The organism is Candidatus Symbiobacter mobilis CR (assembly GCF_000477435.1).
Lineage (GTDB): Bacteria > Pseudomonadota > Gammaproteobacteria > Burkholderiales > Burkholderiaceae_C > Rhodoferax > Rhodoferax mobilis.
Genome location: NC_022576.1, coordinates 1,206,641 through 1,321,983, shown reverse-complemented (window position 1 = coordinate 1,321,983; position 115,343 = coordinate 1,206,641). Strand labels below are relative to the sequence as shown.

Below are 115,343 nucleotides of genomic sequence, written 5' to 3'. Positions count from 1 at the left end.
AGCGCATTCAGCAGCAAATAATCCAAAGAAGGCGGGGTGTCCACAATCACCACGTCGAAGCGCTGGGCAATGTCCTCTTCCGCCAACGCACGCGCAAGCCGAAGCTCGTCGCGCTCACCACTGCCGTGTTCAAACCGCTGATCTGCCGGCGCCAGGGAAAGATTGGGAAAAGCAGTGGGCCGAACGAGCATGGAGAGCTTGGCATGGGGGTCGGTGAATAGGCTGTGAACTACCGTGTCGTCACGATGCACCTTGACGCCCAAACCCACCGCACAGTGCCCTTGGGAATCGAGATCGATCAGGAGTACTCGTCGACCCAGTCGCGCCAATTCTGCGGAAAGATTGACCGATACCGTAGATTTCCCGGTACCACCCTTGCGATTGGAAATTGCTATCACTTGAAGCGCAGTCATACCTGGTCACCACAGAAGGGATGTTTACCAAAAAAGCACAATGCTCTCAAGAGCCACTTCCAGCAAGAACCTGACGAATGGCATTTCGCAAGTCTTCGCGTGTGAAAGGTTTGGTGAGGGTTGCATTGACACCCATCAAGGTAGCCGAATCAAGATTAAATTGTGCATGAATGGAACGGCGGCCACCGGAAATAGCAATCATAGGGATCGTACAGCCCTTGTGAACCAATTCCAGTATCAATTCAATCCCATCCTTGTTGGGCATGAGAATATCTGTAATGATCAAATCTGGGGTAAAATGCGAAAGCAGTTCCAAACCCATCTTCCCATCCGTTGCGGCAGTCACACGATGTCTTTCCTGCGTTAGCATTTGTGTCAGCATCGCGCGGAATTGTTCATCATCGTCAATCACAAGAATATTCGCCATATCATTTCTCTCACGAAGATTAAGGATTATTTATACGCGGTAAATATACCTTGAAGACGGTTCCCCGATTGTCGCCCCGCGTACGACTTTCTACCTGGATTGCTCCTCCCAGGCTTTGCACGATTCCATAGACCACCGATAATCCCAGTCCACTGCCTTTGCCAGGGGCCTTGGTCGTAAAGAATGGATTGAAGACACTTTCCAGCGTTGCATGCGACATTCCCGTTCCATGATCAGCCACCATCAAACACACTTTGCGAACGGGGATGGCATCCAATACATCGTTTTCTGGAACGGCAAAGATTCGAATATCTACGCATCCGTTATCGTTCAGCGCATCTGCAGCATTGATGCACAAATTCATGACGATTTGTTGAATCTGCGAAGGATCGGCGAGGATGGTAGCCTGCTCCATGTCGGACTCCAAAGACGTCTGCACGCCAGGTGGCAAAGTGGCACGCAACAAGTCCAACGTTTCCTTGACTTCGGTCAGTAAGTCCATGGGGGTGGGATGGAGCGGAGATTGTCTGGCAAATGCCAATAGCCTTGCCACCAAATCACGTGCTCGAAAACTCGCTTTGAGGACTTGCTGAATATCTCTCTTTCCCGGCGTGTCTTCCCCCAAGTAATCCCCCGCCATCTCGGCAAAACCAATGATACTTCCTAGCAAATTGTTGAAGTCATGCGCAATGCCTGCAGCCAGTGTCCCTACAGCCTCCAACTTGCGAGATTCTTCCAGGCGGGTATTGAGTATATTTTGATATTGCTTTTCCATTTGCTCACGAAAAGCCATGCCATACGCCATGGTCATTTCTATCAAAGGGTGCGTCAAGCGATGGGCGACCACTGGTGATACGAGCGCTGGATGCGTATCTGCAAAGTTGAGCAAAGCCTCATGATGGATCATCGTGACTGCATCGGGCGGCAATTGTTGATCCATCATGGCGCGGCCAAGCTCGAATGCCTCTGCCAAGAATACCTCGCCTTCTTCTTCACCATCGGACAAAGCAAAACGTGTAAGCAGGTGGGCATACTGCTTGGCATAGGGCCGGGTATCGTGCTGCGTATCCTTCTGCGGGTTGCAGGGAGCCGCAGAGGGCTGGAGATTGGAGCGACCTATGCGTTGCGGCATGGGAGTTTTATTAGTGTAAAAGTCGTGAAGCGGCTTTTCGAAAATCGCTTTGCATTCCTGGTTTCATAGCGTACTACCACTAAAGAGTGGGGTTGCAAACCGGTGTTGGTTTTTCTGTGGACAACGATGCATGACGATACAGCAGCAAAGCGGCGTCATCCTTACGGTTAGCCCATAGACGTAATAGATTCGCAGTATGCAAGTCCGAAATGTCAGGCGATGCTGCAAGGGCTGTTCGCAAGTCGGTAAATTCACTCAGGCCATCTGAAAAAATGGCCAATACATCACCAGGTACGAGAGAGATATGCTCTGTAGACAAACGTGCATACCCCCCACCAACAATGCCACGGGCCGCTCCAAATCGATAATCTTTGGATGCAGCAGACAATACCATGCGAATATTTCCCACCGAAGCCAACGTTGCCAGTCCACTTTCCAGATGAACCACGGCAATAGCCATGGCTACTCCTCGTGTGGATCGCAAGTGGGCATCACATTCAGAAAAAATATGTTCCATGGATGCGTTCGACAATGCCCCCACACACCGCATCGCCAAGTCAGCAGCCTGGGCAGCTTCTAGACCATGCCCCAACCCGTCAGCAACCGCCATAAGCATGTATCCTGGTTGTGAGGTCCACCAACCACAACGATCACCACAATCGGTTTCACCATCTTTGGGTAGAGTTGCGTAAGCGATCATCGCCAAGAAAAATCCCCTAAAGAACCCCTGTTCCGTGCTGTAATTGGCGGTTTTATTTGCACCACTTTCGTACGCAAACCGATGTACCTTCACCGAGTTGGGTCAAAATAAACATTTCGTCCATCAAGCGCAAAGCACCCGGTAAACCACATCCAAGACTGCCGGTAGTGCTATATCCTTCACGCATTGCCAAATTCAAATCTTTAATACCAGGGCCATTATCTGAGCTAATCAACTCGATGCCTGGCTTCGGGATCAGAACATGGGCCTCAAACATTCCCCCACCACCATGGAACAAGGTATTGGCAGCCAACTCCGACGCAGCAGTAGCCACATAGCAGCTTTCAACTTGATTGAAACCGATCGATTCCGCCAACATCCTGCTGCATCGTGCAGCTTGGGCGATATCACTTTCGGATTCAATGAGCAAAAGAATATCGCTCACTTTGACGATTCCAGCAGTCGTTCGCGCTCCAACGTGATGATGATTCGCGTCAGTCCAGGCACTGACTCAATGTAAAAGACGTCCATGAGCCGCCTGGTTCCAGGCAATCCAGCGCCCAGACCATGGCTGGTGCTGAAGCCATCTTTCATTGCCATGCCAATGTCCAGAATACCCGGCCCATTATCTTCCACGGTGGCGCGCAAGCGGATCTGAGTACCATCCGACGCATCTTCAAAGCTACAAACACCTATTCCTGCGTACTGGAGAACATTGCGTGTCAACTCGGATACCGCTGTGGCAAGGCGAATTTGGTCTGCAATACCAAAACCAATCCCCGCCGCCATACGTCGGGCTGTAGTGCGTGCCTGGACGATATCAGGGGGAGACAAAATTCGCACGGACTCAGACGGAATCTGGCTGTGCATAATCGTCTCCTGAAGCCAGATATTTGTCACCTCGGGCTTGAATTTTATTTTTCAGCATTTCCAAGCCCTGACTTAGGTTGAATGCACAATCCGCAGCAATCAGGTCGCGACCCATTTCGACGAGAGTCATCGCTACATAGGGCCTGATTCCACAAATCACAACCTCGGCACCCAGAAGGCGTGACATACTCGCAGTTTCATTGATGACGCGCGCCATAAATGAATCTACAACTTCTAAAGCAGTAATATCAATAGCAATTCCTAAAGTATCAGATTCTGAAATCTTGTTCACGACATCGGTTTGAAACTGCAAAACTTCCGTATCGGATAGGTCAATCTGAATCGATGCCAGCAGCACATTATCGAGTCGAAGAATCGGGATGATCATCATCTTGCTCCAGTATGGGAGACGATTCTCCTGCCGATCAAATGCAATGCTTCGGCAACTCCAGCACGCAATGTTGCTCGGGTAATCATTCCCTCGAAACTGATACCAAGTTTGATCAGCGTCAATGCACTAGCCGGGCTAATACCGGTCATAATGATGCGGCTACCCAGTAGTTGCGCTGCATCGACCGTTTTCATGATGTGGCGAGCGACGCTGGTATCGACAACTGGCACACCTGTAATGTCAATGATCGTTACAGTGGCTTCATAATGCGCGATAGCTTCAAGAAGTCGTTCTGTAAATTGTCTCGCACGCAATGTGTCAATGACGCCAACCAGTGGAAGCATCAAAATCTGATCCCATAATCTAATAATGGGGGTGGATAACTCCAAGAGGGAGGCGCTTTGTTGCGTGATGATTTTTTCTCGGGTATCGACATAAGAATCTAGTATTAACAACGAAAGATGATCGAGAACATCATTGAGCGCCGTCAGACAAGCAGCAAGCTGCGTCGGTGTCTGCCCTGAATCTTGTACCAAATGATTCATCATCACACGTTTCAAGATCAACACAAATTTCGCAGTGTCGGTAGGCTTGAAACCAGTCTTAGTGCGATGCACACTCATTTCCCGAACAGTGGTAGCCACAGCGCTACCTGAGCCAACCCGTGGAGAACCATCCCCGGAGTGTTCACCAAACAGCGTAGTCAACTCACTGAGCAAACGATTTGCATGCATACGCAAATCACTTTCCTCCAGGTCATTTTGGTAATGTTGGCTCCATATCGTTAGCAGCTCGTTTATCCATACATCATGAACAGCAGAACGGTGTTTTGTCAACATCCGATCTATAGGTTCTAATAGTTTCGTTGCCATCATCCCTCCAGATAACAGGTTTTAAAATAATTGAATCTTGGGTAAGCCATCGCCATCGCCATCGCCTGCCCCTGACTCATCAACCGGTGCATGACATCTTTCCTGTGCAAGATATTCTTCGAGAACTTCCTGCATCTTCGACGGTAACTCACCCAGATCGGAAGGGGAATGCACCAGGTTCTGTGACAATTCAACAAGTACTTGATTGCGTTTGTTAATCGCTTCGGTTGCACGCTCGATGCGCTGACGCATAATGTCCTGAAATTGAATTTGCCCAAGCATCTCGGCAATTTCCTTGGACAAATTGTTGTTGTGGTCCGTCACAACCATAAATAGCGTTTTATAATATTGTCGAATATCTTCATAGACTTCCTGCAATCGACGAATCGACGAAACAACTGTACTAGCATCAAGAATTTGTTGCTCTATAGGGCTTTCCCCCAAACCTTCCTGTAGGGAGCGCTTTGCTCCATTCAGACCATTTTCTATCATGGAAGCGGCCTCGGCCGCACGGATAGACAGCTTGCGAACCTCCCCGGCAACTACTGCAAAACCACGCCCTGATTCTCCAGCATGTGCGGCTTCGATGGCAGCATTGAGCGCTAATAGATTGGTTTGCAAACTGATTTCTTTAATAATCTTGATAAAAGATCCCAGGGAACCAATCTCTTTGATGGCTGTTTTTTGGATGCCAATAACATCTTCCCGAATCATTTTTGGAAGTTGGTTGACGAAATCGCTAATTTTATGAATCGATGCAACGCTGGCATCGATTTCATCATCCATGTTCTGAGCTGAAAGATTAGAGCTTCCTAGGTACTTGACCAATTGGGTTGCAGTATGATTGAGTTTTTTTACGTGATGAATCAATGTCATGGCTGCGGAGTCAGTGTCTGCAACGACCACCTTGAGTTGCTCATCGATAGCCTCATCAACACGTATGTGCGTGTCGATAACCTGCTTGGTGTCTTTGGCGACACCATTCATGAATTGCCATAGCACAGCCAGCTCCTTGCTGGCAAATGGCCATGCAATCAGTGCCGTCAATGGGATAAATGTCAGCATGGAGAGCACGACAGTGATCGTGATTTCATGCGCATAAGTCAAATTTGCTGGTTGGAGTATGTTGACGTGTAGCCAGGTAGAACAAAATGTGCTGATCAAGCAGGTAATGCCAACCGCCCCCAGCGCAGCTCCTATCAACTTGTATTTAAACCCAACACGAGGAAAGGGAAGATTCTGAGAGTCCACGAATTACCTATCTTTCATTCATTTAGGATCCAGGGAGTACTTGTTTGATGACTTTCAATAAGTCGGCGCCGCCTACAGGCTTGACCAGCCAACCGGTGGCGCCCAATTTTTTCCCTTCATCGCGCTTGGACGACAAGCTCTCCGTGGTGAGGGTAAGAATCGGTGTAAACCGAAAGCCAGGCAGACTACGGATATTTTTGATCAGTTCTAATCCGTCCATGTTCGGCATATTAATGTCTGTAATGATCAAGTCGGGTTTTAGGCCGGCTTTGAGTTTGGCCAGTGCTTTGACGCCATCCGGTGCCGTTTCCACCTTGAAACCGGCAATTTCCAGATTGACCTTGACGCTCATGGACATGGTTGCAGAGTCATCGACAATCATGATTGTTTTCGCCACGTTGCTTCTCCAAAAATAAATTTATATGCTATAGGTTCGATCAAAAATATTGTCAAGACTTTGCTGGAAGTACGGACTTGATCCACGTTGCCAATACTTGATCTGTGGGCCACGCGCTGATGACAGGTTTTGCGACCATCAACACTTGCAGATTCGCCGGATGAAGATGGGTGCATGCTGACATATCCACACGCGCTGTGGACTTTTTGAGTAGCCATTCCAGCAAGGTTTCAGCATCTTCGACGCTGACAAAGTCTTGGAACAGTGCCTGGTTTTTTTTGTACTCGATGGCCATCAAAAAATCTCCTTGACGTTCAATACCATCAAAACTGACCCATCACCCATCAATGCCGATCCAGAGTATGCTGATAGTCCAGACAACACACCAGTCATAGGCTTGAGGATGATGTCTACCGTTTCGCGGAAATCATCAACGAGAAGCCCCACTGACTCTTTATTGTGCCGGATTACCAGCACAGCCAACTCGTCGTCTGCATTGGTGATTGGTGCTGCCGTCAATCCTAATAAAGTGTTGAGCGACTTCAAAGGTACGATTCTTCCCCTCAATACTGTCGCCAGATTATTTTTGATTGTATATATCGCACTGCGTGGCACGCGAACTGTTTCCACCACGGTATCCATGGGGATACCGAAAACTTGTCTATCGGATTCAATAATCATTACATTGGTCACAGCCATGGAAAGAGGAAGAGACAAGCGAAGGCGAGTGCCTTGGCCTTTTTCACTTTCCAGAATTACTGTGCCGTTCACTTTCTCGATGGCAGACTTTACAACATCCATTCCAACGCCTCGGCCGGACAAGTCTGAAACGACTGTTGCCGTCGAAAAACCCGATGCAAAAACAAGATTGATAGCATCTTGGTCGCTAAGACGATCCAACGCTTCTTCATCAATAATGCCTTTTTCATAAGCTTTGCGCTTGATGATCTGCGGATCGATCCCGTTGCCATCGTCTTGTATTTCAATGACCACATGATCCGAATCCTGACTTGCACGGATAGTCAACGTCCCAGCCGCAGGCTTGCCTGCGGCGCGTCGAACGTCCGGTTGCTCGAAGCCATGGTCGAGACTATTTCGGATAATATGTATAAGTGGATCACTCAGCGACTCAATAATGTTTTTGTCTGCCTCCGTTGTTTCGCCTTCCACAACAAGATTGACTTCTTTATTCAGTTTTCTGGAAATGTCGCGAACGAGGCGCGGAAAACGTTGAAATACAAATGACACGGGCATCATGCGGACTTGCATAATGGCGTCTTGCATCTCTTCGGCTATCCGGTTGATCACAGCATATTGAGCTTTGATTTCACGCGCCAGATCACGAACGCCAAATACAGTTTCGGCTCGACTTGCCAAGTACGGCAAAGCATTCTTTGAAACTACCATTTCACCAATCAAATTCATCAGGCGGTCAATTTTGATTTGATCTACCCGCAAACTTTTTGGATCACTCCATGCGTCTTCGGCGCGGCGACCGAATTTGGATTTGGTTCCCAATGCTGCTGTGGAGGTAGAAGCCGGAGCAGTACTATCCGAGAAAGCCAATGTTTCTATCGAATCCATAGCCGGAATAACCGGATCCGCTTTATTCTCAGTATTTGGCTCTTGGACAAGGCTGGATAGCTTGGAAACCCAATCACTGCTATCCAACCAAGTCAACAAAGGCGCAGAAGAAGCTTCATTGATGGCCGTGGCCACAGCCACTTCCAAGCTGGGCAGTACTTCCAACAAATGCAGCGTTCGCAGAAAACCTGCAATGGTTGTACCTACCGACTTGATTCGACCCAGTTGCCAATTTTCTTCTATGGGAAGAGATAGTATTTTTCGCTGTACCTCAACCAATTCCGCCATCGCAACGGCTTCTTCTGCAGTCAATAGACCTGCGGGCTGGGGACTATCGGCATGGGCATCGGCATGATTTTGTTGTGGAGCAGGGGGAATGTCATTCCACTGCGGAGGGTTCAAGGTATGAATCGATTGGATAATGGTCCGTAAAGCCTGGGTATTCGTCGGCTCGAATTCCATGACGAGCAGCAGCCATCGCAAGGCAGAAGAAAGCCACAAATCTGGCCCAGAAATTTCCAACAGGGTGCGAACTGCGCGTGCCAACCCTTCCATTTTTCCTTCGTCCAGAAGACGAAGCGCATCAAATACAAAATCGTCGTACACCGGCCCACCATTCGGATCACCTTGTGGTATCACCAGCAACAACGGTGTCACAGGCGTCAAGTGGATTTGATCTGCAACATAGCGGTAGTATTCATCCAATTCTTCACGCGAGGCAATGGTCAGCAGATGAAAATTTAGCAAGCATTGGTATGGATCCATCTCGGCCAGTTTGGGCCATTCCTTTTGTGCAGAAATACATCCCCATAGCGTACCAGGCGTATTGCGTGCTTGGTGAAAAGGATCGTCGCCATGAAAAAAACAATCTTCTGCAGGCGAGTAATCAATCCAATGCACATTGGCGCCTGCTTGCGCACTACGATAGGCTTGCATTCGTACCGCTTCGGGTATTTGATCGAGATGCAATAGTTTTTTGTGACTCTTCGCAGAACCGTTCCGTGTTGCAGGATTGTTGGGCGCTGTGGCAACGGGTGATTCTGGAGAAGTGACTTCTGCATTACAGAGCAATTCCCGCAATGATTCCGCCAAGCGAACCGAATCTGCTGCATGACCTGCACCAACACTTCCAGAAGACTCGATCTCATCGCACAGCATCCCGACGAAATCCATGGCATCCAGTAATCGATCAGCCAGATCTTTGGTATACGCCACCTGGCCCCGCCGAACCTGATCCATGAGGTCTTCGCCTGCATGGAGTACCCGCGTCATTTCCGGGTACTCGAATAATCCGCAGTTGCCCTTGAGGGTATGCACCAATCGGAATAATGACACCATCAAGGTGGAGTCTTCCGGCGCATTTTCCAGTTGCATCAGGCGTGCGCCAATGCCCTGCAAGCATTCTCGCGATTCTGAGAGAAATTGTTCAATCAGTGGATTCATGCCACCCCTTCAATCAGCAGCTTGACGTTGACCAGTAATTGATCTGGTTTGACAGGTTTGACCAAAAACGCATTGGCGCCCGAGGCAAAAGCAACTGTACGATCACGGGCTTCCGCTTCCGTTGAAATCATAATCGCTGGCGCCTGATCGATATCTTGTGAACGTAATTCACGCAAAAATCCGTAACCATCCAACTTCGGCATATTGATGTCGACTATGTACAATTGAAATGGATTCTGTAGTGCTTTCTCCAAAGCTTCAATGCCATTCATTGCTTCCTCGACAATGTAGCCTGCTGCCTCTAGAATGTTACGGTGATACATGCGTACCGTTGCCGCATCGTCGATGATCAAGATGCGTTTCATCGTGCCTCCAAAGGTTTTTGATATACGATAGCTTCGGGAAATTTCCGAACTTTGTAAAGAGAAGAAACACGACTCATGGATTCGGAATGTCCCAAACAAACAAAACCACCTGGTTTTATGGCATCATAAAATGTCTCTGCTGCTGCTTTGCGTGAAACATCATCAAAATATATTAACAGATTTCTGCAAAAGATGACGTCAAAATCCCGGTATGCTCTGGTATCGGCGCGATCAGATAAATTGACTCGGGTGAATTCCACAGCTTGGCGCAAACTTTCACAAATTTGATATTCGCTTGATTTTGCTGTGAAATACTTATTCAGAATTTTTGTTGGCAAATGTTGTACAGAACGCTGCGAATACACGCCTTCCCGTGCCATGCGAAGAATCTTGGTATCAATATCGGATGAGATGATCTCGATATCCCATATATCGATCTCGTTCCAATATTCAAGAAGATATATCGCAATCGAATAGGATTCCTCGCCTGAAGAAGATGGAATGACCCAGACACGTATCGGCTTCCTATCTCTTTTACTCTTTGTCAATTCTGGAAGAATCGATTTGACTAAACATTGAAACTGGTATTCCTCGCGAAAGAAATAGGTTTCATTGACTGTCATCAGGTTGGTCAGATGCTGAAGTTCTTCACCGGATGCCTCAAACCGCAGCATTGTGAAATAATTTCGGAAGCTCCCACTATTGGTGGCTTCTATGCGTTCTTCCAATCGTTTATCGACGAAATAACGTTTTGTCTGCTCGAACTGGATTCCAGTTTTGCGATAAAAATATTCGCGAAACTTTTCAAAATCTTGTTCGTTGATGATAGATTCGCTCATCTGGTGTTTTGCTTCGGGGAATGGAAGTTATTCGCCATTGATTCGTTGAAGCGCAAGCTTTGTAGCGAATTGAATATAGGGAACATCGGAAAAACGCTTTTGCAACCGCTGGAGTGGCTCACGCGATGCTGCTGTACCTACTTCGCCTAGCAGGTCCACCGCAGTAGCGCATACATTCAATTGCTGATCATTTTCGATTACTGTGATCAGCCACATTTCGACATCAGGATGACGTAAAGATTCGAGAATATTTACCGCAAAAATACGTACATCGGGATCAGAATCGTTCAGCAAGCCACGCATGATCAACGCAACCTCGTCTGGCAATTGCTTCATGGCTTCGATAGCCTCATTGCGCACCAAAGCACTGTCGCTACGCAAACATTCCACCAATCCCGCGACTGCAACGTCGTCCCCCAAGGTAGTCAGGGTCGTAAGAATCACTTCTCGAACAGAAATATCTTTCTCATGCTCCAAGTGACGTATCAATGCTGCTGAAGCATCTGGGCAATCCATCAGATCTCGCGCCGCCCAGCGCCGGGCACCAGGATTGGGATTTTCCAGTTCTGCTACCAGGTGTTTGCAATCACGTGGTTGTTGCCGTTCTTCGTCCAATACAGGCTGCGTCGATTGGTTTTTTACAAAAGCCATGGAATTTGCTACCTTCCTGCCCAGACATTGATTTGGGCTGCAATTTTGTCGCTGTCCAGCACTACGCTGGCGCCACCCCGCTCTATCAGTTCGGCTGGCATACCAAAAACGACTGCTGATTCTCTGGATTCGGCAATGGTTCGACCGCCGCGTTTTTTGATTTCAGCAAAAGCATCCGCACCGTCGTATCCCATGCCTGTCAGCATTACCCCTACAACCCGTGAGGGATCGCAATGTTCCAACACAGAACGCCCCAGCAATTCCACAGAGGGATGCCATAGATATTCTTTGTTTTCAGGTTTGGGAACTACGGTGAGCTTTCCGCCGCGTTGCACCACCAGCATATCTGCACCGCCTTTGCCAATGTAGATGATTCCGGCTTCTATCGGCATCGGGTGGTCGGCTTCTTGCACCGTCAGTTCGCACATGGCGTTGAGGCGTTCCGCAAACGGGCGTGTGAATGAGCTTGGCATGTGTTGGGCTACTAGCACTGGCCACGGAAAGTTGGCAGGAAATAGAGGCAAGATGTCTTCCAACGTGCGTGGCCCACCAGTGGAAACGCCAATGATCACCAGTCCCTCACCCGCTACCCCGCGCCTAACGGCCATCGGACGTGGAACGGGCTTTTCCCGCTCATCGCGCAGACGCTGCGCCAGCCCCCTGGCGCTGGAAACTTTTTTCTCCTTGATCTTGGCGAGCGCTGCTGCCCGTACTTTGTTGACCAGTTCTTCCTTGATTCCACCAAGGGACAAGGAAATGGTTCCACCAGGTTTGGCGATGTAATCAACCGCACCGAGATTCAATGCCTCAAAGGTTGCCAGCGCTCCTTTTTCTGTCAAGGAAGAAAGCATGACTACTGGTACTGGACGTTCTGCCATGATCAGTGACAGTGCCGTAATGCCGTCCATTTCCGGCATATTGATGTCCAGCGTGACGACGTCAGGCATGAAGCTGCGGTTTTCTTCCACTGCTTCACGTCCATTTCTTGCTTGATGAATTTGAAAGCCCCCTGCTTCTTCAAACAAGCTGACCAACTGACGTCGCATTAGCGCAGAGTCATCGACGATGAGGAGTTTTGTCATAATTTAGATATATATAGATGTACGTGGCTATTGCGTTTTATTTACAAAAATGCCATTGCACAAATATATAAATTATAAACAGTTGAGAGCAAAGCCTATCTGCTATACCGCAATAGATGGACTGTTGTACAACGCTTGATGGAATGCCCAAACCGGAATCCGACTTCGCGCTACAGCCCTGCAGGGCATTTTGGAGGGACGAAGGTATGCACTGGTGCAGTCTTGCAGCCTGGATCCGTTCCTAACATGCTTACGCACGGGCCATGGCGCTTGCTGCAATACTCTGTAGTAATGCACATGCCATGGCCCGCTCGCGCAGCACGAAGCCGGCATTGCGTCACGTTGCTATTTCTGCAAGATCTGCAAGCTCTCGGCTTTCGATCAAATGCGCTGGGGCAATCAATTGCACCATGCGGTTTTGTTTTTCCAAATTTGCCATCCGTGCCAGCAGCTTGCTTTGTGTACTTGAAAGACGTGGCGCTGCTTCAATGGCTGACTTGTGAATTTTCAGAACTTCAGCAACCGAATCGACAATGAAACCGGTGCGCAAGCCTTCGATCAGAAACACCATGACGCGTTGTCGGTCACAACGCTCTACATTCGGCAATCCCAAACGCCTTCGCAGGTCGATGACAGGCAGCACAGCACCGCGCAGATTGATGACTCCTTCGACGAAAGAAGGGGCCTTGGGTATATGCGTGAGCACTTCCGGTACGCGGACAATTTCTTGCACGCTCTCTATGGGAACGCCAAACTCTTCCTTGTCGAGACGGAATACCACGACTTGTTCATCGTCGTCATTCGACTTTTCGTCATCATCAATACTCTGATTGGTTTTGTCCTCGTCTAAGCTATCCACAGTATGCAGTGCCTCCTTGATGGCGGAATGGCGGAACAGATTGCTTGCGGAAATGATCGATACAAGGCGTTTACCGTTATTGAGGCGACAAATGCCAGAAATATCTTTCAAATCGCCGTCTCGCGCCAAGAGTCCAGGCATAGCATCGACATCGCTTTTTGCTACGCGCAGCACTTCATTGACACAGTCCATGACAATGCCCACGGAAGAGGTTCCCAAGGACACCACCACGATGCGGCTGTGTTCGTCGGCATCTTGCGCAGGCAGCGCAAACATACGCCGCAGATTGACCAGGGGCAATAAGCGGTTACGCAGCGTCATCACACCGAGGACGTGAGACTCCGAACGCGGAATATGCACTATGTTCTCGGGTACCTGGACGATTTCTTGCACATCATCGATGGTGATTGCGTATTCTTGGCCAGCCACTTCAAAGCTCACCAATTGCAGCTCGTCACTCAAGGTATCGTCGCTACTTCCTTGGTTATCAGTGTTGGCAGACAATCCACCTGTCATGACACTGGTCTTGCTTATCGCTGCAATTTCGGAAAATTCTTGTGCAATCAGCTTTGCGAAATCCAAGATCATGATCATCGCGTGCCCGCCCACGTCTTTGATGATCCCTGAAAGCAGTTCCGTGTTGACTGTGCCGTGAATGGTTCCAACGCCTTCGATTTTGCTGGACTCTACGCCAACGACGCTCGCCACTTTGTCTACCACAAAGCCCAATGGCTGGCCAATGTCGATGACCAAAGCACGGGTGGCGTCGTCGTGTGTGCGCTCATCAAAACCGAAGATGCGACGCAAACTGATGATTGGCAAGACCTTGCCGCGCAGATTCGATAGGCCGTCCAGCGTGTGAGGAGACATGGGTACACGCACCACGTCGGGAACCCGAATGATTTCCTGTACCGGCGCCATATCGACCGCGAACACCTCATCACCAGCAATGAATGTCACAAATTGCCGTATATCGGCCATTTGATTATTCATGTTGTCTTCGTCATCACCAGCGTCGACCGACGCGACTTGCGACGGGTCGTCTGGCAATTCCCTAGTTTCCATAGTCATGGTTCTGCCCCTGGATTAATTGCTTTGCAGCTCATCGGCCAGGGATGCGATTTCTTCAATAGCAGCAGCCAATTCTTCTGCACCTTGCGCCTGCTGTTTGGCAGCGGACGCGGACTCCGTAGCGGCCTTGTCGGCTTCTTGCGCTGCGGCGGCAATTTGTTCTACCCCCTTTTTGACTTGCGCAGTGGCTGCGGCAATTTCATTAGCTGCAGACAAAATTTCTTGCGTACTGCTTTCGACGTCATTAATGTCGGTATCGATGGTGATAAGATTCGTTGTAGTGAGTTTGGCTTTTTCCACTTCCCCCTGTGCCGTCACGACAATTTCTTCCAAGTCTCGGCCTACTACACTAATTTGATCTTGCACGGCTTTCACCATATCCTTGATTCGGTCGGCGTTTTCTGCTGAATCATGAGCAAGATTTCGAATATCTGTAGCGACAACCACAAATCCCTTGCCGAATTCTCCAGCCCGCGCTGCTTCAATCGATCCATTCACTGCAAGCATATTGGTTTGAATTGATACCGTGGTAATCGCATCGACAATTTTGTCGATGCGCCGGGAAACCAACGCAAGATCTTTAATTTGTTTGATACTCTCTTTGGAAGATTCTGCAGAGGCGAAGATTCCAGCGATGAGTGCATTGACTGCGGCTTTGTTGACAGTAAGAAGTTTTTTGATGGATTCCACTTTCTCGGAATTGACTGAGGCGCGTTTTAGGGCAAGTTCCAGGCCCTTTTCGATTTGCGTGATTGCTGCTGAAGCTTCCGCAGTGCCGGCGGATTGCACTTCGGCGCCTTTGCGAATTTGATCGATGGCTTCCATGATCTGCGCGCCGGACCTGTTGATTTCTGCCACTGCGGAAGATAGTTGTTCCGCTGCAGAAGCGACTTCTTCGGCACTCTTGGCCACATCGGTGGAGGTTTTCAAATCCTCTGCCAATTCGGACAAACTTTGTGCGGCTTGTTCGCACTCGGCCAGAGCCTGCGCTTGTTCCGCAACGGTTTTGGAAGATTGCTCGGAAGCGGCGGATTGTTCTTCTGCCGCAGCAGCAATGTCTTCCGAACCTTTTAGGGCTTGCTGCGCGGCAATTTTTGATTGTTGCGCGCCTACCGCAATCTCGCGCACCCCTTTGACAATTTCCGTGACATCGATGCGCATTTGTTCCAATTGTGTGGTGATGTTTTTTCCGTTTTCCACTTCTCCTTCGACAGACTTGGCGGAAGCACTAATGCCTTCTGCAATGATTTTGACTTCTTGCTGAATTTGCCCGACCAGGTCTTGAATTTGTTTGGCGCTCTTTTCCGAAGTCTCTGCCAGCGTTCTGACTTCATCGGCTACGACTGCAAAGCCTTTACCGTGTTTGCCTGCACGTGCAGCCTCAATGGCTGCATTTAGAGCTAACAAATTGGTTTGGTCTGCAATGCGTGCGACAGCTTTGACGATATCACCGATGTTGGCTGCCTGCTTTTCCAGTTCTGCAACCATGGCCACAGATGCGTTTTGGCGTTGTGCGGCAACTCCAACGTTGCTGACCATGCCGGTGACATCAGCGCTGGTTTTGATAATCAGGGATTGAACGGCTTCTCCCTTCGCTTGGCCTATGTCCCCATTTTGCTGTTGACGGACGATCGAATCCACCACCTGTTTGAATGCTGCCAGAGATTCCTGGGCTGCACCGGATGCTTCTGCTGCCCCGGTAGCAATTTGGTCCGATGCGCGTTTTAGTTCTTCTGCGGCAGATGCTGCTTCATTGATGCCGGAAGACAATTGGCCGGTTGCTGCTGCAATCCGTTCCGCCGCTTGTTGTTGTTTGGCGAGGGTTCGAGCGCGTTTGCGCTGTTCTTCGGCTTCTCTCGCAGCCATGGCGGACGATTTCCCCTCCGTAGGCGTTGCGGTGGTGGACTTGGATGCAGGTTTCTTCAACAGGGCCATTTTTGTCTCCTTGACAAGTAAAAACTATAATTAACTATGAAAAAAACAACGTGAAAATTTTCTGCACGATGAAAATGATTATATTTATATCATTTCATATCGCATATATATTGCATGTGTATCGTATGCAAATCCTGTAGATATTGCACGCTGTCTTACTCAAAAAGATTGGAATGGAGAATGGAATCGAGGCTAGGGAGGTAAGGTGTTCCTTATAGACTGGGGGAAAGAGGATGCCAGCCTTTGCCAGTGCGGCATCAACGGGGATGATTTGTCCACTTACATCGTAGTGCGCGGTCGATCAATTCATGGATGCACTGTACTCCTGCTACGCATCGTACCCTACGACGCATGATAAGACTTCGGCGCGTAGCAATCGGAAATGGAACTTTTACACGATTGCAACTTATTGATTTTCTTGATTTTTGTCTGCAAAATTTGGGTACTGCACCAAAGTTTGGTGCTGGCGCCATGATTTCGCTACGCCTTCAGTGCATATTCCTAGCGTTGTGCCCTCTCAGAGCGCATTCTTGCTGGTTAATGTGAAAGTTGCGTAGCGGCTTCTCGAAGCGCTCTTCGTCCAGCGGGAGAGGGGCTGGGTGGGGAGGGAAACTGCTATGACTTTCCTGATTCTGGGCGTCTGCGCAAAGTCATGGCAGTTATTGCAATGCATACAGTGGGAGGTATATCGGTAATGGCGCCCTTTTCCGATATCGTTGTTGGACAACGGATTGACTATCCATGACTGGGCGCTTCTTCCCATCGCATTCGTTCGACATAGCGGGCGATCAGGTCGATTTCCAGGTTCACCGTGCTACCGGGCTGTAACCGGTCCAGCGCGGTGGCGTGCAGCGTGTGGGGGATCAGGTGAACGTGGAAGGCGCAACCTTCGGGTTGATCGGCTACGCCGTTGATCGTCAGACTGACCCCGTGGATGCATACGGAACCCTTCACTGCGAGGAACTTGCCCAAATGCGGCGGGGCCAAGACGTGTAGCGCTCTGCCTTCGCCCACAGGTTCACAGCGCAGCACGCGCCCGACGGCATCGACATGCCCGCTGACGAGATGCCCGCCCAGCCTGTCTTGCAGACGCAGCGCTTTTTCCAGGTGGACGGGTGTGCCCACGTTGTCGAAGCCCGTTGTTTTGTCCAGGGACTCCGCAGACACATCGACGGTGAAACGGCTGGCTGTGGCGTCGGCTTTGCAGACTGTCATGCATGCGCCATTCAGCGCGATGCTGTCGCCGGGGACTACGTCTTCCAGGTAGCCTGGCGGGCAAGACAAGACCAGTCGCAGCCCTTGCGCTTCGGGATGGTCAGGGGGAGCAGCGTGGACGATATGGCCGATGGCGGTGATGATTCCAGTAAACATGGTGGGATGCTTGGTGAGTAGGCAATGCCTGGCTTGGGGGAGGGAATTCCGGGGGTGCCGGATGGGGCAGGTGCTGGCGTTGATTCCAAAAAATCCCTTGGCTTTTTTGGGGGTGCCATGGTTTCCATGCGAAAGTGCAAGGTACCCATTGCCATGTAGGCGCGACGGAAGCCGTGTTCAGCGCCGAGTACGAGGCCGCCTGAGCCTGGTACAGGTCAGCTTGGCGGGGCATCTTCAGTAGGCAGTCGACTGGCGAGCACCTTGTCCACACGCCGACCGTCAAGGTCCACGACCTCAAATTGCCAGGCCCCACAACGCACGGTTTCGCCGGTGGCGAGCAGGTGCCCGCTGGTGGCCATCAGAAAGCCGGCCAGGGTGTGGTACCGATGGCGTTGCTCCAGCGGGAGTTCGTCGATCCCCAGGCGGGATTTGAGTTCGGCCACGGGCATCACGCCGTCGAGCAGCCAACTGCCGTCCTCGCGTTCCACGGCCCAGGCATCCGCGCAGGAAGCGGGTTGTAGCTCGCCGGTGATCGCTTCGAGCAGGTCATGCGGGGTCAGCAGCCCTTGCACCACGCCGTATTCATCGACCACGAGCACCATGCGCCCCGCTTCCAGGCGCAGTTGTTCCAGCAATTCCATGCCGCTGAGGGTTTCCGGGACGAAGGCCACTTCCGAAGCGTATTTCGCCAGCGTTCCCGGCGCTTCGGCGCCCAGTTCCAGCAGCCGTGCGACGCTGATCTTGCCGAGCACCTCGTCCAGAGAACCACGGCATACGGGGTACCACGAATGGGTGCTGCCCCCTGCATCGTCGCGCAACCGGGCCAGGGCTGCTTCCACGGTGGCATCTGCGTCGAGCCAATCGACTTCGGAGCGTGGCACCATCATCGAAGTCAGTGGACGGTCATCAAGCGCGAGCACGTTGTGCATCATCTGGTGTTCCTGCGCTTCGATCACGCCGGCATCCAAGCCCTCTTCCAGGCTAGCGGAAATTTCCGCCTCAGTCATGCTGTGGGTGGCTTGGGTGTCGATACGCAGCAGCCGCAGCATCGCGGCGGTGGACTGCGCAAGCAGGCTGACGAAAGGCCGTGCGATGCGCGCCAGCCATTGCATGGGCTGCGACATCCAGCGGGAGACGGTCTCTGGATAGAGCTGGCCGATGCGTTTGGGAACGAGTTCCCCGCAAACGATCGTCAAAAACGTAACGATCGTGACGACCAGCCCCGTGGCAACAACATGCGCGATGGCATCCGGCGTGCCCAGGCTGCACATCCACGCTGCGAATTGGGGGCTGAAAGCGGCCTCGCCAATGATGCCGTTGAGCACGCCGATCGAGGTGATGCCGATCTGGATCGTCGATAGGAACTGGTCGGGCTGGTCGAGCAGCTCCAGCGCAGCGCGTGCGCCGCGATCCCCTTCTGCGGCCAGGGCGCTCAGCCGCGCCCTGCGGCAGGCTGCCAGCGCAAGCTCGGTCATCGCAAAGAGACCGTTGAGGACGATGAGCAAAAGGATCAGGAGCACTTCCATGGTACGGCTACGATGCTCGAAAACGGGCTATGGGTTTACGGAAAAGTCGCGAAGCGGCTTCTTGAAGCTCCCCTCGCCCAGCGGGAGAGGGGTTGGGGGTGAGGGAAACGGGACAGCAGCGATGGCAAGGTATTTGGTGGGCGACATCCAGGGCTGCGATGCGGCGCTGACGGCATTGTTGGAGCGGTTGGATTTCGACCCAAGCCGGGACACGCTGTACCCGCTGGGCGATCTGGTGAACCGGGGGCCGGATTCCGCAGGGGTGTTGCGCAAGCTGATGGGCTATGGCCATGCCGTGCAGTGCGTACTGGGCAACCACGATCTGCATCTGCTCGTCGTGGCATGTGGGGCACGCAAGCCTGCCCGCAGCGATACGCTGGATTCCATACTTGCTGCGCCGGATCGGGATGCTTTGCTGGCGTGGCTGCGCGCACAGCCCCTGGCGCGCACGGTGGCGTGGGGAACGGGAACCGCCTTGCTGGTTCATGCCGGGGTGTTGCCGCAATGGACGGTGGAACAAACCCTGGAGTTGGCCGACGAAGTCCACGCCGTGTTGCGCGGGCCGGGTGGAGGCATGGGGGATAGGGGCGAAGGTGATGCGTTGCACGGCTTTTTGCACGGCTTGTACGGCAATCAGCCTGACCATTGGGACGATGCGTTGCAAGGCATGGATCGTCTGCGAACGATCGTCAATGGCTTGACGCGACTGCGCTTTTGTACTCCGCAGGGGCGGATGGATTTTTCGTCTGCGGAGTCTGCAAACCGTGCCCCGCCAGGGTGTTTGCCGTGGTTCGATGCACCTGGGCGCAAGACGCAGGGCACGCGCATTGCCTTTGGCCACTGGTCTACTTTGGGGTGGCTGGGGCGCGACGACACCATCGCGCTCGACACAGGATGTGTATGGGGTGGGAGTTTGACCGCGCTATGCATCGAAGGCGGGGCGCTGGTGCGGGAAGGAGAACGGGTGCAGGTGGAATGCGCGGCTGCAGCCCGCTAACGGCCCGGTTCGGCAAAAGGTTGATGGCGCCTGCTGCGCAGAACCCTTGGTTGCAGGGTATTGCTGTGGGAGCAACGGAGGACTACACGTTGTCGAGCGAGGTGGGGTGGAGCAAGGCGGCGACCTTGCGTCGGGGCTTGATGTTGCCGGATAGCCCACGCCCTGTGCGCAATGGCGCGGCGCGTTCCCAGGCAGGTGCGGGGGCGTCTGTGGCAGGGGGTTCGTAGGGCGCGGCGAAGATGGGGTCGGCAGGCGGGCGTGGCGCACGATGCGGGCTGCTGCGTGGACGGGCCGGGGCATCGGCAGGGTCTTCGCGGTACAGGCGCTTGCCGTCGTTGAAGTGGCCTTGCTTGCGGATGTCGGGTAGGTCTTCCTCGAACTCGAAAGGTTCGATGTCGATCCGCGTTTTGATGAGCTGGGCAATCTCGTCAACCTGGCGAGTCGAGTCCTTGGTCACGAGGGTAACGGCCAGCCCTGCCAGCCCTGCACGCCCTGTGCGGCCAATGCGGTGGACGTAGTCTTCGGCATTGAAGGGGACATCGAAATTGAAGACTGCGGGCACATCCTTGATGTCCAGCCCGCGTGCGGCCACGTCAGTGCAGACGAGCAGGTCGAAGCGCCCGGCCTTGAAGGCGTCCAATGCCTCCAAGCGGTCTTCCTGGCTTTTGTCCCCGTGCAGAGCAGTGGCTTGCAGCCCTTCCCGAACGAGGGAGCGGGCCAGTTGCGCGCAGCCCAGCTTGCTGTTGACGAAGACGAAAGCCTGCTTCAACCCGCGCTGGCGCAACACTTGCCGCAGTGCGCGGCGCTTGTCGTCGTCCGACACGCGGTAGAAGTGCTGTTCGACGGTCGATGCAGCAGCGTTGGAGCGCGAGACCTCTACCGTGATGGGGTTCTGCAGGTAGCTGGCCGCGAGCCGCTTGATCTCCGGCGAAAAGGTAGCCGAAAAGAGCAGGGTCGTCCGCTGCGCGGGCAGGTACGACAGGATGCGCTGCAAGTCGGGCAGAAAACCGATGTCGAGCATGCGGTCGGCTTCGTCGAGCACGACGTACTCCACCTGATGGAGCGCGCAGTGTTTTGCTTCGATGTGGTCGAGCAGACGCCCCGGCGTGGCCACGAGTACTTCGACTCCGCGCTTGAGCTCAACAGCCTGGGGTTTGATATCGACACCGCCAAAAACGACGGTGCTGCGCAACTGGGTGTATTGGCCGAATAGCCGCACCTGTTGCGCCACCTGATCGGCCAGCTCCCGCGTGGGGAGCAGTACCAGGGCGCGGACAGGGTGTCGCGCTGGCGACATTGAGGCATTTTGGTGCGCCAACAGCCGCTGGAGCAGGGGGAGGGCGAACGCCGCAGTCTTGCCTGTGCCTGTTTGCGCCGCGCCCATCACATCCCGTCCGCGCAGCACATGGGGAATGGCCTGCGCCTGGATCGGCGTCATCGCGGTGTAGCCCATCTCTGCAATGGCGCGGGAGAGGGGTTCTGCCAGCCCCAATCCAGAAAAATCCTGGGGCAATTCGGAATCGGAGGGGAGGGTGACAGGGGCAGGGAGAGGATCGTTCATGCAGTCGTTGCCATCGTGGAGGAGATTCAAGTCTTGGGCAGAGTCACGCCGCACTGGCCCTGGTATTTGCCTTTGCGGTCCCGGTACGAGGTTTCGCACACCTCGTCGCTTTCAAAGAACAGCACTTGCGCGCACCCTTCCCCCGAGTAAATTTTGGCGGGCAGGGGGGTAGTGTTGCTGAACTCCAGGGTGACGTAGCCCTCCCATTCGGGTTCGAAAGGGGTGACGTTGACGATGATCCCGCAGCGGGCGTAGGTACTTTTGCCCAGGCAGATCGTGAGGATGTTGCGGGGGATGCGGAAGTATTCGACGGTACGCGCCAGCGCAAAGCTATTGGGCGGGATGATGCACTCGCTGCCGTGGAAGTCGACGAAGCTGTTTTCATCGAAATTCTTGGGGTCTACGACAGTGCTGTGCAGGTTGGTGAAGACTTTGAACTCCGTGGCGCAGCGGATGTCGTAACCGTAGCTGCTTGTGCCATAACTGACGATGTGCTCGCCCGATGCGTCGGTGCGAACCTGCGCAGGCTCGAAAGGCTCGATCATCCCGTGTTCTTGCGCCATGCGGCGAATCCATCGGTCACATTTGATGCTCATAGTTGATGCTCATAGTGGGGTGTTCACGAGGGATTCATCGTCGTCATGTCCTGCTATAGGGATGTGCATTGGATGGTAGCCCAGCCCATCCGCAGTGTAGACCCACCCCTCGAACCGCGCTGCAATTACTGCGCGGGGGCTGCCTTGCTGTGCTCGGCAATCAACCTGCGCGCCCCTTCCAACAAGCGGCGCCCGTCGTAGCCTTTGGCGCCGACTTCGCGCACCCAGGCATCGCACACCGGCTGCGCGGCTTGTTTCCAGCGCTGCAATTCCGCTGCGCCAATCACGTTGTGGGCGTTGTGGGCGGTCAGCCGGTACCCGGCAGCGTCTGCGGTGAAAAAGGTTTTGCCAAAGGCCCCGGAAGTCGCCTGGCCACTGTGCGCGTCGATCACCTTTTGCAAATCTGGGGGCAGGCGTGCGTAGGTCGCGGGGTTCATCGCCAGGATAAAGGTCGCGGTGTAGAGCGCGGGTTCTGCGGGGTCGGTATCGGCATGGAAGCGCGCCAAGTCTTGTAGCTTGATTGAGGGAACTACGTCATAGGGCGCCAGCGCCCCGTCGAGGACGGATTTGGATAACGCCTCGCTGACAGCAGTCACCGGCATGGCAACGGGGGTAGCCCCTAGCGCGGCCAGCAGACGGTTGGTCTGCCGGGTAGGGGCGCGAACCTTTTTGCCGCGAAGGTCGGCCATCGTGTGGATCGGCGCCTGGGTCGTGTGGATCGATCCCCTGCCATGCACATGCAAGGCCAGCGCACGCACCCCTTGAAATTCGGCGGGCGCGTACTGCTGCACATAGTCCCACAGCGCCTTGCTTGTCGCTACCGGGTCGCGCATCATGAACGGCAATTCAAAGGCTTCAACCAGCGGAAAACGCCCCGCTGTGTAGCCAGGCAGCGTCCATGCCACGTCGACGATACCGTCTTGGACTTGGTCGAACAACTGCGCGGGCGTTCCCCCCAATTGCATCGAAGGGTAGATCTGGCAGCGCAACCGGCCGCCGGAGTCTTTCTCGATGGCATCGCACCACGGTTGCAGGATCAACGTCTGTGTGGCCGATGTGGCGGGCAGGAAGTGATGCACCCTCAGCACGATGGCGGGGGCGATAACAGGCACGCGAGAGGGCGCGGCTGGAGCTGCATTGGGAGCAGCGAGCGTGGTGGCAGCGTAGGCGAAGGCGAGGAGAGCCGCGCAGCGCAGGGCGATGTGGGAAAAAGGGAGCATGGGGAGGGGAGCGGACAGGCAGGGATAGACAGGGTAAGGTAGGCAAAGCTACCAGAGCGTGGGAGGGCAAATTCACAAATTGTCACAAATCACTCTCCCTCTGGCCATCAAGCTCTCCCCAATCGAACCGATAGCAGTAAGATCGTCGTAATCTTGGCCGCCTTTTGGGCTGGCTGTCTTTTTTTTTCCCCTCACCTGGAGAGTTTCCATGGGTGCTTTTGACGGTTTGACTGCTACACAAATAGCGGCTCTTGATAGTAATTTTGTGACTACCGCGCAACTGGCGGACTTCCAGACACTGACTGCTGAGCAGGTGGTTGGATTTAATACAGATGGCACCCATTTTCACTTTGCGTCAGATGTCAACAGCACCAGTGCCGGGCTAACAACCAACCAGTTTTCATGGATTCCCGCCAGCATCATTAGTGCGCTGACGTCCTCTCAGCTCGGCGCGCTGACCACGTCAAAAGTCGAAGCACTAACCACCGCCCAGGTGATGGCGCTGGAGGCAGCCCAGATCCCGCACCTCGCTAACGACATCAACGCGATGGAGACCCGGGACTTTGCTCTGTTGAGCGACGAGCAATTCGCGGCGATCACCACGACCCAGATGCAGAGCCTGACCGCTGGGCAGATTACTGCGTTGACCACTGCGCAGATTGAATATTTAAGCGCTGCCAAAATTGGCGTGATGACGACAGCGCAGGTGGCGGCCATTGAGACGCAGGACTTGCGTCGGTTAAGTAACGATCAACTGGCTGCGCTGACTACCACGCATTTCAGCCAAGCTATCAGCGCAAACCAGATTGCCGCGCTGACCATGGATCAAGTCGCCGCGCTGACCACCACGCAGATCAACGGGGGCTTGACTACCACCCAATTGCAGGCGCTCAGCACGCTACAAGTGCAGGGGTTGAGTGCAAGCCAGTTGCAAGCGATCACGACGACCACCTTGCGCACGATGGAAACGCGTGACTTGGCTGTCTTGTCTGCGGAACAGATTGGCTCCCTCACCACTACGCAGTTCAGCGCGGGGCTGACGGAAGGGCAGATTACGTCGTTGACAGTCTCCCAATTCCAGGATGGAGTGTCCGCCGCCCAGGTGGGGGCAATGACGACGGCGCAAATGGCGGCGTTGGAAACGCGGGATCTAGCAGTCTTTAGCCAGGCCCAAATCGCTGTGCTGACGACCACGCAAATCAGTGAAGGGTTTAGCACCAGCCATATCGCTACCCTCAAGGAAGAACAATTTGCCGCGCTGACCACCTCGCAAATCGCGTATGGGTTTACGACCACGCAATTGCAAGCGTTGACGACGGCGCAGATTCCGTACCTGACTGCAGACCATGTGGAAGGCTTGACGACCACCCAGTTGGCGTCGATGGAGACACGCGACATCGCGGTGATGACCCAGGCGCAAATCGCAGCCCTGACGACCACGCAAATCAAAGAAGGGTTAACGCCTTCGCAGTTCCAGGGACTGACCACCGAGCAAGTACCCTGGCTTCTCTCTGCTACGCAGATTCAAGCGTTGACGACATCGCAACTGGCCGTGATGGATACGGCCGATATTGCCGCCTTGACGGGAACCCAGCTTGCGGCCCTGACGACGACCCAGCTTCAACAAGGCCTCAAGAGCCTATCGATCGCCGCGCTGACGGTCGACCAGTTGCCGTCCTTGACGACCTCGCAAATCAACGAAGGGCTGACGACGGATCACATCATCGCGCTGACGACAGTGCAAACCCCTGCGTTGATAGCCAACCAGATTGGGGCGTTGACGACTTCGCAAGTGGCGGTGATCGAGACGCAAGACATTGCGGTGCTCACGGGTTCCCAAATTGCCGCGTTCTCGACAACGCAAATCGAGCAGGGGATCAATTCGCTGCAGATCGTTGCGTTGAGCACCGAGCAAATCCAGGCGCTGACATCAGTTCAGATTCCCGTGCTGTCGACCAAAAACATCTCGCTGATCGAAACCCGAGACTTCGCTGCGCTCAGCCCTGCGCAGGTGGCAGTGTTGACCACGACGCAGTTGTCGGCTGGGGTCACCACTGCCCAAATTGCCGCGATGAATGCGGACCAGGTGGCTGCGCTGACCACGTCGCAGATTCATGACGGGTTCAAGGTCGCGGCGATTGAGGCGCTCAACAGCGTGCAGATTTCTGTACTGAACTCTGCGCAATTGCAGGCACTGACTTCGACCCAATTGGCAGCCATCGAAACGCGAGACATTCCCTACCTCAGCGTAGAGCAGCTCCGTACGCTGACGACGACGCAAATTGAAGAAGGATTCACTATTGCGCAAGTCGCTGCGCTGACGACCGATCAAATCCAGGGCGTCAGTCTTGGTCAGCTCGCCGTCTTCTCCTCAAAGCAAATTGGGGCGATTGAGACGCAAGATATCGCTGCGATGACCATTACCCAGATCGCTGCGCTGTCTACCACGCAGATTTCGGTGGGGTTGTCGACGGCGCAAGTGGCGGCGCTGACGGGCGAACAGATTCCGATTCTGACGACGGCGCAGTTGAAGGAAGGCTTTAGCACCAAGCACATCATTGCATTGAGTACCAGCCAGGTTCGTGCGCTGACTGCCAATCAAATCGAGAACGGCCTGACTACCGCCCAGCTTGCTAAGCTGGAAACCTTGGATATGGCGGCCCTGTATCCAGAGCAAGTTGCCGCGTTATCGACGACGCAATGGAATGAAGGCCTGCGTCAGGAGCACGCTGCCGCGTTGACGACGGAGCAAGTGGCTGCGTTGACAACCGACCAAATCAGTAAGGGGTTCACGACTGCGCATGTGCGCGCTTTGAATACCTTACAGATCAGTAGTTTGACACCTGATCAGGTGCAAAAAGGCCTGACGACGACGCAACTGGCTGTGCTCCAGTCGCACGCTCTTGGTGCGCTTACGCCAGATCACATCGCCGTGTTGACCACGACGCAATTGCACGATGGGATTCAGACTAATCAGATTCCTTGGTTGACTACAGCGCAGGTGCAGAGCTTGTCGCTCACCCAAGTCGCTGTGCTCAGTACCACGCAGCTTGCCAAGCTCGAAACGGTAGACATGGCGGCTCTGCTTCCGGATCAAGTGGCAGCGCTGACGACGACGCAGTGGAATGAAGGGCTGGATAAAGAACATGCCGCTGCGTTGACGACAGCGCAGGTGGCTGCACTCCGTACAGATCAGCTCCAAAGCGGTTTCACGACGGCCCACGTGCGCGCCCTGAATACCACGCAGCTACGTAGCTTGACACCCGATCAGGTGCAACAAGGCTTGACGACGACGCAAATTGCCGTACTCCAGTCGCATGCCATTCCGGCGCTTACTACGGAACAAATTGCTGCACTGACCACGGCGCAAGTGCATGATGGGTTCCAGACCAACCAGATTCCGTGGTTGACCACTGCACAGGTGCGTAGCCTGACCGTTGACCAAGTTGGAGCGCTCAGCACGAATCAGCTTGCCAAGATGGAGACGGTGGACGTTGTAGCGCTGTCCGTCGATCAAATCTCCGGGTTGAGCACGACGCAGTTGCAGTCCGGCTTGCGTACGCACCATATTGCCTCGCTTAAGACGGAGCAAATTGCTGCGCTCAACACCGATCAAGTGCGCAATGGGCTGAACACTGCCCAGATTGGTGCCTTGAATTCGGCGCAGTTGCGTGCATTCAGCGTCGATCAATTGGCAGCGCTGGGTACCTCGCAAGTGGGGGCGATCCAAACGCATGACTTTGCTGTCCTGACTACGGATCAGGTTGCGGCATTCACGACATCACAAATTGCGCAAGGAATTTTGACCAGTCAGGTACGTGCTTTGACAACCGCGCAGTTGCGTGCGCTGGATGCCGACCAACTGGCCGCGCTCACCACTACCCAGCTTCAGGGTGGGTTAGGAACCCACCACGTGGTTGCCTTGACTACCGATCAGATTCCCAACCTCACCACGACCCAGATTGCACAAGGTTTGCAAACGAACCATATCGTGGCGTTGGGCACGGAGCAGATTCGCAACCTGACGACTGACCAAATCAAACTAGGGTTGAATACCGCGCATATCCGAGCCATGGAGACGCGGGATGTGGCTGCGCTGACTGTCGAACAAATCCCGGCACTGACCACTTCGCATATTTACGACGGCATGCGCACGCACCAGGTGGCTGCGCTGGGAACGGCGCAAGTCGCTGCGCTGACGACATCGCAAATGCATGATGGGATGAATACTGCGCACATCGTGGCCTTGAGCACTGCGCAGATACGTGCGCTCAACTCCGACCAGATTGCGGAGGGGTTGACGACGACGAATCTGAACAGGATGGAAACCCAGGATGTGGCTGCGTTGACGACGGATCAAATTGCTTATCTGACGACGACGCAGGTAGCCGAGGGTTTGAAGACGCATCATGTCGTAGCCCTCAGCACTGCGCAGGTGCAAAGTCTAACTACCGCACAAGTCCAAAAGGGTCTCAATACTGCGCATATCCGGGCGATGGAAACGCGGGATGTCGCGGCCCTGACGACCGATCAGGTTGCTGTTCTGACCACCAGTCAGTTGTATTACGGGCTGCGTACGCACCAGGTAGCGGCGCTGGAAACGGCACAAGTTGCTGTATTGACGACGAGTCAGATCAGCCAAGGCTTGAACACCGCGCACGTCATTGCACTGGATACGGCGCAGGTACGTGCGCTAAATTCCGATCAAATTGCAAATGGCTTGACGACGACGCAGCTCGGCAGAATGCAGACAGTAGACGTGGCTGCGTTGACGACGGATCAGATCCCCTATCTGACGACCACACAGGTTGCGGACGGCTTGGAAACGCACCATGTCGTTGCGTTGAGCACTGCGCAAATTCGCAGCTTGACTACCGATCAAGTGCAGAAAGGTCTCGGGACTGCGCACATCCGGGCGATGGAAACGCGGGATGTTGCGGCCTTGACGACCGATCAGATTCCGGTGCTGACCACCAGCCATCTGTACGACGGGATGCGTACGCACCAGATCGCTGCCTTGGGTACGGCGCAAATCGCTGTGCTGACTACGTCGCAAATTCATGATGGGATGAGTACTGCGCACATCGTTGCGTTGAGCACTGCGCAGGTACGTGCGCTGGACTCCAATCAGATTGCGAACGGGTTGACGACGACGCAACTGAACAGGATGGAAACCCGGGATATCGCTGCCTTGACGACGGATCAGGTGCCGTATCTCACGACGACCCAATTGGCGGATGGGCTGGAGACACACCACATCGTTGCACTCAACAGCGTGCAGGTACGCAGCTTGACGACTGACCAAGTCAAGGCGTTGCTAACCGCTCAGTTGCAGGCGATGGAGACGCGCGATTTCCGCACGCTGTTGCCTGAGCAAATCACGGCTTTGACCACGACGCAGGTGCAAACGGGCTTGCGGACTTCGCATATCGCTGCATTGGGTACGGAGCAGATCGGGGCCTTGACAACGGCACAGATCAAGGAAGGCATGACTACCGCGCACATCGTGGCATTGAACACTGCGCAGGTGCAGGCGTTGAATTCCGACCAAATCAAGCTTGGATTGACGACGACGCAGCTCAACGCAATGCAAACGGTAGACGTTGCTGCGATGACCTCCGACCAGATTCCGGTGCTGACGACGACGCAATTGGCAGATGGGCTCAAGACGCACCACATCGTTGCGCTTAACAGTGTGCAGGTACGCAGCTTGACGACGAAGCAAGTCGAGGCGTTGCTACCGGCGCAGTTGCTGGCGATGGAGACGCGCGATTTCCGCACGCTGTTGCCTGAGCAAATCACGGCTTTGACTACGACGCAGGTGCAAACGGGCCTGCGGACAACGCATATTGCTGCGCTGACGACGGATCAGATTGCTGCTTTGACAACTGCCCAAATCAACGAAGGAATGACGACGGCGCACATCGTGGCGCTGAGCACTGCGCACGTCCGGGCGTTGAATTCCGACCAGATCAAGCTCGGGTTGACGACTACGCAACTCAACGCGATCCAGACGGTAGACCTTGCAGCCCTGTCGGCCGAACAAATTCCCGTGCTCTCCACGACGCAGTTGGCATCTGGGCTTCAGACGCACCACATCGTTGCGCTCAACAGCTTGCAAGTACGCAGCTTGACGACTGACCAAGTCAAGGCGTTGCAAACCACGCAGTTGCTGGCGATGGAAACGCGAGACTTCCGCACGTTGCTGCCCGAACAGATCGCGGTATTGACAACCACGCAAGTGCAATCGGGCCTGCGGACAACGCATATCGCTTCGCTGACCACCGAGCAGATCGGTGCCTTGACGACCTCGCAAGTGGGTGATGGGTTGACGACGGCGCACATCGTGGCGCTGAATACTGCACAGATTCGTGCGTTGAATTCCGACCAAATCGAGCATGGGTTGACGACGACGCAGTTCAATGCAATGCAAACGGCGGATCTGGCTGCGTTGACGATTGATCAAATAGCGGTATTGACAACGACGCAGGTGGCGGAAGGGCTGAAGTCGCAGCACATCGTTGCGCTGACCACTGCGCAGGTCAAGAACTTGACGACCAAGCAGGTGGCTGCGCTGACGACGGTTCAACTACCGTACATGGAAACCCGCGACATCGTTGCGCTGACTGACGAAGGGGTGGCTGCGCTGACAACCAGCCAAGTCAATCTCGGTCTGCGTACAAACCATGTAGCTGCGCTCAAGACGAGCCAAATTGCAGCACTGACTACGTCACAGATCAACCTGGGGCTGACGACGGCACATGTGGTAGCACTCAGCTCTGCGCAGGTTCGGGCTTTGACCGAGCCGCAGTTGCAGGCTTTGACATCGGCGCAGCTCAATGCGATGCAAACAGTGGACTTGGCAGCACTGACCACCGACCAAATATCGGCGTTGACGACGACACAGGTTGCGCAAGGACTGAAGTCTCTCCACATTGCGGCGCTTACGACTGCGCAGGTCAAGAATATGACGACCAGTCAGATCGCCGCGTTGACGACGGTGCAGTTGCCTTATCTGGAAACACGCGATGTTCGAGCATTGACTGGCGATCAATTGGCGGCCATGACCACGACACAAGTGAAAGAGGGGCTTCGTACCCATCACATCGCAGCGCTGTCCACGTCGCAGATTCCATCCTTGACCACTGCGCAATTGATGGACAGCTTCCACACTGCGCACATCATTGCACTCAATTCGGCGCAAGTGCGGGCATTGAGTACCGATCAGGTCAAACTGGGTCTGGGAACCTCGCAGCTCAATGCGATGCAAACCGTCGATCTCGCAGCGTTGAAGACGGAACAGATTGCTGTGCTCACCTCTACGCAACTCGCTGTAGGGTTGAAGTCGCACCATATCGCAGCGCTCAATAGCGCCCAAGTCCGCAGCCTAGGGACAGATCAGATCACTGCGCTGACGACGACGCAATTGCCATATCTCGAAACCAGGGATCTGGTAGCTATGTCTACCGATCAGGTTGCCGCACTAACGACGACGCAGGTCAACCTGGGGCTAACCACTGCACATATCGTGGCGCTTTCCACCGCGCAAGTACGGTCGTTGACGACGGATCAATTGTCGAAGGGGCTGAGTACCACGCTGTTGGGGGCCATGCAGACCAACGACATCGCTGCGCTGGGAACCGAACAGGTCGTAGCGTTGACGACGACGCAGATGTACAACGGGTTGGGAACGCACCAGGTGGCTGCGATGACGACTGCGCAAGTGGCTGCGCTCGGTACGGACCAAATCCTGAGCGGGTTGACCAGTCGTCACATCATTGCGATGACCACCGCGCAGATTCGCGCCTTGACCAGTGACCAAGTGAGACTGGGGCTATCTACAGTCCAACTGGGAGCGATGGAAACGCGAGACGTTGCGGCCTTGACTACCGACAACATCGCACGTTTGACTACCGCGCAGATCAACGGCGGCCTCAAGACGCACCATATCGTTGCGCTGACCACAGCGCAAGCCAGTGCCTTGACGGTGGAGCAAGTGCAGCAAGGGCTTTCCACGCTGCAACTGCGCGCCATGGACGTGGCTGACCTCCGTGCAATCGGTACGAATCAAATTGCTTCGTTAACGACGGCGCAAGTCCGCTACGGTTTGCAGACGCACCATATCGCTGCGCTCACCACAGAGCAAGTGGCAGGCCTGCCTGCTGCCACCCTGCGCGATGGTTTCTCCGTAGCGCAAATCGTGGCGTTGAATACGGCGCAAGTGCGTAGCCTGACAGCCGACCAGTTGGGTGCCAGTGGATTGACGACGACCCAATTGGCAGGCATGGAGACCAGGGATATTGCCGCATTGGGTACTGCGCAAGTCGTGCAGTTGAGCAATGACCATATTGCAGCGTTGACTTTGGCGCAAGTGGTGTCGCTGACTACCGGGCAGGTTCGCTCTCTTACGCAAGGGCAGGTCAATGTTTTGACGACCAAGCAAATTGCCGGCATGGAGCTCAACGATGTGAAGGCCCTATCGCCAGAACAGATCGCAGGCATGCCGACTGCCTCCATTCCTGGCTTCAGCGTTGCGCATATTGCAGGGATGACTACCGCGCAGATCGCTGCGTTGACTGCAGACCAGATTACCAACGGTTTGACAGACAACCAAGTGAAGGCACTTACCAACGCTCAGTTCAAGAAGTTGAGCGATGCGCAACTGCAAGCCTTTACCGATGCCCAAGTGTGTGTCATCACCACGGCGCAAACGACTGGGCTGACGGATGCGCAGAAGACTGCACTGGGTACCTCGACCACTCCGCTCGTCCTCGACCTTAATGGCGACGGGGTGTCCACCTTGGGCCTGACGCAAGGCGTGGTGTTCGACGTTGCAGCAACGGGCCAGCCCGTGCGAACTGGCTGGGTTGCGCCGACCGATGGCTTGCTGGCCAGGGATCTCAATGGTGATGGTGTGATCAACGATGGTTCCGAACTGTTCGGTTCGGGCACGACCTTGGCCAACGGTCTGAAGGCCGAGAACGGCTACCAAGCGTTGGCGCAACTCGATACCAGTGGTGACCTGTCTATCACGGCTGCCGATTCGGCGTACTCGCAACTGCGGGTATGGGTGGACGTGAATTCGGATGGACAAAGTCAGGAAGCGGAACTCCGTACCCTGGACGAGCTGCAAATCACGAGCCTCAGCGTCACAGCGACGGCTTCCGACAAGGTGGAGAACGGCAACGAGAGCAAACTTGTGTCCAGCTACACCACCGTAGATGGCAAGGAACACGAGATGGCGGATGTCTGGTTCAAGACACGGCCCGTAGGTACGGTTGCAAGCTCGCAGACGCTGCTCGAAGCCAACGTCAAAGGCATGGTCGCTGCCCTGCAGGATTACGAAGCAGGGGAGTCCGTGTCAGTCAAGTCGGCTTCCACGCTTGCCGATCCTTCAGCGCCAACGATGGGTACCGTGGCATCGGGCCTGCTGGCGGTGGTCGATGTGATGCGGAACTTTGATGCCAACGGCCAGCCCTTGCATGCACAGGGTATCCCCGCAGTGCCTGTACAGCTCAAGAAGCCGAAGTTGGGCGAGCAGGAAGACGGGGTCTTGGCGCAGAGTACGACACCGAGCCTGGGCCAAGGCAAGTAAGGCCCATTCCCTGGCGGACAGCCAGGGGGTGGCCCCGCCCCCGCGCAATGCGGGGGATGGTCGCTGATGTGATGCCCTCACATCAGCGATTTTTTTTGGTGAAACCAAGATGGCCGCAATAGAACGATTTGGCGAGCAAACCCTTGCAGCGTGGAAAGGGGAACTCGGTTTCAATGACTTGCTGACGACGGCGTCTGCGCTCGAAGACGAAGGGGCAGCGCCCTTGTCGGTCATCCTGTACCAGACTTGGCTGGCGCACAACGTCAGCCCGTACATTCATGCTGCTTACTTCAATCTGGGCGCAACCCTCAGCCATGTGGGGGACTTTGCAGGGGCAGAAGCTGCGTACCGCCAAGCCATTGCCATCGCTCCCCAGTTTTTGCAGCCCAGGCTCAATCTCGGCCTGCTGCTCGAACGACAAGGGCAGACCGATGCAGCGTTGGCGCAGTGGGAGTGGATTGCCCGGAACGGCGAGCGCGAGGGCTTGGGGCGCTCGGCGGTCATCGCCGCGCTGAACCATATCGGGCGCGTGCTCGAACCGCAGCGCGAAGTCGCCCGTGCGCTCGACGCTTTCAATCAAAGCCTGGAACTCGAACCCGACCAACCCGATGTGCTGCACCATTGGGTCTTTTTGCGGCAGCGTCAATGCATCTGGCCTGTGTATGAAGACGTGTACGGGGTCAGCGTGGAAGCGATGCGCGCTGCCACTTCCGCATTGGCGATGCTGAACATCTCTGACGATCCAGAATCGCAACTGTCTGCTGCCCGCAGATTCGTACAACGAAAACTTGCGCTGGATTTGCCCTGCCTGTCAGAGGGAGCGCGCTATCGCCATGACCGGATTCGCATTGGCTACAGCTCTTCGGATTTCACGCTGCATCCCGTGTCGATGCTGACTGTGCAGCTCTACGAATTGCATGACCGCAGCAAGTTCGAGGTGTACGCCTATTGCTGGAGCCCGGAAGACGGCTCGGGCCTGCGCCAGCGGGTCGTCGCGGCGATGGACCATTTCCATCGGATCGATACGATGAGCGACGAAGAGGCTGCACGGCTGATCCGCTCGCACGAAATCGACATCCTCATCGACCTGCAAGGGCAAACGGCAGGGGCGCGGCCCAACATCCTGCAATACCGCCCCGCGCCGATCCAGATCACTTATCTGGGGCTGCCTGCAACGACCGGGATCCCGGCCATTGACTATGTCATTGCAGACCGCTTCCTCATCCCCGAGGAATACGCGCAGTACTATTCAGAACGCCCGCTCTACATGCCTGACGTCTACCAGATCAGCGACCGCAATCGCTCTGCACGCCTTGGGCTAACGCGGGAACAATGCGGGCTTCCGGGGGACTCTTTCGTCTTTTGCTCGCTCAACAACACTTTCAAAATCACGCCGGAGATGTTTGCCGTCTGGATGCGAATCCTGCATAGGGTGCCCGGCAGCGTGTTGTGGCTCCTGGCTGACAATCCCCCGGCCAAGGCCAACCTGCTTGCGCAGGCCCAACGTCACGGCATTGCGCCGGAGCGATTGGTGTTCGCGTTGCGTGTCTTGCCCGAGGACTATCTGGGCCAATACCCTTGTGCCGATTTGTTTTTGGATACCTTTCCCTTCAACGCTGGAACGACGGCCAATGACTGCCTGTGGATGGGATGTCCTTTGCTCACACGTTCTGGCCGTTCCTTCGCATCGCGCATGGCGGGGGCGTTGCTGACTGCTGCCGGGCTTTCCGACATGATTACCTACGACGTGCAGCATTACGAAGAAGCCGCAGTCGCTTTTGCGAACGACCCTGCGTTGCGGGAGCAGATCAGACAAAAGCTGCGGTTGGCGCGGGAAAGCGGCCCGTTGTTCGATACCCTGCGCTTCGTGCGGAACCTGGAAGCGCAGTTCTTGCAATGGGTGCCCATCGCGCAGCCGATGACCGAGGAAGCCGCTGCTGGCTAGTGCGCGACAAGGCGGGGTGCAGCCGCAAAGCTGTCTTGGCGCCATCAACGGTGTCATGGAGCAGCCCGCCAAGATCGTCGAGTCTGGAATCTCCATGGAAAAACAACATTCCGTCATCCAGTGCCTGTCTGCCATAGCGCAGCACCACGGCCTGCAGGTCAACCCAGAGCGGTTGATCGAGGAATACGCGCTCTCGAAGGAAGAGCCCCGCCCCGCGTTGGTCATTCGCATGGCTGCTGCGGTGGGGTTGAAGGGCAAACAGGCAAGGTTGACGTGGAAGGGCCTGTTTGCGCAGACGGGGGTGTTCCCCTTCATCGGGCTGCTGCGCGATGGCAGCGCGGTGATCATCGTCGGCGCACGTGCGGGTGGGGAGGATGCCGAAAACGAAATCGCCGTGCTCGACCCCCAGGCGGCGGATGCGAAGGTGCAATATCTCGATCAACCTACCTTCGAGGCGCAGTGGGGCGGGACGGTGCTCTTCCTCAAACGCCACCATGCGTTGACCGATCCGCAGCAGCCTTTCAGTTTCTTCTGGTTCATCCCGGAAATCATGCAGCAAAAGGTCGCGTTCCGCGACATCATCGTTGCTGCGCTGGCTCTGACGGTGTTGTCGATGGCATCGCCGATCTTTTTTCAGCTTGTCATCGATAAGGTACTCGTACACCAGAGTTCCTCGACACTGTGGGTGCTGGGGGTGGGGGTGCTCATCGCCATTGCGTTCGAGTCGGTCTTTGGCTACGTGCGACAACTGTTGATGCTTGCGGCGATCAACAAGATCGACATGCGCATCACCCGGCGGGCGTTTTCGCATCTGCTTTCCCTGGCCATCGACTATTTCGACACGACCTCCGCTGGCGTCGTTGCCCGGGTGATGTACCAGCTCGAAGGGATTCGTGGCTTTCTTACCGGGCGGCTGTTGTTCACGATGCTCGATACCTTTAGCCTGCTGATCTTCATCCCGTTGCTGTTTTCCTATTCGGCGTCGCTGTCGCTGATCGTCATTGCCTTTGCGTTGTTGATGGCCGGGATCATCGCGGGGCTGCTGCCGACGTTCAAGCGCCAGCTCGAAGCGCAGAACCAGGCGGAAGCAGCACGGCAGGCTTTATTGGTCGAGACGATCCACGGGATGCGCACCGTCAAATCGCTGGCTATCGAGCCGATGCAACGCCGCATGTGGGATCAGCTCTCGGCCAATGCGATTCAGACGCACTATGCGGTCAGCAAGACTGCGATGTATGGCAATACGGCGACGGAATTGCTGGGAAAGCTCCTCCCCGTCATCATCATCGTCGTTGGCGCGCAGAGCGTGTTCGAACAACAGATGACGGTTGGTGCATTGATTGCTTTTCAGATGTTCGCCGGGCGGGTGATGGGGCCACTGGTGCAACTCGCATCGTTGATCAACGAGTACCAATCGACCGCAGTGGCCGTGCGTATCCTCGGCGAAGTTATGAACCGTCCTTCGGAAGGACGGGTGGGCGTGGGCGGATTGCGGCCCACCCTCCAGGGGGAGATCACCTTTGAAGACGTGACCTTTCGCTATCCTGGCTCCAAAGTCGCTGCGCTTGATCGCATCACGTTCACGGTCAGGCCGGGAACCATCGTCGGCATCGTGGGACGCAGCGGTTCCGGCAAGTCGACGCTGACCAAGATCATCCAGGGGCTGTATTCCGTGCAGGAAGGGGTGGTGCGTTTTGATGGCATTGATGCCCGGGAGCTGGAGTTGCCCCACATGCGCAGGCAGATCGGCGTCGTATTGCAGGAGAACTTTCTGTTCCGGGGAACGGTGCGCGCCAATATCTCTATCGCCAAACCGACGGCCACTTTCGAGGAAATCGTCGTCGCAGCCCAAACCTCTGGCGCGGACGAGTTCATCGAGCGCCTGCCCCAGGGATATGACACGCTACTCGAAGAAAACGCGTCCAACCTCAGCGGTGGGCAAAAGCAGCGGTTGTCCATCGCACGTGCGCTGCTGCTCCAGCCACGCATCCTGATCCTCGACGAGGCAGCGAGTGCCCTCGACCCCGAGAGTGAGGCGATCTTTATGTCCAATCTCTCCAAAATGGCCGTGGGCAGGACGGTGCTCATGATCTCCCACCGGTTGTCGACCCTGGTCAATGCCGACACCATCCTCGTCATGCAGCAAGGCGGCAAGATCGCCGACAGTGGGCGGCACGAAGAATTGCTTGCACGCTGCGCCCCCTACCAACAGCTATGGCATCAACAAACCAGCCACCTGTAGACGATACCGCCCCAGGCGCGTCTGCCAAACCCGCACTCGAATTTCTGCCCGACGCCGACGAGATCGAGCGCCGTCCCCTGCCGCTGGGCGCGCAGGCGATGATGTATCTGGTGTTGACGGTGCTGGTGCTGTTTTTCACGTGGGCGGCGGTGTCCGATGTCGATTTGATCGTCACGGCGCGGGGCAAACTCGTCACACCGCTGCCGAACATCGTCGTGCAACCCCTGGAAACGTCGATCGTGCAGTCGATCGACGTGCGCGTGGGCCAGGTCGTTCGCAAGGGAGACCGCCTGGCTGCACTGGATGCCACGTTCACGATGGCAGATGAGTCGCAGCTCCGTTCCCGGCTGGAGAGCCTCGACACGCAGTGGGCGAGTCTGGACGCTGCACTGGCCGGAGAGCGCGTGCAGGCGAATCAGGCCAAGGCGTCTTCCGATAGGCAGATTCAGTCCAAGCTGTCCGACGAGCGCCTCAACAGCCATTTGTCGCAGTTGCGACGGCAGACCGAGATGGTGGCCAAGCTGCGCTCTTCGTTGGAGACGGCACGGCAGGATGAGGTGGTACTGAGGCAGCGGGTCAAGGTTTTGCGCGAGATGCTCACTCTGGTCGAGAACCTCGTCGCCAAGAAGCTGGCCGTCAAAAGCCGATTGCTCGACGCGCGGGATCGCTTGCTCGAAGCCGAGCGCAACATGGAGCTGGCGCGCAATAAGCAGATCGAACTCGGGCGCGAACTCTCCGTGGCCGAGGCAGACAAAACCGCGTACCAGACGGGTTGGCGGCAGAAGGTCCTGGAGGACTTGTTGGCCGTGTCCCGCGAGCGAGACTCCATCCGGGATCAGCTCCAGAAGGCCAGCCGCAGGCAGAGCATGATCGTGCTCACCGCCCCGGCGGATGCCATCGTTTTGGACATCGCCAAACTCTCTCCTGGGTCGATTGTGCGGGAGGCGGAAACGTTCTTTACCCTCGTCCCCATTGGTGAAGTGCTCGAAGCCGAGGTCGAAGTCGATGCGGGACAAATCGGTTACGTCAAGGTGGGTTCCAAGGTGCATGTCAAAGTCGATGCCTTCCCTTTCCAAAAGCACGGCATGTTGGAGGGCACCTTGCGTACCCTCAGCCAGGACGCTTTTCGCCGGGATCTGGGTGGTGCAGTCGGTGCATCGGCCTACTACGGGGCGCGGGTGGCGATGCCCAATTTGCACCTCGACGACCTGCCACGCCACGCCAAACTGCTGCCGGGGATGACACTGACCGCCGAGATTCGCGTGGGCAAGCGCTCGGTCATGTCGTATCTGCTATGGCCGCTAACCAAGGCCGCCAAAGAATCGATCCGGGAGCCTTGATCCCATGCGCACTGTTTTCAGCAATTGTTTCCACCGGCTTCGTGCCGGGTCGCAATGCCTGTCCATCGTGCTCGTATTGGTGTGGAGCCTGGGCCTGGTTGCATGCAGCAGCACGCTGGAGCTGCCTGGCGCTGTCATGCCCCCGGTGCCCACGGCATACCGCAATGCGGACGGCGCCAGGGACGATCGGGAGCCTGGGGACGCAGTGTCTGCCGTATCTACAGAATGGTGGAAGCGCTACGGCAGCGCGGAACTCGATGCCCTGGTTGATCGTGCGCTGGCGAACCATCCCGATTTGCGCATCGCCACGGCGCAAGTCGTGCAAGCCAAGATTCGCGCAGACCAGACTGCCGCGAATGGCTTGCCCGCCGTGGTAGTGCCGATCCACATCGTCAACCAAAGCAGTAGCGGGACGAGCGACACCCAGAAAAGTTCGCAGATCGGACTGCAGGCCTCGTACACCGTCGATGTGTGGGGGGAACAACGCGCAGCGGCGGATTCGGCCATTCTGCAAGTGTGGCGTGCGGTGTATGCACGTGACGACTTGGAACGGGGCATCGTCGGCAATCTGGTCTCTGCGTACATCGCGTACTTGTCTGCGCAAGACAGCCTGGCACTGGCCCGGGAAACCTTGTCGTTGCTGGAGCGCATCCTGCATACGATCGAACAGCGTGTGGAATTGGGCGACGCAGCGCAGGACGAGCTAGAGCAGCAGCATGCTGCCGTTGCGCAACAGCAGGTGGCGATTGCAGCGATGGAAAACACCTGCGACGAGGCCCAAACCGCTGTGGCCCGCTGGGTGGGTGCCCTGCCTGCTGAACTGGTGTTGCACGAAACCAGTGTCGATGCGCTCGTCCTGCCCAGGGTGGATGTCGGTGTTCCATCTTCGCTATTGCTGCATCGGCCCGACGTGCGCATGGTCGAGGCGCGGATGCAGGCTGCCCGCGCCAACATCGACGTGGCACGGGCGCAGATGCTGCCCAAGGTGGAATTGGGGGTGCAAGCCGGGTACAGCGGATGGAGCCTTGCCGGGTTGGTACACCCGGACAACCTGTTTTGGAACACCGTGGGTTCGTTGACGGCAACACTCTTCGACGGTGGGCGTCGAGAGGGCGAAAAGGCCTTTGCTAGCGCGTACTACGAGGAAATGACCGAAACGTATCGGCAGACCATTGCGCAGTCGGTGCGGGAGGTCGAAAGCGCCATCGACCTGCAACGCTCTGCCCATGTGCGGTGGAAGGCGCAAAAACGCGCTGTTCGCGCCAGCCTGGCGTTGTTCAGGCTCGCCACGGAGTCTTTTGAACTTGGCGCCATTGATGCCCGGGGTCTGCTTGAAGCGCGCAGGAACCTCCAGCACAGCCAGGACGAACTGCAACGCGCCCGCTCCGACGCCTTGCGCGGCTTTGCGCATCTGCACCAGGCTTTGGGGGTGATGGCTGCGCGGGAGAAGGACAACACACGCTACTCCGTTGCCCTCGCTTCCGGCGATACCTTGGCCACGGATCGCGCCCAGGACTGGCGCATGGGCCAGTGGATGGTGCGTTTGCAGGGCATGTACCACCGCGCCGCCGTCGATGCCACTGCGCGGGATACGCGGGCGCGATGGCCCCAGGCGATGCGCGGGCGCAGCGTCGTTGCCGAACGCAGCGGGTACCTGGAGCGCGAGGACGGCGTGTTCGATGCGTGGTATCGCGTGGCCGTGGCAGGCTGGCCCGACCGGGAAGCGGCTACGGCTTTCTGCAACGATCTCCTTGCTGCACGGCAACCGTGCCAGGTGCTGGCACCCGACGCGGAGATTGCCGACGATGCGTCGGGGCATTGAGCGGGTGATCGTCAAACTGTTGGAGTTCTTCCTGGCCTCAGGCGGGAGGTTGTTCCAGCAGCAACCTGCGTATCGGCGCCGGAAACCCCAGCGTGGGCCAGTCTGTGGCGCTCATCCACTGGCCTTCCAACGGCAGGGGAATGCGGCAGGGGAAGCGGCAGTACACGGGATGCAGCAACAGCGTCCGGTGTGTCAATTCGTGCTGGATTGGGGGGATGGTGTGGCTAGTAGCGTGCGGGGGCAGGGCGGCCAGCACAGCGGCGTGGGTGGGACAGGTGGGTAGGCAATACAGGCCAGCCCAGATTCCCCGGGAAGGGCGGCGCAGCAGCCAGAGAGCATCATCGTCGGCCTGCACCCACAGCAACCACATCGTCAGTAGCTCGCGGGCAATTCTGCGCGGCGGATGAGGAAAGCGTTGCGGCGTCCCTAGCCGATAGGCCACGCATTCGGCACGCAGCGGGCAGTCTGCGCAACGGGGAGAACGAGCGGTGCAGACGGTCGCTCCCAAATCCATCATCCCTTGGGTGTAGCGCGCCAGGTCGGTGGGATCGTTGCTCTGGGGGAGCAGGCGCGTGGCCTCGGCCCACAGCGTGTGTTCGTGCATCCGTACCGATAGGTCAGCGCCAAAGCCCAGAAAGCGGGCCAGAACCCGGCGCACGTTCGCGTCGAAGATCGCCACCCGTTCGCCAAAACACAGCGCGGCAATGGCATGCGCGGTGGAAGCGCCGATTCCCGGCAAGGTGCGCAACTGCGCTGCGCTACGGGGAAACGCGCCTCCATGGCATGCCATCACTTGCTGGGCGCAGCGGTGCAGGTTGCGTGCCCGGCCGTAGTACCCCATCCCGGCCCATGCGGCCAGCACGTCTTCTTCCGGCGCGCAGGCAAGTGTGGTGATGTCGGGAAAACGTTCCAAGAACCGGGGAAAGTACGCCAGCACCGTCTGCACGCGCGTCTGCTGGAGCATGACCTCGGAAAGCCATACGCGGTAGGGATCGCGTGGGTGCTGCCAAGGCAGATCATGGCGGCCGTGATGAGCCTGCCACCGCAGCACGATGGCGGCAAAGTCTGGCGTTGCTATAGCCGGGGGCACCACGCCGCAGGCGTCAGAGATCGGACAAGACGGTGGCAGGCGCACTATCCTGTGTGCCGAAGCGGGTCAGGGTGGTCATGAACCGGAGCTGGTCGAGGAACTCTTCGAGCTTGGTCTGAGTTTGGGTCAGCGCTTCGAGTTGCATGCGCACCTCGTGGATGCGCTCGTCCAGCCCTTCCGTGGCATGGCCGATGCGATCAATAGCTTCAAGCCGACGAACGAAGTTTTTGCGCCGTTCGCGCAATTGCATGTCGAGCTGCGATGCGGCCGATTTGCTCCAGGCTTCGATGTCCGCCAAGGCCGCTTCATGCACGGCGAGCAGCCGCGTCGTCAAGGCGCGGACGAGGCGCGTGACGAATTCGTCCTGGATGAGCCGCAACGCATTGCCGGGGCCGAGGTACTTCACGTGGCTGCGCTCGATGGCGTCGAGGTTGTGCAAATACGTGTCGAGGTTCGGTGGGGAGGGCAGCCGCAGGGAAAAACCATAGTCCGTGTTGAGCTGTTCGAAGCTGGCTTCGAGCATGGAGCGAATTTCCTGATCCTTGTCCTGCACTGTGCGCAGGTTGTCGCGCAGTCGTTCCAGTGTCTGACCGTAGATTTTGCGGATGCCCAGTTTGATCCCACCCTGTTGCAAGGCATGGGTGAATTCGGACATTTCTGCTTGCAGCCGTTGCGAACCGAGCAGCGCAAAAATCTCCCGTAGCAGCTTCATGTGGATCGATCGCACGGCATGGATCTTGAGTCCGCCGGCGTCGAAGTCGGCTTGCTCTTGGTGGACGCGGGCACGCATCGCACGGATGACGGGGGTGTTCTTGCCTAGCAGGCTGCTGAGTTCGAGCAGTTGCTCGTTGTGGTCGCGCAAGCGGATTTGGATGTGCCTGCGAATCTCTCGGCGCAATTCGACGATGCTGCGGTGGACTGTGGAACTCAGAATCCTTCGCCGCCGCGTAACGATATGGCGGCTCAGCGCTTCTTCGAGCATAGGCAGGCAACTGCGGTGGAGGAGATGGGGGTCGTCGTTGACCTTGGCCAGCAGCCCCTTCTGCGCCGATACCGCATAGACCTGCTCTTCGTGGATGCCGAGGATCTCGGTGGTGCGGGCCTTCTGGCGCTCGATCTGCTCCTGCACTTCCTCGCGGGTGTCGAGGGCGTCCCAGAGCGTGTCGATTTTGTTGAGTACGACGAGGCGCGCTGCGGGGTCGTGGTCTTCGTCGATCAGGTGCTCCCTCCAGATCGACAGGTCGGACTGCGTCACGCCGGTGTCTGCACCCAAAATGAAAACGATGGCTTGCGCCTGCGCGATCAGGTTGACGGTCAGCTCGGGTTCGGCGCCGATAGCGTTAAGCCCGGGGGTGTCCAGTACCACAAGCCCTTGTTTGAGCAAAGGGTGTGCGAAGTTGAAGAGGGCGTGGCGCCAACGGGGGATTTCCACCTTGCCACTGCTATCGACCACGGGGCCGGTATTGGGCCCCGTTCCTTCCCAAAACCCCAACGCACGCGCTTCCTCGGGCGTTACTTTTTTGGACTGCGCGACCATACTCAGCGCCTGGGCGAGTTGCTTGGGGCTGTTGACGTCGAGGTCGACGCGGTGCCACTTTTCCGGAACCATACGCCATTCCATCAGCGTTTGCGGCTGCAACCGTGTGTCGATGGGCAGCAGGCGCAGGCAGGCGGGGATGTCGGGGTCGTAGGCCATCTCCGTGGGGCACATCGTCGTGCATCCTGCGCTGGCGGGCATGATCCTTCGCCCGTATTCCGAAAAGAACATGGCGTTGATCAGCTCGGACTTGCCGCGTGAAAACTCGGCGACGAAGGCAACCATGACCTTGTCGACGCGAATCTGCGCTTCGAGCCTGCTCAGACGCTCGCGAACGGCGGGGTCGAGCAGGTCACGTTCTTCGAGCCATTGCGCCAGCAGTTTGAGGTGCAAGGCGAATTCGCGCCGCCAGATGCTGTGCCGTTCGAACTCTTCGGGGAAAGTGGTCATCGCACGGGCTACGCAAGAAAAGGGCGCCGTGCGGCATTGCCAAGGCAAGTGGACAAAACGTTGGGCAAGGGCAGTGGCATGGTGGGGATGAGGCTTAGATTATTATGGCCCCATGAGTTGGCGTGGCATATTTCTTTGGGTACTGTGGGGTGCTTTGACACTGTCTGTGGCGCATGCGGATCCATCCGCCAAGCAGGAGCGCGTTGCAGACGGCGACGTGGAAATCGTTGTCGACGATTCTCCGGAAGGCGCTGCGGAAGTTCCGCTCGACGGGCCTTTGTTCTACCAGCTTCTGCTGGGGGAGATGCAAGCCCGGTCGTCCAACCCCGCCGCAGCCTTTTCGTTGTTGCTGGATGCAGCCCGCCAGACGAAGGACGAAAGGCTGTACCGCCGTGCTGTGCAGGTCGCCATCCATGCCCGCAAGGGGGAATCTGCACTGATGGCAGTGCGTGCGTGGCGCAGCGCCCATCCCTCCTCGCACGAGGCCGTTCGCACCCTGTTGCACGTTCTGATCCAGCTCCATCGCGTGGAGGAATCTTTGCCTGTGTTGCGGCGCGATTTGGCGCTCACGCCGCCAAAGAACATGGGTTCGGCGCTGACGGGCATTCCCCGGCTCTACAAGCCATGCACCGACCGTCTAGCCGTAGCCCGGGTCATCCACAAAGCCTACACGCCCTGGTTGGAGCACCCGCAGTGGGGCCCGGATGCCTGGGCCGGGGTAGCCGAAGCCTGGTTGCGTGCCGGGGAACCACGCACCGCGCTCGATGCCGCCCGGCGTGCGCTGGCCGACGGGGACGCTGGCACCGCCGACCACGCGATGATCGTTGCGCTGGCATTGGTCGCCATTAAGGATCCGCAAGCCGATGCCTTGGTGCGCGAAAGGCTGGCAGTCGATGACAGGCCCATATTGCACCGGGCGTATGTGCGCGTGCTCTTCGATGCACAGCGCGAGCAAGATGCCGTTGCGGCTTTGCAGAACATGGTGCGTCGGTTCCCCGACGATGCCCAGGGGCGATGGATGCTGGGAATGTGGTATGCCGAGCATCGCCAATTCGACGATGCACACGTATTGCTGTTGCAATACCTGAAACTGGTGGGCGTGCTGACTGGCGCGGAGCCAGTGCAGCAGAGGGAATCGGCGCAAGCTCTTCTGGCTTTGGGGACGATTGCCTTGTCGCGCAAGGAGTACGACCAGGCGCAAACGTGGTTGCAGCGGGTGGGGGATGGAGGGCTGTGGTTCGATGCCCAACGCCTTCGTGCCCAAGCGTTGGTGGGGCAGCAGGGGCTGGACGCGGCGCTGGCATGGTTGCGCGATTTGGCAGTGCAGTCGCCTGATCATGCACGGCAGATTCGTGGTGTGGAAGCGCAATTGCTGCGCAAGCATCGGCGCTATGTGCAGGCCAGGGACCTGCTGGATGACATGATCGCGCAAGAGCCAGGCGATGTCACGTTGCTTGTCGAAATGGCCATCGTGCTCGACAAGATGGGTGCCGTGCAGGAGATGGAGCGCCGCCTGCGCCAAGGGTTGGCCGATCATCCGGAAGAGCCCCTGCTCTACAACGCCCTGGGGTACGCGCTGGCTGATCGCAACCTGCGGCTGGACGAAGCCCATGCGCTCATCGTCCGTGCCCTCGAATTGGCGCCCGGGGATCCGTACATCTCAGATAGCCTGGGCTGGGTCGAGTTCCGGCAAGGCAAGCTGGAGCAGGCTGAGCAACACTTGCGCGAGGCTTTCGGACGCAAACCCGAAGCGGAAATCGCGGCGCACTGGGGGGAGGTGCTATGGACGCTGGGCCGCCGGGAGGAAGCTCTCGACGTTTGGCGTAAAGGGCTTGCGCTTGACGCTGAGGGGGAAGTGTTGCTGGAGACGCTTCGTCGTCTGGGGGTGCAGCCTTGATTGGTGCCGTGCGTTACGCAGTCTTCGGGGCGGCATGCGCCCTTGTGGGATGCGCGACGCCGGTGTTGGATGCGCCGCAGCAATGGTCGGGAAGGCTGGCGTTGCGTGCGCAGTGTCCGGGTTCCGACAACGAATGTCCTGCATTGGCTGGGGGGTACGAATTGGAGGGGGGGGTGGATCGTGGCGCGCTGGTGTTCCGTTCTCCTTTGGGAATCGTGTTGGCCGAATTGCGTTGGGATCAACACGGCGCCACACGGCGCGTGCAGGGCAAAACCCAGCATTACGACGACGTGCAGGCTGTGGTGGCCGATACCGTGGCGGCTGGGCTGCCTGTGGCAGTATTGCTGGACTGGCTGCGGGGGGTGCCATCCCCTGCGATGGGTTGGCATGTGGGTGGCGAGCAGTTGCTCGTCGCCAGGCAGGAAGAGCCGTTCGTCGAAGTGCGCGTCGTTCCTGATCGGGATGCGCTCCAGGTGAAGGAGCGGGGTACACCATGAAATCGATCGTCGATGTCCCCGCGCCAGCGAAGCTCAATCTCTTTTTGCACGTCTTGGGTCGGCGAGCGGACGGATACCATGTGATCGAGTCTGCATTTGTGCTGATCGACTGGCACGATACGTTGCACTTCGAGCTGCGAAGCGATGGCCAGATGAGCCGTACAGACCTGGGTGGTGTCTCGCTGCCACCAGACGACCTGACACTGGCTGCGGGACGTGCCTTGGCGCGCAAAACCGGATGTACCCTGGGGGTGCATATCACTTTGGAAAAGCGCATTCCTCTGGGCGCTGGGCTGGGAGGTGGTTCTTCGGATGCAGCGTCGACCCTGCTCGCGCTCAACCAGTTGTGGGGCTTGGATTTGGACATCGATACCCTGCAAGAAATCGGCGCTGAATTGGGTGCGGACGTGCCGTTTTTTCTGGGTGGGCACAACGCGTGGGTGCAGGGCATCGGCGAGCGGCTCACGCCCATTCGCATTCCACAACAGTCTTTCATCGTGCTCAAGCCGCCGATGGGCGTCGATACGGCCCAGGTCTATGCGCACCCGAAGCTGGTGCGTGACCATGCCCATGCCCGGCTGGAAGATTTCCTGGCCGATCCCTTCGGCTTTGGCACCAACGACCTGCAACCCGTTTCCGAAGAACTGTGCCCACAGGTATACACAGCGCTAAGCTGGCTGCATGCACACGGATTTGCCGCTAGAATGACCGGTTCTGGGAGTGCGGTGTTCGCTGTGGCGCACGGCGAAGCGGTGGTGGATCTTCCGCCGGATGCTTATGTTCTGCGCATGTGTAGTGGGCTATCCATGCATCCCTTGTCCGAATGGCGTCTCCCGGCTCGCCGGTCACACGGTAGCCATTGAAGGAATACATCATTTGCGACGCGCAGGTCTTGCACGTGTAGGGGAATCGCCAAGCTGGTTAAGGCACTGGATTTTGATTCCAGCATGCGAAGGTTCGAATCCTTCTTCCCCTGCCCTGTTCTGTTTTGCTGGGCCTTCCTCCTTTTTTACCACTCCCCCTTTTTGCTTCATCCCGCATCGTTGTCCCTGCGGCCAAGCCGGGGTACGTGTTGCGTCGGCCTGAGGGCTTTTCATGCAAAGCGAACCGAACTGCGATTTCATGCTCTTCGCGGGCAATTCCAACCCCGGTCTTGCGGCAGGAATTGCGAAGCACCTCCATATCAGTTTGGGCGATGCCTACGTCGGACGGTTTTCCGACGGGGAGGTGCAGGTGGAAATCAACCAGAACGTGCGTGCGCGCGACGTTTTTGTCGTGCAGTCCATTTGCGCTCCGGCTGGTGAAAATTTCATGGAGCTACTGTTCATCGTGGATGCCCTGCGTCGTGCCTCTGCAGGCCGGGTGACTGCGGTGATCCCCTATTTCGGCTACGCCCGGCAGGATCGCCGCCCGCGTTCCAGCCGCGTTCCCATCTCTGCCAAGGTGGTGGCGGACATGCTCCAGACCGTCGGTGTGGAGCGGGTGCTGACGATGGATTTGCACGCAGACCAGATTCAGGGCTTCTTCAACATCCCCGTCGACAACATTTATGCATCCCCCGTGTTGCTGCATGACTTGCGTAGCAACCAGATTCCTGACTTGTGCGTTGTCTCCCCGGACATTGGGGGCGTCGTGCGGGCACGAGCCGTAGCCAAGCAGTTGGGATGCGGGTTGTCGATCATCGACAAGCGCCGCCCCCGCCCGAATGTCAGTGAAGTCATGCACATCATCGGCGAGGTCGAATCCCGCAACTGCATCATCGTCGACGACATGATCGACACGGCCGGAACCCTGGTCAAAGCTGCGGAGGCGCTCAAGCAACGTGGTGCATTGCATGTGTATGCCTATTGCACGCATCCCGTGTTCTCCGGGCCCGCCGTGGAGCGCATCGCTACTAGTGCTTCCCTTGATGGGGTGGTGGTGACGTCGTCGATCCCGCTGTCGGAACAGGCTGCTGCCTGTACCAAGATACGCCAGCTTAGCGTTGCAGAGTTGTTTGGTGAATCGATTGTTCGCATCGCATCGGGCTTGTCGATACGGGATTATTTTTCCGCCCAGGAACAGTTGTTCTGAGCCGAGCCAGGGCGCTTTGGCCTTGCAGTCAGGGCGCTTTGGCGGGTGGAGTCAAGGCGGGCCGGTTCGTTGGATGTGAATCAGGCCCTTGTGCAAAAAGGCCCCGCTGGTCGCGGCAGGGCCTATCGAGGAGTGTCAACGTGAAAATTTCTGCTTTCCAGCGCGCTGCGCAAGGAACGGGTGCGAGCCGCCGTTTGCGCATCCAGGGTCGTACCCCTGGAATCCTGTACGGCGGGGGCAAAGAGCCTCAGCCTATCGAGTTTGACCACAACACGCTGTGGCATGCCCTCAAGAAAGAGGCTTTTCATTCCAGCGTGCTGACTTTGGAAGTCGATGGCACCGAAGGGCAAGCCCTGTTGCGTGACGTGCAGATGCACCCTTTCCGCCCGATGGTGCTGCACGTTGACTTGCAGCGCGTCGATGCCACAACCAAGCTGCACATGAAAGTGCCCCTGCACTTCAGCGGGGAGGAAAATTCTCCGGCAGTCAAGCTGGATGCGTGCATCGTGAACCGCGTCATCACCGAAGTCGAGGTGGTCTGTCTGCCTGCAGATTTGCCGGAATTCCTTGCCGTCGATCTGGGCAGCTTGAAGAAGGGCACTTCCGTGCATTTGGCCGACTTGGTGCTGCCCAAAGGGGTATCGGTCATCGCCCATGGCAATGATAAGAATCCGGTCGTGGTATCCGTCGTGGCCCAGGTTGCTGCGGAAGCCACGCCAGCCGCTGCGGAACCTGCTGCTGCCCAGCCTGCTGCCAAAGGCGGTAAAGGTGCGGCGAAACCTGCGGCCCAACCCGCAGCGAAGGCAGCAGCCAAGCCCGCAGCCAAAAAATAGCCGGGGAGTTCCCGATCCCGGCGATGGCAACGTGCAGCGGAGGCTGATGTGATCCAGCTCATCGTCGGGCTTGGCAACCCTGGGCCGCAGTACCAGGAAACGCGGCATAACGTCGGGTTTTGGTGGGTCGATGCCTTGGCTGCGTCGCTGCGATGCGTCTGGGCTGCAGACAAAGGGTTTCAGGCATGGGTTGCCACGGCTTCGGTGGATGCGCATCCCTTGCGTTTGCTCAAGCCGCAGACGTTCATGAACCTCAGTGGTCGGTCTGTTGCATCGCTGGCGCGTTTCTACAAGATCGACCCGACGGAGATCCTGGTAGTACACGACGACCTTGATTTCGAACCCGGGCGCGTCCAATGCAAGCTGGGAGGGGGGCACGCAGGCCACAATGGTTTGCGTGATGTGCATGCCCAGCTTGGCACGGATCGTTATTGGCGTTTGCGGTTAGGGATCGGGCACCCAGGGCATAAGTCCGAGGTGGTGTCGTGGGTCTTGCACCAACCCGAAGCCGACGATCGCGTGGCCATTGAGCGTGCTATCGAAAGGTCGTTGGCCGCTTTGCCAGACTTGCTTGCAGGACACACCACCTTGGCGATGCAGGCAATGCAAGTGCCCAAGGAAAAGCCGATCCTTGCGCGGCAAGCCGAGCATCCACGGAAAGCCGAGCCTGTACAGCAAGTCGAGGTGCGCACAGCGCTGTCTACCGATGCATCGTCTGAGGTGAATTTGTGAACCCTGTTACTCACCCTGCTACCCATGTTCTCCAGCGTTGGCTACGCTTTCTGGTCATTCTGGTTGCCGGGTGGGGGAGCGTCTGTGCTGCGGTGGGGGACACCGTCTACCGTTGCGGCAACGTCTATAGCCAGGTTCCTTGCCCGGATGCAGATACCTTGGAAGTCGAAGACGTGCGCAGCCCGGAGCAACGCAAGCAGACCGACGCCGCAGCGCGTACCGCTGCCAAGCTGGCGCGGGACATGGAGAAGGAGCGGTTGGCTCAGGAGCGCAAGGCAGCCATGCAAGGCCGTACTCCAGCGCGTGCGGCGGCTCTGCCCTTCCCCACTACACAAGACCAACCCGTTCGTCTGACCCTCAAGAGGGTGCGCCCCGCCAAGCCTGGGCATTTCATTGCTGAAGTGCCAGGGTCGGAACCCGCCAGTCCACCAGCCAAAAAGACGAAGCGCAAGGCCAAAAAGTCCCGCAGCAAAGACTAGCGTCGTCGGTAGAGCGAGGGACCATGGCAGCTCCTTCGCTTCGACACGCCGGGGGTACTCCCGGACCGGTGCGCTTCGAGACGCACTCGGCTACAAAAGCATCGGGCCTATTTGGCCTATTCCATCGACTCCATTGCATTGGGCACGCAGCCGAATTGGCGTGCAGCAGCGACGATTTCGTTGGCCCAAGGGCGGTGCGTCGATGGTTCGCACATCGAATGGTGGAGTGAGAACACGCCGGGGGCATCGTCGCCAAGGATGCGCATTGCTGCTTCCAGATCCTGGTGGGCTACGCGGTAGTGCCGTTCGATCAGGGGAACCTGGGTAGGGTGGATGGCGGTTTTGCCCGTCAATCCGTGGTGCAAATCCTGCACGATTTCCCGCTCCAGCGTCGCGGTATCGGCGTAGTGTTCAAACACTGGCGCCGACAGGGGGAATCCGTAAGGAATGAATGTCGTCGCCAGCCGGGCGATGACGTGCCCGAGCGGCGTTTCATAGATCGTCCGTCCCTTGGGGCGGCGCATCCGTAGTAGCGCCAGCAGGTCGTTGCCACCGATGCGCAGACCCAAGATCTGGGCGCGCCAGGGTGCCCGATCCAGATGCTCGGCCAGCGCATGCATGGCAGCGTCGTGGAAAACCTCCCGCGTTTCCAGCGTGGGCATCACCCAAAAATGATTCTGAGGGCCGCACGCCATGCGATCGAAGTAGTCGTCGATGTTGTGCAAACTGATCTTGGGGAAGACAAAACCGTCGAGGCGATGCACTGACGGTATGGTCAGCAGCCGGTCGAGCACGTCCGGGTTACGTACCCGCACGAAGCGCAGGCAACCTTCCCGGGGTTGCAAATGCTCCAGCGCAGTGGCCAGGTTGTCGAGGGCGCAAGGAAGATCGTGGGGGGCAACGGCGTCTTCCGTGCAGAAAATCAGCGAACGTACGGCGGCCAGCTTGGTGCCTGCTGCAATGGCGCAAAGGTCGCTGTGGGTGGCCGGAACGTACAAGGACGCGCCGAGGCGGGGCCGGTCAGACATCGAGGGCACTCCGAATGATGGCCAATGCGTGGAAGGGGAGCGAGGGCCGTTCATCGACGGGGACGTTTTTTTCTTCCGCCAGAACCAGCAGATGCTGGACGCACGCCGCATTGCGGTCTCGAACGATCATACGTTGTGGCAGTCTGCGCAGCAACACGCGGGTGACTTCCCCAATGCCGGGTTTGATCAGGTTGCGATCCAGGATTCCGTACCGAGCCATTTCGATGGCCAGAAAACCCATGGTTGCGCGTGCGATGGCGTTGCGGTCGTATCGGGGTGGCAGAGCCGGGACATTGCCCTCTGCGCGCAGGGTATCGATGCAACGGAGGATGTCCTCGACGAACCAGACGGAGAGATCGTGCGGGGCAAATTCTTCGTACACCACGCAGCCGTGGAAGTCTTGCGGGCCGATGGCGTCGTTGAGCACGGAGCGGCTGACCAAGCCGGAGATCGTCGCATTGAGGATCGACGAGGGGATCAGGTAGTCTTCTGTGCTGGCGGCGCAGTGGGCGCACCCTGCCAAATCGCTGAGCACGTAGAGGTGCTGCGCGATGGCCGTGCCACGGGCGTGGTTGTACGCTGTCACTGCTTTGTGGAGTTCTTCGGTAATCACGCCTTTGCCAGTCCAGCCGTCGACGAAAACGATGGAAGCGGGGTCGGCGCCCCGGTCGAGGATGGCATCGAGGGCGTTCGTGTCGATGCCCCGATCCCGGATGATCGAGATCGAATAGTGTGGAACGGCACGGCCCGTGAGATGCTGCAACGTGTGGCCCAAGATGACGCCGATAGGGGTACCTGCACGCGCCAGCGAAACGATCGTCGGTGCTGTGCCGACTTGCTCGACGATGGCGCGCGCAAGCAGCAGGCAGTCCCGCGCCATCTGTTCCCGATTCATGGCGTGTGCGGCGCGAAACAGCTCCAGATAGCGTGTGGAAGGTAGCCGTTCAGGGGAGAGCATTTCGCTGTAGTGCCGGGCGCCGGACTGGATCAGCCGCTCCTTGTCGGCCACGTCGTCGATCATCGCCATCGTGATCGGCTTGAGCAGGAATTCCACATCCTGCGGGCGGTAGGACCCGTGCAGGCTCATCGCTCGATCCTGTCGATGGCTTGGCCGATTTGGCTGTGCGTGGGGACGATCTGGTAGTCGCAGGCTGCGAGGAAGGGCAGATCAACAAGGCTGTCGCCCATCCCAAAACTTAGCGGCGGTTCCCCGTCGAGGGTGTACCGGCGCTGCACGTACTCCACGGCGTGCCGCTTGTCGAGCCACCTGGGCAGGATCGCGAGGTTGTTCGCGTTGCAGTGGATCGTGACGTCGGCGGGAAGTTGGCCTGCATCCCGCGCAGCACGGCAAGTCTGGGCCAGAGCACTGACTGCGTCCACATTGCCGACGGTCGATTTGGCGACGAGGTACAGCCGCACGCCGAAGTCGTCGATCCAACGGACACGCAGCCCTGCCTCTTGCTCCTCGCAATGCTGGCATAGCTTGTCGAACCAGGATTGCAGCGTTGCGTCGTGCTCCCGCGCAAGGCTGGCGCTGCGTGCAAGCCAGTCTGGGTCGGGGGCGCCATCGGAGTCGAGCACCACTGCGCCGTAGTCCAGAATCGCTTCGGCATGGAATGCCAGGGTGACGCGGCGAAAGGAGTCGTGGTTGCGTGCCGTGACGGGAATGATCGTCAGCACACTTTGCCAGAGTTCGAAGGCGGCACGCTGCCTGGGGGAGGTATAGGAAAAGGCCGAACCGTCGCGCAGGGTCGCCGCCACCAGCCATCCGGGGCCGGGATGGTGCTTTCTGTAGCTATGAAACAGGGTGTCGTCGAGGTCAGCAAAGAGAATCTTCTGCAATGCGTCCCCCGGGGAGAAAAAAGAACAGGCGTGCGCCGAGATGACGCGCAAGGTGTTTGAGGCTTCCACTGGCATCCATTTCTGCACAAAGAAAGATGCAGTCGTAGTCTCCAGCTTGGTAGTTATAGACGTAGTTGGGCACACCAGCGCCGTAGTTGTCCGGAAACGACAGGACGTTGCGAATCGGGCCCCAGGTCAGGATGGGGGAGCGTGTGGTGGCATGCATCCAGACTTTGGCTTTGCTGGCTGCGTGCAATTCCCGGGCGAGGACATAGGCAGGATGCATGAATTCGCCGGTTCCCAGCACGAGTACGCGGTCGCAACGTGCGAGCGGCTTGGCCAGATGCTGAAGGAATTTGGGTTCGAGCGATATGGCAGACGTTACGCCGAGGCGACCGTAGCCACTATCGCGGATCGTCGGCGCGTTGGGATCATTCGATAGCTCGGGTGCCGGGATCGGGAAAGTACTGAGGTGGGGGGTGAAGTGCCAACTGCCGTACAACAATGCGCCGATCGAGCAGGCGATATGGCATCGGCTGGTCAGCTCCTTGCGCCGTTGTGGCCCCATCCAGTCGGTGATGGCGGCCAGATGCAAATGCGCCAGGGCTGGAGAACAGGACTGCATTGCGCCCACGAGGTTGACCAAGGTATCTCCCGTGCTGATTTCGTCATCAATCAGGACGAGGGAACGGGCATGGTGCAGCAGGGCGCGGCGGTGCGGGTCGGGCGGGAGGAAGAACCACTGCTGGGGAGCGTGGCTGTGTGCTTCTTCGAAGGAGACGCGGTGGGCGCCACCGACGTGGTACCGGGTGGTATGCAGGAACAGGGCCTCGCGTTGCGGATGCTCCCGCAACCAGGCTTCGAAAACGCCTTGTCCCAGGCACGTGGCTGTCTCGGCCATGCCGACGAAGACGATGGGATCCGGTAGTTCCGGGATGTGCGCAGCGATGCGGGTATGTACGTCCCCCATCGTGGCGACGTCTACGGGCAGGTGTTTGCCCAGAACGTGGGAGAGGAACAGAAAGGCGCGTTTGGGGTTGGCGCGGGTGGCAAAGCTGAACAGTCGTTGCGCAGGAATTTCCGCGTAGTCGATGGAAACAGTGATCGTTCCTTGTGGGAGCTGGGCTGTCAACGAAGGACCGGGAATATCCGGGGATTCGGCGGGAGAGGAAAGATTCACGGCAGTACGACGGGAGTGTCGATCTGCACGACCCGTAGACCATGCTGAACGGGTACGCGAGCCAGGGTTGCATACCCATGGGCAAAGCCTGCCAGCCCCAGAAACGGCAGATTGGGCCCGGCTAGGCAAGACATGCCAATGCCGCCGGACATCCGTGGGTTGACTTCCAGAATGCGCGGCCCGGCCCCCCCTTCCCGACACTGCACATTGACGTAGCCGTTCAGCCCGAATTGCGCAATGATGGCGCGGCAGGCTTCCTCCAAATCCGGGCGATCCACGATAGTCTGGACGGATCCCCCTTTCGCGGGCTTGCAGCGGATCACGGCGTAGTGCAGCGTGCCGGCTTCAGCCAGGCAGTCGATGCTGAACTCGTCCCCTGCAAGGTATTCCATCAGCAACAGCGTGGGAAAGCGTTCCTGCGAGGCCAGTATGGCGCGCAGCGAGGGCAAGTCGATTTGGTAATCGCTGCCGCCGAGGTACAGCCCCAGCGCGGTGGTGTCCTGCCGGATTTTGCGGAAACCGATCCCGTAGACGGAATGAGACGGCTTGATGCACAACGTCGGCACCGATCCACGCAGCGCATCCCAGGCTTCGTCGAACTCGGCTACCGTCGTGCATGGGTGCCACAGCGGTGGGGGAGCTGTGGGAACCCGTACTGTCGAGCAAAACCGGGCTTTGTCGTGCAGAAGCTGAAGGGTGGGGCCATCCGCACAGCACAACATGCGCACCCCCAGTGCGGCAAAACGATCCTGCGCGCCAGCAAGCAAGGTCGCTTCCTTGCCGGGTACAAAGATGTCGACACGGTGTTGCTGGCAAAAGCCCAGGCACCAATCGACATACTCTGCCCCACCCTGACCCGGGGGTTCGGGGGAGAACTCGTCCGCAGCGAGGCGGACGATGGCATCCGGGTTGGGGTGCGAAGCGAGCAGCGTGAACGTCTGGTCAGGGTCTGCGGTGCGGAGGAGCCGCAGCGCCGTGTGAACCAGAGAGAAGGTTTTGTTGAACCAGACGCGCATACGCTGCAATCGTGGGCGGTGTACCGCAGCGACCCTAAGGTCACAGATGGGGGAGGATCTGCGGAAGCAGTTCCTGGAACGTACGCCCTACGCCGTTTTCCCCGATCGCATGCATCTTCCATTCGTTGTTGTGCCGGTAGACCTTGCACATGATTTGGGCCGAATGCTTGCCTTGTACGCTCAGGTCGTACCGCGCGATTTCCTTGTTGTTGCCTTTGTTGACCATTCGGCAGAAGGCGTTGGCCACTTGCGAAAAGTCTTGCCCCGTAAAGCAATTGACGGTGAACACCAGCGATTGCACGCTGGCTGGCACTACAGAAAGGTTGACGATGATTTGTTCGTCATCGCCTTCGCCATCGCCGGTGCGGTTGTCGCCAGTGTGCTGGATGCTCCCGTCTTGGCTACGCAGTTGCCGGAACCACACGGCATCGATGAGCTGCTTGCTTGCGTCGAACAGCAGGCACGAGGCATCAAGGTCGATGGTCTCCGAGCCTCCCCCAAATCCCAGAATGCCTTTTTTCTTGACGGCATCCCAACCCAACCCCATGATGATGCTCGTGAGCGCACCCCCGGCTTCCTTGTCGAGGCTGATCTTTTGGCCTTTTTGCAGATTGATACCCATGGTTCCCTCCTGTGATGGTGATAGAGAAAAGTGAATCGCGAAAAACGGGTGGTCGACGGCGTGTGGAGCGATGACGTGTGGAGAATGGCAGATTCAGGAACGATTCGGCATGAGTTTGGCGCTGAGCCAAGCCAGAAACCCGCTGCGGTTGCGAGAGCAGACGATGACTTTGCCGATGCCGGAAAACTTCAGGACGATGCCTTCCCCGCTGGTGACGCTGTTGACCAGGTTGCCCAACAAACCCTGGCTCTGGTTGGTGGAGACGGACAACTCGTGGTGCAGCGCGCTATCCCATGCGACGACATGCCCGTTGTCGATCAGGACGCTCTTGGCCGGGGTGATATCGAGCGTGAACACCGACCCAAAGCCAGAAACGACGAGCTTGCCGCTCCCGCTCGAACGACCGATGAAAAAGCCTCCGGTACCGCCGAACAAGGCCGTTCCGATGTTTTGCATCTGCGCGGTGACTGCGACCCCGTCGCTGGAGGCAACGTACGCGTCGTCCGACACGCAGTACTGCACCGACCCGACGTCGAGCACTTCGAGCGCACCGGGCAGAGTGGGAGAAAGCAGGCAATCCCCATCGCCACGGCTGGCGCGGATCTGCTGCTGGAAGAAGCTTTCCCCGTTCGCCATGCGGCGCATCACGGCCTGCAAAAACCCCCCCTGCATTCGGCCTGCCAGATCGAGGGTGTCTTCCATCATCACCATGGCGTTGCTCTCGCAGGAGATGGATTCCCCCTTGCGTAGCGAGACATGGAGAAAGGGATCGTCGTCTCCCAGAACGGTAAAGGTGGGCATAGGTCTGCTCCTCAGTTCTTGACGAATAGTGCGCGCCGCAGTGGAAAACCCCGGCGACGCACCATGCCGTATTGGATTAGACGTTGACGCCGAAGTTTTTGGCCAAGGGGCCGAGGCCGCCCTGGAAACCCTGGCCGATGGCCTTGAACTTCCAGTCTGCACCGCTGCGATAGACCTCTCCGAAGATCATTGCTGTCTCGACCGATGCGTCTTCCGACAGGTCGTACTTGGCGATTTCGGTGTTGGTATCGGCGTTGACGCAGCGGATATAGGCCTTGGAGACTTGGCCGAAGTTTTGCCGACGTTCTTCTGCATTGTGGATGGTGACGCAGACGGCGATTTTTTCGATTTCCGGCGGCACGCGTGACAGATCGACGTTGATCGATTCATCGTCGCCATCGCCAGCGCCGGTGAGGTTGTCCCCGGAGTGCTCGACGGACCCTTCCGTCGACTTGCGCTGGTTGTAAAAGATGAAATCGGCATCGTTGCGCACCTTGCCTGTGGCTGCCAGCATGAATGCGCTGGCGTCGAGGTCGAATTCGGCCCCGTCGGTGGCACGGGCGTCCCAGCCCAGACCGATGAGCAATTTTTTCAGGCCGGGCGCTTCCTTGCTCAGATTGACGTTGCCGCCTTTTTGCAGACTGATAGCCATGGGTGAACCTCCAGGATGAATGCGTGGGGGCAGGACAGTACAAAACGCACCGCACCCCCCACGGGTGCAGCGCATTGGGATGCGGAATGGCCGCGCGTGCCTAATTGGACTACTGCGCAGGTTCCTCGCGCTCGGGGAACAGGAACGATGCCACCACGCCTGCCCCCAGGGTGCCGAGGACGATCAGCAAACTGGTGCTGGGAGCGAGGTGGAAGCCGGTATCGAAAACCGCGTGGTTCCAGGATTGCAGCGCCATCTTGGCGCCGATGAAAAAGAGCAGCGCGATGACGGCCTTTTCCAGGTGGACCAGGTATTTGGTCAACGCCGCCAGTACGAAATACAAACTGCGCAGCCCGAGAATGGCAAAGATCATCGCGGAGTAGACAAGCAAAGGTTCCTGGGTCACGGCAATGACCGCCGGGACAGAGTCAAAGGCAAAAGCGATATCGGACGTCTCGATAGCCATTAGGCACAGGAATGCGGGGGTGGCGTACAGCCTGCCATTGCGGGTGACAGCAGACGCCATGCCTTGCGCGATGACTTCGTCATGGTGAACGAAAAAACGGTCGACGTGCAAGCGGGTGTAAATGGGCATGAACTTGCCGGTCAATCGCACGCTCCAGTGGTGCGAGTAGTCTTCGATTTCCGTTTCGTCGGTGCCGGACTGCAACATCTTGACCCCGCTCCAGATCACGAAAGCCGCGAACAGGAAGCCCACATACGGGCTGGCGAGGAAAAGGCTGGTACCAACGGCGACGAAGATGGCCCGGAATACCAGCGCACCGAGGATCCCCCAGTAGAGGATGCGGTGTTGTAGAGCGCCTGAGATGCCGAAAGAGGCAAAGATGGCCATGAACACCATCAGGTTGTCGACCGAGAGGCTTTTTTCCAGCGCGTACCCGGCCAGGTACATATCTGCCCAGTTTTTGTCGAAGCGCATCCACAGGTAGCCATAAAACAGCAACGCCAGGGCGATCCAAAACACAGACCACTTGGCCGCATCGCTGATGGTGATTTCCGTCGTCTTGCGGTGCATAAACAGGTCGAGGTAGACCGAAACGCCAATGACGATAAAAAACAGAATGATCGTTTCTGTGGGGAAACCGAAGTGAGCCAAGGGGGCCTCCTCTGGAGTGTGGACAAGGATCACCCACAACAAGCCGCGATGGACTCATCAGGGTGCAAGGGGAAGGGAGAGGGGGAGTGGTGCAGGAGCAGCCCCGGAACGCACATCGGCATGCAAGGGCTTTCCCGACCAATTCCATTCTATCGGGGCAGGATGCGCTGTGCGGCCCTTTTCCCAGAAATGACTAGGAGGTAACAAGAAATTTATATAGAAAACAATGTATTGCGACATAACCCTGGTGTAAACGGCTATGGGCAATCAGTCGTGACGCGGGCCGATGCATCCCAGCGCGCAGGTTGGCTTGCCTAGCCTCGGCTGGCCAGTTTTTTGAGCGCGTACAGTGCTTCGAGCGCTTCCCGCGCACTGAGTTCGTCGGGGCGCAAGGCTTCCACCCAGCGTTCGATCGGGCTGGGTTCCGTGCATTCCGGTTCTACGGCGGGGGTGAACAGGTCTGCCTGGGGCCGGTCGCGTTGGGCCAGCGATTCGAGCGTTGCCAGGGTGCGGCGTGCCTGGTTCAGGACTACGGTGGGCATTCCGGCAAGGCGGGCAACTTGTACGCCGTAGCTTTTGCTGGCGGGGCCGGGTTGAATCTCATGCAGGAAGACGATGTCGTGACCCGATTCGACCGCGCTGACATGCACATTGATCGCGTGGTGGTGGGTGGCTGCGAATTCGGTCAGCTCGAAGTAGTGGGTGGCGAAGAGGGTGAAGGCGCCGACTTTGTCATGCAGGTGGGTGGCGATGGCGCCGGCAAGGGCTAGGCCGTCGTAGGTACTGGTGCCCCGGCCGATTTCGTCCATCAGCACGAGCGATTGGGAAGTTGCCGTGTGCAAAATTTGCGCTGCTTCGAGCATTTCGAGCAAAAAAGTGGACTGGGCATTGGCCAGGTCGTCGGCAGCGCCGATGCGCGTGTGGATGGCGTCGATAGGCCCGAGTCGGCAACTGTGGGCAGGGACGAAGCTGCCCATGCTTGCCAACAGCACGATCAGCGCGACTTGCCGCATATAGGTCGACTTGCCACCCATGTTCGGGCCGGTGAGGATGAGCATCCGGTGCTTCGACCCTAGGCGCGTGTCGTTGGCGATGAAGGAGCCTGCATTGCGCTCGGCCAGTCGGGCTTGCACGACGGGGTGGCGTCCAGCGTCGATCTCGATGCACGGCGTGGCAACGAATTCCGGGCGGCGCCAGTCGAGCGTCACGCTGCGTTCGGTCAGGGCACAGAGGGCGTCGAGCGAGGCCAGCGCTTGTCCCAATCGCACGAGCGTGAGAACCGAAGTGCCCAGTTCGTCGAGTAAGCGCTCGTACAGCCAGCGTTCCCGCGCAAGGGCGCGTTCCTGGGCGCTGAGTGCCTTGTCCTCGAACGCCTTGAGTTCCGGGGTGACGAAGCGTTCGGCATTCTTGAGCGTCTGGCGGCGCTGGTAGTCGGTGGGCACCTTGTCGAGCTGTCCCTGGCTGACTTCGATAAAGAAACCATGCACCTTGTTGTATTGCACGCGCAGGTTCGCGATGCCGGTGCGTTGCCGTTCCCGGGCTTCCATGTCGAGCAGGAAGCGGTCGTAACCTGTCCCCATCGCACGCAACTCGTCGAGTTCGGCGTCGTGGCCGACGGCGATGACCCCGCCGTCGCGCACCGCTGCAGCAGGCTCTTCGCACAGGGCGCGTTCGAGCAGGACGCAGCAGTCTTGGGGGGGCTGCAAGTCGGTGGCGAGGGGGGAGAACACTGTCCCCAGCTCCAGCACGGTGGCAGAAAGGGGGCCAAGCCGTTGCAAAGTCCAACGCAACGCAACGAGCTCCCGGGGGCGAGCCTGGCGTAGGGCGATGCGGGCAGCGATGCGCTCGACGTCGCAACATCCTTTGAGCCGGTCACGCAAGGACTTCCAGTCACCGCCGCGCAAGGTAGCGATGGCTTCGTGGCGTTCCCGGGCCTGGGTGCGGTCTCGCTGGGGATGGAGCAGCCATCGTTGCAGAGCGCGGCTGCCCATTCCCGTCATGCAGGTATCGAGCAGGGAGAGGAGGGTAGGGGAGTCTTCCCCACGCAAGGTTCGCACCAGTTCGAGGTTGCGCACCGTGGTGGCAGGCAAATCGATTGCCTCGTCCGCCCGGTGGACGTGGATGCCATGGATGTGTGGCAGCTCGCGACCCTGGGTGTGCGCTGCGTAAGCCAGCAAGGCCGATGCCGCAGCATGCGCTGGATCGAGCCCTTCGGCCTGCCACGGGGACAGGCTGGCGACTTGCAGGTGGCGTAGCAGCGCTTGCGAGCCCAGTGCGGTATCGAACTGCCAGTGCGGACGCCGTGCCAGAGCGCGTGGGCCGGTTTGCGTGAATGCACGCAATCGTTCCTCGAACACCGTGGGGAGTTTGTCGCTGACGATCCACTCGCTGGCCCCAGTGCGGGAAACCCAGGATTCCAGTTCGTCGGGAGCGCATTCCGCCAGATGCACCAGCCCTTGGGCGATGCTCATCCAGGCGAGTCCACATTGGTGTCGTGTCCCGGCATGGAGCGCCAGCACGACGGATTCGCTTTTTTCGCCCAGCAATTCCCCTTCGGTCAGGGTGCCCGGCGTGACGACCCGAACGACCTTGCGCTCGATGGGACCCTTGGCGCTGGCTGGTTCGCCAATCTGTTCGCAGATTGCGACGGACTCTCCGTGCTTGACCAGCCGGGATAGGTAGGTATCGACGGCATGAGCCGGCACCCCGGCCATGACGACCGGCTGGCCCCCTGACTGTCCGCGCTGGGTGAGCGCGATACCGAGTAGCGAGGCCGCCCTTTCCGCATCCTCATAAAACAGCTCGTAAAAATCCCCCATCCTGTAGAACACCAGGGTCTGGGGGAATTCCGCTTTGACGCGCAGGTATTGCGCCATTACGGGGGTATGCGGCGTGGTGGGGGTAGTCATGCGCAGTAGTGCAAAACCTCAAGGTGCTCTGTGCGGTGGCAGCGCACGCTCCTGGCTGCACACCAAGAAGACTATTCGTAACCGTTGCCATCCCCCCAACTACGTAGCCCGGGTAAGAAACTATTCCAGTAGGAGCTGCGCCATCGCATTGCACGCGGAGGCGGTGCTCGGAATCCTCATGTACTGTCCATACTCCGGTTCCTGCGCTCCGGTGCCACGCACACTGCTTCGGCTCGCCTGCCTACTGAAATAGGTTCTACACCGAAACGGAATCCGGGAAACGCCTGGGAGGGAGAGTGAACCGTTACGGTCTTTTTAGTACTCCTGGAAATTGGAGGACATCGGCTTGCTCGGCGCAGCCAGGCGTGCAGGGGCGGGTCGTCTGTGCGGTGCCGGGGCAGCCTGGGGCTGGCGGCGTTCGGGCAGTGCGGCGGGGGCCGGAACGAGCCGCGCGCCCCCGGCAAAGAAAGAGATCGTCTGCTGGAGTTGCCCGGCACGGCTGGAGAGTTCCTCCGCTGTGGCCGCCAGCTCTTCCGCCGAAGCCGTATTCCGCTGGGTGACGTCACGAAGCTGCCCGACGGCACCGCTGATGTACACGACGGAATCGCTTTGTTCCGCGCTGGCTGCGGAAATTTCCTGGACAAGCTCGCTGGTTTTCTGGATCGAGGGAACGATTTGATCCAGCAGTTTCCCGGCGTGTTCCGCCGTCGATACGCTGGCTGCTGCGAGTTCGCCGATTTCCCGGGCTGCTTCCTGACTGCGCTCGGCGAGTTTGCGCACTTCCGCTGCCACGACGGCGAAGCCTTTGCCGTGTTCCCCGGCACGCGCTGCCTCAATGGCGGCGTTGAGCGCGAGCAGGTTCGTTTGGTACGCGATGTCGTCGACGATGCCGATCTTGGCTGCGATCTTGTTCATGGCGCCAACGGTCTGGGTGACAGCATTGCCGCCGTCGGTGGCCTCGTGCGAGGCCTTGGTCGCGACTTCGTTGGTGATGCGCGCGTTGTCCGAGTTCTGGGTGATCGATACGCTCATTTTGTCGATCGACGAACCAGTCTGATCCACGTTGGCCGATTGCTGGCTGGCAGCCATCGATAAGGACTGTGCCGTAGTGCTGACTTGGTTAGCCACGCCGGTGAGGGCATCCGCCGCCGCACGCACTTCGCCGATGACGCGGTCGAGCTGTTCCGCAGTGCTGTTGCCGGCTTCTTTGACTTGCCCGAAGAGGCCCTCGTAATTGCGGTCGATGCGGTAGCCGAGGTCACCGCGGGCAAAGGCTTCGAGCATCTGGGCCACGTCGCCGAGGCCCACTTCGCTCGTTTGCATCAATTCGTTCATGCTGGATGCCAGCGTGGCGAAGATGCCCGTCTTGCCTTCGAGGCTCAAGCGTTGCGAGAAATCGCCACGGGCAGCAGCCTGCACTGCATTGGCCAACTCGTTTTCGATGAGGACTTCCGCAGTGCGGTCAGTCCATTCGACGACGGTGCCCAGGCGCTCTCCCTGCTCATCGAAGATGGGGTTGGCAGACACCCCAAAATGGATCGCGCCGATTTGGAGTTGCGCACGATGCGTGCCGTGTATACTGGCCAGCATGCGGCGTTGGTGCGAGGGATTTTTGTGGAATACGTCGATGTTTTGGCCGATGAGACGGTTGACATCGAAGTGAGGCAGACTTTTGCGTAACGCTTCTTGGTGGCGTGCCATCATGTTTTTGATCGTATCGTTCATGAACATGATGTTGTGGTCGGCGTCGGCAATCATGATGTTCGTGCTGGCCTTGTTGAGGGCATTGACGACACGCAAATTGATGACAGCGGATTCGGAAGCAGTACGCATCTTGAGCCGGACCGCATTGGCCACTTCCGAGATTCGACCTTTTTCGCCGGGAAGGGACTCCATCGCTTCCTCGAAGCTGCCATTGGAGTAGGCATCCATCAAATCCACCAGCCGGAAAGTGACGCGGTTCTGGGTGCCTGCCAAATCGTTGATCGCTTGGGCCATTTCACCAAACTGCCCAGGTAGTTCGTGTACGGGCATGACGTGGCGAATGGCGCCTGCATCGTGCTGGCGCGCCATTTTGAGTTGCTCGGATTGGAACCGGGCAAGCACCTTGTGCATGGTGATGAGCGACCACAGTACCTGCGCCGTTTCGTCGGTGCCGGAGGGGACGGCCGGCGCCGTGTGCAAATCCCCCTGCGCCATTTCTTCGAGCCGCGATGCGATTTGCTGCAAGCCATGTTCGGTGACGAGGAAAAAACTGTAGAAGAGGTATGTAGCCAGCAGCAGGCTGGCCGCCATGGCAAGTGCAGACCACATGAGCGCGTTGGCGATGCGAGCCTGCCGATCCTGCAATAAGCGATCGACGCTCACTAGCGCACGATCCACCAATGCATAGAGGTCGGAGAGATGGGTAGAAGCTTCCTTGTAATAGGCGCTGGCCGAAAGCGTGCCCGAGTTGCGGGCGACGTGCTCACGGGTAATGTCGATCATCTTTTGGATATTTTTCAGGGTGGCGTCGGGGCTGACGGCAGCAGTTAACGTGGCATCGTGCGCAAAAGCCTCTGCGAACGCGGAGCGGAACCGGTTCGCGCCAATCTGCATCCGGGCCAAGCGATCTGTGAGTATGTCCATCTTCGAAGCATCGAAGCGGGTGATCAATTCGCTGCCCAGGCGCCGGGTTTGCGAAGTGGCCAGCAGCAGATCTGCAGATTCCAGGGCCACGGCGCGGATCAAGTGGAAGGAAGCAACTTCCGGGTCGAGGACGAGACCCGCAGTGTTGCCAATATGCCCGACCATCTTGACTGCCGTAGACACCGTTGGCACCGATGCTGCCGCAGCGACCCCCGCGCTAGAACGAACCTGGGCTTCGACTCCGGAACGCAATTCTTGGAACAGTTCATCGGTTTGCAAGCGTGTACCCAATTCCTGATCGATCGGGACCAGCGCTTCCAGGCGGGTAGCCAGCCGTTGCACGGCGGCATCGCGCTCGGCTTGGGGAACAGGCTCCCCTGCAGTGACACGATCTTGAATGGCGCGTACATCTTGTCCCGATTGCATCACCGGGAGCAGGGTGCGAAGGTATCTGGCGCCGTCTGCTTCCAATTGGGTAGCCGCTCTGGCAGACAGGGACGATTGCAGAAATAGTCCAGCAAGCAGGGTAATCGGCAGCAGAAAGCACAGCGTAATGAGTAGCGCTTTGTTGGCAAAGCGCAGGCGTTCCATCAGCCGTACGCCCGGAGACCAAACGCCGTGTGTCTGCTTGTCGGCAGCAATTGCGCTGTACGTTGTGTCAGCAGAACCATAGCCAGGCTGGCCTTGATGCTTTCCTGCCGCTTGTCTTGCCATTGCTGTCTCCTTTGGCTGAGTGATCAAAAGAACCCGATACGAATCCATTCCAATGCGATGTTCATGGGTCATCGATAAATCAACACCGATCAACACCGATTGGAAACCTCGCACTTCAGGGCGGTAAGCCGTGACTTCGGCCAACAGGCCGGTTTTGGATAGTTGTTGCACAACATTTTGTGCGCAAAAAACCCCCGGGCTGAAGGCACACACCAAAAAAGGCGAACCTTCAGAAAGCGGGGGGCAGCAAACGCAACAACGCTAGAAGTCCAGCTTGACAGGAAAGCTAAGAAAGGGAATGCATGCTTACACCAAGCTCGGCATACGCTAACAAAGCAATATGCAGCAGGCAACCACTTGCGAGGTGGTGCGGAGCACTGGCCTGGGTACTCCACCTTTCGCCCTTTCCTTAGGGCCGACAAAATCAATCCACTCAATCCACTGCCTGAAACCGCATCTTTCTCTGTCTACGGATTGGCATATTTGCACGTCTTTGTTGTACGTCTTCGTACCATTGTCGTCCGCACATTCAAGCCGATGCCGTTGCAGCACCGAGTGCCTTTACTTTGGCGCACATACGACTTTTGTCGCGAGCTGCTTTGTTTTTGTGGAAGATTCCCTTGTCAGCAATGGAATCGACGACGGACTGCATCTTGGCAAGCTGGGCAACGGCAGTGTCTTTGTCACCCGCAAGCACCGCCTTGGCTACGTTCTTGACGGCAGTGCGGTAGCGGGAGCGCAGGGCCGTATTGGCCGCGTTGCGCTTGATGTCCTGGCGTGCGCGCTTGCGCCCGGAAGCCAGACGAGGGTTCTTTTTCTTGGGTTTTCCAGATGCCATAGTAACCAATCCTTGGGGCGCAATGCAGTGTGCCGAAAGCGAAAGATTCTAGCTTGAACCCAGATAGTCCATGAGGGTTTGCAGGGCAGGTGGATGCAGTGGCGAGGCAGTTTTGGCCTGACTGAGGCGTTCATAGCTTGAGCTAGGAACAACGAAGAAGGGCAAAAATGGCCGTCAGTGCGCCGCCTGCACGCAAACAGCACAGAAGGTGCGCCTCATGGACTATTTGGGTTCCACCCTGCTTCATGCGTGCTCCATGGTGGTGGATGGGTTCCTTGTAGGATAGACCCAAACGTAGGAGAAGGGTGAACGATATTGGCATCGTCGCTGGGTATCCTGCGTTGGTTTCATTGCGATCACGCACTTGTTTGCGCGTACTCGTTTGACTTCCCACGAGGTTCCCCATGCAGGATTTCGCATCTTCCCTGTTTCGCGAAGCGCTGCGGCGGTGTGAGAGTGAGCCCATCGAATTCATTGGCGCTATACAAAGCCATGGCGTGCTCGTCGCGGTGGACGCTGCGTTGCGCGTCTGCGCCGTGAGCGCCAACTTTGGCGAGGTACTACATATCCAACCGGAGCAAGCGTTGGGGCGGCAAGTAGGAAAGGTGCTTGGAGAGGATGCATGGCGGGCCATCCTGACGCTAGGCGCGGTGCCTGCCCAGAACCCTCCAGCGCCAGTGCTCCTGCCTTTCCCTGACGGCACGGCAAGAGGAGTGCCGCTGCGACAGGCCTTTGTCCATCGCATCGGTTCGGTGCGGGTCATCGAGATCGAGGCGGAGGTCATTGATCTTTCGGCAGCGCAGACAGAGCGGGACGCTGCCGCCAGGGTGCTCAATGCCTTGTTGGCCGAGATGGGGGATATGGAGCTTTTTGCGGGGGAACTGGCGTGCCAGATTCGTACGTTGACGGGGTTTGATCGGGTGATGGTTTACCGGTTCGATCATCAATGGAACGGGCAAGTCATTGCACAAAGCCGGGATGAATCTGTGGAGTCGTTCCTCGGCCATCACTTTCCGGCTTCGGATATTCCCGAACCTGCGCGGCGTTTGTATGCCAAGAATTTGGTGCGCATGCTCCCGGATCGGGATGCCCCCATGGCCGCCTTGTTGGGAGGAATGCCCGGGGGGGCAGGAATCGATTTGTCGTTCTCGGTGTTGCGCGGCATGTCTTCCGTGCATCGCACGTATCTCAAGAATCTTGGTGTTGCAGCTTCCTTGTCGATTTCGCTTTTGCAGCATGGCAAGCTGTGGGGGTTGGTCGTATGCCATCACCGCGTTCCCAAGGTGGTTCCCTTGCGGATGCGCGACAACCTGGAACTCATCGCACGTACCGCCGCGATGCGTTTGTCTGCGATTGCCTTCGACGACAGCCTACGCTTTCAGGTGGAACTGCGCAGCGTGACCCGGGATTTGCTGGCATGGACGCAACACACCGCCGATTTGCCGGATTTGCCCACCGGGCTTCTGCATCGGATGTTCGCTGCCGTGGGGGCGCAGGGGCTTGCGCTCGTCACCGACCGCGAAACCCTGTCGTTCGGGGAAGCACCGGCACGGCCCATGCTGGGCTGCCTGCGAACCCGGTTGCTGGCCCAATGGTCAGGGCAAACCCCTTTCGTGACCCATGCATTGGCCGCGCAGCACCCCGACTTGGCTGTGTACTGCGACAGTGCGGCGGGGTTGCTGGCCATTTCGCTCGACGATGCGGGAGCGCAGCTTGCCTTGTGGTTCCGATCAGAGGAAGTGCGTTCCATCGAGTGGGCGGGGGATGAGCAAAAGGCGCTTGTCGATGACGAAGACGGCCCCCGGCTGGAGCCGCGCAGTTCCTTTGCCCGCTGGGTGCAGACCCGTCGCGGCGAGTCCGATCCCTGGGACACCTTGCAGCTCGACGCTGCACACACGCTGTCGATGACATTGGGGTGGATCTTGGCGCGTGCGCGGCTGCGGCAAAGCGAGCGGCGCTATCGGTCGTTGATCGACTGGTCGCCGGATGCGCTGATCGTTCACCGCGAGGGCAGGATCGTCTACCTCAACCCTGCGGCAGTACAGCTTTTCGCTGCACGATCTGAAGCAGAGCTGCTGGGTAGCGAGTTGATCGAGCATATTCACTCGGATCACCGCGACGCCACGATGGAGTTGTTGTCGCACATGCAGCGTGACGAAGAGGCTGCGCCGCTGCTGGAAGGGAAATTCCTCAAGATCGATGGCACGGTGATGGACGTCGAACTCAAGGGCTTGTCGATCACCTACGACGGGGCGCCTGCGCACCAGATGGCGATGCGCGACGTGACCGAGCGCCGGATCATTGAAGACCAGCTTCGTATCAGTGCCCATGCGCTCAAGTCCATCTCGCAGGGGGTGCTCATTGGTAGCGTCGATGGCAAGATCGTCTCCGTCAACGATGCCTTTGCACGCATCACGGGGTATGGAAGGAACGAGGTGGTGGGGCAGGACGTGCATCTATTGATCGGCCCCTTGACAGATCCGAATGTCGTTACGGAGATGGATCGTGCGTTGGCGCAGGGAGGCATGTTCCATGCCGAGATGCTGAACCATTGCAAAGATGGCCGACCGTTCTGGAACGAGTCGACGATGTCCCCGGTGCGGAATGCGGCAGGGACGTTGACGCACTTTGTCGGCATCGTCCGCGACGTGACGTTGCGTAAGGTGAGCGAGCAAAAGATCAAGCTCGCGGCCAGCGTATTCACCCATGCCCGGGAGGGCATCTTCATCGCGGAGCCGGATGGAACGATCATCGATATCAACGAAACGTTCACGAGCATCACCGGCTACGAACGAGACGACATCCTGGGCAAAAAACCGAATGTGCTCAAGTCCGGCAGGCACGAGTCTGCGTTCTATGCGCAGATGTGGAACGAGTTGCTGGCGTGCGGGCACTGGCAAGGGGAAATTTGGAACAAAAAGAAGAACGGGGTGATCTATCCGGAAATCCTCAGCATCAGTGCCGTCGCGGGGGTCGATGGGTCCTTGCAGCATTACGTGGGCCTGTTCACGGACATTTCCTTGATCAAGAGCCATGAGAGCCAGTTGGAAAAGCTGGCGCACTTCGATTCCCTCACAGGGCTGCCCAACCGGGTGTTGCTGTCTGACCGCTTGCGGGAAGCGATGAATCGGGCGCAGCGATCATCCACAGGGCTGGCGGTGGTCAATGTCGACCTCGACGGGTTCAAGGCGATCAACGACCGCTATGGGCACGAAGTGGGCGATCAATTGCTCGTCGTCGTGGCCGATCGGATTGCGCGCATCTTGCGGGAAGGGGATACCCTGGCCCGTTTTGGGGGGGACGAATTCGTTGCAGTGTTCGACGATGTGCCGGGTGTTGCGGAGTGCGTCCCGCTGCTTGACAGTCTGCTCGATGCTGCCTCGGCGCCGATTGATGTGGCAGGCTATCGTTTGCAAGTCACGGCAAGCCTGGGGGTGTCGTTGTTTCCGCAGTCCCAGGTGGTCGATGCCGACATGCTGGTTCGCCAGGCGGATCAGGCGTTGTACAAGGCCAAGCAGGCTGGCAAGAACCTGTACCACATCTTCGACGCGGATCAGGATCGCAGTGTTCGCGATCACCATGAGTGCGTCAACCGCCTCGTGTATGCCTTGCGCAATGGCGAGTTCGTCCTGTACTACCAGCCTAAGGTCAATATGCGCACTGGGCAGGTGTTGGGGGTCGAGGCCTTGATTCGTTGGCAGCACCCCCATAGAGGGTTGTTGGCCCCCGGCTTGTTCCTGCCGGAAATCGAAAACCACCCCTTGGCCGTCCAGCTTGGGGAGTGGGTCATCGATACCGCGCTGGCGCAGGCGCAGGAATGGCTCAAGTCAGGGCTGGACCTGCACGTGAGCGTCAATGTCGGTGCGATCCAGTTGCAGCAGGTCGGGTTTGTCGATCGTCTGCGGGAGCTGCTGGCGGCACACCCTGAAGTAGGCCCGCATCATCTGGAAATCGAGGTGCTGGAGACCAGCGCGCTCGAAGATACCCGTGTCGTCACGCAGGTCATCGAACAATGCCACCAGTTGGGCGTGCGTTTTGCCCTGGATGACTTTGGAACGGGGTATTCCTCGTTGACGTACCTCAAGCGCTTGCCAGTGTCTGTGCTCAAGATCGACCAGAGCTTCGTGCGGGGGATGCTCGACGACTCCGACGATTTGTCGATCCTTGACGGTGTTTTGGGGCTGGCGCTGGCGTTTCGGCGCGCCGTCATTGCGGAAGGCGTGGAAACCGTCGCCCATGGGGCCATGCTGTTGCAGTTGGGGTGCGATATGGGGCAGGGCTATGGCATTGCACGGCCTATGCCCGCTGCCGCCGTTCCGGACTGGGTGCAGACATGGCGCATGGATCCTTCCTGGATGCATCTCCATGTGCTCGACCGCCGCGATCTGCCTTTGCTGTACGCCGCTGCAGATCATCGCGCCTGGGTGATCCGGCTAGAAAAATACGTTCAGGACACCTCTGGAGACCCGCCCTTACTCAATCCTTTCGAATGCCGGTTCGGGCGCTGGCTGTCTGGGGAAGGGCGATACCAGCACGCGCACAAAGCCTGCTTCGACCGCATCGTGCATCTGCACCGCAAGGTGCATACCCTGGGCGCGGCCATTTGCTTCCACCACGACAAGGGGAGCAACGCCGAGGCCCAGGAATTGCTGCCAGAACTCTACGGGCTGCGTGATGCGCTGCTGGACGAGTTGTCGAGATTGGTGCGGCATTCCTGATGTTGCGCGATGCTCCGGCCATTGCGCCGCTCATACGCGACGTTCCCTTCACCGCTGAGGCAGAAGGAAGCGGTCATTCCTTCGTGCTGCGGGTGCGCGATGTCCCCCCACGCGCAGTCTGGGCTTTGGAGCAAGCCGGGGTGCATCCGCTGCTGGCGCGTCTCTATGCATCGAGGGGGGTGTGCGATCCGGCGGAGTTGGATGTTGCCTTGCCAAGCCTGCTCCCGCCATCATCAATGCGGGGGATTGATCGGGCCGCCCAAATCCTGGCCGACGCCATTGAGGCGAATCGCACGCTGTGCGTCGTTGCCGACTACGACTGCGATGGCGCGACGGCCTGCGCGACGGCTGTTCGGGGTTTGCGTCTGCTGGGCGCGCGCAAGGTGCAGTACCTGGTGCCGGATCGGGTACAGGATGGGTACGGGCTTTCGGAAAGTCTGAGTGCCCGCGCACATGCCATGGGTGCCGAGGTACTGCTCACCGTCGACAACGGCATTGCCAGCTTTGCGGGGGTTGCCGCAGCGCGTGCGCTGGGGATGCAGGTTGTCGTGACGGATCACCACCTCTGCGCCAGTCCACAGGGGCACATCGTCTTGCCCGAAGCCGATGCCATCGTCAACCCCAACCAGCCGGGCTGCTCTTTTGCCAGCAAGTCGATGGCTGGAGTGGGCGTGGCGATGTACCTGCTGCTCGCTGTGCGTGCGGCGTTGCGGGCGCGTGGGCGGTTTGGGGAAGCCGGGGGCGCAATGCAGCCGAAGCTCGACGGGCTGCTGAGTCTGGTGGCGTTGGGAACGGTTAGCGATGTGGTTTGCCTCGACGCCAACAATCGCAGGCTGATTGCCCAAGGCTTGCAGCGTATCCGTGCGATGGCCGCGCCGGCAGGGTTGTTGGCCTTGTTCGAGGTAGCCGGGCGCGCGCCCCGCTACGCCAGCACGGTCGATCTGGGTTTTGCCCTCGGCCCGCGCATCAACGCGGCAGGGCGGTTGTCCGACATGACGATCGGCATTGAATGCCTGCTGACTGACGATGCCGAACGCGCACGGCAATTGGCCCGGATGCTCGACGGCATTAACCGGGATCGCAAAAGCATCGAAGGGCAGATGCGCGAACAAGCGCTGGCGGTTGTCGAATCCTTGGAGCAAACCGGGACGCAAGACGCGATTTGCCTCTACGACCCCAGCTTCCACGAAGGGGTCGTGGGGATCGTGGCATCGCGGCTCAAGGAACGGTACCACCGGCCCACCTTCGTCTTTGCCGACAGCGCTGCGCCGGGTGCGGAAGGCGTGCTCAAGGGGTCGGGGCGCTCGATCCACGGCTTCCATCTGCGCGATGCGCTCGACCTGGTCTCCAAGCGCAACCCCGGCGTGTTGCTGCGCTTCGGCGGTCATGCGATGGCAGCAGGATGCACTATCGCACGCGAGCGCCTGGGCGATTTTTGCCATGCCATGGATGGCGTTGCCCAGGAGTGCCTTGATGAAGCGACCCGCAGTCGCTATCTCGACGTGGACGGGCCTTTTCCCCCGGAGTTTTGCCGCGTCGATCTCATCGACACCTTGCGCGATGGCATCTGGGGCCAGGGCTTTCCCGCGCCGTTGTTTTGCGAGGAGCTGGAGATCGTGTCCCAACGCTGTGTGGCGGGCAAGCACTTGTTTTTGCAGTTGCGGCACCATGGGAAGGCAGTAGATGGGGTGTGGTTCCAGCACACTACCCCCCTGCCCAACCGCGCCACGCTGGCTTTTCGCCCGGAGATCGACACCTGGAACGGCGTGCGCAAGGTGCGGTTTCAGGTCGAGGCCGCCGTGCCTGCGTAGCGCCCGATCCGCATGATCCTGCTTGGGCAACCCCGGGAATGCACCGTGCAAGAGGAACCAGCTATGGATGGGAAAGAGAGCGCAAAGGTGTCTGCCACCGCTACTGGCGCCATTCGCGCCGATCTGCACTGCCATTCGATGTTTTCCGACGGCACCCTGACCCCGGAAGCGTTGGCCGAGCGTGCCGCAGCGAATGGAGTGACCCTGTGGGCATTGACCGATCACGACGAGATTCGCGGGCAGCCTCGTGCTCGGGCTGCTGCGCTGGCCCATGGGGTGGGGTACGTCAGTGGGGTGGAAATATCGGTGACGCACGCTGGCCGCACGATCCACATCGTCGGACTCGGGTTCGACGACGGGGATACGGTGCTGGAGCGTCGATTACAGCGGTTGCGGCAGGGGCGTGTCGACCGCGCGCGGGCCATTGCCGAGGAACTGGGCCGCGTAGGCATTGCTGGAGCCTGGGAGGGCGCGATGCGGTATGTGCGCAACCCCGAGCTGATGTCACGCACCCACTTTGCCCGGTATCTCGTCGCGTTGGGGGTGTGCAGTACCCCGGCGGGCGTCTTCAAAAAATACCTGGTGCGGGGCAAACCGGGCTATGTGCCGCACGAATGGGCATTGATGGCAGACGCTATCGGGTGGATACGAGGCGCAGGTGGCATGGCCGTGCTGGCGCATCCCGGGCGATACCGCATGGGCCGTGCGGCGGGGCTGGAATTGCTGGCGGCGTTTCAGGAACGCGGGGGAGAAGGCATTGAGGTAGCGACCTCCAACCACAACGACGAAGAATGCGCCTACTGGGCTGGACTGGCCGCGCAGCATGGGCTATGGGCCTCTTGCGGCAGCGATTTTCATGACCCAGCCGAAAGCCGGATGGATGTGGGCAAGGCGCCTGATCTGCCACACGGGGTGAAGCCAGTGTGGGAAGGGCTGCGGGGCAGTGCTGTGTGAGCGGAAGGGGGAGCGGGACTGCGCCGGTGCTGTGGAATAGGGAGACCGCAGCGCTAGCCGTGCAACGCCGCGCTTTGCAGCCCGCCAAGCACGATTGCTGCGATTTGCAGCAGCACCAGCACGATTAGCGGAGAAAGATCGATCCCGCCGGCTAGGGGGATGACCTTGCGTAACGGGGCCAGCAGGGGGGAGACGAGACGCTCGACGAAGTCCGACAGCGCGGGATTGGCGGGGAACCACGAGAGCAGCGCGTAGAGGATCACGATCCCGGTCAGCAGGGCGATGGCCGTGCGTAGCAGTCCGAAAAGGGCGAGGAGGAGGATGACCCAGACTTCCGTCGCACCACCGGCCAGCGCCCAGAGCAGCGCGTACTCGACGCATTGCAGCGCGAACGCGGCGAGCAGCGAAGCGATGTCGATCGGCCCCATCGGTGGTAGCACACGGCGCAGGGGCAGGACGATCCAATTGGTCAGGGAGACCAGCAGCCCCCCCAGAGGGTTGCCGGAACGTGCAGATAGCGGAACGCGCAACCACTGCGCGTACATCCGCAGCAAACAGGCGCCACTGAGCACGCCGACTACGACGTCGAGCAATAGGGAAACGATCTGGAACAGCATGAACGTTGCGCGGATGGCGCGGGAGTAGGGGGGTAAAACCATCATACCCAACGGCAGGAATGTCCCCAGTAGGCTACGGCGCTTGCCCTTGCCCTGGCTTTTCCCCCGCTAGGGAAAGGATGCACGCTGAAAAATGCCTGCTGCTACGGCAGCAGTTGTAGCAGTTGTCATAGCGACGGAAGTCGCGATGCAGCCTTTTCCATGCTGTACTTCGCTTTGCGATAGAGAGATAGAGCCTCTGTCGTAGGCCCGTAGGCCCCCTTCGCATAGCCCCCTCCGTAGAATTTCCGGCCCTTATGGGCTGCCCACTATCTGTTTTTCCCTATTGGGTTTTCCCTGTCGAGTGCTGCCCTGAAGAACCTATTCCAGTAGGGGCTACGTCATCGCATTGCACGCGGCGGTGCTCGGAATCCTCATGTACTGTCAGTACATTCCGGTTCCTGCGCTCCGGCGCCACGCACACTGCTTCGGCTCGCCTGCCTACTGAAATTGGTTCTCAGGCATCCCAATCCTTGTCCATTTTTTGCCCCTTGGTGCCCCATGCCCGATTCCCATTCCGACTCCGTTACTCCCGCTGCCCTCGACGAAAACCATCTGATTGCCGAACGCCGGGAGAAATTGCGGCAGTTGCGCCAGCGCCAGGCTGAGGGCCAGGGGCCTGCCTTTCCCAATGACTTTCAGCCCCGTGACCGCGCCGCTGCAATCGCCGCTGCGCACCAGGCAAGCGATGCCGACGAACTGGAGCGCGCATCGGTCACAGTGCGCATGGCAGGCAGGATGATGCTCAAGCGGGTGATGGGCAAGGCCAGTTTTGTCGCGCTGCAAGACGCCACCGGGCGCATCCAGGTCTATGTGCGATCCAACGACGTGGGCGAAGAGGTCTACGCCGAATTCCGTCGATGGGATTTGGGGGACATCGTTGGCGTTGTCGGGCATTTGTTTCGTACCCGCACCGGGGAGCTATCCGTCCACGCGCAGTCCATCCGGCTGCTGACCAAGAGCTTGCGGCCCCTGCCGGACAAGTTCCATGGCTTGAGTGATCAGGAACTCAAGTACCGCCAGCGGTATGTCGATTTGATGATTGATGAGTCGGCGCGCCAACGCTTCGTGCTGCGCAGCCAGGCCATTGCGCAGTTGCGGGCTTTCATGGCGTCGCAGGGCTTCCTCGAAGTAGAAACGCCGATGCTGCACCCCATCCCCTCGGGGGCCAATGCCCGGCCTTTTGCCACGCACCACCATGCGCTCGATCAGGCGATGTATTTGCGCATCGCGCCGGAGCTGTACCTCAAGCGTTTGATCGTCGGCGGGTTCGAGCGCGTCTACGAGCTGAACCGGAACTTCCGCAACGAGGGCATCAGCATTCGGCACAACCCTGAATTCACGATGATGGAGTTCTACGCCGCGTACTGGAACCATCGCGATCTGATGACGTTCACCGAAGAATTGATCCGCAACGTTGCCCGCCAGACCTTGGGCACGCTGCAACTGACTTACGGTGGCAGAGCGGTGGATTTGGAAGCGCCCTTTGCGCGCTGGACGATGCGGGAGGCAATTTGCCAATGCAGCCCTGCCGGGGTGGCGATGGAAGACGGCAGCGGCTTGTGCGTCGATAGCGCGTCGTGGTTACGGCAGGCTTTGCTGCGCCACGGGTGTAGCGAGGCGCAGCACCAGCTTTCGACGCGCTCGCTGGCGGCGTTGCAGGTGCTGTACTTCGAGGAAGTGGTCGAGGAACAGCTTTGGCAGCCCACCTTTCTGTGTGAGCACCCCATCGAGATTTCCCCCCTGGCGCGCGCCAGCGATGAGCGGCCCGAGGTGGCCGAGCGCTTCGAGCTGTACATCACCGGGCGCGAATTCGGCAACGGGTTCAGCGAATTGAATGACGCCGAGGAACAGGCTGTGCGTTTTCGTGCGCAGGTGCAGGCCCGGGAGCGTGGGGATCAGGAAGCCATGCACTATGACGCCGATTTCATCCGCGCCTTGGAATACGGCATGCCCCCCACAGGCGGCTGTGGTATCGGCATCGACAGGCTGATGATGCTGCTGACCGATTCCCCCAATATCCGCGATGTGATTCTGTTCCCCGCGCTGCGGCACGAGGCGGAGGGTTGATTTGTGACCCAAGAACCATGACTACATTGCCAAAACTACCCTATGGCCTAAGCAATTTCCGGCAAGTTGCCCTAGAAGATTATTTTTATATCGACCGCACCGGATATATCGCAAAACTCGAAGAACATGGCCGCTACCACGTTTTGATGCGTCCGCGCCGCTTTGGCAAAAGCCTGTTTTTGTCGATGCTGGAGCATTATTACGACCAGCGTCGCAAGCCGGAATTTGACGCATTATTTGGCAAGCTGCACGTAGGCAGGAACCCGACACCGCTGGCGAATGCTTACCAAGTGCTGGTGCTGGATTTTAGTGGGATCGAAACCGGTAATGGCGTCGATACCTTGCGGCGGGGGTTTATGTCGAAAGTGACGCTGCCTGCGCTCGATTTTCTGGAACGCTATGGCTATTCGGCGTCTACCCGGGAAGAATTGCGTAGGCTGCCTTCTCCACAAGAACAGATCACTGTGTTGTGCCAATACGTGGCGCGTTCTGGCCACAAATTGCTGCTATTGATTGACGAATACGACCATTTTGCCAATAGCCTTCTTGCCGAAGACATGGATGCATTTCGATCCGCAGTCGGCAAAGGTGGATTTGTTCGCAGCTTTTATGAAACGATCAAGTCTGCAACGCAAGCGGGCACCATTGACCGGTTTTTTATTACCGGCGTCACGGCGATTATGCTCGATAGCTTGACGAGTGGGTTCAACATTGCAGAGAATCTGACCTTCGAGGAAGATTTTCATGATATTCTGGGCTTTACGCGGGAAGAAACACTTGCGCTACTCCACCCCTTGGCAGAATATTGTGGAATGAATCCTGACGCTCTGATGGAAGATGTGACGTACTGGTACAACGGATACCGGTTCCACCGCAGGTGCCATACCGTCTACAACTCCGATATGGTGCTGTACTTTGCCAAGAAGTTCGACCAAAAAGCCTGCGCATACCCGGATCGAATGCTCGATGAAAACATTGCATCCGACTACAGCAAGCTGATGGCGTTATTTGCGATTGGAGACCGTGAAGACAACTATCGCGTACTGGAAGCGCTAGTGACCGATGGCGAAGTGATAGCCCAGCAGCAACGCCGATTTGATTTAGATAAAACCTTTGGGCGGGATGACTTCATTAGCCTGCTGGCGTATGTGGGTTTTGCGTCGCTTGCTGGTGGCGACGGGAATGATATGCGCTATGCAATCCCGAATCATGTAATTCGCGAGTTGTACTTTCAGTATTTTCTTGTGGAATTGGAGCAACGCAATCACGTTGATCTTCCGATCTGGGAAGTGCGCAATGCCCTGCGAGCTTTGTACCGCGCCAATGACATCGAACCGTTGCGTTCCCAGTTGGAACGGGTGCTGCAACACCTATCGAACCGGGACAGCATGAGGATGGACGAAAAGCACCTGAAAGTCATCCTGGTAACGCTGTTATTTCAAACTTCCGTATGGCGTTTACAAAGCGAACCGGAAGTGAACCGGCGCTATCCCGATGTATTGCTGTGGGAACGCAGCCCCTTTGAACTGGCTGGGCAGCATTTGATCGAATTGAAATACGCGAAGAAGCAGGAAGGCGAAGCGGGATGGGCAGCCAAGAGACAAGAAGGGCTGGAACAAATTGCCGCATACCGTTCGTTGCCGGAGATAGCGGCGATGGCGAAGCTGCATAGCTGGTTGATGTTGAGCGATGGGGAAAGGGTGGAGGTGATCGAGGTGATGGAGGTGGCGTGAGCTGCACGGCATGGGATTGTGTATGCCAGCGTTCATCGTAATTGCTGTTGCGGCTATACATCCCCTCATGCTCATGCAATGCCCACTCGTTGCAAGAAGTAACAGCAGTACCGATCTACATCCTCATTTTGTAATCCAAGAACCATGACTACATTACCCAAACTACCCTATGGCCTAAGCAATTTCCGGCAAGTCGCCCTGGAAGAATATTTTTATATCGACCGCACCGGATATATCGCAAAACTCGAAGCGCATGGCCGCTACCACGTTTTGATGCGTCCGCGCCGCTTTGGCAAAAGCCTGTTTTTGTCGATGCTGGAACACTATTACGATCAGCGTCGTAAGCCGGAATTTGAAGCACTATTTGGCAAGCTGCACGTAGGCAGGAACCCGACACCGCTGGCGAATGCGTACCAAGTGCTGGTGCTGGATTTCAGCGGGATCGATACCTCGCGGGGGATAGATGTTTTATTGCAGGGATTTGCATTCCGGGTGGAATACGGGGCACTCTCATTTCTGGAACGTTATGGGTATCCCCAAGATGCGATCAACGCAGTGCAGCAGCAGTCTTTACCACAGGCCAAACTCGGAATGTTGCTTCGCTATGTAGCCCAAACTGGCCAAAAGATTCTGCTATTGATAGATGAATACGACCACTTTGCCAATAGCCTTCTTGCCGAAGACATGGATGCATTTCGATCCGCAGTCGGAAAAGGTGGGTTTGTACGCAGCTTTTATGAAACGATCAAGTCTGCAACGCAAGCGGGAACCATTGACCGGTTTTTTATTACCGGCGTTACGGCCATCATGCTCGATAGCTTGACGAGTGGGTTCAACATCGCCAAGAACTTGACATTCGAGGAAGATTTCCACGACATTCTCGGCTTTACCCGCGAAGAGACGTTCTCACTGATTCGGCCCTTGGTGGAGGGATGCAAGCTGGATGCCGAGACGGTGATGGAAGACGTGACCCACTGGTACAACGGGTACCGGTTTCACCGCAGAGGCCACGCCATCTATAACTCCGATATGGTGCTGTATTTTGCGGACAACTTTGACCACAAGAATTGCGCATACCCGGATCGAATGCTCGATGAAAACATTGCATCCGACTACAGCAAGCTGATGGCATTGTTTTCCATCGGCGATCAGGAAGACAACTATCGCGTGCTAGAAGCACTGGTCACCGATGGCGAAGTGATAGCCCAGCAGCAACGCCGATTTGATTTGGATAAAACCTTTGGGCGTGATGAATTCATTAGCCTCCTTGCGTATGTGGGTTTTGCGTCTCTTTCCGGGGGAGATGGGAACGATATGCGCTATGCAATCCCGAATCATGTAATTCGCGAGTTGTACTTTCAGTATTTTCTTGTGGAATTGGAGCAACGCAATCACGTTGATCTTCCGATCTGGGAAGTGCGCAATGCCCTGCGCGCTTTGTACCGCGCCAATGACATCGAACCGTTGCGTTCCCAGTTGGAACGGGTGCTACAACACCTATCGAACCGGGACAGCATGAGGATGGACGAAAAGCACTTGAAAGTCATCTTGGTAACGCTGTTATTTCAAACTTCCGTATGGCGTTTACAAAGCGAACCGGAAGTGAACCGCCGCTACCCCGATGTATTGCTCCGGGAACGCAGCCCCTTTGAACTGGCTGGGCAACATCTGATCGAATTGAAATACGCCAAGAAGCAGGAAGGCGAAGCGGGATGGGAAGCCAAGCGACAAGAAGGGCTGGAACAAATTGCCGCATACCGTGCGTTGCCGGAGATAGCGGCGATGGCGAAGCTGCATAGCTGGTTGATGTTGAGCGATGGGGAAAGGGTGGATGTGATGGAGGTGGCGTGAGCAGGGTTGCAAGGTATGGCAATGCATAGATCGCTTATGTCAGCGTCGATCGTAATTTTTGTCGATGTTACAACCCCATTCATTTCCTAGCAATTCCAACGCGTTGCAAGGAGCAACGGAAGTTTCGATCTATATCCTCATTGTGTGATTCAAGAATCATGACTACATTGCCAAAAATACCCTATGGCTTGAGCAATTTTTACAAATTGATCACTGAAGACCATTTTTACGTAGACCGCACCCATTACATCGTCCAACTCGAAGCGCATGGCAGCTACCACGTTTTGATGCGCCCGCGCCGCTTCGGCAAAAGCCTGTTTTTGTCGATGTTGGAGCATTATTACGACCAGCGTCGAAAGCCGGAATTTGAAGCACTATTTGGCAAGCTGCACGTTGGCAGGAACCCGACATCGCTGGCGAATGCGTACCAAGTGTTGGTGCTGGATTTTAGTGGGATCGATACCTCGCGGGGGATAGATGTTCTATTGCAGGGATTCGCATTTAGGGTCGAATACGGGGCCATTTCTTTTCTGGAACGTTATGGGTATCCCCAAGACGCGATCAACGCAGTACAACAGCAATCTTTACCACAAGCCAAGCTTGGAATACTGCTTCGCTATGTGGCCCAAACCAGCCAAAAGATTCTGCTATTGATTGACGAATACGACCATTTTGCCAATAGCCTTCTTGCCGAAGACATGGATGCATTTCGATCCGCAGTCGGAAAAGGTGGGTTTGTACGGAGTTTTTATGAAACGATCAAGTCTGCAACGCAAGCGGGAACCATTGACCGGTTTTTTATTACCGGCGTTACGGCCATCATGCTCGATAGCTTGACGAGTGGGTTCAACATCGCCAAGAACTTGACATTCGAGGAAGATTTCCACGACATTCTCGGCTTTACCCGCGAAGAGACGTTCTCACTGATTCGGCCCTTGGTAGAGGGATGCAAGCTGGATGCCGAGACGGTGATGGAAGACGTGACCCACTGGTACAACGGGTACCGGTTTCACCGTAGAGGCCACGCCATCTATAACTCCGATATGGTGCTGTATTTTGCGGACAACTTTGACCACAAGAATTGCGCATACCCGGATCGAATGCTCGATGAAAACATTGCATCCGACTACAGCAAGCTGATGGCATTATTTGCGATTGGAGACCGTGAAGACAACTATCGCGTGCTAGAAGCACTGGTTACCGATGGCGAAGTGATAGCCCAGCAGCAGCGCCGATTTGACTTGGATAAAACCTTTGGGCGGGATGACTTCATTAGCCTGCTGGCGTATGTGGGCTTTGCGTCTCTTTCCGGGGGAGATGGGAACGATATGCGCTATGCAATCCCGAATCATGTAATTCGCGAGTTGTACTTTCAGTATTTTCTTGTGGAATTGGAGCAACGCAATCACGTTGATCTTCCGATCTGGGAAGTGCGCAATGCCCTGCGCGCTTTGTACCGCGCCAATGACATCGAACCGTTGCGTTCCCAGTTGGAACGGGTGCTACAACACCTATCGAACCGGGACAGCATGAGGATGGACGAAAAGCACCTCAAAGTCATCTTGGTAACGCTGTTATTTCAAACTTCCGTATGGCGTTTACAAAGCGAACCGGAAGTGAACCGCCGCTACCCCGATGTATTGCTGTGGGAACGTAGCCCATTTGAGCTGGCTGGGCAACATTTGATCGAATTGAAATACGCCAAGAAGCAAGAAGGCGAAGCGAGATGGGCAGCCAAGAGACAAGAAGGGCTGGAACAAATTGCCGCATACCGTGCGTTGCCGGAGATAGCGGCGATGGCGAAGCTGCATAGCTGGTTGATGTTGAGCGATGGGGAGAGGGTGGAGGTGGTAGAGGTGTAAATTCTCCAGAAGTCCTGGAAAATGGTCTGACAACGAAAAACTTTTCTTTACATCATGGATTTATTGGTTTGCGCTTTGCAATATAAATCGCCTTTGCTTTCCATTGATGAGCCACTCAATAAAATAGCTAGCGATCTTGCGATTCAAATTCTAGAGGTTGAGTCCATGAAGTTTTATACATTGTCAGAAGCCCGTCAGAAATTCGCTTCCGTTCTCGATATTGCCAAATTAGAGGGGGCCGTCCGTATTACGCGCAGGGATGGAAGGTCTTTCTTGCTATCGCCTGAAAAAGAAAGCTGCTCTCCTCTTGATGTCCAAGGCGTCCAATTGCATTGGAGCCGTGAAGACATCATTCATGCTGTCCGAGAAGGCAGGGATCGTCAAAATCACAGCTAATACGCTCTTGCCAAGTTTTTACGAAGAGATTACCTTCGGCATCGCGGTCATCGTTCCCCCAAAAACCTGCCAGCCAACGCACAAACTCGTTCCACGGCATCGCCGCCATCGTCTGCATCGCAGGCAACGACGTGGCGATCAGGCCAGGATCGCAGCCAGGTGAGTTGCCGCTTGGCAAGCTGGCGGGTGGCGTGGATGCCCTGGTCTCGTAGTGCTGCCATCGGTATTGCGCCATCCAGCGCTTGCCATGCCTGGCGGTAGCCTACGCAGCGCATGGCGGGCAGGTCGGCGTGTATGCCACTGCATGAGCGCAGTGCCTGGACTTCTTCGAGCAGTCCACCAGCAAGCATCTGGTCGAAACGCTGCGCAATGCGGTGGTGCAGCCATTCGCGGTTGCGCGGTTCCAGCGATACGAGCACCATCCCCGGCAAGGGTTGCGCATCCTGTTTGGATTGGCCGTGGAAGGACGACAGGGGCCGTCCGCTGGCTTGGTAGACCTCCAACGCTCTGCCGATGCGCTGTGAATCGTTGGGAGCAAGCCGCGCCGCAGTCACTGGGTCCACGCGGGCAAGCTCTGCGTGCAGGGCGGGCCAGCCCAAATCGGCTGCTTGCGCTTGGATGCGGGTTCGCAGGGCGGGGTCGGCGCTGGGGATGTCGTCCAGCCCGTCACGCAGTGCCTTGAGGTACAGCATCGTTCCGCCGACGAGCAACGGCAGCTTGTTGCGTTGGCGGATATCCGCGATGAGGCGACGGGCGTCTGCAACGAATTCCGCCGCGCTGTATGGATCGGTGGGGTCGCGGATGTCGAGCAGATGGTGGACGACGAGCGCGCGTTCTTCAGCAGTGGGCTTGGCCGTGCCGATGTCCATGCCCCGGTAGACCTGCGCGGAATCGACGCTGACGATTTCTACGGGATGCTGCCGGGCGATGGCGAGCGCGGCGGCGGTTTTGCCGGATGCCGTCGGCCCGGTCAGCGCCAGATAAGGGATGTCTGGCATGGGTGCCGCTGATCAAGCGTTACGCAGCAGGGACGTTGCCAGGAATGTGGAGGTACGCGCCTCAAGCGCATCGTGGCACGTCCAAAGCGCATCCGTATTCTTCTTCAAGGATGCGCTGCGTCTGCGCCGCCGACGTGAAATGGATGGCGTGCCAGCCCAGTGCGCGGGCGGCATCGACGTTGGCTTGTACGTCATCGACGAAGACGGTATCGGCAGGAGCCAGTGCGTACCGGTCTTGCAGTAGCAGGTAGATGGCAGGGTCAGGCTTGATGCAATGCTCCGCGCTCGAAAAGACACCCCCGTCGAAGCGCTGCAAAAAGGGAAAACGCCGCCGCAGCGCATCGGCATGGACGGTGGACATGTTCGAGAGGTAGTACACGCGCTCGCAGCCACCTGCATCGCGCCGTGCGCACCAGTGCTCGAACAGGGCCAGCGTCCCGGGGATGGGGGTTAGCGTCTCGCCGATGCGTTCGATCAACCACAGCACCGCAGTGGGCGTAACGCCGAGGCGTTCCACCGCACGCCGAGCCACGCCGTCAGCGTCGAGCACGCCCCGGTCGAAATCCAGCCAGTCTTGGTGGTCGAACAGACTGCGCGCCACATCCGCTGCGCGGTCGTCGGGCAGATCGGCAAAGGCTTCGCGAACCAGCCCGACGCGATCCCAGGCGAACAGGACGGAGCCGAAGTCGAGAACGAGATTGCAGGGGGTCATGTGCGCCACCGGGGGGGTCACAAGCGCAGGCGATTCACGAACGCAGGCGTTGCACCAGCGCAGCCGTGGAACCGTCCAGCCCGACTACATCGCCGCTGACCAAGCGGGCTTCGATGTCCTTGGCTAGCACTTTGCCCAATTCCACCCCCCATTGGTCGAAGCTGTTGATCCCCCACAGGCTGCCGCTGACGAAAACGCGGTGCTCCTGCAAGGCAAGCAGCGCCCCCAGGCTGGCGGGGGTCAGTTCTTCCAGCATCAGTAGCGTGCTGGGGCGGTTGCCGACGAAGTGGCGGTGACCGCCGGGATCTGCCTTGCCCTGCATCAACGCCTGGGCCTGTGCTACTACATTGGAGAGCAGCAGGGTATGGTGACCAGGCAAGTCATGCTGCGGTTTTTTGACTGCGACGAATTCGACCGGAACGACATCGGTGCCCTGGTGCAGCATCTGAAAGTAGGCATGTTGGCCATTGGTTCCCGGTTCCCCCCACAGCACGGGCGAGGTCGCGAAAGGCAGCGCGGCGCCATCGCTATCGACCCGCTTGCCGTTGCTTTCCATTTCCAGTTGCTGCAAGTAGGCGGGGTAGCGCCGCAGTGCGCTGTGGTACGGGGCGATGCAGCGGCTGCACAGGCCATGGAAGTTGCGGTACCAGATGTCGAGCAAGCCCAATTGCACGGGCAGGTTGCGAGCGAGGGGGGCAGTGCGGAAATGCTCGTCCATGTCGTGCGCGCCGGCCAGGAAGGCGCGGAAGTTCGCTGCACCGACGGCGATGGCGAGTGGCAGCCCAATGGCCGACCAGACCGAATAGCGCCCTCCCACCCAGTCCCAGAACCCGAAGGTGGTGTCGATGCCGAAGTCCCGCGCGGCGGCGACGTTGGTTGTGAGCGCGGCGAAATGCCGTCCTACGTCTTTGCCGCCCTGCGCCTCGAACCAGGCCTTGGCAGACCGGGCGTTGGTCATTGTCTCGATCGTTGTAAAAGTCTTGCTGGCGATCAGGAACAGCGTGTTGTCGGGGCGAATGCGACGCAGCACGGCAGCCAGTTCGTGCCCATCGACGTTGGAGACGAAATGGAAGCGCTTCGTGGGGGTGACGTATTCGTCGAGCGCCAGCGTGGCCATTTGCGGGCCGAGGTCGGAGCCACCAATCCCGATATTCACTACGTCGGTGATCGTGGCATCGGCGCGGACACGCTCTGCATACGCAAGCATGGCATCGAGCGTGGTGTGGACTTCCCGCAGCATGTCGGCGACGAAACCGGTATTGACGGGGGCGTTGGCGGGGCTGCGCAACAACCAGTGCATCACGGCGCGTTGTTCGGTGTGGTTGATGGCTTCCCCGCCGAACATGGCATCCCGGTGCCGGGGTAGCCCGCTTTGGCTGGCCAGGTCGAGCAGCAGGGCAGAGGCAGCTTCATCGATCCAGTTCTTGGAGAGGTCGGCAAAGACGTGCGGCGCTTCGATGGCGAAGCGCTGGGGCCGGTCGGGCTGCTGCGCAAAAGCCGTGCGCAGATCAAAGCCTTGGCCCGCATCGGCATAGTGGTTTTGCAAGGCGATCCAGGCGGGGGTACGGTCGCAACGGGTCTGGTTCATACGGTTCCTCCAAGTGTTTCGACAAAAAAAGCGCGCGGCAGGTGCCGCGCGTTGGTGTCCTGTGCCCTAGACGTAGACGCAGAGCCTAGGGCAGGGTAGGGGAGAAAAAGGGTCAAGCCGATAGCAAAAGCTGATCAAGGCTTTCGGCATCGGCGCAAAAAGCGCGAATGCCTTCGGCGAGCTTGTCAGTCGCCATGGCATCCTGGTTCAGGGCAAAGCGGAACGCTGCTTCGTCGTAGTGCATGTGCTCAATGTCCATCCCTTTGGCTTGCTGGGGGTCAAGCGCACGTCCCAAGGGCGCTTCGCTCGCGGCGAGTTCGGCGAGCAGCTCCGGGCTGATGGTCAGCAAATCACAGCCTGCCAGCGCGGCGATTTGCCCCGTGTTGCGGAAACTCGCTCCCATGATCTGGGTGGCGATGCCAAATTTCTTGTAGTAATGGAAGATGGTGGAAACGGAGCGCACGCCGGGGTCGTTGGCGTCGGCGTTGTCGGCTTCAACCCAGTTGGGGCCTGCGGCTTTTTTGTACCAGTCGTAGATGCGGCCTACGAAAGGGGAAATTAGCCGCACCCGGGCTTGGGCGCAGGCTACGGCTTGGCAGAAGGAAAACAGCAGGGTCAGGTTCGTGTGGATGCCCTTGCGTTCGAGCTGCCCGGCAGCGGCGATGCCCTCCCACGTTGCAGCGACCTTGATGAGCACCCGGTTGGCATGGATGCCTTGGGCCTCATACATCTCGATGAGGCGTTCCGCACGCGCCACCGTGGCAGTGACGTCGAAACTGAGGCGGGCATCGACTTCGGTGGATACCCTGCCAGGGACGATCGACAAAATCTCGCAGCCAAAACGGACCAATAAGCGGTCGACGATTTCGTCCACGGCTCCCCCACGGTATCGGGCCGCCGTTTCGGTGAGCAGTGCCCGGTACTCGGGCTTGCGAACAGCCCGCAGAATCAGCGACGGATTGGTCGTGGCATCCGTCGGCTTGTAGGTTTCGATTTGCCGGAAGTCGCCGGTGTCGGCGACCACGGTGGTGTACTGTTTGAGGGCGTCGAGTTGGTTCATAAAACTATTATCGCCAGCGCTCGTACTGCATTTCCCGAGGGGCTGGACGGGAATAGTGCGCACGCCATGGCGTGTATGGCTCTCTATACATACGGCTAGGGCGGGGCGGCGCTTGGACGATGACGGTCGTTGTTGTGGCGTCGGTGGTACGCGCAGGCCTGGGTGTCGGTGCGAGCGTTGCTGTCGGGCTAACGGTGAGGGCAATCGTGGCTCCCGGCGCCTGGGGCAGTCGGGCAGTGTGGCGTCTGCCTGCATAGCGGTACACCACCTCGTAGCCAACGATTCGTTGCTCTAGCTCCGGTTGTAGGACGCAGCGCTGCACACTGCGTGGCTCCGTCGTCGTGCGTTCGAGTTGGTCACCCAGCACGGCGCCGCCCATGACACCGAGCATGGTCGTCGTTGCGCGGTCGCGGCCTCGGGCCGTTGCATGGGCGAGCACCCCGCCCAGCACGGCGCCTGCTGCGGCGCCAGCGCCGGTTTTGGGTCGGGCCACCCATTCTTCGGTCGTCGTGCAGACTTCCCGGGATACGGTGATGGTTTCGATGATGGGCGTCGAGGACAACACGACGCCGGTTTCCTGGGCTGCGGCGCAGCCAGTGCAGAGCGCAAGGGCAAGCAGGGCGTGACGCATGGCGGTCTCCTGGATGGAAGGATTCCCCAGTCCGACCAGGCACTGCCTGATCGGACTGGGCAGGATTACTGCGCGGTCGATGTCGTCGCGGTCGTCGATTGCGTCAGGCCCGTTCCAGGCGTGTGGATACCACGCTGGGCGCCACGCGATACAGCGCTACCCGTAGCAGTGCCCAATCCTGTGCCGGGGGTATGCATCTGGGAACGGGTTTGGGTGGCGGTGCCACTGGTGCCGGTTCCAGCGCCCATGGCGCGGCCCTTGCCGTTCGGGCCTGCTGCATGGACGGCGCCAACGACGGCGAGGGAAGTGGCGAGGATGGCCAAAGTGCGATACATGCTGTTTTGCGTGGTGGTTGTCATGATGATTTCCTTGAAAGTTGAAGATTACCGTCCGCGGCCGGAGCCGCCTCTCCCACCTCCACGCCCTGCACCTTGGTGCGATCCGCTTCCCGAGCGCATCCGGGTTTCGTACCCGGATCCGTAGGGAAGCCACCGCTGCGCATCGTCCGAATCGTCCCTGGTGCGCACGTCTTGCTTGGACGCGGCGGGCAGTGCGGCACTGAGCCGCGCTGCAACGCTATGTGTAGCAAAATCGTTCGGGTGGGCTGGTATCGCATTCCCCCCCCCGGTGGGGAGAGACTGCGCCCCGGCACACGCCGTGTACGCTACCCAGACGATAAGGATTAGGAAGTGCATGGCATCTCGATGGGTGCGGGAATCATCCATGGCCCCCGTTGCAAGGGCGTACCTACCGTGTCGCTGAATGTATCGGCTTGTCGCTCGATCCCCAGCAAGGCTCAGTGTGGGGCAAGTCGTAGCGCTTCAGGAAACGCTGGGGTATTGCTGATGCAAGCGATCCAGCAATCGATCATGGATACCGTCGAAGCTGCCGTTGCTCATGCAAACGATGTGATCCCCTGGCTTGGCAGCTTTACATACCGCGTCGACCAAGGAAGCCGCTTCCGCACAGACCGTGACGCGGTTTCCCAAGGGCGACAGCACTGTCGCCGCATCCCATTCCAGCCCGGAAGCCAGGCAAAAGGCGGCATCGCAAGGCTCCAGGCTCCAGGGCAGCTTGTCTTTCATCGACCCCAACTTCATCGTGTTGGATCGGGGCTCGAAAACCGCTAGGATGCGTTCCCCTTCTTGGAGCGTAGCGCGCAGCCCGTCGAGCGTGGTGCGAATCGCTGTGGGGTGGTGGGCAAAGTCGTCGTACACGGTGATTGGCGTATCTGCTGGGCCAACGGCACCGCGCACTTCCATGCGTCGTAGCACCCCCTGGAATTGGGACAACGCCTGCGACGCCACACTGGCTGCCACCCACAAATGCTCGCAAGCTGCAATGGCCGCGAGCGCGTTGTGCTGGTTGTGCAAGCCGGACAGATCCCATTGCACGCGGCCTTTGGCGGTACCGCGAACGAGAACGGCGAAATCCCTGGCATCGCCTTCTGCGGCATAGTCGCTCGTCGGGGTTCCGAAGCTGCGTACCTCGCTCCAGCAGCCCATCGCCAGCACCCGCTGCAAGCTCTCTTGCGTGGCATTGACGAGGATCCTGCCACTTCCATGCGAGCCGATGCCGGGGATCGTCCGGATCAGGTGATGGAACTGGCGTTCGATGTCCGAGAGGTCATCGAAGATGTCGGCATGGTCGAACTCCAGGTTGTTGAGCACGAGCGTTCTGGGCCGGTAGTGCAGGAATTTGCTGCGCTTGTCAAAGAACGCGGTGTCGTATTCGTCGGCTTCGATGACGAACGGGCCTGCGCCCAGCCGGGCGGAGACACCAAACTGCCGGGGAACGCCACCGATGAGAAACCCCGGGCGCATGCCTGCATGTTCCAGGATCGCGACGACCATTGCCGTGGTCGTCGTTTTGCCGTTGGTGCCTGCCACGGCAACGACATGCCTGCCTTGCAAAACATGGTCATGCAGCCATTGGGGCCCGCTGGTGAAGGCCAGACCGGCATCCAGGATCGCTTCCATCAGCGGGTAGCGCGAACCACCGTCCGGGCGGCGGGCGCGGCTGACGACATTGCCGACGATGTACACGTCTGGATGCAGGTCGAGCTGTTCGGCGCCGAAACCCTGGGTGACGGGGATCCCCAACGAACGCAACTGGTCGCTCATCGGGGGATATACGTTTTGGTCACAGCCTGTGACACGGTGCCCTGCTTCCTTGGCCAAGGCCGCTAGCCCAGCCATGAAAGTGCCGCAGATTCCGAGGATATGTAGATGCATAAAGAGATTCTAAAAGCCTGTGGGGTTCGCAGAACAAGACTAAAGATTGCGAATTGCCCGCCATATGCCTGCGGTATGCCCGCCACATATACCCGCCGCATTGCGGCCGAAGGTATGCCGTTGTGCGACGTGGATCCCCTACCTTTCGTGGCGGACGATTTTGTGGTGGGTGGCAGTGCCCCGCCTACAATGCCCTGAATTCGTTGGGCCTTTCCCTGTGGCGTAGGGGACGGCATAGAGCAGTTTTGATGGAAGATGAATACAAGATCATGTATTTTGATTCATTTTCCATGGTGAAAAACCATATTCCCCGGGAGTACGCATGGATCTGAGAAAACTCAAGACTTTGATCGACCTTGTATCGGAGTCCAATGTTTCGGAACTGGAAATTACCGAGGCCGAAGGGAGCGTGCGCATTGTCAAAGGTTCGGGAGCGGGGGGCGTTTCTCATGCAGCGGTGTCGGCGCCGATCACTGTAGCCATGCCTTCTGTGTCCACGCTGGCTGTCGATGCTCCGGTGCCCCCGGTGGTGCAACCGGAGACGGGCCACGTCGTCAAGTCGCCGATGGTTGGCACGTTCTACCGCTCTGCTTCCCCCGGAGGCAAGCCCATCGTCGAGGTAGGCGTGGCAGTGAAAGAGGGGGATACCCTGTGCATCATCGAGGCGATGAAGATCCTCAATGAGATCGACGCCGACTATGCCGGGACGATCCGCAGCGTCTTGGTGGAAAACGGGCAACCCGTGGAGTACGGGCAGCCGCTGTTCGTCATCGATTGATCTGGGGTCTTGCGCATGTTCAAAAAGATCCTTGTCGCCAACCGGGGGGAAATCGCCCTGCGAATCCAGCGTGCATGCAGCGAGCTTGGCGTGCAGGCAGTGATGGTGTATTCCGAGGCCGACCGCGAGGCCAAGTACGTCAAACTGGCCGAGGAAGCCGTTTGCATCGGGCCTGCGCCTTCTGCGCAAAGCTATCTCAATATGCCGGCGATCATTTCCGCTGCGGAGGTGACCGATGCGGAAGCCATCCACCCCGGCTACGGTTTTTTGAGTGAAAACGCGGACTTTGCCGAGCGTGTGGAACGCAGTGGCTTTCAGTTCATCGGCCCGACCCCGGAATCGATCCGCATCATGGGGGACAAGGTGGCCGCCAAGCAAGCCATGATCAAGGCGGGGGTGCCTTGTGTGCCGGGTTCCGAAGGCGAGTTGCCGGAGGACCTCGTACAAGTCAAACGCATTGCAAAGGCGATTGGCTATCCGGTCATCATCAAGGCTGCGGGCGGTGGCGGTGGGCGTGGTATGCGTGTCGTGCATACGGAGGCGGCGCTGGCCAATGCCGTGACGATGACCAAGTCCGAGGCGGATGCTGCATTCGGCAACCCCGCTGTCTACATGGAAAAGTACCTGCAGGGGCCACGGCACATCGAAATCCAGGTGCTGGCAGACAAACACCGCAATGCCGTGTACCTAGGCGAGCGGGACTGTTCGATGCAGCGTCGCCACCAGAAAATCATCGAGGAAGCCCCTGCGCCGCATATTCCGCGCAAGCTCATTGAGCGGGTGGGCGAGCGCTGCGTGGCTGCGTGCAAAAAAATTGGCTACCGGGGCGCGGGCACTTTCGAGTTCCTGTACGAAAACGAGGAGTTCTACTTCATCGAGATGAACACCCGGGTGCAGGTGGAGCACCCTGTGACCGAGCTGGTCACGGGCATCGACATCGTCAAGACGCAAATCATGGTGGCAGCGGGGGACAAGCTCCCCTTTACACAGCGCCAAATCACCATGCGCGGCCATGCCATCGAATGTCGGCTCAACGCCGAAGACCCGTACCGTGGTTTGCCTTCGCCGGGGCGCATCACGATGTGGCATCCCCCAGGGGGGCCAGGGGTGCGCGTCGATTCGCACGTGTACACCAACTACTACGTACCGCCGTACTACGACTCGATGGTCGGCAAGCTCATCGTCCACGCTGACACGCGGGAAATGGCGCTGGCGCGGATGCGCACTGCACTCGGGGAAACGGTGGTGGAGGGCATCCACACCAATCTGCCATTGCACCGGGAGCTGGTCGTCGATGCGCAATTTCAGGCCGGGGGCGCAAACATCCACTACCTGGAAGGATGGCTCGCAAACCGGGCGCGCCAGTAGTGAACAGCGTTTTGCGATACCGGGCGCGAGCGGACAAGCGCAGCAAGTGCTCTGCATCCGTCGTTGCGGCGGGTATTGCGGCAGGCGTTGCGCGATGTCTTACGGGCCTCGTAGCAGTTTCCGTGGCTGATGGGTACTTTGCGCAAAGGCTGACGTGGTCGAGTTGCGTTTGATTTGTCCCGCCGCATTCGTCGAGGAGGTGTGCTCGGTCTTGGAAGAGCATGGTGCGTCGAGCACCAGCGTCGAAGATGCAGACGCCGATACGCTCGACGAGCAAGCCGTCTTCGGCGAGCCGGGCATGGCGGAGCAGGCGTGGCAGCGTTCCCGCATCGGGGCGCTGTTCGTCGACAGGGAAGAAGCCGAGCGCGCCCTGCAAGGACTGCATCACTTGGGTAATGCAAGGCAGCCACGAGAAGGCGGAATGCCCGATGGAGTCGACATCGTGGGCATCGAACCCGTTCCGGATGTCGATTGGGTGCGATGGACGCAGTCCCAGTTCGCGCCGGTTCCTATCACCCCGGGGTTTTGGATCGTTCCGAGCTGGCATGAACCGCCTGCTTCGGCGCGTACCGTATTGCGGCTCGACCCTGGCTTGGCTTTTGGATCGGGAACCCACCCCAGCACGCGCATGTGTCTGCGTTGGATTGCGAATTGGCAGGATCGTGTCCGGGGGCGTCGCGTGCTCGATTACGGCTGTGGTTCCGGCATCCTGGGCATGGCCGCAGGGCTGTGGGGTGCTGGCGAAGTCTGCGCCGTCGATATCGACCCCGCTGCGTTGGATGCCACCCGCGCCAACGCCAGCGCAAACGGTATCGCGCTGAATTGCGGCTTGCCGGATGTAGCGCATGGCGTCTACGACGTGGTGCTGGCGAACATCCTCGCGACTCCCCTTGTCGCACTGGCGGGGCGGCTGCAAGCCTTGCTGGGTTCCGAGGGTTGGTTGGTGTTGGCGGGAGTGTTGGCATCGCAGGTGGAGATGTTGCACGCGGCGTATGCGCCGTTTTGCACGCTGACGCTTTCCGACCAGGAAGAAGACTGGGTGCTGCTGACCGGGCAGGCCGTCACGAAGAGCGCGTACACCGCGTCGCTGCGGTAAGGCGGCATGGGCGCAGTGACACGTTGCCCCCAGTGCAAGACTTGCTTTCGGGTCGTTCCCGACCAATTGCGCATTTCCGAAGGCTGGGTACGCTGCGGGCGTTGCGGGGAAGTGTTCGATGGCGCGCTGCACATGCTGGCATCCCAGCCGGATGCTCCGGGGGGGGCGTACATCGAGCAGCAGGCCACTCTGCCTGCAAGGCAGATGCCAGCGGCTGGCGTACAACCCATGGCATCCCACCCATTCCACGCATCCGACCCCTCCTTGCCATCCGTTCCAGATGCTGGAGCGGTGATTCCTGGCGCGGAACCTGCGCTGGATGTGGATTGGGAGCCGTTGCCCCTGGATATGGACGACGACGACCCGCCGCCCTCTTTTTTGCAGCATCGCCCTTCTGCCAAGACGTGGATGTATCACGTGGTCTGGGGGCTGGTGTCGCTACTTGCCACGGGGGGGCTGCTGGCGCAGGGCGCGTACTGGGAACGCGACAACCTAGCCTCACACTGGCCTGCATCCCGCACTGCATTGCGTGCCTTGTGCAGCGTGCTAGCTTGCCAGATCGACGCGCCGCGTCGGATCGATGCGGTGGTGATCGAATCCGCAGCCTTTATGCGAACGGGTGGGGGGGATTTCCATCTCGGTTTCACGGTACGCAACACCGCAGCGACCGAGGTAGCGCGAACCCATATCGAACTCACGCTGACTGATCATGCAGACACCCCGGTTTTGCGCCGTGTGCTGACGCCGCAAGACATGGGGGCCACGGTTGCTGCGATGGCAGCCCACGCGGAATGGGCGGTTTCCCTGGGGTTGCGCGTGGAGCCAGGGGTTTTGGATATCCCTGTGTCAGGGTATCGGCTGGAGGCTTTTTACCTTTGAACCGGTTTTTGGGGGCTACGGTAAAATCTTAAGATGAAAAAAATCAATTTAATCAAGGCAGAGCAGAACTTTTGGGGTTTTTTCGAGGTTGGGGAGGTTGTGCGTCGTACGCTATCGATCCTGGTTGGGGGATGCGTTGGCGCCCTGGCATGGGTTGCCGTGGCGCATGCCGATCCTGATCTGGCTGTTGCGAATACCGGCTTGTTAGTGCCTGGGTTCAACCTGGACCCCAGAGCGATTGCCACAGCGACCCAAGCCGTGCAAGGGGGGGGAGCAGAACCGGTACTAGCCGTGCCGGACACGACTGCACCCAAGATAGCCGTACCGGATATTGCGGTATCAGATACAGCACTACCCTGGAATGCAGGGAATGCAGGGGTTTCCGTAGCACCGGCGGCGCCAGTGGCACCGGCAGTGCCGACTGGCTCTTCCTCTTTGCCATTGCCGGATCTTGGTGCGTTGAGTGAACGGATTGACCAGGCCAGCGCAACGCTGGGGGCCTCGATTGGGTCTTCCGCTGCTTCCCTGATCGATACGGCCATGGGTTTTCTCGGGGTGCCATACCGGCGGGGTGGTCAATCCCCGGATGGAGGTTTCGATTGCAGCGGGTTCGTCCGTACCGTGTACGCCCAAACGCTTGGCTTGGTGTTGCCGCACAAGGCGTCGCAGCAGGCGCAGGTGACCCAGCGGATCGACAAGTCGGAATTGCAGCCTGGCGATTTGGTGTTCTTCAACACGATGCGCCGCGCCTTCAGCCATGTAGGCATCTACCTGGGGGGCGGAAGGTTCGTGCATTCGCCCCGCACGGGTTCTTCGGTACGGGTCGAAGACATGTCGATGTCGTACTGGCGCAATCGTTTCAATGGCGCGCGGCGGGTACTTGATGCCGAGGGGACGGAAGCACGCTCCAGTGGAACTGGCGCCTGGTGAAGTAGCGCCTGGTGAAGTGGAGCCAAAAGCTGTAGGGCTTTCCCTACTCCTTCTGCGTGGTTCCGTCAGTCCGCGCAGAAGTCTCCACGGTCACAGCGTCTTTGCCCGTGCAGGGTAGCAGCGTGGTCAGGCAGAGCAGTGCATCCCGCAGGGTTGCTTCCAAGGTGAACGGCGGACGTAGGACGAACATCCCGCTGGCAAGTAGGCCGTGGTCGTGGAGGCCGTGGGCGCCCGTCGTCGCGCCGGGGGCAGGGGGGGCGATGGACAGCGTTGCGTGGAGCCAGGGAATGCCCGCACGCTGCGCCAGTGTTTTGAGCTTGCGCGGCAATTGGTGGGCCTCGTACCGGGGAAGGATGGGGTACCAGATGGCATAGGTGCCGGTGGGGAACCTGCGTAGCGAGTCGGACACCATCGCCAGCACCCGGTCGTAGTCGCTTTTGATTTCGTAGCTGGGGTCGCACAGCACAAAACCCCGTCGGCTGGGAGGGGGCAGAAACTGGCGCACGGCATCAAAGCCATCGGATTGCAGGATCGTGACCTTCGCTGCATCGTGTTTGTCTTGCTTCCCCAACGTCGAGCGCAGCGTTTTGGCGTCACGCGGGTGCAGCTCGACGAGCGCGAGGCGATCCTGTGGGCGCAACGCTTTCCACATCAGCAAGGGCGAACCGGGGTACACCGTCGCCGCGCCACGAGGCTGACAACCCAGCACCATATCGAGGTAGTCCCGCAAGGCTGGTGGGACGGTGGCGGAGCCAATGCGTTCGACGAGGCGAACGATCCCCGAAGCGGCTTCCCCGCTGTGGCGTGCCGCGTAGCTGTCCAGCCGGTACAGCCCTGCGCCGGCATGGGTATCGACGACGCTGAGCGCAGTGTCTTTCTGCGTCAGATGACGCAGCACCGCCAGGATGGTCAGGTGTTTGAGGACATCGGCATGGTTGCCGACATGGTAGGCATGGCGGTAGCTGAACATCGCTAGGAAACCCGCTGCCGCATCAGGGAATGCGGATTCATGCGGGCACTGTGCGCAACGCTTGATCCAGGTCTGCCAGAAGGTCGTCGATGTGCTCGATGCCGACAGACAGCCGCACGGCGTCTTCCGGTACTCCTGCTTTGACTAGTTCTTCTGGAGAGAGCTGGCGGTGCGTTGTTGACGCAGGGTGCGTGGCCAGCGAGCGGGTGTCGCCGATGTTGACGAGCCGGGTGAAGAGTTGCAGCGCGTCCAGGAACGCAGCGCCGGCTTGTCGCCCGGAACCGGGAGCGGCGCGTACCCCAAAGGTCAACAGCCCGGAGCCTTTGCCACCCAGGTATTTCTGTGCCAGCGCATGATCGGGGTGCTCCGCCAGCCCCACGTACTGCACCCAGGCGACCTTGTCATGCCGTTGCAGAAACTGGGCCACGGCCAGCGTGTTGGCGTTGATGCGATCCATGCGTAGCCCCAGGGTTTCGATGCCTTGCAGGATCAGGAAGGCGTTGAACGGCGAGATGGCCGCGCCCATGTTGCGGAGCGGAACGACCCGCGCCCGGCCGATGTACGCAGCCTGACCCAGCGCCTGCGTGTACACCACGCCGTGGTAGCTGGCATCGGGTTCGTTGAGGCGGCGAAAGCGCTGCGGGTGTTGCGCCCAGGGGAATGTCCCGCTATCGACGATCACCCCGCCCAGGCTGTTGCCGTGCCCGCCCAGGTATTTGGTCAGCGAATGCACGACGATGTCTGCGCCGTGTTCGATGGGCCGTAGCAGGTAGGGCGATGCAACGGTGTTGTCGATGACGAGCGGAACACCGTGACGGTGCGCAATGGCTGCGAGCGCGGCCAAGTCGACGATCGCACCCTGCGGGTTGCTCAGGGATTCTGCGTAGATCGCCTTGGTGCGGTCGTCGATCTGTCGTTCCCAAGCCGACAGGTCGTGCGGATCCGCAAACCGGACGGTGATGCCGGAAAGGGGAAGGGTGTGGGCAAAGAGGTTGTACGTGCCGCCGTAGAGCGCCGAGCTGGAGACGATGTTGTCCCCCGATTCGGCGATGGTTTGGATCGCGGCGGTGATCGCTGCTTGCCCGGAAGCGACCGCCAAGGCGCCGATGCCGCCTTCGAGTGCAGCCATGCGTTGTTCCAGCACGTCGGTCGTCGGGTTCATGAGCCGGGTGTAGATGTTCCCGGGGACCTTGAGGTCGAAGAGATCTGCGCCATGCTGGGCGCTATCGAAGGCGTAGGCCACCGTCTGGTAGATCGGGACGGCGACGGCCTTGGTCGTGGGGTCTGGGGAGTAGCCGGCATGTACCGACTTGGTCTCGAACTTCCAGGACTGCGTCATATAGGACTGCGTCATGCAAACCTCCGTACGTGATTGCGGGGATAAAAAAGAGAGAGGCGCGAGGCGCCAAGGGGAACGAAAGGCTCAGTGGCCAGCCCACGCGGGATCGGGGCGCCATTGGGTGGCCCACGCAGGGTATTCCTCCGCAGGCATGGGCTTGGCAACGGCATAGCCTTGGGCCAATTCACAGCCCAGCTCCAGCAAGCCGGTGCCGTGCGCAATGCTTTCCACCCCTTCGGCGATGACCGCCCGGCCAAAAGCCTGGGCCAGGCCGATCACCCCTTTGAGAATCGCGGTGTCTTCGGGGTCGACGAGCATGTCGCGGACGAAGCTGCGGTCCATTTTGAGCAGCGTCACGGGGAGCCGTTTGAGGTAAGTCAGCGAGGAATAGCCTGTTCCGAAGTCGTCGAGGGCGAATTCCACGCCCAAGGCGCTGCACTGGGTAATGACCTCGGATACCCCGGCAATGTCTTCGAGCGCGCTGGTTTCCAACACTTCGAGAGAGAGGTCGCCTGGCTGCACCAAGGGGTGGCATTGGAGTGCCGAACGCAGCCGGGGGACGAAATCTTCCCGTTGGAGCTGGCGTGCGCACACGTTGACGCTGATGCCGGTGGGCAAGCCCATGCTGCGCCACTGGGTGATTTGCGCCAGGGCAGTGTCGATGACCCACTCGCCAAGGTCGATGGCGAGGGGGGATTCGTCGATGAGGGGCAGGAAATGGGCTGGAGCCAGCAGACCGCGTTGCGGATGTTGCCAGCGGATGAGCGCTTCGACGCCGACGATCTGCCCGGTGCGCATATTCACCTTGGGCTGGTAGTGCAGGAGCATTTCTCCACCCAACAACGCCTGGCGGATGCGGTCTACCTGTTCGTGGCGGCTGCGTAGGCCCATGTCCCGGTCTGCGTCGAAGACATGGAAGCAGTTTTTGCCGGAGAGCTTGGCTTGGTATAAGGCCTGATCTGCCTGCCGCAGCAGTTGCTCGGCGTCGATGTCCGTGTTCTGCGGGTAAAACGTGACACCCAGGCTGGCGGTCATCGTGACACTGTGGTCGCCGAAGTCGATCGATTGCGAGGCAATTTCCAGCAGGCGCGCCAGCACGGGGGTATTGGGAGCGTTGGTGTCGAGATTGGTCAGCACTGCAACGAATTCGTCCCCACCGGTGCGTGCGAGGGTATCCCCGTCACGTAGCGTCTGTTTGAGGCGCTTGGCCACTGTCGTGATGAGCTGGTCGCCGAAGTGGTGGCCGTAGGCGTCGTTGATCGACTTGAAGTTGTCCAAATCCAGAAAAGCCACCGCCAATCGTTGGGAACCGCCTTGAACACGAGTCATTCCCTGCCGCAGCCGTTCTGCGACGAGGGTACGGTTGGGTAGTCCGGTGAGGGGGTCGTAGTGGGCGACGAGTTCCAGCTCGCGTTGGTGGTTTTTCGAGGCGGTGATGTCGCTGAACATCGCGACGAAATTGGTGGGGTTGCCGCGTTCGTCGAGCAGCGCCGTGATCGTCAACAGCTCTGCGTAGGCGATGCCGGATTTGTGGCGGTTCCAAATCTCGCCGCTCCAGGTTCCCCGGGCACGCAGGTCCCGCCACATCGCTTGGTAGAACGCCGCACTGTGTCGGCCAGACTGGAGCAGGCGCGGGTTCTGACCGAGGACTTCTTCACGGAGGTAGCCCGTGATGTTCGTGAACGCGGCGTTGACTTCCAGGATGGTGCCGTGCTGGTCGGTGATGACGATGCCTTCGCAGGCGCTGGCGAACACCCTGGCTGCAAGGCGCAGCTTGGCTTCGGCAGCCTTGCGCTCGACGATGTCGGCTTCGAGCTGGTCGCGCTGGCGCAGCACTTCCTTGCGCAGCCTTTCGCGTTCGAGCAGATTGCGGATCCGTTGCCTGGCAGTTTCGACCTGGATGGGCTTGGTGATGTAGTCCACCGCGCCGAGTTCGAGTCCGCGTACCTCGGACTGTGTCTCGTGCAATGCGGTCACGAACACGATGGGGATGTCCTGCAACAGCGGATCCTGCTTGAGCCGGGTACAGGTCTCGAACCCATCCATTTCCGGCATCATGATGTCGAGCAGGATCAGATCCGGCGGGGATTGCTTTGCCAACGCAAGCCCCGTGGCGCCGGAAGACGCCATGTGCAGATCAAACTCGTTCTTGAGCGCGGCGCCCAAGGTCAGCAGGTTGACTGGGGTGTCGTCGATGACGAGGATTTTGGGGCGGTGGGACTGCTGATCCATGTTGGTGTACTGGAGCCGGTGGCAGGGAGCACCACCGCAGACGTAGCCGGGGCATCGTAGCAAATCCCATCGCCGCTTACAGATACTGGTCAGATACCGGGGGTGGGCGATTAGTGGGGCGTTGTGGCGTGGATGGGGGCGCTGGCAACCTGTTCTACAGGCGTTGAGCGAGGGGGAGTCGATGCTTGCGTCGCCGATCCCTCATTGACGCTGCGTGCATGGGGAACATGGCGCAGGATGGTTTGGCGCAAGAGCGAGACGTTGACCGGTTTGGTGAGGAAGTCGTCCATGCCAATGGCCAAGCAACGTTGGCGATCTTGCTCGAAGGCGCCGGCGGTCAGCGCCACGATAGGTATGCGTGCCCGGGCATGGATGGCTTCCCATTGCCGGATCCTTTCCGTAGCTTCGTAGCCGTCCATCGTGGGCATGTGCAGATCCATCAGGATCAGATCGGGCGTGGAGCCGCCGGTGATCTGGGTGACTGCCTGTTGGCCATCGGATGCCGTCGCGACGGTGGCGCCCAATTGGGTCAGTAGCGTCTCGGCAACCATGCGGTTGACGGGGTGGTCTTCGACGAGCAGGATGCGTGCAAGCACACGGCAGGAGTCGTCGGCAAACAGCGTCGTGATCTGTTCTCCACGTGCGATCGGTTCGGCGTGTTCCATGCGCTGTGCCCGGATGCGGAACCACAGCGTGGAGCCTTTGCCGACGTCGCTCTCCACGCCGACGCTGCCGCCAAGCAATGCTGCAAGCCGACGGACGATCGACAACCCCAACCCACTGCCTCCATAGCGCCTCGTGGAGCTGCTATCGAATTGGGAAAAAGGCTGGAATAGGGTGGCGTGTTTTTCCCGGGGGATACCGATGCCTGTGTCCTGCACGCGGAATTCGAGGATGGCATGGTCTGCACCGCGCTCCACCACGTGTTCCACTTCCTTGCCGACGATGCCAATGCTGCCGCTGTGGGTGAACTTGAGGGCGTTGGCCAGCAGGTTCGAGAGCATTTGGCGCAGCCGCAACCCGTCCGACAGGTAGTACCCGGCGGGCGGGCCGTCCCAGCGTTGCTCTAGGTGCAGGTTTTTGCTTCGTGCCGCACCGAGGTAGAGGGCGTGGATTTCCGCGAGGATCCGCGCTGGTTCGACCGCAGACAGGTGGATGGGCAGATTGCCAGACTCGATGGCGGAAAGATCGAGCACGTCGTTGAGCAGACTCAGCAGGGATTGCCCGGAATACAGCAAGGTGCGGGCGTATTCCAGCCGATCTTGGTCGCTGAGCGTGGGCTGTAGCAAGAGCTGCGTCGTGCCCAGAATGCCGTTCATCGGCGTGCGAATCTCATGCGACATGGTCGTGAGGAAATTGCTCTTGGCCACGCTGGCAGCCTCTGCGGCGAGCTTGGCCTGTTCGAGTTCCCTGGCCGAATTGCGTTGGGTATCGAGGGCGAGCAAGTGGTCGTTGTAGCCATGGACGAGCTGGGCCACTTCGTCGGGGATGTCCCGGATGGGCAACGGGGCATGGGCTGCCTCGGGTTCGCGCGAGAGGGCCAGGAAGCCTTCGGAAACCAAACGGACGGGGGCGATAACGGAACGTGCGAAGTGCCATGCCAACAGCACTACCCCCAGCAATGCCGTGAGGACGAAGCCAAAGGTGGCAACAGCCAGGCGCTGGATTTGCTGCGTCACGATCCTGTCTGGCAACAGCACGACCAACGTGCTATTGCGCTTGGGAGCGGGTTCTATGCGCATCAGCATGATGTCATGCCCTAGTCGCAGACTGTGGGGAGGACGTTGTGCCCAGATCGATTCGAGCAGTGTGGGATCCAGGGGAGTACCGAACCGGGTGGAGTCGGTATGCAGCGCAATACTGCCGCGTCGATCCACCTCCATCATCTGCATTCCTTCTGGAAGGGGCGAGGTTTCCAGAAAGCGGTCCATGACCGCGTTATTGAGGCTGATGGTGAGCACACCGACGATATCCGACGCGCCTGTCGTTGGCGAGTAGTGCTGGATGAGCCTGGCAACGCCTAGCGTCTTCCTTTGGCTCGAATGCCGATTGGGGTTGTCATGGATGCCGCGCCACAGCGTGGGCAGCCCGGAATGCTCGATTTCCCGGATCAGGGCATCGACTTCTGCGGGGTCGATGGGTGGGGCATGGATCGTTTCCCCCATCTGAAAACGCTTGCCCCCTCGGGAATACACATTGATCGATACCAACCCGCGAGAGCGAACGTGGCTGTTGAGGATGTAGCCGATGCGTGCGCGGGTGTCGAGGATGTCGAAAGAGTCCGCATCCTTTTCGTCCGCACGCCGCAGCGCTTGGCCGATTTCGAGGTTTCCGGCGATGCTCGCGGCAAGGTCGTCGATCTGATCCTGGTACAGCAGCAGGTACGAAGACAAGCTGGAGAGCAGGCGGCTGCTCTCTGTTTTGGCTTGTTCGACGACGAGGTTTTGGGCGATGTAGAACGCTGCCACGCCGAGCAGCACCAGGGGCAACACCCCAGCACCAAGCAAACCGACGAGCAGCTTGGTCGAGAGTCTGCAATGCCACCGCACGTCAACCCTGCACGGTGAGACTGGCGAAGCGACGGTGCATGGTGCAATGCAACGGCATGTCGCGGTGGGATGCTACTGTTTCGGCAGCGATTCGGCGGTGACGAGGCGGGTATCGATGACCGTCAACGGCGATACCGGCTGTTTCTGAATCAGACGCCAGGCGAGGTGGATTCCCTGGTAGCCTTGTTCGGCGGCCTGTTGGTCGATGGTGGCTACCAATCTGCGCGCTGCGATTTCTGCGATGGCTTCTTCCAAGGCGTCAAAGCCTGCGACCTGCACAGAGGTACGGCCCCTTTCCTGCAAGTACCGAATTGCGCCAATCGCCATGATGTCGTTGGAGGCAAAAACCAGTTTGATGTCGGGGTGCTGTTCGAAGATTTTGCGGGTCACTGCATAGGCTTCGTCGATCTTCCAGTTCGCAGTTTCCGAAGCCACCACGTGAATGTGCGGGTTTTCCGCAAATGCTTTGCGTGCGCCTTGGGCACGTTGCCGGGCGTTGTCCGCGCTGCGAATGCCTTCCAGGATGGCTGCTTGCGTAGGGGCCTTGATATGGCGAGCGAGGTACTGGGCGGCTTTGTAGGCGCCGGCTTCGTTGTCGACGCTCAGAAATGGCACGGGCTGCATTTGCGCGCGCTGGATCGCTGCGTCGTCGAGACGGTTGTCGATGTTGACGATGTGGATGCCTGCACGCTGTGCCTTGTGCAGCGCAGGGACGAGCCGCTGCGAATCCCCCGGGGCGATGACGATGGCATGGACTTTGTCTGCAATCAGGTCTTCGACGAGCTGGATTTGCTGTTCGATCGATGTTTCTTGCGCAGCAGTACGCACGAGGAGCTGGATGGGCAATTCCTTCGCTGCGCGGCGCGCCCCGCTTTCCATATCGACGAAAAAGGGGTTCGTGAGGGTTTTCATCACCAGGCCGATGCGCACCACTGCTGGCGGAACGGGTGCGGAAGCTGGGGTGGTCACAGGCGTTGGAGTGGGTTGGCATCCCCACAGCAATACAGCCATACCCAGGCAAAAAGCCCACAACAGTCGGACACTCGAAGCGAGGAAGGGCATGGAAAGCTCCTTGTTGTCAGCGGTGCATCGAGGTAGGCGCACGATCACGAGACCAAGCAGCTTGGCAGTGTGCGCGTGTGCGTCGATCCCGACACGAAGCGGGGGACTATAGCCGTCGGCATTGCGGGGAGCCTGAGGGCGGCCCGCAAAGGCTACCGCAGCAGCGCAAACACCTCGTCTGCGGCGCGGATCGTGTCCGCGACGTCTTGCGCGCTGTGGGCCGCGCTGACGAATCCGGCTTCAAAGAGCGCCGGGGCGGTGTAGATGCCTCGGTCGAGCAGGCCATGGAAGAACCTGGCAAACAAGTCGCCACTGCTTTGCATCACTGCCGGGTAGTCGTGGGGCAGCGTGGGGAGCAGGAACCATCCCATCATGCCCCCTTCGGAGTCGGCGCAAAAGGGGACCCCATGCCGCTCTGCCGCAGCGCGCAACCCGGCAAGGAGCGTGCGCGTCGTCTGCGAGAGTTGGTCGTGAAAGCCTTCGTGAGCAACTTCGCGCAGCGTGGCAAGCCCACAGGCCGTGGCGACGGGGTTCCCGCTGAGCGTCCCAGCCTGGTACACGCTCCCGAGCGGGGAGAGACATCGCATGATCTCCCGCCTGCCACCGAACGCTGCCAGGGGCATCCCGCCGCCGATCACTTTGCCGAGCAGCGTCAAGTCTGGGGCGAAGCCGGGAATCTCGCGTGCATAGAGGCTTTGGGCGCCGCCCCACGCCACCCGGAAGCCCGTCATGACTTCGTCGAGGATGAACACGGCGCCATGTCGGGTGCATAGCGCACGGCATTGGCGCAGAAAAGAGACGCTGGCACGAACGAAATTCATGTTCCCGCAAATCGGTTCGACGATTAGTGCAGCGATGGCTGGGCCGTGTTCGGCGAAGGCGCGTTCCAGCCCGGCGACGTCGTTGTACCGAAGCACGATCGTTTGCCCGGCGACTTCCGCAGGCACGCCAGCGCTGGAGGGATGCCCTAGCGTCGAAAGGCCGGAGCCTGCGTGTACCAGCAGGGGGTCGCAATGCCCGTGGTAGCAGCCTTCAAACTTGACGAGCAGATTGCGTTGCGTGAACCCGCGCGCCAGGCGAATCGCGCTCATCGCTGCCTCGGTGCCCGAATTGACCAGGCGCACCATCTCCATCGACGGCACTGCAGCCACGAGGAATTCGGCTAGTTCGGTCTCGCGCTCGGTGGGTGCGCCAAAAGCAAAACCATCACGCAAGGCGCGCTCGACGGCTTCGACAACGGCGGGGTGGCTATGGCCCAGAATCATCGGCCCCCAGGCGCCGATGTAGTCGATGTAGCGCTGTCCGTTGGCGTCCCACAAGGCGGAGCCTTGGGCGCGGGCGATGAAGCGGGGGGTGCCCCCCACGGCGCGAAAGGCCCGAACGGGGGAATTGACACCACCGGGAATGCACGCCGAGGCGCGTTCGTACAAGAAAACGTTGCGATCCATGCGCGAACCTATCCAAGGAAGCGAGGCAGCGAGGAAGCCACCAACAGAACAACGAAGACGGCGCAGGCCGCAGGGAAGCCGACTATTCTATGATTCAGGATCGATTTCTGGTGGGCTGCCGATGTGTAGGAGGCTCCCTGTGCAGGCAAGCCTTCACGTGGGCGGGCAGGTGGCTGTTCCGTCGGGGAGTTCGGCTCCAGGCGTGGCAATGACACGGGGAGAGGCGGATGGCTATAGGGGATACGAGTTTGAAAATCCTGGTCGTGGACGATAGCAATACGATTCGCCGCAGCGCGGAACTGTTCCTCAAGGCGGGTCAGCATGAGGTGATGTTGGCCGAGGACGGCTTCGATGCGCTCTCCAAGGTCGGCGATTACGAGCCCGATCTCATCTTTTGCGACATCCTCATGCCTCGGCTCGACGGATACCAAACCTGCGCGATCATCAAGCGCAATGCGCGTTTTGCCGGAGTGCCCGTGGTCATGCTTTCCTCCAAGGATGGCGTGTTCGACAAGGCGCGTGGGCGCATGGTCGGCGCGCAGGATTACCTGACGAAACCTTTTACCAAGGATCAACTGTTGCAGGCCGTGCAGCAGTTTGGCATGGCCGGGCATCGGGCCGCACAAGGGAGCCTGGCATGACGATTCGCAAGGTATTGGTGATCGACGATTCCAAGACCGACTCGCTATTCCTCAGCGACATTCTGTTGCGCCACGGTATGACGGTACACATTGCTGAAAACGCCGAGGAAGCCATGCGCTGCATGGAAAACGACAAGCCGGACTTGATCCTGATGGACGTAGTCATGCCTGGGCAGAACGGTTTTCAGCTTACCCGTTCGTTGTGTCGCAATCCGCAATACGCCGGGATTCCCATCATCCTCTGCACCAGCAAGAGCCTGGAAACGGATCGGGTGTGGGGGTTGCGGCAGGGAGCGCGGGACTACATCGTCAAGCCCATCAACGCGGAGGAGCTCTTGACCAAGATTCAGGCAGTTGCTTCGGCGCGCACGGCATGAGCGGACGGGAGAGTCTGCGCGAGTTCCAGCTCCGCCTGGTACAGCGGCTTGCGATGGCCGACGGGGCTTGCGCGGCTTGGCTGGCTGTGCGGGCTGGTTCTCTGCCTTTGCTGCTACCGTTGGCGCAGTCCGGGGAAATTTTGTTGGCTACTGCTTTGACCCCGGTGCCCTATACCGCAGACTGGTTCCTGGGTGTCGCCCACGCTCGCGGGGTGCTATACGGGGTGGTCGATCTCGGCATTTTTCTGGGGCAGGCAGTTGGGCAGTCGAACCCGGCGTGGAACCCGTCATCGAGACAGACATCAAGCCAGATACCGAACGACGCTACGCCCGGGCACGCCGCTACTCCCCTGCGTGCAGGCGGCATCCAAGCAGGAAAGTATCTGAGCCTGCATCCCGATCTGGGTGTTCCGTGTGCGCTGCGTGTCGATGCCTTCGCCGGTTTGCGAGGCGCTGATTCGCTGGGCGATGCGGATGCCCCCGCCAATGCCCCAGCGTTCTATGGCAAGTGCAGGCAAGATGGCGCGGGAGTGGTGTGGCAAGAACTGGATTTGCGTGCGCTGGCGACGTGTCCGCAATTTTTGGACATCGCCCAATGCGTGGGCAGGGGGGGGTGATGGCTTGGGGATGGGTACAGCGTTGGATGGGGGAAGCGTCTCCGGATTCCCGGTTGAGTCTTTCGGCGCCCGAGTCGACGCTGATCTCGGGGGAAGATGCTGCCCGATCCATTCCCGTGTCGGATTCCGTTCTCCGGTCGGATTCGCACCCCAAGTCCGAGAAAGCCGATGCCCCGCAGGCATCGACCGACGCCTTGGAGTTGGTTCGCATCCCTTTCCTAGGCAAGAAAACCGTTGCGCAGCATCAGCGGTTCTTTTCCGTTTTGCTGGTGGGAGCATTGCTGGCGCTGGCCGGGGTGACGGTATCGGGGTTGGGGCGTACCCAGATGGTGGCCCAGCAGTTGGCGGTGATCGGACAAGCTTTGATGCACACACAGCGCGTCGGCAAGGCCTTGTCCCACATGGTGGGCGGGGAATTGCGTTTTGCCGCCGACCTGGTGCATAGCGTCGAGGAGCTTGGGCGCATCGTGCGGGCGTTGAGCGCAGTCGGCGTGCAGCCTTCGGCGTCTGGCGTCGAGGAAATTCCTGCCTTGCGCGAACCGTACCGTTTGCGGATGGAAGGATCGTTGGCGACACTTGTGCGTTTGGAGGAAAGCGCCAAAAAGATGGCAGCCCAACGTGCGGCCATGTCCCGCGCCCTTGATGCCGCGCAGGCAGTGCGTCGGCAGGCGATGGATATGCAAGGCAACGCCACGCAGTGGCTGACGGCGCTGCTCTCCGAATCGCAAACGACGGTACCTTTGGCGGCCAGCGTGCGATGGTTGCTGTTGGCACAGCGTATCGCAGGGTGGGTGCAAGATGTGCAGGCGCAGCCAGAGCGGCTGGATACGGCCATTGGCCAGGACCTCGAATTGTTGGCAACGCTGGCTGCAGAGGCCGATTCCGCCGGGGTGCCGCCAGCGTTGGTAGCGATAGTGGCGCCGTTGCGCGAGCAACTGCTGGTTCTGCGAGAGGGGGCATCCGCCATCGTTGTGGTGCGTGCGGTACAGCCTTCCATGGCTACCGATGCGGAGCGGTTGCGCGGCGATCTCGAAGGGTTGCAGTTGGCCCTAGGCTCCCAGACGGGGTTGCTGTTCGGCCTGCTGCTCGCGCTGTGCGTGGTCATCGCCTTGTTGGCTGCTGCGGGCTTGTCTTATGCCCAGCTTCAGGAGAGCCGTAGGCGCCAAAGCTACGCCGAAGCGCAACGCCAGCAGGCGCTGCGCCAGGAGCGGGAGGCCAAGCGTGTCAACGACGCCAACCAGGCGGCGATTCTGCGATTGATGAACGAGCTGCAAGCCGTCGCCGAAGGGGACCTGACCCAGGAAGCGACCGTGACCGAAGACATCACTGGGGCGATTGCCGACTCGGTGAACTACACGGTCGAAGAGCTGCGTGTGCTCGTCGGCAATGTGCAAGGCACTGCCTCGCGCGTGGCGCAGACCACCGGTGATGTGGACGCCACCTCCACCGAACTGCTCGTTGCGTCCAAAGAGCAGTTGCACGAGATTCGCGAGACGGGCCGCGCCATCCTGGATATGGCTCGCCGGATCAACGACGTGTCTGCCCAGGCGCAGGCGTCTGCGGAAGTCGCCCGGCAGTCGTTGCAGGCCGCAGAAGTCGGGCTGCACGCCGTGCAGAATTCGATCGGCGGGATGAACGCGATTCGCGATCAAATCCAGGAGACCTCCAAGCGCATCAAGCGGCTGGGAGAGTCATCGCAGGAGATCGGGGAAATCACCGAACTGATTTCGGACATCACCGAACAGACCAACGTACTTGCGCTCAATGCAGCCATTCAAGCGGCCTCGGCGGGGGATGCAGGCCGGGGGTTTTCTGTGGTGGCTGAAGAAGTACAGCGTCTGGCGGAACGCTCTGCTGACGCCACGCGCCAGATCGCCGCGCTCGTCAAAGCCATTCAGACCGATACCCAGGATGCCATCGGCGCGATGGAACGCTCGACGCAAGGCGTAGTCGCAGGGGCGCGGTTGTCGGACAACGCCGGTACTGCGTTGACGGAAATTGACCAGGTGTCGCGCCGATTGGCAGAGATGATCGAGCAGTTTTCGGTATCGACCTCGCGCGAGGCCAGCTTGGCCAACGAGGTGGCCGGGGACATCCAGCACATTTTTGCGGTGACCGAGCAAACCAGCGAGGGAACCCGATCGACGGCAGCCCAAGTGCGGGAGCTTTCCAAGATGGCGGAGGAATTGCGCCAGTCTGTTGCCCGATTTCGCATTGCCTGAATGACCTGGTTCCGTACGCACCCATCCAGTACGCACCGATTGCACGCATTTTTTGAATTCATCTCCCCTGTATGCAGCCTTCTGTGGCCGTTGTCGGCAGTTCTCCCCCCGTGGAATCGGATCTAGGCCCCCTAGCCTGGGTGCTCGACGAACTGCGCAAGTCGCTCGACAGCGCGGTGTCGGCTCTGCGGCGTTTCGTTCGCGATGCCGAGGCATCGCGTGGGTCGGACATTGCCGCGCTGGATGCAAGCCAGTTGCGCATTGCCCGGCAGCAGTTGCACCAAGCCGTCGGGGCGCTAGAAATGGTGGGGTTGGAAGTACCAGCCAAAGTACTGCGTGCGATGCAAATGCTCGCGCAGAAGTTCGTGCAGCGCCCGGGCACTTGCAATGAGCGGGCTGCCCAAAAGCTCGAAGGCGCGAGTTTTGCCCTCATCGAATACTTGGAAGGCTTGCTCAAGGGGCGGACGACTTCGGCTGTCGCGCTGTTCCCGCAGTACCGCGACGTGTTGAAGGAGCTGGGCGAAGAGCGCATCCACCCCGCAGACCTGTGGGTGTTTCCGTGGCGGTGGCGGGATATTCCCCTGGCGCCGACGATCCGCCCCCTGGCGTATGACGCGCCGGTGTGTGCGCGCATCGACAGCTTTGTGCTCCAGGTCGTCAAGACGGGGCACGGGCCTTCGGCACAGATCCTCTCCGACATCAGCCTGGGCTTTGCCGCAGCGCAGCAGGAATCGCGCCCGCGTGGATTCTGGTGCCTGTGCGCGGCGTATTTCGAAGCGATGGCCACCGTCAGCGCGAGCGCGGATGTGTATGCAAAGCGTTCCGCCTCGCGCATCCTGACGCAATTTCGTAGCCTGGCCAAGGGAGTGCCGGACATCTCCGAGCGGCTTGCGCAAGACTTGCTGTTCCACTGTGCGCAAACCGAGCCTGTGCGCCCTGCGCCGAGCATTTTGTCGGTGGCGCGGGAAAGCTACGGGCTGCGTGGGGTTGTCGTTCGCGATGTGGAGCGGCCTTGCCTGGGTCGTTTCGACCCCGCACTGGTGGCGCAGGCGCGCAAGCGCATTGCGGCGCTGACCGAGACGTGGTCTGCGTTGTCCGGTGGCGATATGACCAGGATGAAGCAGTCTGCGGATCAGATGACGTTGGTCACGGATTCGATGATTCGGCTGCATCCGGGAAGCAAGGATCTGGCGGATGCCTTGCTGCGGTCCATGGTGCAAGTACAGCGTTCCGGGCAGCCCCCAACGCCAGCGTTGGCGCTGGAGGTCGCGACCTCGGTGTTGTATCTGGATGCAGCCTACGAAGATTTGGGCACGGAAGACGCTTTGGAGGACCGCAGTGCCCGGCTTGCACAGCGCATCGACGCGGTGTGTGGCGGAGCGGCTTCGGAACCGCTGGATGCGTGGATGGAAGATCTCTATCGCCGTGTCAGCGACCGGCAGGTGATGGGCAGCGTGGTGCAAGAGCTGGCGGCTTCGCTGGCGGAGATCGAAACGACGCTGGATGCCTTCTTCCGCAATCCGGTGGACAAGACTGCCCTGCACGATGTGCCGATGCGCCTGGCGCAGATGCGCGGCGTGTTTTCGGTGCTGGGGCTTGATCAGGCAGCCATGGCTGCCGTGCGGATTCGCTCTCGTGTCGAACAGTGTCTGGAAGACGATATCGATGCCGATGCTGCAGCCCGCACTGGCGTTTTCGACAAGATCGGCAACAGTCTTGGCGCCCTGGGCTTCCTTGTCGATATGTTGGGCTATCAGCGGGAATTGGCCAAACAGTTGTTCGTGTATGACGAACAGTTGGGGGAATTCCGGTCGCTGATGGGGCGCCACAAAACGCCTGTAGACGAGGCGCCTGCGCCAGCACCGGTCGCTTCACCGCTGCCTCCCGTGGCGCCTGCTTCCCCGCCCACACCGCAACCTGCACCCGAGCCTGCGCCTAGCGACGAAGAAGACGAGGATGAGCTACGGGACATCTTTCTCGAAGAGGCGCGCGATGTCATCCAAAGCGGCATCGCCGCGATCTCGCATCTGGAGTCCCGTCCTGCGGATATCGACCAGCAGACCCGTCTGCGCAGGACGTTCCATACCCTCAAGGGCAGTTCCCGGATGGTGGGGTTGGTCGAGTTTGGCGAGGCTGCGTGGGCGATGGAACAGTTGATGAATGCCTGGCTCGCGCAGCAAAAGCCGATCGGCGCGGAGGTGCTGACGCTGTCTTCGCGGGCCATGCAGGGTTTTGCGCGGTGGATTGAAGACATCGCGGAGAACGACGATGGCGCGTGGGCGGCACAGCCCTTTCGCCAGGCTGCGGATCGGATGCGGATGGACAACGAGCTGATCGCTCTGCCACTGCCGGGGGAAGATACCGCGCCGGAACCCGTCGCCGCGCCGATGCCCGAGCCGACCCCGGATTTGGCCCCGGAGTTGCTGCACGAATCCGATGCCGAAGACACTGCGCCGACTCCGCTGTTTTCCATAGAGCAGCCAGCAGCAGAGGTGCTGGCGGTGGAACCTCCTGCCATGGAGCCGGATGCAGCACTGCCCCCGGAGCTGGAAGTTGCGTCACCGATCGACGCAGCAGCGCACGCCGGGGCGCTGGCTGCATTCGGGGAAGTCGACGAATCCGAGGATGTCGAAGAATGCCATGCGCCCGATGTCCTTGATCAGCCTCTGGAACCCCAGGAACTCCAAGAACCCCAGGAATCGCGGGATGCTGAAGCGCCCCTGGAATCCGATGACCTGGCACTCGATTTTTCCGTAGACCTGATTCCGGCAGCGGAGGCAGACACTGCGTCTGCTGCGGCATGGACGGAAGCACCCGTGGACGTTCTTGCAGACGCCACCGAGGCAGTGGGCGACATGCTTGCGGAGTTGCCTACGCTGGCGCCCTGGGCAGCGTCGGGCGAAGACATTGCGATGGCAGCCTTGCCTGAAGTACCACCGGAACTGGCGTCGTCTACAGAGGAGGGAGGCATTGGGAAAGCCTTGCATGAGGTCTACCTGTCTGAAGCGGAAGTTTGGTCCTTGCGTCTGGTCGACGAACTGGAAAAGGGCGCCGCCGCGCCGCACCAGCGTGTGCCGGATTCGACCATCGGTTTGGTGCATTCGCTGGCAGGCAGTTCGGCGACAGTGGGGTTCCATGCGCTGTCCGAGCTAGCCCGTGCCTTGGAACATGCGCTGGCCCATTTGCAGCCAGCCGGGGTGCGCACTGCGGAACAGGAAGGGCTGTTCGTGCAGGTGGCCCGATCCATGCGAGCCATGGTGCATGGTTTTGGCATAGGGCATCTGCCCTTTGGTGTAGTGCAGACGCCCGATGCCGACCCTGCCCAGCTTTCCGCCTTGCACGACATGCTGGCCATCGAGCTGGATGCCCCGGAAGAGTCCCGGCCCATCATGCAAGATGCCGATGCAGGCTTCGATGCCGACTTTGGCATGGACCTTGGCGGCGATCTTGGCTTGGACTTCACCATGGAACCAGCCATGGACCCCACCATGGGTCGTAGCGATAGGGATATCGCCACGGGCGCCACAGTGGCGGAAGAAGACCTGGCGCCCATCGAGCTGGATTTCGGCGATTGGAGCCCTGCCGCCCTGCCTCCCCTGGAATTGCCGGATCTCGATTTGCCCGTCGATGCACACAATGATGCTGATGCATTGGACGCTCTGCCAGCCGTGGAGCCGTTTCCGCCATCGTCAGCGGACTCCTTGGCAGAGCGAGTGGGGCATCCTGACGATGCTGCATCAATCGACATGGCTGCGATGCAGGAAGAACCCGTCCACCTTGCAGCCCTTGCCGAATCCGTGGCGCAAGGCCAGTCGGACCTTGCCCTGGCGGTCGGAACACGGCAAGCCCAAGAACCAGAGGTCGTCGCGCCACAGAGCAGGGAAGATTCTGCGCTGCAAGATACCCCCGATGTCGATCTGTTCTCCATCTTTGAAGAGGAAGCCCACGAACTGCTTCCTCGCCTGGGCGCCGCGTTGCGCCAGTGGAGCGCGAACCCGGCAGACCTGGCTGCCAGACAGTCCGTATTGCGCGATTTGCATACCCTCAAAGGGGGGGCGCGGCTTGCCGGGGCGATGCGGCTCGGGGACATGCTCCACCGGCTCGAATCCGCTGCGGAGCATGTAGACACTGCTTCGCCTGCGGCCATGGCTGCCTTGCTTGCGGGGTTCGATGCCATCGTCCACCGCATGGAGGGGGTGTGTGCGGCTGCGGCATCGGCCATCGTTTTTCCGGAACAAGTGCCGGCAACGGCTGGCGCTGCCGATGTTTCCGAGGCTGCTGCTCCCGCTCCTGTTGCAGTACGGAAGGGGGGAACGGAGACGGTGCGGGTGCGTTCGCAGTGGATCGAACGCATGATTGGGCAAACCGGGGAGGTGCTGACCGCGCGTGCGCGCATCGAGTCGCACGTGGACCAGTTGCGCGGCGCCATGCACGACCTCACTGCCAATCTCGATAGGCTGCACCAGCAGTTGCGCGATCTGGAACTGCAAACCGATACCCAATTGCAGTCCCGCCTGGCTCTGACGCGCGAGAGCGACAAGGGCTTCGATCCTTTGGAATTCGACCGCTATACCCGCGTGCAGGAGCTGAGCCGGATGTTGGCCGAGTCCGTACACGACATCGGCACGGTACAGGGGCAAGTGCAGCAGTCGGTGTCCGGGGTGCAGGACGCCCTGGCCGCCCAGTTGCGCCAAGCCCGCGAACTACAACGGGATTTGTTGCGTACCCGGATGGTTGAATTCGACAGCATCGCAGAGCGCCTGCACGGCGTGGTGCGGCTGGCTGCGAGGGAAGCCGGCAAATCGGTTGCGTTGACGATCATCGGTGGCGCGCAGGACATCGACCGGGGCGTGCTTGATCGGATGGGCAGCGCTTTCGAACATCTGCTGCGCAATGCGGTGTGCCACGGCATGGAAGACGAGGCCACGCGCCTGGAGCGTGGGAAGCCATCGCAAGGGACGATCACGATCACGCTGGCGCAGCAGGGCAATGATGTACGGATCACCTTTGCCGACGACGGTGGTGGGCTTGACATCGCTGCCATTCGCGAACGGGCCGTTCGCAAGGGGTGGGTCACTGCCGACCAAGTGTTGTCCGAAGAGGACATCGCCCAGTTGATCTTCAGCCCGGGGTTATCGACGGCAGAGTCGGTGACGGAACTCGCTGGCCGTGGGGTGGGCATGGATGTCGTCCGCAACGATGTCCACGCCGCTGGCGGACGCATCGACCTGCATACCCGCAGTGGGGAAGGCACCCGCTTCCACCTCGTGTTGCCGTTGACGACAGCCGTGACGCAGGTGGTGATGTTGCGTGCAGGTGCCATGGTGTTCGGGGTGCCCACGCATTTGATCGAACGGGTCGTGCGGCTGCCGTGGAGCGCGCTGGAGTCTGCCTACGCCACAGGCCGCTTTCCTTATGCGGGGCAGGACATCGACCTGTATTGGGCCGATGCGCTGTGGCAGTGCGTTCCGGGCGCAGGGCATGAATCGACGCCGAGCCGCAATGCCTCGGTCGCCATCGTTTGTAGCGCAGGGCAACGCATGGCGCTGCATGTCGAAGAAGTGCTGGGGAACCGTGAAGCCGTTGTCAAGAACCTGGGGCCCCAACTGGCACGGATGCCGGGGTTGGTTGGCATGTCGGTGCAGGCTTCGGGGACGGTGTTCCTGATCTACAACCCCTTGGCTGTAGCCAAGGTGCATGGTCAGTGTGCCCGGTTTGCACCGCCTTGCGTGGTTGTTGCGGCGGGTGCCCATGCCGGTACAGCGGCAGCAGCCCAGGCGCCGGGGGCAGTGCCTGGAGCAATGGTGGCGCCGGAGGCAACGGCTTCGCGCTTGATCATGGTCGTCGACGATTCGATCACCGTCCGCCGGGTGACGCAACGGCTACTGCGGCGCGAAGGTTTTGAGGTCGTGCTCGCGCACGACGGGTTGCACGCGCTGGAGCTGTTGCAGGAGCAGCGGCCCGTTGTCGTGCTCTCCGACATCGAAATGCCGCGCATGGACGGCTTTGACCTGATCCGCAATATCCGTGCAGACGAGCGTTTGCGTGCGCTGCCGGTGATCGTGATCACCTCGCGCATCGCCGAAAAGCACCGCGACTACGCCCATGATCTCCAGGTCAACCACTACCTCGGCAAGCCGTACCCCGAAGACGAGCTGATTGGCCTGTTGCACCAGTACTGCGCTGCGGCTTAGAACCTATTCCAGTAGGGGCTGCGCCATCGCATTGCACGCGGCGGCGGTGCTCGGAATCCTCATGTACCGTAAGTACATTCCGGTTCCTGCGCTCCGGCGCCACGCACACTGCTTCGGCTCGCCTGCCTACTGAAATAGGTTCTTAATGCCCCCCCCGCTATCGCGACTCCCGTTGCTCCTGCAAAGAATGGATGCGGGGTGGTGGAGATGGGGGGCTATAGGTTGTCGGTAAAGCTGCGTAGCTTGTCCGACCGGCTGGGGTGCTTGAGCTTGCGCACTGCCTTGGCTTCGATTTGGCGGATGCGTTCGCGGGTGACGTCGAACTGTTTGCCCACTTCTTCCAGGGTGTGGTCGTTCGTCATCTCGATGCCGTAGCGCATCCGAAGTACCTTGGCTTCGCGGGGGGCCAGGGTGTCGAGCACGTCCTTCATCACATCCCGCAACCCGGCCTGAAATGCGGCATCGACGGGGGTGGTGTTGGCGCTGTCCTCGATGAAATCGCCGAGGTGGCTGTCCTCGTCGTCGCCGATGGGAGATTCCATCGACACGGGTTCCTTGGCGATTTTCATGATCTTGCGGATCTTGTCCTCGGGAATGTCCATGCGCTCCGCGAGTTGGGAAGCATCGGGTTCGTGGCCGTGCTCTTGCAGATGCTGCCGACTGAAGCGGTTCATCTTGTTGATCGTCTCGATCATGTGTACGGGAATGCGGATCGTCCGTGCCTGGTCTGCAATCGAGCGGGTGATGGCCTGGCGAATCCACCACGTCGCGTAGGTGGAGAACTTGTAGCCGCGCCGGTACTCGAACTTGTCGACAGCTTTCATCAGGCCGATGTTCCCTTCCTGGATCAGATCAAGGAATTGCAAACCCCGGTTGGTGTATTTCTTGGCAATTGAAATGACCAGGCGCAGGTTGGCTTCGATCATTTCCTTCTTGGCTGCGCGGGAGGAAGACTCGCCCTCAATCATTCGGCGGTTGATGTCCTTGAGCTGATCAAGGGGGATGACCACCTGCGATTGCAGGTCGATGAGCGCCTGCTGCAACTCCTGCACGGGGGGAATGTGTCGAGCGAGCGACGCGCTCCAAGGCTTGCCCGCAGCGGCTTGGCGTTCGATCCACTGCTTGTCGAGCAGGTGGCTCGGTACGCGGTGGTGGTGCCGGTCGCGCCCGCTGAATTCGGCGATGAACGCGGTATGCGGGTACCCGCAGCGGTCGACGATGATTTTGCGCAGCTCGCGTTCTTTCTGCCGAATCTTTTCGACCTGGGCGCGCACCATGTCGCACAATTTCTCGATGCACCGGGCCGTGAAGCGCACCGACATCAGCTCTTCGGACAGGGTCTTCTGGACGCGAACATAGTCGGGGGTTCCATACCCTTGCTCCGCATGGATGGCACCCAACTGTTCGTGTTGCGCCCGCAGGCGGTCGAAGCGGACGAGCGCTTCGGCACGGAGTTCTTCGAGCTTTTTGGTCAGCGCTTTGGTGCCTCCGTCGTCGTCCTCCTCCAAGTCGAATTCGTCGTAGTCTTCCTCGGCAACGTAGTCGTCGGCTTCGTTGGGGTTGGTGAACCCATCGATGATCGACGTGATGACAACCTTGTTGGCGCGAATGTCCTCGCCGAGCTGCAAAATTTCGGCGATGCTGGCCGGGGAATCGGAAATGGCCGCCATCATGGCCATGAGGCCACCTTCGATGCGTTTGGCGATTTCGATTTCCCCTTCTCGCGTCAGCAGCTCGACCGAACCCATTTCGCGCATGTACATGCGCACGGGGTCGGTAGTGCGGCCGAATTCGCTATCGACGGTGCTCAGCGCGGCTTCGGCTTCTTCTTCGGCTTCTTCTTCGGTCGATGCAGTCGGCCCGTTTTGGGTGAGCAGCAGCGTTTCGGTATCCGGGGTGTGTTCGTAGACCGCCACGCCCATGTCGTTCAGCATC

The 115,343-nt window shown here is 59.0% G+C and carries 83 protein-coding genes and 1 tRNA gene (2 of these 84 running past the window's edge); 32 read left to right on the top strand and 52 right to left on the bottom strand.

Features of this window, described 5'->3' with window-relative positions:
- The 20 genes from CENROD_RS05430 to CENROD_RS05335 all read right to left on the bottom strand — a co-directional run.
- Positions 1-413: the 5' portion of a ParA family protein gene (locus CENROD_RS05430; protein WP_022772194.1), read on the bottom strand. Its footprint begins 367 nt before the window's first position; 413 of the gene's 780 nt are visible here — the first part of the coding sequence; its start codon is at positions 411-413; its stop codon lies off the left edge, out of view.
- A 46-nt stretch (positions 414-459) separates the two neighbouring features.
- Entirely contained in the window at positions 460-840 is a 381-nt protein-coding gene (locus CENROD_RS05425; RefSeq protein ID WP_022772190.1) for a response regulator, read from the bottom strand.
- Positions 841-859: 19 nt separating this feature from the next.
- The gene (locus CENROD_RS05420) at positions 860-1,972 is read right to left on the bottom strand and encodes a sensor histidine kinase (RefSeq protein ID WP_022772186.1); all 1,113 of its coding nucleotides are present in this window, start codon (positions 1,970-1,972) and stop codon (positions 860-862) included.
- A 79-nt stretch (positions 1,973-2,051) separates the two neighbouring features.
- Complete coding sequence (locus tag CENROD_RS13045; RefSeq protein ID WP_274518157.1) at positions 2,052-2,588, bottom strand: SpoIIE family protein phosphatase; 537 nt, start codon at positions 2,586-2,588, stop codon at positions 2,052-2,054.
- A 136-nt stretch (positions 2,589-2,724) separates the two neighbouring features.
- Positions 2,725-3,117 carry an anti-sigma regulatory factor gene (locus tag CENROD_RS05410; protein ID WP_041193301.1) on the bottom strand — a complete coding sequence of 131 codons (393 nt, stop codon included), beginning with the start codon at positions 3,115-3,117 and terminating at the stop codon, positions 2,725-2,727.
- Positions 3,114-3,461, bottom strand: coding sequence for an anti-sigma regulatory factor (locus CENROD_RS05405; RefSeq protein ID WP_238551830.1), 348 nt, complete (start codon positions 3,459-3,461; stop codon positions 3,114-3,116). Before CENROD_RS05405 ends, CENROD_RS05410 begins: the two co-directional genes overlap by 4 nt.
- A gap of 58 nt (positions 3,462-3,519) precedes the next feature.
- Complete coding sequence (locus tag CENROD_RS05400) at positions 3,520-3,933, bottom strand: STAS domain-containing protein (RefSeq protein WP_238551829.1); 414 nt, start codon at positions 3,931-3,933, stop codon at positions 3,520-3,522.
- Positions 3,930-4,805 (bottom strand): STAS domain-containing protein, encoded by an 876-nt coding sequence (locus CENROD_RS05395; protein WP_041194141.1) that lies wholly within the window; start codon positions 4,803-4,805, stop codon positions 3,930-3,932. Before CENROD_RS05395 ends, CENROD_RS05400 begins: the two co-directional genes overlap by 4 nt.
- Before the next feature lie 21 nt (positions 4,806-4,826).
- Positions 4,827-6,056 carry a methyl-accepting chemotaxis protein gene (locus CENROD_RS05390; RefSeq protein ID WP_051360312.1) on the bottom strand — a complete coding sequence of 410 codons (1,230 nt, stop codon included), beginning with the start codon at positions 6,054-6,056 and terminating at the stop codon, positions 4,827-4,829.
- A gap of 22 nt (positions 6,057-6,078) precedes the next feature.
- Positions 6,079-6,453 carry a response regulator gene (locus tag CENROD_RS05385; RefSeq protein WP_041193299.1) on the bottom strand — a complete coding sequence of 125 codons (375 nt, stop codon included), beginning with the start codon at positions 6,451-6,453 and terminating at the stop codon, positions 6,079-6,081.
- Between the two features lie 52 nt (positions 6,454-6,505).
- Positions 6,506-6,748: a hypothetical protein gene (locus CENROD_RS05380; protein WP_022772158.1), complete on the bottom strand. Its 243-nt coding sequence runs from the start codon at positions 6,746-6,748 to the stop codon at positions 6,506-6,508.
- Complete coding sequence (locus CENROD_RS05375) at positions 6,748-9,480, bottom strand: chemotaxis protein CheA (RefSeq protein WP_022772154.1); 2,733 nt, start codon at positions 9,478-9,480, stop codon at positions 6,748-6,750. Before CENROD_RS05375 ends, CENROD_RS05380 begins: the two co-directional genes overlap by 1 nt.
- A complete protein-coding gene (locus CENROD_RS05370) occupies positions 9,477-9,845 on the bottom strand; it encodes a response regulator transcription factor (protein WP_022772151.1) in 369 nt (122 codons plus the stop codon). Before CENROD_RS05370 ends, CENROD_RS05375 begins: the two co-directional genes overlap by 4 nt.
- Positions 9,842-10,684 carry a CheR family methyltransferase gene (locus tag CENROD_RS05365; protein WP_022772148.1) on the bottom strand — a complete coding sequence of 281 codons (843 nt, stop codon included), beginning with the start codon at positions 10,682-10,684 and terminating at the stop codon, positions 9,842-9,844. The genes CENROD_RS05370 and CENROD_RS05365 overlap by 4 nt, the downstream gene beginning before the upstream one ends.
- A 27-nt stretch (positions 10,685-10,711) precedes the next feature.
- A complete protein-coding gene (locus CENROD_RS05360; RefSeq protein ID WP_022772144.1) occupies positions 10,712-11,335 on the bottom strand; it encodes a HEAT repeat domain-containing protein in 624 nt (207 codons plus the stop codon).
- Positions 11,336-11,343: 8 nt separating this feature from the next.
- Positions 11,344-12,417: a chemotaxis-specific protein-glutamate methyltransferase CheB gene (gene cheB / locus CENROD_RS05355; RefSeq protein ID WP_022772141.1), complete on the bottom strand. Its 1,074-nt coding sequence runs from the start codon at positions 12,415-12,417 to the stop codon at positions 11,344-11,346.
- 337 nt (positions 12,418-12,754) lie between these two features.
- Positions 12,755-14,347 (bottom strand): chemotaxis protein CheW, encoded by a 1,593-nt coding sequence (locus tag CENROD_RS05350; RefSeq protein ID WP_022772137.1) that lies wholly within the window; start codon positions 14,345-14,347, stop codon positions 12,755-12,757.
- A gap of 15 nt (positions 14,348-14,362) precedes the next feature.
- Positions 14,363-16,282, bottom strand: a complete 1,920-nt coding sequence (locus CENROD_RS05345) for a methyl-accepting chemotaxis protein (RefSeq protein ID WP_022772133.1) — start codon at positions 16,280-16,282, stop codon at positions 14,363-14,365.
- A gap of 735 nt (positions 16,283-17,017) precedes the next feature.
- Positions 17,018-17,653, bottom strand: a complete 636-nt coding sequence (locus CENROD_RS05340; RefSeq protein WP_022772129.1) for a riboflavin synthase — start codon at positions 17,651-17,653, stop codon at positions 17,018-17,020.
- Positions 17,654-17,868: 215 nt separating this feature from the next.
- Entirely contained in the window at positions 17,869-19,179 is a 1,311-nt protein-coding gene (locus CENROD_RS05335) for a hemolysin family protein (protein ID WP_022772125.1), read from the bottom strand.
- A 121-nt stretch (positions 19,180-19,300) separates the two neighbouring features.
- On the opposite strand from CENROD_RS05335, the gene CENROD_RS05330 reads away from it, so the two are divergent.
- A complete protein-coding gene (locus tag CENROD_RS05330) occupies positions 19,301-20,176 on the top strand; it encodes a symmetrical bis(5'-nucleosyl)-tetraphosphatase (RefSeq protein ID WP_022772121.1) in 876 nt (291 codons plus the stop codon).
- Between the two features lie 82 nt (positions 20,177-20,258).
- Here the strand turns inward: CENROD_RS05330 and CENROD_RS05325 are convergent, their stop codons facing one another.
- The 3 genes from CENROD_RS05325 to CENROD_RS05315 form a co-directional block, all read right to left on the bottom strand.
- Positions 20,259-21,689, bottom strand: coding sequence for a DEAD/DEAH box helicase (locus CENROD_RS05325; protein WP_041194138.1), 1,431 nt, complete (start codon positions 21,687-21,689; stop codon positions 20,259-20,261).
- Between the two features lie 74 nt (positions 21,690-21,763).
- Positions 21,764-22,333: a dCTP deaminase gene (gene dcd, locus CENROD_RS05320; RefSeq protein ID WP_022772113.1), complete on the bottom strand. Its 570-nt coding sequence runs from the start codon at positions 22,331-22,333 to the stop codon at positions 21,764-21,766.
- 125 nt (positions 22,334-22,458) lie between these two features.
- Positions 22,459-23,553 (bottom strand): TRAP transporter substrate-binding protein, encoded by a 1,095-nt coding sequence (locus tag CENROD_RS05315; protein ID WP_022772109.1) that lies wholly within the window; start codon positions 23,551-23,553, stop codon positions 22,459-22,461.
- A gap of 208 nt (positions 23,554-23,761) precedes the next feature.
- Here CENROD_RS05315 and CENROD_RS05310 point away from each other — a divergent pair, with 208 nt between their 5' ends.
- From CENROD_RS05310 to CENROD_RS05290, 5 genes are all read left to right on the top strand, one after another.
- Positions 23,762-33,148 carry a hypothetical protein gene (locus tag CENROD_RS05310; protein WP_022772105.1) on the top strand — a complete coding sequence of 3,129 codons (9,387 nt, stop codon included), beginning with the start codon at positions 23,762-23,764 and terminating at the stop codon, positions 33,146-33,148.
- A 109-nt stretch (positions 33,149-33,257) separates the two neighbouring features.
- Positions 33,258-35,093, top strand: a complete 1,836-nt coding sequence (locus CENROD_RS05305; protein ID WP_022772101.1) for an O-linked N-acetylglucosamine transferase, SPINDLY family protein — start codon at positions 33,258-33,260, stop codon at positions 35,091-35,093.
- 55 nt (positions 35,094-35,148) lie between these two features.
- Positions 35,149-37,335 carry a peptidase domain-containing ABC transporter gene (locus CENROD_RS05300; protein WP_238551828.1) on the top strand — a complete coding sequence of 729 codons (2,187 nt, stop codon included), beginning with the start codon at positions 35,149-35,151 and terminating at the stop codon, positions 37,333-37,335.
- Positions 37,308-38,675 (top strand): HlyD family type I secretion periplasmic adaptor subunit, encoded by a 1,368-nt coding sequence (locus CENROD_RS05295; protein WP_022772094.1) that lies wholly within the window; start codon positions 37,308-37,310, stop codon positions 38,673-38,675. The genes CENROD_RS05300 and CENROD_RS05295 overlap by 28 nt, the downstream gene beginning before the upstream one ends.
- Positions 38,676-38,679: 4 nt before the next feature.
- Positions 38,680-40,497: an efflux transporter outer membrane subunit gene (locus CENROD_RS05290; RefSeq protein ID WP_022772090.1), complete on the top strand. Its 1,818-nt coding sequence runs from the start codon at positions 38,680-38,682 to the stop codon at positions 40,495-40,497.
- Positions 40,498-40,534: 37 nt separating this feature from the next.
- Here CENROD_RS05290 and mutY read toward each other — a convergent pair whose 3' ends face one another.
- Positions 40,535-41,590, bottom strand: coding sequence for an A/G-specific adenine glycosylase (mutY, locus tag CENROD_RS05285; protein ID WP_022772087.1), 1,056 nt, complete (start codon positions 41,588-41,590; stop codon positions 40,535-40,537).
- A 10-nt stretch (positions 41,591-41,600) separates the two neighbouring features.
- Positions 41,601-43,574 carry a dynamin family protein gene (locus CENROD_RS05280; RefSeq protein ID WP_022772086.1) on the bottom strand — a complete coding sequence of 658 codons (1,974 nt, stop codon included), beginning with the start codon at positions 43,572-43,574 and terminating at the stop codon, positions 41,601-41,603.
- 154 nt (positions 43,575-43,728) lie between these two features.
- Here CENROD_RS05280 and CENROD_RS05275 point away from each other — a divergent pair, with 154 nt between their 5' ends.
- The 8 genes from CENROD_RS05275 to CENROD_RS12435 all read left to right on the top strand — a co-directional run bounded on the left by CENROD_RS05275 (position 43,729) and on the right by CENROD_RS12435 (position 50,085).
- The gene (locus tag CENROD_RS05275) at positions 43,729-45,471 is read left to right on the top strand and encodes a tetratricopeptide repeat protein (protein WP_187292338.1); all 1,743 of its coding nucleotides are present in this window, start codon (positions 43,729-43,731) and stop codon (positions 45,469-45,471) included.
- The gene (locus tag CENROD_RS05270; protein ID WP_041193297.1) at positions 45,468-45,968 is read left to right on the top strand and encodes a lipoprotein insertase outer membrane protein LolB; all 501 of its coding nucleotides are present in this window, start codon (positions 45,468-45,470) and stop codon (positions 45,966-45,968) included. The genes CENROD_RS05275 and CENROD_RS05270 overlap by 4 nt, the downstream gene beginning before the upstream one ends.
- Positions 45,965-46,831 (top strand): 4-(cytidine 5'-diphospho)-2-C-methyl-D-erythritol kinase, encoded by an 867-nt coding sequence (ispE, locus tag CENROD_RS05265; protein WP_022772083.1) that lies wholly within the window; start codon positions 45,965-45,967, stop codon positions 46,829-46,831. Before CENROD_RS05270 ends, ispE begins: the two co-directional genes overlap by 4 nt.
- A gap of 39 nt (positions 46,832-46,870) precedes the next feature.
- Positions 46,871-46,944, top strand: a tRNA-Gln gene (locus CENROD_RS05260).
- 119 nt (positions 46,945-47,063) lie between these two features.
- Positions 47,064-48,041, top strand: a complete 978-nt coding sequence (locus tag CENROD_RS05255; protein WP_022772082.1) for a ribose-phosphate pyrophosphokinase — start codon at positions 47,064-47,066, stop codon at positions 48,039-48,041.
- Positions 48,042-48,181: 140 nt separating this feature from the next.
- Complete coding sequence (locus CENROD_RS05250) at positions 48,182-48,874, top strand: 50S ribosomal protein L25/general stress protein Ctc (RefSeq protein ID WP_022772081.1); 693 nt, start codon at positions 48,182-48,184, stop codon at positions 48,872-48,874.
- A gap of 48 nt (positions 48,875-48,922) precedes the next feature.
- Positions 48,923-49,606: an aminoacyl-tRNA hydrolase gene (gene pth / locus CENROD_RS05245; RefSeq protein WP_022772080.1), complete on the top strand. Its 684-nt coding sequence runs from the start codon at positions 48,923-48,925 to the stop codon at positions 49,604-49,606.
- Entirely contained in the window at positions 49,603-50,085 is a 483-nt protein-coding gene (locus CENROD_RS12435) for a hypothetical protein (RefSeq protein WP_022772079.1), read from the top strand. The genes pth and CENROD_RS12435 overlap by 4 nt, the downstream gene beginning before the upstream one ends.
- A gap of 116 nt (positions 50,086-50,201) precedes the next feature.
- Here the strand turns inward: CENROD_RS12435 and CENROD_RS05235 are convergent, their stop codons facing one another.
- The 12 genes from CENROD_RS05235 to rpsT form a co-directional block, all read right to left on the bottom strand.
- Positions 50,202-51,113, bottom strand: coding sequence for an HpcH/HpaI aldolase/citrate lyase family protein (locus CENROD_RS05235; protein WP_022772078.1), 912 nt, complete (start codon positions 51,111-51,113; stop codon positions 50,202-50,204).
- A complete protein-coding gene (locus tag CENROD_RS05230) occupies positions 51,106-52,200 on the bottom strand; it encodes a cysteine protease StiP family protein (protein ID WP_022772077.1) in 1,095 nt (364 codons plus the stop codon). Before CENROD_RS05230 ends, CENROD_RS05235 begins: the two co-directional genes overlap by 8 nt.
- Positions 52,197-52,955 carry an HAD family hydrolase gene (locus tag CENROD_RS05225; RefSeq protein ID WP_041193295.1) on the bottom strand — a complete coding sequence of 253 codons (759 nt, stop codon included), beginning with the start codon at positions 52,953-52,955 and terminating at the stop codon, positions 52,197-52,199. Before CENROD_RS05225 ends, CENROD_RS05230 begins: the two co-directional genes overlap by 4 nt.
- A complete protein-coding gene (locus CENROD_RS05220; protein ID WP_022772075.1) occupies positions 52,933-54,135 on the bottom strand; it encodes a phosphoribosyltransferase domain-containing protein in 1,203 nt (400 codons plus the stop codon). The genes CENROD_RS05225 and CENROD_RS05220 overlap by 23 nt, the downstream gene beginning before the upstream one ends.
- Complete coding sequence (locus CENROD_RS05215; protein ID WP_022772074.1) at positions 54,132-55,151, bottom strand: ATP-grasp domain-containing protein; 1,020 nt, start codon at positions 55,149-55,151, stop codon at positions 54,132-54,134. The genes CENROD_RS05220 and CENROD_RS05215 overlap by 4 nt, the downstream gene beginning before the upstream one ends.
- Before the next feature lie 40 nt (positions 55,152-55,191).
- Positions 55,192-55,773, bottom strand: a complete 582-nt coding sequence (locus tag CENROD_RS05210) for a TerD family protein (protein ID WP_022772073.1) — start codon at positions 55,771-55,773, stop codon at positions 55,192-55,194.
- A 93-nt stretch (positions 55,774-55,866) separates the two neighbouring features.
- Positions 55,867-56,574 carry a TIGR00266 family protein gene (locus CENROD_RS05205; protein WP_022772072.1) on the bottom strand — a complete coding sequence of 236 codons (708 nt, stop codon included), beginning with the start codon at positions 56,572-56,574 and terminating at the stop codon, positions 55,867-55,869.
- A 76-nt stretch (positions 56,575-56,650) separates the two neighbouring features.
- Positions 56,651-57,226 carry a TerD family protein gene (locus CENROD_RS05200; RefSeq protein ID WP_022772071.1) on the bottom strand — a complete coding sequence of 192 codons (576 nt, stop codon included), beginning with the start codon at positions 57,224-57,226 and terminating at the stop codon, positions 56,651-56,653.
- Between the two features lie 109 nt (positions 57,227-57,335).
- Positions 57,336-58,343 (bottom strand): TerC/Alx family metal homeostasis membrane protein, encoded by a 1,008-nt coding sequence (locus CENROD_RS05195; RefSeq protein WP_022772070.1) that lies wholly within the window; start codon positions 58,341-58,343, stop codon positions 57,336-57,338.
- A 314-nt stretch (positions 58,344-58,657) separates the two neighbouring features.
- Positions 58,658-61,252 (bottom strand): DNA mismatch repair protein MutS, encoded by a 2,595-nt coding sequence (gene mutS, locus CENROD_RS05190; RefSeq protein ID WP_022772068.1) that lies wholly within the window; start codon positions 61,250-61,252, stop codon positions 58,658-58,660.
- 315 nt (positions 61,253-61,567) lie between these two features.
- Positions 61,568-64,594, bottom strand: a complete 3,027-nt coding sequence (locus CENROD_RS14295; protein ID WP_022772066.1) for a methyl-accepting chemotaxis protein — start codon at positions 64,592-64,594, stop codon at positions 61,568-61,570.
- A 529-nt stretch (positions 64,595-65,123) separates the two neighbouring features.
- A complete protein-coding gene (gene rpsT, locus CENROD_RS05180; RefSeq protein WP_022772065.1) occupies positions 65,124-65,432 on the bottom strand; it encodes a 30S ribosomal protein S20 in 309 nt (102 codons plus the stop codon).
- A gap of 404 nt (positions 65,433-65,836) precedes the next feature.
- On the opposite strand from rpsT, the gene CENROD_RS13040 reads away from it, so the two are divergent.
- The 3 genes from CENROD_RS13040 to CENROD_RS05160 are packed head-to-tail and all read left to right on the top strand — an operon-like array spanning position 65,837 to position 72,915.
- Positions 65,837-70,150, top strand: coding sequence for an EAL domain-containing protein (locus CENROD_RS13040; protein WP_022772063.1), 4,314 nt, complete (start codon positions 65,837-65,839; stop codon positions 70,148-70,150).
- Positions 70,150-71,961 (top strand): single-stranded-DNA-specific exonuclease RecJ, encoded by a 1,812-nt coding sequence (gene recJ, locus CENROD_RS05165; protein WP_022772062.1) that lies wholly within the window; start codon positions 70,150-70,152, stop codon positions 71,959-71,961. The genes CENROD_RS13040 and recJ overlap by 1 nt, the downstream gene beginning before the upstream one ends.
- A gap of 45 nt (positions 71,962-72,006) precedes the next feature.
- Entirely contained in the window at positions 72,007-72,915 is a 909-nt protein-coding gene (locus CENROD_RS05160) for a PHP domain-containing protein (protein ID WP_338010383.1), read from the top strand.
- A gap of 53 nt (positions 72,916-72,968) precedes the next feature.
- Here the strand turns inward: CENROD_RS05160 and CENROD_RS05155 are convergent, their stop codons facing one another.
- Positions 72,969-73,577 carry a YggT family protein gene (locus CENROD_RS05155; protein ID WP_338010382.1) on the bottom strand — a complete coding sequence of 203 codons (609 nt, stop codon included), beginning with the start codon at positions 73,575-73,577 and terminating at the stop codon, positions 72,969-72,971.
- 495 nt (positions 73,578-74,072) lie between these two features.
- Between CENROD_RS05155 and lysS the strand changes: the two genes are divergently transcribed.
- The 5 genes from lysS to CENROD_RS05130 all read left to right on the top strand — a co-directional run bounded on the left by lysS (position 74,073) and on the right by CENROD_RS05130 (position 81,483).
- Positions 74,073-75,641 carry a lysine--tRNA ligase gene (gene lysS / locus CENROD_RS05150; protein ID WP_022772059.1) on the top strand — a complete coding sequence of 523 codons (1,569 nt, stop codon included), beginning with the start codon at positions 74,073-74,075 and terminating at the stop codon, positions 75,639-75,641.
- 17 nt (positions 75,642-75,658) lie between these two features.
- On the top strand, positions 75,659-77,374 hold the full coding sequence (locus CENROD_RS05145) for an AAA family ATPase (protein ID WP_022772058.1): 1,716 nt from the start codon (positions 75,659-75,661) through the stop codon (positions 77,372-77,374).
- Between the two features lie 144 nt (positions 77,375-77,518).
- The gene (locus CENROD_RS05140) at positions 77,519-79,225 is read left to right on the top strand and encodes an AAA family ATPase (RefSeq protein ID WP_022772057.1); all 1,707 of its coding nucleotides are present in this window, start codon (positions 77,519-77,521) and stop codon (positions 79,223-79,225) included.
- A 158-nt stretch (positions 79,226-79,383) separates the two neighbouring features.
- Entirely contained in the window at positions 79,384-81,087 is a 1,704-nt protein-coding gene (locus CENROD_RS05135) for an AAA family ATPase (protein WP_022772056.1), read from the top strand.
- A gap of 54 nt (positions 81,088-81,141) precedes the next feature.
- Positions 81,142-81,483: a type II toxin-antitoxin system Phd/YefM family antitoxin gene (locus tag CENROD_RS05130; RefSeq protein WP_202961176.1), complete on the top strand. Its 342-nt coding sequence runs from the start codon at positions 81,142-81,144 to the stop codon at positions 81,481-81,483.
- Positions 81,484-81,530: 47 nt separating this feature from the next.
- Here the strand turns inward: CENROD_RS05130 and miaA are convergent, their stop codons facing one another.
- From miaA to mpl, 7 genes are all read right to left on the bottom strand, one after another.
- Complete coding sequence (gene miaA / locus CENROD_RS05125) at positions 81,531-82,481, bottom strand: tRNA (adenosine(37)-N6)-dimethylallyltransferase MiaA (protein ID WP_022772054.1); 951 nt, start codon at positions 82,479-82,481, stop codon at positions 81,531-81,533.
- A gap of 61 nt (positions 82,482-82,542) precedes the next feature.
- On the bottom strand, positions 82,543-83,193 hold the full coding sequence (locus CENROD_RS05120; RefSeq protein WP_022772053.1) for an HAD family hydrolase: 651 nt from the start codon (positions 83,191-83,193) through the stop codon (positions 82,543-82,545).
- A gap of 34 nt (positions 83,194-83,227) precedes the next feature.
- Positions 83,228-84,781, bottom strand: a complete 1,554-nt coding sequence (pgi, locus tag CENROD_RS05115) for a glucose-6-phosphate isomerase (RefSeq protein ID WP_022772052.1) — start codon at positions 84,779-84,781, stop codon at positions 83,228-83,230.
- A gap of 112 nt (positions 84,782-84,893) precedes the next feature.
- A complete protein-coding gene (tal, locus tag CENROD_RS05110) occupies positions 84,894-85,841 on the bottom strand; it encodes a transaldolase (protein ID WP_022772051.1) in 948 nt (315 codons plus the stop codon).
- 7 nt (positions 85,842-85,848) lie between these two features.
- A complete protein-coding gene (locus tag CENROD_RS05105; RefSeq protein WP_022772050.1) occupies positions 85,849-86,472 on the bottom strand; it encodes a glycine zipper 2TM domain-containing protein in 624 nt (207 codons plus the stop codon).
- Between the two features lie 65 nt (positions 86,473-86,537).
- Positions 86,538-86,831: a hypothetical protein gene (locus CENROD_RS05100; protein ID WP_022772049.1), complete on the bottom strand. Its 294-nt coding sequence runs from the start codon at positions 86,829-86,831 to the stop codon at positions 86,538-86,540.
- 462 nt (positions 86,832-87,293) lie between these two features.
- Entirely contained in the window at positions 87,294-88,706 is a 1,413-nt protein-coding gene (gene mpl, locus CENROD_RS05095) for a UDP-N-acetylmuramate:L-alanyl-gamma-D-glutamyl-meso-diaminopimelate ligase (protein ID WP_022772047.1), read from the bottom strand.
- Positions 88,707-89,028: 322 nt separating this feature from the next.
- Between mpl and accB the strand changes: the two genes are divergently transcribed.
- The 5 genes from accB to CENROD_RS14290 all read left to right on the top strand — a co-directional run bounded on the left by accB (position 89,029) and on the right by CENROD_RS14290 (position 93,757).
- Positions 89,029-89,484 (top strand): acetyl-CoA carboxylase biotin carboxyl carrier protein, encoded by a 456-nt coding sequence (gene accB / locus CENROD_RS05090; protein WP_022772045.1) that lies wholly within the window; start codon positions 89,029-89,031, stop codon positions 89,482-89,484.
- A 15-nt stretch (positions 89,485-89,499) separates the two neighbouring features.
- A complete protein-coding gene (gene accC, locus CENROD_RS05085; RefSeq protein ID WP_022772044.1) occupies positions 89,500-90,852 on the top strand; it encodes an acetyl-CoA carboxylase biotin carboxylase subunit in 1,353 nt (450 codons plus the stop codon).
- A 154-nt stretch (positions 90,853-91,006) separates the two neighbouring features.
- Positions 91,007-91,948 (top strand): 50S ribosomal protein L11 methyltransferase, encoded by a 942-nt coding sequence (prmA, locus tag CENROD_RS05080; RefSeq protein ID WP_022772043.1) that lies wholly within the window; start codon positions 91,007-91,009, stop codon positions 91,946-91,948.
- Between the two features lie 6 nt (positions 91,949-91,954).
- On the top strand, positions 91,955-92,827 hold the full coding sequence (locus CENROD_RS05075) for a zinc-ribbon and DUF3426 domain-containing protein (RefSeq protein WP_022772042.1): 873 nt from the start codon (positions 91,955-91,957) through the stop codon (positions 92,825-92,827).
- Between the two features lie 471 nt (positions 92,828-93,298).
- Positions 93,299-93,757, top strand: a complete 459-nt coding sequence (locus CENROD_RS14290; protein WP_238551845.1) for a C40 family peptidase — start codon at positions 93,299-93,301, stop codon at positions 93,755-93,757.
- Positions 93,758-93,800: 43 nt separating this feature from the next.
- Here CENROD_RS14290 and CENROD_RS05065 read toward each other — a convergent pair whose 3' ends face one another.
- The 6 genes from CENROD_RS05065 to hemL all read right to left on the bottom strand — a co-directional run bounded on the left by CENROD_RS05065 (position 93,801) and on the right by hemL (position 103,357).
- On the bottom strand, positions 93,801-94,727 hold the full coding sequence (locus CENROD_RS05065) for a 23S rRNA (adenine(2030)-N(6))-methyltransferase RlmJ (protein WP_022772040.1): 927 nt from the start codon (positions 94,725-94,727) through the stop codon (positions 93,801-93,803).
- A gap of 37 nt (positions 94,728-94,764) precedes the next feature.
- Positions 94,765-96,066, bottom strand: coding sequence for an O-acetylhomoserine aminocarboxypropyltransferase/cysteine synthase family protein (locus CENROD_RS05060; protein ID WP_041194121.1), 1,302 nt, complete (start codon positions 96,064-96,066; stop codon positions 94,765-94,767).
- Between the two features lie 84 nt (positions 96,067-96,150).
- Positions 96,151-98,298, bottom strand: coding sequence for a two-component system response regulator (locus CENROD_RS05055; protein WP_022772038.1), 2,148 nt, complete (start codon positions 98,296-98,298; stop codon positions 96,151-96,153).
- Between the two features lie 110 nt (positions 98,299-98,408).
- The gene (locus tag CENROD_RS12425; protein WP_051360307.1) at positions 98,409-100,847 is read right to left on the bottom strand and encodes a hybrid sensor histidine kinase/response regulator; all 2,439 of its coding nucleotides are present in this window, start codon (positions 100,845-100,847) and stop codon (positions 98,409-98,411) included.
- Positions 100,848-100,919: 72 nt separating this feature from the next.
- Positions 100,920-101,909 (bottom strand): substrate-binding domain-containing protein, encoded by a 990-nt coding sequence (locus tag CENROD_RS05045; RefSeq protein WP_022772036.1) that lies wholly within the window; start codon positions 101,907-101,909, stop codon positions 100,920-100,922.
- A gap of 152 nt (positions 101,910-102,061) precedes the next feature.
- Positions 102,062-103,357, bottom strand: coding sequence for a glutamate-1-semialdehyde 2,1-aminomutase (hemL, locus tag CENROD_RS05040; RefSeq protein WP_022772035.1), 1,296 nt, complete (start codon positions 103,355-103,357; stop codon positions 102,062-102,064).
- Between the two features lie 227 nt (positions 103,358-103,584).
- Between hemL and CENROD_RS05035 the strand changes: the two genes are divergently transcribed.
- The 5 genes from CENROD_RS05035 to CENROD_RS05015 all read left to right on the top strand — a co-directional run bounded on the left by CENROD_RS05035 (position 103,585) and on the right by CENROD_RS05015 (position 113,408).
- Positions 103,585-103,998: a response regulator gene (locus CENROD_RS05035; protein ID WP_022772033.1), complete on the top strand. Its 414-nt coding sequence runs from the start codon at positions 103,585-103,587 to the stop codon at positions 103,996-103,998.
- A complete protein-coding gene (locus tag CENROD_RS05030; protein WP_022772032.1) occupies positions 103,995-104,375 on the top strand; it encodes a response regulator in 381 nt (126 codons plus the stop codon). Before CENROD_RS05035 ends, CENROD_RS05030 begins: the two co-directional genes overlap by 4 nt.
- Positions 104,372-104,992, top strand: a complete 621-nt coding sequence (locus CENROD_RS05025; protein ID WP_022772031.1) for a chemotaxis protein CheW — start codon at positions 104,372-104,374, stop codon at positions 104,990-104,992. Before CENROD_RS05030 ends, CENROD_RS05025 begins: the two co-directional genes overlap by 4 nt.
- Positions 104,971-107,214 (top strand): methyl-accepting chemotaxis protein, encoded by a 2,244-nt coding sequence (locus tag CENROD_RS05020; RefSeq protein WP_022772030.1) that lies wholly within the window; start codon positions 104,971-104,973, stop codon positions 107,212-107,214. The genes CENROD_RS05025 and CENROD_RS05020 overlap by 22 nt, the downstream gene beginning before the upstream one ends.
- Before the next feature lie 71 nt (positions 107,215-107,285).
- Positions 107,286-113,408 (top strand): hybrid sensor histidine kinase/response regulator, encoded by a 6,123-nt coding sequence (locus CENROD_RS05015; protein WP_022772029.1) that lies wholly within the window; start codon positions 107,286-107,288, stop codon positions 113,406-113,408.
- A 215-nt stretch (positions 113,409-113,623) separates the two neighbouring features.
- Here the strand turns inward: CENROD_RS05015 and rpoD are convergent, their stop codons facing one another.
- Positions 113,624-115,343, bottom strand: partial view of an RNA polymerase sigma factor RpoD gene (rpoD, locus tag CENROD_RS05010; RefSeq protein ID WP_022772028.1) — the 3' portion only. 914 nt of this gene lie beyond the right edge of the window; only the last 1,720 of its 2,634 coding nucleotides appear in the window; its start codon lies beyond the right edge, outside the window — the gene reads right to left on this strand; it ends in the stop codon at positions 113,624-113,626.

Bases quoted from the DNA above. Each gene is read 5' to 3' on its own strand.
- CENROD_RS05425 (WP_022772190.1), bottom strand. From the start codon at position 840: ATGGCGAATATTCTTGTGATTGACGATGATGAACAATTCCGCGCGATG.
- CENROD_RS05420 (WP_022772186.1), bottom strand. From the start codon at position 1,972: ATGCCGCAACGCATAGGTCGCTCCAATCTCCAGCCCTCTGCGGCTCCC.
- CENROD_RS13045 (WP_274518157.1), bottom strand. From the start codon at position 2,588: ATGCTTATGGCGGTTGCTGACGGGTTGGGGCATGGTCTAGAAGCTGCC.
- CENROD_RS05405 (WP_238551830.1), bottom strand. From the start codon at position 3,461: ATGGCGGCGGGGATTGGTTTTGGTATTGCAGACCAAATTCGCCTTGCC.
- CENROD_RS05400 (WP_238551829.1), bottom strand. From the start codon at position 3,933: ATGATGATCATCCCGATTCTTCGACTCGATAATGTGCTGCTGGCATCG.
- CENROD_RS05395 (WP_041194141.1), bottom strand. From the start codon at position 4,805: ATGGCAACGAAACTATTAGAACCTATAGATCGGATGTTGACAAAACAC.
- CENROD_RS05380 (WP_022772158.1), bottom strand. From the start codon at position 6,748: ATGGCCATCGAGTACAAAAAAAACCAGGCACTGTTCCAAGACTTTGTC.
- CENROD_RS05375 (WP_022772154.1), bottom strand. From the start codon at position 9,480: ATGAATCCACTGATTGAACAATTTCTCTCAGAATCGCGAGAATGCTTG.
- CENROD_RS05370 (WP_022772151.1), bottom strand. From the start codon at position 9,845: ATGAAACGCATCTTGATCATCGACGATGCGGCAACGGTACGCATGTAT.
- CENROD_RS05365 (WP_022772148.1), bottom strand. From the start codon at position 10,684: ATGAGCGAATCTATCATCAACGAACAAGATTTTGAAAAGTTTCGCGAA.
- CENROD_RS05360 (WP_022772144.1), bottom strand. From the start codon at position 11,335: ATGGCTTTTGTAAAAAACCAATCGACGCAGCCTGTATTGGACGAAGAA.
- cheB (WP_022772141.1), bottom strand. From the start codon at position 12,417: ATGACAAAACTCCTCATCGTCGATGACTCTGCGCTAATGCGACGTCAG.
- CENROD_RS05350 (WP_022772137.1), bottom strand. From the start codon at position 14,347: ATGACTATGGAAACTAGGGAATTGCCAGACGACCCGTCGCAAGTCGCG.
- CENROD_RS05345 (WP_022772133.1), bottom strand. From the start codon at position 16,282: ATGGCCCTGTTGAAGAAACCTGCATCCAAGTCCACCACCGCAACGCCT.
- CENROD_RS05340 (WP_022772129.1), bottom strand. From the start codon at position 17,653: ATGTTTACTGGAATCATCACCGCCATCGGCCATATCGTCCACGCTGCT.
- CENROD_RS05335 (WP_022772125.1), bottom strand. From the start codon at position 19,179: ATGGAAGTGCTCCTGATCCTTTTGCTCATCGTCCTCAACGGTCTCTTT.
- CENROD_RS05330 (WP_022772121.1), top strand. From the start codon at position 19,301: ATGGCAAGGTATTTGGTGGGCGACATCCAGGGCTGCGATGCGGCGCTG.
- dcd (WP_022772113.1), bottom strand. From the start codon at position 22,333: ATGAGCATCAAATGTGACCGATGGATTCGCCGCATGGCGCAAGAACAC.
- CENROD_RS05315 (WP_022772109.1), bottom strand. From the start codon at position 23,553: ATGCTCCCTTTTTCCCACATCGCCCTGCGCTGCGCGGCTCTCCTCGCC.
- CENROD_RS05310 (WP_022772105.1), top strand. From the start codon at position 23,762: ATGGGTGCTTTTGACGGTTTGACTGCTACACAAATAGCGGCTCTTGAT.
- CENROD_RS05305 (WP_022772101.1), top strand. From the start codon at position 33,258: ATGGCCGCAATAGAACGATTTGGCGAGCAAACCCTTGCAGCGTGGAAA.
- CENROD_RS05300 (WP_238551828.1), top strand. From the start codon at position 35,149: ATGGAGCAGCCCGCCAAGATCGTCGAGTCTGGAATCTCCATGGAAAAA.
- CENROD_RS05295 (WP_022772094.1), top strand. From the start codon at position 37,308: ATGGCATCAACAAACCAGCCACCTGTAGACGATACCGCCCCAGGCGCG.
- CENROD_RS05290 (WP_022772090.1), top strand. From the start codon at position 38,680: ATGCGCACTGTTTTCAGCAATTGTTTCCACCGGCTTCGTGCCGGGTCG.
- CENROD_RS05280 (WP_022772086.1), bottom strand. From the start codon at position 43,574: ATGACCACTTTCCCCGAAGAGTTCGAACGGCACAGCATCTGGCGGCGC.
- ispE (WP_022772083.1), top strand. From the start codon at position 45,965: ATGAAATCGATCGTCGATGTCCCCGCGCCAGCGAAGCTCAATCTCTTT.
- CENROD_RS05255 (WP_022772082.1), top strand. From the start codon at position 47,064: ATGCAAAGCGAACCGAACTGCGATTTCATGCTCTTCGCGGGCAATTCC.
- CENROD_RS05235 (WP_022772078.1), bottom strand. From the start codon at position 51,113: ATGTCTGACCGGCCCCGCCTCGGCGCGTCCTTGTACGTTCCGGCCACC.
- CENROD_RS05230 (WP_022772077.1), bottom strand. From the start codon at position 52,200: ATGAGCCTGCACGGGTCCTACCGCCCGCAGGATGTGGAATTCCTGCTC.
- CENROD_RS05215 (WP_022772074.1), bottom strand. From the start codon at position 55,151: ATGCGCGTCTGGTTCAACAAAACCTTCTCTCTGGTTCACACGGCGCTG.
- CENROD_RS05210 (WP_022772073.1), bottom strand. From the start codon at position 55,773: ATGGGTATCAATCTGCAAAAAGGCCAAAAGATCAGCCTCGACAAGGAA.
- CENROD_RS05205 (WP_022772072.1), bottom strand. From the start codon at position 56,574: ATGCCCACCTTTACCGTTCTGGGAGACGACGATCCCTTTCTCCATGTC.
- CENROD_RS05200 (WP_022772071.1), bottom strand. From the start codon at position 57,226: ATGGCTATCAGTCTGCAAAAAGGCGGCAACGTCAATCTGAGCAAGGAA.
- mutS (WP_022772068.1), bottom strand. From the start codon at position 61,252: ATGACTACCCCCACCACGCCGCATACCCCCGTAATGGCGCAATACCTG.
- CENROD_RS14295 (WP_022772066.1), bottom strand. From the start codon at position 64,594: ATGGCAAGACAAGCGGCAGGAAAGCATCAAGGCCAGCCTGGCTATGGT.
- rpsT (WP_022772065.1), bottom strand. From the start codon at position 65,432: ATGGCATCTGGAAAACCCAAGAAAAAGAACCCTCGTCTGGCTTCCGGG.
- CENROD_RS13040 (WP_022772063.1), top strand. From the start codon at position 65,837: ATGCAGGATTTCGCATCTTCCCTGTTTCGCGAAGCGCTGCGGCGGTGT.
- recJ (WP_022772062.1), top strand. From the start codon at position 70,150: ATGTTGCGCGATGCTCCGGCCATTGCGCCGCTCATACGCGACGTTCCC.
- CENROD_RS05155 (WP_338010382.1), bottom strand. From the start codon at position 73,577: ATGATGGTTTTACCCCCCTACTCCCGCGCCATCCGCGCAACGTTCATG.
- lysS (WP_022772059.1), top strand. From the start codon at position 74,073: ATGCCCGATTCCCATTCCGACTCCGTTACTCCCGCTGCCCTCGACGAA.
- CENROD_RS05145 (WP_022772058.1), top strand. From the start codon at position 75,659: ATGACTACATTGCCAAAACTACCCTATGGCCTAAGCAATTTCCGGCAA.
- CENROD_RS05140 (WP_022772057.1), top strand. From the start codon at position 77,519: ATGACTACATTACCCAAACTACCCTATGGCCTAAGCAATTTCCGGCAA.
- CENROD_RS05135 (WP_022772056.1), top strand. From the start codon at position 79,384: ATGACTACATTGCCAAAAATACCCTATGGCTTGAGCAATTTTTACAAA.
- CENROD_RS05130 (WP_202961176.1), top strand. From the start codon at position 81,142: ATGGATTTATTGGTTTGCGCTTTGCAATATAAATCGCCTTTGCTTTCC.
- miaA (WP_022772054.1), bottom strand. From the start codon at position 82,481: ATGCCAGACATCCCTTATCTGGCGCTGACCGGGCCGACGGCATCCGGC.
- CENROD_RS05120 (WP_022772053.1), bottom strand. From the start codon at position 83,193: ATGACCCCCTGCAATCTCGTTCTCGACTTCGGCTCCGTCCTGTTCGCC.
- pgi (WP_022772052.1), bottom strand. From the start codon at position 84,781: ATGAACCAGACCCGTTGCGACCGTACCCCCGCCTGGATCGCCTTGCAA.
- tal (WP_022772051.1), bottom strand. From the start codon at position 85,841: ATGAACCAACTCGACGCCCTCAAACAGTACACCACCGTGGTCGCCGAC.
- CENROD_RS05105 (WP_022772050.1), bottom strand. From the start codon at position 86,472: ATGCGTCACGCCCTGCTTGCCCTTGCGCTCTGCACTGGCTGCGCCGCA.
- CENROD_RS05100 (WP_022772049.1), bottom strand. From the start codon at position 86,831: ATGACAACCACCACGCAAAACAGCATGTATCGCACTTTGGCCATCCTC.
- mpl (WP_022772047.1), bottom strand. From the start codon at position 88,706: ATGCATCTACATATCCTCGGAATCTGCGGCACTTTCATGGCTGGGCTA.
- accB (WP_022772045.1), top strand. From the start codon at position 89,029: ATGGATCTGAGAAAACTCAAGACTTTGATCGACCTTGTATCGGAGTCC.
- accC (WP_022772044.1), top strand. From the start codon at position 89,500: ATGTTCAAAAAGATCCTTGTCGCCAACCGGGGGGAAATCGCCCTGCGA.
- CENROD_RS05075 (WP_022772042.1), top strand. From the start codon at position 91,955: ATGGGCGCAGTGACACGTTGCCCCCAGTGCAAGACTTGCTTTCGGGTC.
- CENROD_RS05065 (WP_022772040.1), bottom strand. From the start codon at position 94,727: ATGTTCAGCTACCGCCATGCCTACCATGTCGGCAACCATGCCGATGTC.
- CENROD_RS05060 (WP_041194121.1), bottom strand. From the start codon at position 96,066: ATGACGCAGTCCTGGAAGTTCGAGACCAAGTCGGTACATGCCGGCTAC.
- CENROD_RS05055 (WP_022772038.1), bottom strand. From the start codon at position 98,298: ATGGATCAGCAGTCCCACCGCCCCAAAATCCTCGTCATCGACGACACC.
- CENROD_RS05045 (WP_022772036.1), bottom strand. From the start codon at position 101,909: ATGCCCTTCCTCGCTTCGAGTGTCCGACTGTTGTGGGCTTTTTGCCTG.
- hemL (WP_022772035.1), bottom strand. From the start codon at position 103,357: ATGGATCGCAACGTTTTCTTGTACGAACGCGCCTCGGCGTGCATTCCC.
- CENROD_RS05035 (WP_022772033.1), top strand. From the start codon at position 103,585: ATGGCTATAGGGGATACGAGTTTGAAAATCCTGGTCGTGGACGATAGC.
- CENROD_RS05030 (WP_022772032.1), top strand. From the start codon at position 103,995: ATGACGATTCGCAAGGTATTGGTGATCGACGATTCCAAGACCGACTCG.
- CENROD_RS05025 (WP_022772031.1), top strand. From the start codon at position 104,372: ATGAGCGGACGGGAGAGTCTGCGCGAGTTCCAGCTCCGCCTGGTACAG.
- CENROD_RS05020 (WP_022772030.1), top strand. From the start codon at position 104,971: ATGCGTGGGCAGGGGGGGGTGATGGCTTGGGGATGGGTACAGCGTTGG.
- CENROD_RS05015 (WP_022772029.1), top strand. From the start codon at position 107,286: ATGCAGCCTTCTGTGGCCGTTGTCGGCAGTTCTCCCCCCGTGGAATCG.